At 69.8% G+C, this 84,061-nt stretch carries 84 protein-coding genes and 1 pseudogene; 49 read left to right on the top strand and 36 right to left on the bottom strand.

Annotated elements, in window-relative coordinates; all coding sequences use genetic code 11:
• Nucleotides 1–31: 31 nt before the first annotated feature.
• The 4 genes from WBA97_RS19415 to WBA97_RS19430 all read right to left on the bottom strand — a co-directional run bounded on the left by WBA97_RS19415 (nucleotide 32) and on the right by WBA97_RS19430 (nucleotide 3,465).
• On the bottom strand, nucleotides 32–913 hold the full coding sequence (locus tag WBA97_RS19415) for an amino acid ABC transporter permease (protein ID WP_424232272.1): 882 nt from the start codon (nucleotides 911–913) through the stop codon (nucleotides 32–34).
• Between the two features lie 127 nt (nucleotides 914–1,040).
• Nucleotides 1,041–1,688: an amino acid ABC transporter permease gene (locus WBA97_RS19420; RefSeq protein WP_424232273.1), complete on the bottom strand. Its 648-nt coding sequence runs from the start codon at nucleotides 1,686–1,688 to the stop codon at nucleotides 1,041–1,043.
• Nucleotides 1,689–1,771: 83 nt separating this feature from the next.
• On the bottom strand, nucleotides 1,772–2,671 hold the full coding sequence (locus WBA97_RS19425; RefSeq protein WP_424232274.1) for a glutamate ABC transporter substrate-binding protein: 900 nt from the start codon (nucleotides 2,669–2,671) through the stop codon (nucleotides 1,772–1,774).
• A gap of 65 nt (nucleotides 2,672–2,736) precedes the next feature.
• Nucleotides 2,737–3,465: an amino acid ABC transporter ATP-binding protein gene (locus WBA97_RS19430; protein ID WP_424232344.1), complete on the bottom strand. Its 729-nt coding sequence runs from the start codon at nucleotides 3,463–3,465 to the stop codon at nucleotides 2,737–2,739.
• Between the two features lie 174 nt (nucleotides 3,466–3,639).
• Between WBA97_RS19430 and miaB the strand changes: the two genes are divergently transcribed.
• The gene (miaB, locus tag WBA97_RS19435; RefSeq protein WP_424232275.1) at nucleotides 3,640–5,112 is read left to right on the top strand and encodes a tRNA (N6-isopentenyl adenosine(37)-C2)-methylthiotransferase MiaB; all 1,473 of its coding nucleotides are present in this window, start codon (nucleotides 3,640–3,642) and stop codon (nucleotides 5,110–5,112) included.
• Complete coding sequence (locus WBA97_RS19440; protein ID WP_424232276.1) at nucleotides 5,109–5,561, top strand: hypothetical protein; 453 nt, start codon at nucleotides 5,109–5,111, stop codon at nucleotides 5,559–5,561. Before miaB ends, WBA97_RS19440 begins: the two co-directional genes overlap by 4 nt.
• A 200-nt stretch (nucleotides 5,562–5,761) precedes the next feature.
• Here WBA97_RS19440 and WBA97_RS19445 read toward each other — a convergent pair whose 3' ends face one another.
• The gene (locus tag WBA97_RS19445) at nucleotides 5,762–7,090 is read right to left on the bottom strand and encodes a DUF349 domain-containing protein (protein ID WP_424232277.1); all 1,329 of its coding nucleotides are present in this window, start codon (nucleotides 7,088–7,090) and stop codon (nucleotides 5,762–5,764) included.
• A 220-nt stretch (nucleotides 7,091–7,310) separates the two neighbouring features.
• Between WBA97_RS19445 and WBA97_RS19450 the strand changes: the two genes are divergently transcribed.
• From WBA97_RS19450 to WBA97_RS19470, 5 genes are all read left to right on the top strand, one after another.
• Entirely contained in the window at nucleotides 7,311–8,012 is a 702-nt protein-coding gene (locus WBA97_RS19450) for a hypothetical protein (RefSeq protein ID WP_424232278.1), read from the top strand.
• Nucleotides 8,009–8,908, top strand: a complete 900-nt coding sequence (miaA, locus tag WBA97_RS19455) for a tRNA (adenosine(37)-N6)-dimethylallyltransferase MiaA (RefSeq protein WP_424232279.1) — start codon at nucleotides 8,009–8,011, stop codon at nucleotides 8,906–8,908. The genes WBA97_RS19450 and miaA overlap by 4 nt, the downstream gene beginning before the upstream one ends.
• Nucleotides 8,909–8,913: 5 nt before the next feature.
• Nucleotides 8,914–9,750 (top strand): diaminopimelate epimerase, encoded by an 837-nt coding sequence (gene dapF / locus WBA97_RS19460; RefSeq protein ID WP_424232280.1) that lies wholly within the window; start codon nucleotides 8,914–8,916, stop codon nucleotides 9,748–9,750.
• 127 nt (nucleotides 9,751–9,877) lie between these two features.
• On the top strand, nucleotides 9,878–11,290 hold the full coding sequence (gene hflX / locus WBA97_RS19465; RefSeq protein ID WP_424232345.1) for a GTPase HflX: 1,413 nt from the start codon (nucleotides 9,878–9,880) through the stop codon (nucleotides 11,288–11,290).
• 59 nt (nucleotides 11,291–11,349) lie between these two features.
• Nucleotides 11,350–12,372 (top strand): hypothetical protein, encoded by a 1,023-nt coding sequence (locus WBA97_RS19470; RefSeq protein WP_424232281.1) that lies wholly within the window; start codon nucleotides 11,350–11,352, stop codon nucleotides 12,370–12,372.
• A 108-nt stretch (nucleotides 12,373–12,480) separates the two neighbouring features.
• On the opposite strand, the gene lexA is transcribed toward WBA97_RS19470, so the two are convergent.
• A complete protein-coding gene (gene lexA / locus WBA97_RS19475) occupies nucleotides 12,481–13,191 on the bottom strand; it encodes a transcriptional repressor LexA (protein WP_424232346.1) in 711 nt (236 codons plus the stop codon).
• A gap of 270 nt (nucleotides 13,192–13,461) precedes the next feature.
• On the opposite strand from lexA, the gene WBA97_RS19480 reads away from it, so the two are divergent.
• The 4 genes from WBA97_RS19480 to WBA97_RS19495 all read left to right on the top strand — a co-directional run bounded on the left by WBA97_RS19480 (nucleotide 13,462) and on the right by WBA97_RS19495 (nucleotide 18,507).
• On the top strand, nucleotides 13,462–13,908 hold the full coding sequence (locus tag WBA97_RS19480; protein WP_424232282.1) for a LysM peptidoglycan-binding domain-containing protein: 447 nt from the start codon (nucleotides 13,462–13,464) through the stop codon (nucleotides 13,906–13,908).
• A gap of 431 nt (nucleotides 13,909–14,339) precedes the next feature.
• Entirely contained in the window at nucleotides 14,340–14,804 is a 465-nt protein-coding gene (gene nrdR, locus WBA97_RS19485; protein ID WP_424232283.1) for a transcriptional regulator NrdR, read from the top strand.
• A gap of 116 nt (nucleotides 14,805–14,920) precedes the next feature.
• Nucleotides 14,921–17,728, top strand: coding sequence for a vitamin B12-dependent ribonucleotide reductase (locus WBA97_RS19490; RefSeq protein ID WP_424232284.1), 2,808 nt, complete (start codon nucleotides 14,921–14,923; stop codon nucleotides 17,726–17,728).
• A 101-nt stretch (nucleotides 17,729–17,829) separates the two neighbouring features.
• Nucleotides 17,830–18,507: a ferritin-like domain-containing protein gene (locus WBA97_RS19495; protein WP_424232285.1), complete on the top strand. Its 678-nt coding sequence runs from the start codon at nucleotides 17,830–17,832 to the stop codon at nucleotides 18,505–18,507.
• Nucleotides 18,508–18,515: 8 nt separating this feature from the next.
• Here the strand turns inward: WBA97_RS19495 and WBA97_RS19500 are convergent, their stop codons facing one another.
• Nucleotides 18,516–18,944: an SRPBCC family protein gene (locus WBA97_RS19500; protein ID WP_424232286.1), complete on the bottom strand. Its 429-nt coding sequence runs from the start codon at nucleotides 18,942–18,944 to the stop codon at nucleotides 18,516–18,518.
• Between the two features lie 60 nt (nucleotides 18,945–19,004).
• Here WBA97_RS19500 and WBA97_RS19505 point away from each other — a divergent pair, with 60 nt between their 5' ends.
• Together WBA97_RS19505 and WBA97_RS19510 are read left to right on the top strand one after the other, a co-directional pair.
• Nucleotides 19,005–19,760 carry an SDR family NAD(P)-dependent oxidoreductase gene (locus WBA97_RS19505; protein WP_424232287.1) on the top strand — a complete coding sequence of 252 codons (756 nt, stop codon included), beginning with the start codon at nucleotides 19,005–19,007 and terminating at the stop codon, nucleotides 19,758–19,760.
• Complete coding sequence (locus tag WBA97_RS19510; RefSeq protein WP_424232288.1) at nucleotides 19,750–20,340, top strand: TetR/AcrR family transcriptional regulator; 591 nt, start codon at nucleotides 19,750–19,752, stop codon at nucleotides 20,338–20,340. The genes WBA97_RS19505 and WBA97_RS19510 overlap by 11 nt, the downstream gene beginning before the upstream one ends.
• Here the strand turns inward: WBA97_RS19510 and WBA97_RS19515 are convergent.
• Nucleotides 20,331–20,936, bottom strand: coding sequence for a TetR/AcrR family transcriptional regulator (locus WBA97_RS19515; RefSeq protein WP_424232289.1), 606 nt, complete (start codon nucleotides 20,934–20,936; stop codon nucleotides 20,331–20,333). The genes WBA97_RS19510 and WBA97_RS19515 overlap by 10 nt on opposite strands.
• A 98-nt stretch (nucleotides 20,937–21,034) precedes the next feature.
• On the opposite strand from WBA97_RS19515, the gene abc-f reads away from it, so the two are divergent.
• Nucleotides 21,035–22,633, top strand: coding sequence for a ribosomal protection-like ABC-F family protein (gene abc-f, locus WBA97_RS19520; RefSeq protein ID WP_424232290.1), 1,599 nt, complete (start codon nucleotides 21,035–21,037; stop codon nucleotides 22,631–22,633).
• On the opposite strand, the gene WBA97_RS19525 is transcribed toward abc-f, so the two are convergent.
• The gene (locus tag WBA97_RS19525; protein ID WP_424232291.1) at nucleotides 22,607–24,625 is read right to left on the bottom strand and encodes a prolyl oligopeptidase family serine peptidase; all 2,019 of its coding nucleotides are present in this window, start codon (nucleotides 24,623–24,625) and stop codon (nucleotides 22,607–22,609) included. The two genes, abc-f and WBA97_RS19525, sit on opposite strands and share 27 nt — an antisense overlap.
• A 210-nt stretch (nucleotides 24,626–24,835) precedes the next feature.
• Here WBA97_RS19525 and WBA97_RS19530 point away from each other — a divergent pair, with 210 nt between their 5' ends.
• The 3 genes from WBA97_RS19530 to WBA97_RS19540 are packed head-to-tail and all read left to right on the top strand — an operon-like array spanning nucleotide 24,836 to nucleotide 26,353.
• Nucleotides 24,836–25,252, top strand: coding sequence for a DUF6879 family protein (locus WBA97_RS19530; protein ID WP_424232347.1), 417 nt, complete (start codon nucleotides 24,836–24,838; stop codon nucleotides 25,250–25,252).
• Entirely contained in the window at nucleotides 25,239–26,093 is an 855-nt protein-coding gene (locus tag WBA97_RS19535; protein WP_424232348.1) for a helix-turn-helix domain-containing protein, read from the top strand. The genes WBA97_RS19530 and WBA97_RS19535 overlap by 14 nt, the downstream gene beginning before the upstream one ends.
• A gap of 38 nt (nucleotides 26,094–26,131) precedes the next feature.
• On the top strand, nucleotides 26,132–26,353 hold the full coding sequence (locus WBA97_RS19540; protein WP_424232292.1) for a hypothetical protein: 222 nt from the start codon (nucleotides 26,132–26,134) through the stop codon (nucleotides 26,351–26,353).
• Nucleotides 26,354–26,390: 37 nt separating this feature from the next.
• Here WBA97_RS19540 and add read toward each other — a convergent pair whose 3' ends face one another.
• Complete coding sequence (gene add / locus WBA97_RS19545) at nucleotides 26,391–27,395, bottom strand: adenosine deaminase (RefSeq protein ID WP_424232293.1); 1,005 nt, start codon at nucleotides 27,393–27,395, stop codon at nucleotides 26,391–26,393.
• 199 nt (nucleotides 27,396–27,594) lie between these two features.
• Between add and WBA97_RS19550 the strand changes: the two genes are divergently transcribed.
• Nucleotides 27,595–29,154 (top strand): DUF4192 family protein, encoded by a 1,560-nt coding sequence (locus tag WBA97_RS19550; protein ID WP_424232294.1) that lies wholly within the window; start codon nucleotides 27,595–27,597, stop codon nucleotides 29,152–29,154.
• 31 nt (nucleotides 29,155–29,185) lie between these two features.
• Here the strand turns inward: WBA97_RS19550 and galE are convergent, their stop codons facing one another.
• From galE to WBA97_RS19565, 3 genes are all read right to left on the bottom strand, one after another.
• Nucleotides 29,186–30,148, bottom strand: coding sequence for a UDP-glucose 4-epimerase GalE (gene galE, locus WBA97_RS19555; protein WP_424232295.1), 963 nt, complete (start codon nucleotides 30,146–30,148; stop codon nucleotides 29,186–29,188).
• A 38-nt stretch (nucleotides 30,149–30,186) separates the two neighbouring features.
• Nucleotides 30,187–31,380 (bottom strand): galactokinase, encoded by a 1,194-nt coding sequence (gene galK, locus WBA97_RS19560; RefSeq protein ID WP_424232296.1) that lies wholly within the window; start codon nucleotides 31,378–31,380, stop codon nucleotides 30,187–30,189.
• A 179-nt stretch (nucleotides 31,381–31,559) separates the two neighbouring features.
• The gene (locus tag WBA97_RS19565; RefSeq protein ID WP_424232297.1) at nucleotides 31,560–32,255 is read right to left on the bottom strand and encodes a metal-dependent transcriptional regulator; all 696 of its coding nucleotides are present in this window, start codon (nucleotides 32,253–32,255) and stop codon (nucleotides 31,560–31,562) included.
• 127 nt (nucleotides 32,256–32,382) lie between these two features.
• On the opposite strand from WBA97_RS19565, the gene WBA97_RS19570 reads away from it, so the two are divergent.
• The 5 genes from WBA97_RS19570 (at nucleotide 32,383) to WBA97_RS19590 (ending at nucleotide 38,388) form a co-directional block, all read left to right on the top strand.
• A complete protein-coding gene (locus WBA97_RS19570; protein WP_424232298.1) occupies nucleotides 32,383–33,228 on the top strand; it encodes a sulfurtransferase in 846 nt (281 codons plus the stop codon).
• A 78-nt stretch (nucleotides 33,229–33,306) separates the two neighbouring features.
• Nucleotides 33,307–34,476, top strand: coding sequence for an acetoin utilization protein AcuC (locus WBA97_RS19575; RefSeq protein WP_424232349.1), 1,170 nt, complete (start codon nucleotides 33,307–33,309; stop codon nucleotides 34,474–34,476).
• A 3-nt stretch (nucleotides 34,477–34,479) separates the two neighbouring features.
• Nucleotides 34,480–37,179: a GNAT family N-acetyltransferase gene (locus tag WBA97_RS19580; RefSeq protein ID WP_424232299.1), complete on the top strand. Its 2,700-nt coding sequence runs from the start codon at nucleotides 34,480–34,482 to the stop codon at nucleotides 37,177–37,179.
• A gap of 100 nt (nucleotides 37,180–37,279) precedes the next feature.
• Entirely contained in the window at nucleotides 37,280–37,705 is a 426-nt protein-coding gene (locus WBA97_RS19585) for a hypothetical protein (RefSeq protein ID WP_424232300.1), read from the top strand.
• A 104-nt stretch (nucleotides 37,706–37,809) separates the two neighbouring features.
• The gene (locus tag WBA97_RS19590) at nucleotides 37,810–38,388 is read left to right on the top strand and encodes a hypothetical protein (RefSeq protein WP_424232301.1); all 579 of its coding nucleotides are present in this window, start codon (nucleotides 37,810–37,812) and stop codon (nucleotides 38,386–38,388) included.
• Nucleotides 38,389–38,548: 160 nt separating this feature from the next.
• Here the strand turns inward: WBA97_RS19590 and WBA97_RS19595 are convergent, their stop codons facing one another.
• The 4 genes from WBA97_RS19595 to WBA97_RS19610 form a co-directional block, all read right to left on the bottom strand.
• Complete coding sequence (locus tag WBA97_RS19595; RefSeq protein WP_424232302.1) at nucleotides 38,549–40,204, bottom strand: fumarate hydratase; 1,656 nt, start codon at nucleotides 40,202–40,204, stop codon at nucleotides 38,549–38,551.
• Between the two features lie 343 nt (nucleotides 40,205–40,547).
• The gene (locus WBA97_RS19600) at nucleotides 40,548–41,516 is read right to left on the bottom strand and encodes a sigma-70 family RNA polymerase sigma factor (protein WP_424232303.1); all 969 of its coding nucleotides are present in this window, start codon (nucleotides 41,514–41,516) and stop codon (nucleotides 40,548–40,550) included.
• A 217-nt stretch (nucleotides 41,517–41,733) separates the two neighbouring features.
• On the bottom strand, nucleotides 41,734–42,159 hold the full coding sequence (dtd, locus tag WBA97_RS19605) for a D-aminoacyl-tRNA deacylase (protein ID WP_424232304.1): 426 nt from the start codon (nucleotides 42,157–42,159) through the stop codon (nucleotides 41,734–41,736).
• A 23-nt stretch (nucleotides 42,160–42,182) separates the two neighbouring features.
• The gene (locus WBA97_RS19610; protein ID WP_424232305.1) at nucleotides 42,183–42,944 is read right to left on the bottom strand and encodes a methyltransferase domain-containing protein; all 762 of its coding nucleotides are present in this window, start codon (nucleotides 42,942–42,944) and stop codon (nucleotides 42,183–42,185) included.
• Between the two features lie 83 nt (nucleotides 42,945–43,027).
• Between WBA97_RS19610 and WBA97_RS19615 the strand changes: the two genes are divergently transcribed.
• On the top strand, nucleotides 43,028–43,357 hold the full coding sequence (locus WBA97_RS19615) for a DUF3099 domain-containing protein (RefSeq protein WP_424232306.1): 330 nt from the start codon (nucleotides 43,028–43,030) through the stop codon (nucleotides 43,355–43,357).
• Here the strand turns inward: WBA97_RS19615 and WBA97_RS19620 are convergent.
• Complete coding sequence (locus WBA97_RS19620) at nucleotides 43,344–44,228, bottom strand: carbohydrate kinase family protein (protein ID WP_424232307.1); 885 nt, start codon at nucleotides 44,226–44,228, stop codon at nucleotides 43,344–43,346. The two genes, WBA97_RS19615 and WBA97_RS19620, sit on opposite strands and share 14 nt — an antisense overlap.
• Before the next feature lie 50 nt (nucleotides 44,229–44,278).
• On the opposite strand from WBA97_RS19620, the gene WBA97_RS19625 reads away from it, so the two are divergent.
• From WBA97_RS19625 to WBA97_RS19635, 3 genes are read left to right on the top strand one after another with little or no spacing between them, the layout of a single operon-like run.
• The gene (locus WBA97_RS19625) at nucleotides 44,279–45,091 is read left to right on the top strand and encodes an ABC transporter permease (protein ID WP_424232308.1); all 813 of its coding nucleotides are present in this window, start codon (nucleotides 44,279–44,281) and stop codon (nucleotides 45,089–45,091) included.
• Nucleotides 45,084–45,878, top strand: a complete 795-nt coding sequence (locus tag WBA97_RS19630) for an ABC transporter permease (protein WP_424232309.1) — start codon at nucleotides 45,084–45,086, stop codon at nucleotides 45,876–45,878. The genes WBA97_RS19625 and WBA97_RS19630 overlap by 8 nt, the downstream gene beginning before the upstream one ends.
• Nucleotides 45,875–46,825: an ABC transporter ATP-binding protein gene (locus WBA97_RS19635; protein ID WP_424232310.1), complete on the top strand. Its 951-nt coding sequence runs from the start codon at nucleotides 45,875–45,877 to the stop codon at nucleotides 46,823–46,825. Before WBA97_RS19630 ends, WBA97_RS19635 begins: the two co-directional genes overlap by 4 nt.
• A gap of 25 nt (nucleotides 46,826–46,850) precedes the next feature.
• Here WBA97_RS19635 and WBA97_RS19640 read toward each other — a convergent pair whose 3' ends face one another.
• The 4 genes from WBA97_RS19640 to WBA97_RS19655 are packed head-to-tail and all read right to left on the bottom strand — an operon-like array spanning nucleotide 46,851 to nucleotide 51,175.
• The gene (locus tag WBA97_RS19640) at nucleotides 46,851–47,762 is read right to left on the bottom strand and encodes a pseudouridine-5'-phosphate glycosidase (RefSeq protein WP_424232350.1); all 912 of its coding nucleotides are present in this window, start codon (nucleotides 47,760–47,762) and stop codon (nucleotides 46,851–46,853) included.
• A gap of 14 nt (nucleotides 47,763–47,776) precedes the next feature.
• Nucleotides 47,777–49,675, bottom strand: coding sequence for a M48 family metallopeptidase (locus WBA97_RS19645; RefSeq protein ID WP_424232311.1), 1,899 nt, complete (start codon nucleotides 49,673–49,675; stop codon nucleotides 47,777–47,779).
• A complete protein-coding gene (locus tag WBA97_RS19650; protein WP_424232312.1) occupies nucleotides 49,672–50,268 on the bottom strand; it encodes a LemA family protein in 597 nt (198 codons plus the stop codon). Before WBA97_RS19650 ends, WBA97_RS19645 begins: the two co-directional genes overlap by 4 nt.
• A 58-nt stretch (nucleotides 50,269–50,326) precedes the next feature.
• The gene (locus WBA97_RS19655; RefSeq protein WP_424232313.1) at nucleotides 50,327–51,175 is read right to left on the bottom strand and encodes a sporulation protein; all 849 of its coding nucleotides are present in this window, start codon (nucleotides 51,173–51,175) and stop codon (nucleotides 50,327–50,329) included.
• 6 nt (nucleotides 51,176–51,181) lie between these two features.
• Here WBA97_RS19655 and WBA97_RS19660 point away from each other — a divergent pair, with 6 nt between their 5' ends.
• On the top strand, nucleotides 51,182–51,418 hold the full coding sequence (locus WBA97_RS19660; RefSeq protein WP_424232314.1) for a DUF3039 domain-containing protein: 237 nt from the start codon (nucleotides 51,182–51,184) through the stop codon (nucleotides 51,416–51,418).
• Nucleotides 51,419–51,528: 110 nt separating this feature from the next.
• On the opposite strand, the gene WBA97_RS19665 is transcribed toward WBA97_RS19660, so the two are convergent.
• Nucleotides 51,529–52,602: a YihY/virulence factor BrkB family protein gene (locus WBA97_RS19665; protein ID WP_424232351.1), complete on the bottom strand. Its 1,074-nt coding sequence runs from the start codon at nucleotides 52,600–52,602 to the stop codon at nucleotides 51,529–51,531.
• Nucleotides 52,603–52,798: 196 nt separating this feature from the next.
• On the opposite strand from WBA97_RS19665, the gene WBA97_RS19670 reads away from it, so the two are divergent.
• From WBA97_RS19670 to WBA97_RS19700, 7 genes are all read left to right on the top strand, one after another.
• Nucleotides 52,799–54,541 (top strand): DEAD/DEAH box helicase, encoded by a 1,743-nt coding sequence (locus tag WBA97_RS19670; RefSeq protein WP_424232315.1) that lies wholly within the window; start codon nucleotides 52,799–52,801, stop codon nucleotides 54,539–54,541.
• Between the two features lie 447 nt (nucleotides 54,542–54,988).
• On the top strand, nucleotides 54,989–56,119 hold the full coding sequence (locus WBA97_RS19675; RefSeq protein ID WP_424232316.1) for a sugar ABC transporter substrate-binding protein: 1,131 nt from the start codon (nucleotides 54,989–54,991) through the stop codon (nucleotides 56,117–56,119).
• Nucleotides 56,120–56,190: 71 nt separating this feature from the next.
• Nucleotides 56,191–56,964, top strand: a complete 774-nt coding sequence (locus WBA97_RS19680; protein ID WP_424232317.1) for an ATP-binding cassette domain-containing protein — start codon at nucleotides 56,191–56,193, stop codon at nucleotides 56,962–56,964.
• Between the two features lie 27 nt (nucleotides 56,965–56,991).
• Nucleotides 56,992–58,425, top strand: coding sequence for a sugar ABC transporter permease (locus WBA97_RS19685; protein ID WP_424232318.1), 1,434 nt, complete (start codon nucleotides 56,992–56,994; stop codon nucleotides 58,423–58,425).
• A gap of 67 nt (nucleotides 58,426–58,492) precedes the next feature.
• Entirely contained in the window at nucleotides 58,493–59,629 is a 1,137-nt protein-coding gene (locus tag WBA97_RS19690) for an ROK family protein (protein WP_424232352.1), read from the top strand.
• 33 nt (nucleotides 59,630–59,662) lie between these two features.
• On the top strand, nucleotides 59,663–60,142 hold the full coding sequence (locus WBA97_RS19695; protein ID WP_424232319.1) for a MarR family winged helix-turn-helix transcriptional regulator: 480 nt from the start codon (nucleotides 59,663–59,665) through the stop codon (nucleotides 60,140–60,142).
• A 12-nt stretch (nucleotides 60,143–60,154) separates the two neighbouring features.
• Nucleotides 60,155–60,385: a hypothetical protein gene (locus WBA97_RS19700; RefSeq protein WP_424232320.1), complete on the top strand. Its 231-nt coding sequence runs from the start codon at nucleotides 60,155–60,157 to the stop codon at nucleotides 60,383–60,385.
• 146 nt (nucleotides 60,386–60,531) lie between these two features.
• On the opposite strand, the gene WBA97_RS19705 is transcribed toward WBA97_RS19700, so the two are convergent.
• Nucleotides 60,532–60,720 (bottom strand): DUF7455 domain-containing protein, encoded by a 189-nt coding sequence (locus WBA97_RS19705; RefSeq protein ID WP_424232321.1) that lies wholly within the window; start codon nucleotides 60,718–60,720, stop codon nucleotides 60,532–60,534.
• A gap of 273 nt (nucleotides 60,721–60,993) precedes the next feature.
• Between WBA97_RS19705 and WBA97_RS19710 the strand changes: the two genes are divergently transcribed.
• Nucleotides 60,994–61,788 (top strand): EamA family transporter, encoded by a 795-nt coding sequence (locus WBA97_RS19710; protein ID WP_424232353.1) that lies wholly within the window; start codon nucleotides 60,994–60,996, stop codon nucleotides 61,786–61,788.
• 186 nt (nucleotides 61,789–61,974) lie between these two features.
• On the opposite strand, the gene WBA97_RS19715 is transcribed toward WBA97_RS19710, so the two are convergent.
• The 3 genes from WBA97_RS19715 to ppgK all read right to left on the bottom strand — a co-directional run bounded on the left by WBA97_RS19715 (nucleotide 61,975) and on the right by ppgK (nucleotide 64,923).
• Entirely contained in the window at nucleotides 61,975–62,553 is a 579-nt protein-coding gene (locus tag WBA97_RS19715) for a DinB family protein (protein ID WP_424232322.1), read from the bottom strand.
• A gap of 80 nt (nucleotides 62,554–62,633) precedes the next feature.
• Nucleotides 62,634–64,004 (bottom strand): RNA polymerase sigma factor, encoded by a 1,371-nt coding sequence (locus tag WBA97_RS19720; RefSeq protein WP_424232354.1) that lies wholly within the window; start codon nucleotides 64,002–64,004, stop codon nucleotides 62,634–62,636.
• Nucleotides 64,005–64,161: 157 nt separating this feature from the next.
• Nucleotides 64,162–64,923, bottom strand: a complete 762-nt coding sequence (gene ppgK / locus WBA97_RS19725; RefSeq protein WP_424232323.1) for a polyphosphate--glucose phosphotransferase — start codon at nucleotides 64,921–64,923, stop codon at nucleotides 64,162–64,164.
• A 74-nt stretch (nucleotides 64,924–64,997) separates the two neighbouring features.
• Here ppgK and WBA97_RS19730 point away from each other — a divergent pair, with 74 nt between their 5' ends.
• Nucleotides 64,998–65,801 carry an inositol monophosphatase family protein gene (locus tag WBA97_RS19730; protein ID WP_424232324.1) on the top strand — a complete coding sequence of 268 codons (804 nt, stop codon included), beginning with the start codon at nucleotides 64,998–65,000 and terminating at the stop codon, nucleotides 65,799–65,801.
• A 152-nt stretch (nucleotides 65,802–65,953) separates the two neighbouring features.
• Here WBA97_RS19730 and cei read toward each other — a convergent pair whose 3' ends face one another.
• Nucleotides 65,954–66,697, bottom strand: coding sequence for an envelope integrity protein Cei (cei, locus tag WBA97_RS19735; protein WP_424232325.1), 744 nt, complete (start codon nucleotides 66,695–66,697; stop codon nucleotides 65,954–65,956).
• Nucleotides 66,698–67,100: 403 nt separating this feature from the next.
• Between cei and WBA97_RS19740 the strand changes: the two genes are divergently transcribed.
• Complete coding sequence (locus tag WBA97_RS19740) at nucleotides 67,101–67,409, top strand: DUF4193 domain-containing protein (RefSeq protein ID WP_378061069.1); 309 nt, start codon at nucleotides 67,101–67,103, stop codon at nucleotides 67,407–67,409.
• 79 nt (nucleotides 67,410–67,488) lie between these two features.
• Here WBA97_RS19740 and WBA97_RS19745 read toward each other — a convergent pair whose 3' ends face one another.
• Entirely contained in the window at nucleotides 67,489–67,968 is a 480-nt protein-coding gene (locus WBA97_RS19745) for a DUF3093 domain-containing protein (RefSeq protein ID WP_424232326.1), read from the bottom strand.
• 24 nt (nucleotides 67,969–67,992) lie between these two features.
• Here WBA97_RS19745 and dut point away from each other — a divergent pair, with 24 nt between their 5' ends.
• Both dut and WBA97_RS19755 read left to right on the top strand, forming a co-directional pair.
• Entirely contained in the window at nucleotides 67,993–68,448 is a 456-nt protein-coding gene (dut, locus tag WBA97_RS19750; protein ID WP_424232327.1) for a dUTP diphosphatase, read from the top strand.
• A gap of 103 nt (nucleotides 68,449–68,551) precedes the next feature.
• Entirely contained in the window at nucleotides 68,552–69,208 is a 657-nt protein-coding gene (locus tag WBA97_RS19755; protein WP_424232328.1) for a DUF3710 domain-containing protein, read from the top strand.
• Here the strand turns inward: WBA97_RS19755 and WBA97_RS19760 are convergent.
• Nucleotides 69,205–69,921 (bottom strand): alpha/beta fold hydrolase, encoded by a 717-nt coding sequence (locus WBA97_RS19760; protein ID WP_424232329.1) that lies wholly within the window; start codon nucleotides 69,919–69,921, stop codon nucleotides 69,205–69,207. The two genes, WBA97_RS19755 and WBA97_RS19760, sit on opposite strands and share 4 nt — an antisense overlap.
• A 96-nt stretch (nucleotides 69,922–70,017) precedes the next feature.
• Here WBA97_RS19760 and WBA97_RS19765 point away from each other — a divergent pair, with 96 nt between their 5' ends.
• Together WBA97_RS19765 and WBA97_RS19770 are read left to right on the top strand one after the other, a co-directional pair.
• Nucleotides 70,018–70,392 carry an OB-fold nucleic acid binding domain-containing protein gene (locus WBA97_RS19765; protein WP_424232330.1) on the top strand — a complete coding sequence of 125 codons (375 nt, stop codon included), beginning with the start codon at nucleotides 70,018–70,020 and terminating at the stop codon, nucleotides 70,390–70,392.
• The gene (locus WBA97_RS19770; RefSeq protein WP_424232331.1) at nucleotides 70,389–71,126 is read left to right on the top strand and encodes a DUF3159 domain-containing protein; all 738 of its coding nucleotides are present in this window, start codon (nucleotides 70,389–70,391) and stop codon (nucleotides 71,124–71,126) included. The genes WBA97_RS19765 and WBA97_RS19770 overlap by 4 nt, the downstream gene beginning before the upstream one ends.
• Nucleotides 71,127–71,195: 69 nt before the next feature.
• Here WBA97_RS19770 and WBA97_RS19775 read toward each other — a convergent pair whose 3' ends face one another.
• Both WBA97_RS19775 and WBA97_RS19780 read right to left on the bottom strand, forming a co-directional pair.
• The gene (locus WBA97_RS19775) at nucleotides 71,196–71,852 is read right to left on the bottom strand and encodes a potassium channel family protein (RefSeq protein WP_424232332.1); all 657 of its coding nucleotides are present in this window, start codon (nucleotides 71,850–71,852) and stop codon (nucleotides 71,196–71,198) included.
• Nucleotides 71,852–72,517: a potassium channel family protein gene (locus WBA97_RS19780; RefSeq protein WP_424232333.1), complete on the bottom strand. Its 666-nt coding sequence runs from the start codon at nucleotides 72,515–72,517 to the stop codon at nucleotides 71,852–71,854. Before WBA97_RS19780 ends, WBA97_RS19775 begins: the two co-directional genes overlap by 1 nt.
• A gap of 104 nt (nucleotides 72,518–72,621) precedes the next feature.
• Between WBA97_RS19780 and WBA97_RS19785 the strand changes: the two genes are divergently transcribed.
• Nucleotides 72,622–74,640: an APC family permease gene (locus WBA97_RS19785; protein WP_424232334.1), complete on the top strand. Its 2,019-nt coding sequence runs from the start codon at nucleotides 72,622–72,624 to the stop codon at nucleotides 74,638–74,640.
• Entirely contained in the window at nucleotides 74,637–75,794 is a 1,158-nt protein-coding gene (locus WBA97_RS19790) for a class I SAM-dependent RNA methyltransferase (protein WP_424232335.1), read from the top strand. Before WBA97_RS19785 ends, WBA97_RS19790 begins: the two co-directional genes overlap by 4 nt.
• A 5-nt stretch (nucleotides 75,795–75,799) precedes the next feature.
• On the opposite strand, the gene WBA97_RS19795 is transcribed toward WBA97_RS19790, so the two are convergent.
• Entirely contained in the window at nucleotides 75,800–77,101 is a 1,302-nt protein-coding gene (locus WBA97_RS19795) for a hypothetical protein (RefSeq protein WP_424232336.1), read from the bottom strand.
• Between the two features lie 50 nt (nucleotides 77,102–77,151).
• Nucleotides 77,152–78,486, bottom strand: a complete 1,335-nt coding sequence (locus WBA97_RS19800; protein ID WP_424232337.1) for a hypothetical protein — start codon at nucleotides 78,484–78,486, stop codon at nucleotides 77,152–77,154.
• 98 nt (nucleotides 78,487–78,584) lie between these two features.
• Between WBA97_RS19800 and dxs the strand changes: the two genes are divergently transcribed.
• The 5 genes from dxs (at nucleotide 78,585) to WBA97_RS19825 (ending at nucleotide 82,959) form a co-directional block, all read left to right on the top strand.
• A complete protein-coding gene (gene dxs, locus WBA97_RS19805; protein ID WP_424232338.1) occupies nucleotides 78,585–80,507 on the top strand; it encodes a 1-deoxy-D-xylulose-5-phosphate synthase in 1,923 nt (640 codons plus the stop codon).
• Nucleotides 80,459–80,794 (top strand): helix-turn-helix domain-containing protein, encoded by a 336-nt coding sequence (locus WBA97_RS19810; RefSeq protein ID WP_424232339.1) that lies wholly within the window; start codon nucleotides 80,459–80,461, stop codon nucleotides 80,792–80,794. The genes dxs and WBA97_RS19810 overlap by 49 nt, the downstream gene beginning before the upstream one ends.
• Complete coding sequence (locus WBA97_RS19815; protein WP_424232340.1) at nucleotides 80,685–80,942, top strand: Scr1 family TA system antitoxin-like transcriptional regulator; 258 nt, start codon at nucleotides 80,685–80,687, stop codon at nucleotides 80,940–80,942. The genes WBA97_RS19810 and WBA97_RS19815 overlap by 110 nt, the downstream gene beginning before the upstream one ends.
• A gap of 218 nt (nucleotides 80,943–81,160) precedes the next feature.
• Nucleotides 81,161–81,835 carry a response regulator transcription factor gene (locus WBA97_RS19820; RefSeq protein WP_424232341.1) on the top strand — a complete coding sequence of 225 codons (675 nt, stop codon included), beginning with the start codon at nucleotides 81,161–81,163 and terminating at the stop codon, nucleotides 81,833–81,835.
• Nucleotides 81,832–82,959, top strand: coding sequence for a sensor histidine kinase (locus tag WBA97_RS19825; protein WP_424232342.1), 1,128 nt, complete (start codon nucleotides 81,832–81,834; stop codon nucleotides 82,957–82,959). Before WBA97_RS19820 ends, WBA97_RS19825 begins: the two co-directional genes overlap by 4 nt.
• On the opposite strand, the gene WBA97_RS19830 is transcribed toward WBA97_RS19825, so the two are convergent.
• On the bottom strand, nucleotides 82,953–83,783 hold the full coding sequence (locus tag WBA97_RS19830; protein WP_424232343.1) for a DUF72 domain-containing protein: 831 nt from the start codon (nucleotides 83,781–83,783) through the stop codon (nucleotides 82,953–82,955). The genes WBA97_RS19825 and WBA97_RS19830 overlap by 7 nt on opposite strands.
• A gap of 27 nt (nucleotides 83,784–83,810) precedes the next feature.
• A pseudogene (locus WBA97_RS19835) lies at nucleotides 83,811–84,061 on the bottom strand (ribonuclease D); the annotation flags it as partial.

Below are 84,061 nucleotides of genomic sequence, written 5' to 3' on the forward strand. Positions count from 1 at the left end.
GTCCTACGAGGACCGGGCGGCCTTCAGGAAGTCAGTTTCCGCTCGTCTGCGTGAGAGTGGCGGCCTCCAGCTCCTTCTTCGCCTCGCCTGCCTCCAGGTCGATGTGCTTCTTGCTGCGCCGCTCCCGCTTCTGCAGGTAGGTGGCGAGCCACGTCAGCAGCAGGCAGAGCCCGATGTAGATCGCGCCGACGACCAGCGCGGTCGGCACGAACGGCCTGCTGAACAGGCCGTCGCCGCCGATGCGCTGTGCGAACCGCAGCAGCTCCTCGTAGGTGATGAGGAAGCCGAGCGCGGTGTCCTTCAACAGCACGACCAGCTGGCTGATGATCGTCGGCATCATCGAGCGCAGCGCCTGCGGCAGCAGGATCATGACCATGACCTGCGTCTTGCGCATGCCGAGCGCGTACGCGGCCTCGGACTGCCCGCGTGGCAGCGCCAGGATGCCCGCGCGGAACACCTCCGCGAGAACCGAGCCGTTGTAGAGCATGAGACCCAGCACCACGGCCATGTACGGCGACATGCTGACGCCGACCGTTGGCAGGCCATAGTAGAACAGGAACATCAGGACCAGCAGCGGGATGGCCCGGAACAGCTCCACGACGAAGGCGGACACCATCCGCAACGACCTGTGTTCCGACAGCCGGCCCGCCGCGAAGATCGCACCGAAGAGGAGCGCCAGCACGGCACCCAGGGCGAACGCCTGCAACGTCGCCACGACCGCGGCGATCAGGTCCTCCTGGATCTTCGTGTACTGGATCCACTCCCACTTTTTAGCGGTGAACTGGCCGCTGTCGTAGAACCGCCAGCCGATGTAGCCGATGATGGCGACGAGCACGATGGTGCCGAACACCGCCAGAAAACGGTGCCGCACCCGCGCGCGCGGTCCCGGAGCGTCGAAAAGAATGTTACTCATGACCGCTCCTCGCAGGCTCCGAGCGTCCGCTCGCGGGTCGCCCAGCTTCGATGATTCGCTCCGCAGGCTCCGATGTGATGATTCGCTCCGCAAGCTCCGATGTGATGATTCGCTCCGCAAGCTCCGCTCATCGGGCCACGCTCCAACGCTTCTCGAGAGTCCGCTGCACCAGCGTCAGCACCATGACCAGGATGATGAAGCCCAGTGCCACCCACAGCAGGCCGGCCAGCTGGTTCTCACCGTCGTCGGAGAGCACGGAGCGGATCCGGCCTGCCTCCGCGACGGAGAAACCGGCGGCGATGGTGGTGTTCTTGAGCAGGGCGATCAGCGTGCTCACCAGTGGCGGCACCACCGATCGCATCGCCTGCGGGAGGATGATGTGCGACAGCGACTGGCCGAACCTCAGGCCGAGTGCGCGGGCCGCTTCCGCCTGGCCGAGCGGCACCGTGTTGATGCCGGACCGCACGACCTCGCAGATGAACGCCGAGGTGTACACCGACAGCGACACCACGGCGGCGGTGAAGAAGGACATCTCGATGATGTCGAGGTACGGGTAGGCGAAGACGAAGAACAGGAACACCAGTGTCAGCGGGGTGTTCCGCACGAGCGTCACGTACAGCGTGCCCGCCGCCCTGAACACCGGCACGGGACTGACCCGCAGCATCGCCAGGAACAGACCGATTATGAGCGACGCGACGCCAGCGATCAGGAACAACTCGATCGTGGTGAGGAAGCCGTCACGGAACAACGGCCAGTAGTCGATCAGTATGTTCATCGGGCCTTCCCCGCTGTTTTCCTTGGGTGGTAAAGACGATGGGTGGCCACCCTTGCAGGTGACCACCCACCATCAGGGCTGGATCAGTAGCGATCGATCGTCGGAGGCGTGGCCTTCGAGCCCGACTTGCCGAGCGTGCTGTCGTAGATGTCCTGCCAGGTGCCGTCTTCGATGGCGGCCTCCAGGATGTCGTTGACCGCGTCCCGGAGTGCCTTGTCGTCCAGCGGCAGGCCGATGCCGTACGGCTCCTCGGAGAACGTCTCGCCGATGACCTTCAGCGCGTCGGGGTCCTGCGCGGCGAAGCCCTTCAGGATGGCGTCGTCGGTCGTGACCGCGTCGACCTCCTTGGTGGTCAGCTTGTCGACGCACTGCGAGTAGCCCTGGAACTCGACGATGTTCTCTGGCTCGGTCAGGCCCTCGTCGCGGACCCGCTGGATCGGCGTGGAGCCGGTCACCGAGCAGACCTTCTTGCCCTTCAGGGTGTCCTTGCCGGTGATCGAGTCATCGTCCTTGCGCACCAGCAGGTCCTGGCCGGCCACGAAGTACGGGCCCGCGAAGGAGATCTGCTGCTTGCGCTTGTCGTTGATCGTGTAGGTGCCGACGTAGTAGTCGACGGTGCCGTTGGTGATGGCGGCCTCACGACCGGCGGACTGGACCGTCTTGTACTCGATCTTGTCCTTGCCGAAGCCCAGCTTGGCGGCGACCAGGCGCGCGATCTCGATGTCGAAACCGGAGTACTCACCCGTGGTCGGGTCCTTGTAGCCCAGGCCGGGCTGGTCCTCCTTGACACCGATGACGACCTTGCCGTTCTTCGTCATCCGGTCGAACGTCGGCGAGCCTTCGATCTTGACGTCGGTGGCGACCGCCGCCGTGGTCTTCGGGCCACCGCCGGTGACGTCGTCGGCCGGGGCGCCTTCTTTGCCACATGCCGTGAGGGCGAGGCCGCCGACCAGCAAGCCAATTGCAAGGGTACGAACCCTCATTGCTACTTCACTCCTGCTCTAGTTTGGTCGGGCGGCGCCGACGAGCACGCCGCCCGAGGGAGTCCTCAGTGTGTGAGGATCTTTCCAAGGAAATCCTTCGCCCTGTTCGACTTCGGTGCCGAGAAGAACTCCTTCGGCGTCGAGTCCTCGACGATCTCCCCGTCGGCCATGAACACCACCCGGTGCGCCGCCCCGCGCGCGAAACCCATCTCGTGGGTGACGACCAGCATGGTCATGCCCTCCTCGGCGAGGGTGGTCATGACGTCGAGCACCTCGTTGATCATCTCGGGGTCGAGTGCCGAGGTCGGCTCGTCGAAGAGCATGACCTTGGGCTTCATGGCGAGCGCACGGGCGATCGCGGCGCGCTGTTGCTGACCACCGGAGAGCTGAGCAGGGTACTTCTGCGCCTGGTTCGCGATGCCGACCCGCTCCAGCAGCTCCATCGCCGTCCGCTTCGCCTCCGGCTGCGCGATCTTGCGTACCTTGACCGGCGCCAGCATCACGTTGTCGAGGATCGTCTTGTGTGCGAAGAGGTTGAACGACTGGAAGACCATTCCGACGTCCGCCCGCAGGCTCGCGAGCTCCTTGCCCTCAGCCGGGAGCGGCTTGCCGTCGATCTCGATGAGACCGGAGTTGATCGGTTCGAGGCGGTTGATCGCGCGGCAGAGGGTGGACTTGCCGGAACCGGAGGGCCCGAGCACGACGACCACCTGGCCGCGCGGCACCTCGATGTTGATGTTCTTGAGCACGTGGAGCTGTCCGAAGTACTTGTCCACCTCCACCATGCGGATCATGGGGGTGTCGGAAGCAGCCTCGGTCATCAATCCTCCACGTGCGTGCGTTCACCAGGCATGCTGAGGGTAGCGAGCCGGTAATGCGCGAAAACCTACCCCTACCGGATATGAAGTACATACAGTTCGACCACTCGCAAGGTCTCAATGCGGTCACGCGTACCCTCGGTTGCTGAGATGAGCACTCGCACCTACCAGGTACGCACGTTCGGGTGTCAGATGAACGTGCACGACTCCGAGCGGCTGGCCGGCCTACTCGAAGACGCTGGTTACGCACCGGCCGGGAACGGCGGCGTGCCGGACATCATCGTGCTGAACACCTGCGCGGTCCGGGAGAACGCGGACAACAAGCTGTACGGCAACCTTGGCCACTTGCGGCCAACCAAGATCGCGAACCCCGGCATGCAGATCGCCGTCGGCGGCTGCCTCGCGCAGAAGGACCGCGGCGAGATCGTCAAGAAGGCGCCGTGGGTGGATGTCGTGTTCGGCACCCACAACATCGGCGCACTGCCGGTGTTGCTGGAGCGGGCACGGCACAATTCCGAGGCCCAGGTGGAGATCCTGGAGTCGCTCGAGACGTTCCCGTCCACACTGCCCGCACGCCGCGACTCCGCGCACTCCGGCTGGGTGTCGGTATCGGTCGGCTGCAACAACACCTGCACCTTCTGCATCGTGCCGTCGCTGCGTGGCAAGGAGAAGGATCGGCGCCCGGGCGACGTGCTGGCCGAGGTGGCCGCTCTGGTAGCGGAGGGTGTTCTCGAGGTCACCCTGCTGGGGCAGAATGTGAACTCGTACGGTGCCGAGTTCGGCGATCGGCTCGCGTTCGGCAAGTTGTTGCGGGCGTGTGGGGAGATCGAGGGCCTGGAGCGCGTGCGGTTCACCTCGCCGCACCCGAAGGACTTCACCGACGACGTCATCGCCGCGATGGCCGAGACGCCGAACGTGTGCCACCAGCTGCACATGCCGCTGCAGTCCGGTTCGGACCGGGTGCTGAAGGCGATGCGGCGGTCCTACCGGCAGGCGCGGTACCTGTCGATCATCGACAACGTGCGTGCCGCGATGCCGGACGCCGCCATCACCACCGACATCATCGTGGGCTTCCCAGGCGAGACCGAGGAGGACTTCGAGGAGACGCTGCACGTGGTGCGCGCGGCGAGGTTCTCGTCGGCGTTCACCTTCCAGTACTCGAAGCGCCCAGGCACGCCCGCGGCGTCGCTGCCGGACCAGCTGCCGAAGGAGGTGGTCCAGGCGCGCTTCGAGCGGCTGATCGCCGTGCAGGAGGAGGTGTCGTGGGCCGCGAACAAGGCGCTGGTCGGCAAGCAGGTCGAGGTGCTGGTGTCCACTGGGGAGGGCCGCAAGGACGCCGACACCCGGCGCATGTCGGGCCGTGCGCGGGACGGCCGCCTTGTGCACTTCGCGCCGGGCCAGGCGTCCGTGCGACCCGGCGACGTGGTCGAGACCGTGATCACCTACGGCGCGCCGCACCACCTGGTGGCCGACGGCGAGCTGGTGTCGCACCGGCGCACGCGCGCGGGCGACAACCACGAGGAGGGCGTGCGTCCCCGCACGTCCGGTGTGGGGCTGGGCCTGCCGTCGTTCGGCCCGCCCGCGACGACGAGTGAACCGGTGGGTGGATGCGCAGTCCGATGACCGAGCCCGATGACCAGCTGCGTGACGAGATCGACGAGGTCGGTCACCGCGCGTCACGGACGGTCGAGCTGGGTGGTCGCGCGGTCGTGCTCGCGGTGGCCGTGTTCGTGCTGCTGGTGGGCCTGGTCCTGCCGTGGATGAACGGGGCCTCCGGCCTCGAGGTGCTGATCGGCCAGGAGACCGGCAAGGCGTCGATGGTGCCGAGGTTGTTCGCGGCGACGGCGCTGCTGTTCGGCGTGGTCGCGTCGGCACTGACGTTGATCACCCGGCGCTGGTTCTTCGCGTGGGTCGGCGCGGCGGGCGGCTGGTTCGCCTCCGTCGACGGCGTGCTGGCGATCTGGTCCCGCCAGTCGTCCGGCACCGCCCCTGGCATCGGCTTGATCATCGCGCTGGTGGCCATGATCGCGATCGCGATCATGATGTTCCGCACCGCCGCCTCCCGCAACTGACCCGCGAGTCCAACGTGCATGACTCGCGAGTCCAACGTGCATGACTCGCGAGTTCGACGCACACGACCCGCGAGTTCGACGCGCATGACTCGCGAGTTCGACGAACGGCTAACGGCCGTAGCCGCCTTTGTCGAACTCAGCGGTCGTGCGGGTTGGACTCGCGGGTCGTTTCGGTTGGACTCGCGCGGGACTCGCGGGGGTTAGCGGGTGGCTACCGCGGCTTCCGCCGCCGCCAGCCACTCGCGCCACTGGGCGGCCTGCGCCTCGGCCTGCTCGGCGCGGCGCTTGTCGCCTGACGCACGGGCCTTGGCGGCCTGCGCCTCGTACTGCTCCACCCGCTCGCGGAACTGCGCGGCACGGGCCTCTGCCTCCGGGTCGGTGCGCCGCCACTGGGCGTCCGCGGCATGCCGGACCCGCTCCTCGACCGCCCGCAGCTTGCCCTCCAGCTCACGGATCCGGTCGCGGGGAACCTTGCCGATCTCCTCCCACCGCTCCTGGATCCGGTGCAGCTGCGCGCGGGCGGCGTCGAGGTCGGTGGCCGGGTTGATCTTCTCGGCCTCGACCAGCAGCGCCTCCTTGCGCTTGCCGTTCTCCACCAGCTCGGCGTCGCGCTCGTCGAACACCGAGGACCGGTGGCTGAAGAACTTGTCCTGCGCCGCGCGGAACTGCTGCCACAGCGCGTCGTCGGCCTCCTTCGGCGCGCGGCCCGCCGCCTTCCACTCGGTCATCAGCTCGCGGTAGCGCGCCGCGGTGCCGCCCCAGTCGTCGGAGTCGGACAGCTCCTCGGCGATCTTCACCAGTTCCAGCTTGCGGTCCTTCGCCGTCGCGCGCTGCCGGTCCAGATCGGCGAAGTGCGAGCCGCGCCTGCGGTTGAACGTGTCGCGGGCCTTCGAGAACCGCTTCCACAGCGCGTCGTCGGTCTTGCGGTCGACGCCCTTGATCGTCTTCCACTCGTCGAGGATCCCGCGCAGCCGGTCACCGGCGGACTTCCACTGCGTGGACGACTCTGCGATCTTCTCGACCTCGTCGACCAGCGCCTGCTTGCGGGCGACGGCGGCCTGCCTGGCCTCGTCGCGCGCGTGCTTCACCGACTCGACGGCTTCCTGCGCCCGTCCCAGCACGTGGTCGATCCGTGCGTTCAACGCGGCCAGGTCACCGACGAGCGCGGCGTCGGCGAGGCTGTCCTTGATGTGCTTGGCGCTGGTCATGCTGTGCTTGGGGTCGCCGGAGCCCGCCTTGAGCCGTGCCTCGAGCAGCTCCACCTCGGTGCGCACGTCGTCGAACCGGCGCGCGTAGTGCGCGAGCCCCTCGGCAGGCTCCCCGGCCTGCCACGACCCGATCGCGCGGTCCCCGTCCTCGGTCTTCACGTACACCGTGCCGTCGGCGTCGACCCGGCCCCACTTCTCCGGGTGTGCTGACGCCGAGGCGACCGGTGGCGCCGAGGGAGCGGGTGCGGAGGGTGCTGGTGCGGCGGGCGCCGCGACCGGCTCCTCGGTGCTCGTGGTGACGCTCGTGTCCTTCTCCGTCATGGCCCGTTCCTCCCGCTCGCTTGCCCGCGTCCCGCGGACCGCCCCGCTCTCGCGGGGCCTGGCAGTGTCGGTGCCGGACGCGTCGAATCGCACAGCACCCGCGCGCATTCAAACAGGTCACGCCGCGCCCCGGTACTCCACGGTTGAGACGGACAGCACAGGGTGACGCCGCGAGCCCGGAGAGTTCACGTTCGCGGGGTCATGGGTAGCCTCGGACCCCGTGATCGTCCGCGCCGCCGTCGTGCCGAACCCGCCGCTCCTGATACCGGAGCTCGTCGCGGGCACCGACGCCGACGTGACCGCCGTGCGGGCCGCCTGTCTGGCCGTCGCGACCCGCCTGACCAGCGCGGCAACGCGCTGGGTGGCGGTCGGCGCCGGCCCGGCCGGGGTGCTCGGCCCGGACGCGGCGGGTACCTTCGCCGGCTTCGGTGTCGACGTGGTGGTGCGCCTCGGCGGTGCGGCGTCGAGCGCGCCGGACCCCGCGATGCCGCTCCCCGCGCTGGTGGCGGGATGGCTACGTGCACAGGTGGCCGCGGCGGAGGTCACCATGCACCTCGTGCCTCCCGACCTGTCCCCGGACGACTGCTACGCGCTGGGCGAACACCTCGCGGAAACCCCGGAGCCGGTCGGTCTCCTGGTCGTCGGCGACGGCTCCCACCGCCACGGTGACCACGCCCCCGGCAGGCCCGACGACCGCGCGGGCCCGTTCGACGACGCCGTCCACGACGCACTCGCGAACGCCGACGCGAAGTCACTCATGGCACTCGACCCCGCTCTCGCGGGCGAGCTGGGTGCGGCGGGCCGCGCGCCGTGGCAGGTGCTCGCCGGCGTCCTCGGGCAGGGCGAGTGGGCCTCGGACGCCCGGCTGACGATTCCGTTCGGCGTGGCCTACCACCTCGCGGTCCTGGACCCGGCCCGATGAACCCGATCGCCATCGTCGGGCCGACCGCCACCGGCAAGTCGGCACTCGCCATCGCGCTCGCCGAGGAGCTGGGTGGCGAGGTGGTCAACGCCGACGCCATGCAGCTCTACCGCGGCATGGACATCGGCACCGCCAAGGTCACCGAGGAGGAGCGCAAGGGCGTCCCGCACCACCTGCTCGACGTCCTCGACGTCACCGAGGCCGCCTCCGTCGCCGCCTACCAGCGCGACGCCCGTGCGACCGTCGAGCGGCTCCTCGACGAGAACCGCGTGCCGATCCTCACCGGCGGCTCCGGCCTGTACGTGCGCGCGGTCCTCGACGAGCTGGAGTTCCCCGGCACCGACCCGGACATCCGCGCCCGCCTCGAACAGGAGCTGGCGGACGCCGGCCCGCAGCGGCTCCACGACCGGCTGGCGCGGCTGGACCCGGTCGCCGCGACCGCGATCCTGCCCAGCAACGGCCGCCGCGTGGTCCGCGCGCTGGAGGTCATCGAGCTGACCGGCCGCCCGTTCTCCGCGACCATGCCCCGCCCCGGCCCTGCCCGGTACGACACCCTGCAGCTCGGCCTCGACCTCGACACCGAGGAACTGGACCGCCGCGTCGACCTGCGCGTCACGCTCATGTTCGAACAGGGACTGGTCGACGAGGTCCGGCACCTGGAGAAACAGGGGCTGCGGACCGGCCGCACCGCGTCCAGGGCCCTGGGTTACCAGCAGGTCCTCGACCAGTTCGACACCGACCACGACATGACGGCGGCCGCCGCCGCGACCGCGCGGGCCACCCGCCGGTTCGTCCGCCGCCAGCGCTCGTGGTTCCGCCGCGACCAGCGCATCGAGTGGCTGGACGCGACGGACCCCAACCTTCTGGGGACGGCGCTCGCGCGGTGTCTAGCCTGAGTGTTGTGGGCATCCCATTCCTCAAGGGGCACGGCACCGAGAACGACTTCGTGCTGCTGCCGGACCTCGGCGCCAAGCTCGAGCTGACCGTGGCGCGAGTCCGGGAGCTGTGCGACCGCCGCGCGGGCCTCGGCGCCGACGGCGTGCTGAGGGTCGTGCCTGCCAAGGCGGTCGACGACCGGCCCTCGGACGTGCCCGGCGACCTGTGGTTCATGGACTACCGCAACGGTGACGGCTCGATCGCCGAGATGTGCGGCAACGGCGTGCGCGTGTTCGCCCGCTACCTCGTCGACGCCGGCCTGGTCGATGACCGTGAGTTCAGCATCGGCTCGCGGGCCGGTGTCCGCACGGTCACCGTCGACGAGCACGTCACGGTCGGCATGGGCCGCGCACGGGTGACCGGGTCTTCGCTGGCCACCGTGGGTGGCGCGTCGGTGGCCGGGGTCGCCGTCAACGTCGGCAACCCGCATCTCGTGTGCGTGCTGGAGGACGACGACAAGCTCGCATCACTGGACCTGACCGTGCCGCCCGCGTACGACCCGGCCGTGTTCCCGGATGGGGTGAACATCGAGTTTGTGGTGGTCGAGGCGCCGGACCGGCTGCGCATGCGGGTCCACGAACGTGGGGTCGGCGAGACTCGTTCGTGTGGCACCGGCACTGTGGCCGCGGTGACCGGCGTGCTCTACGGGCGTGGTGAGCACACCGGCACGGCCACCGTCGACATCCCCGGCGGGCGGGTGCGGGTGACGGTCGAGCCCGAACAGTCGACCCTGTCCGGACCAGCGGTCTTCGTGGCGAGCGGCGAGCTGGACCAGGCATGGTGGGACGCCATCAGGGAATAACCCGGTCGATCCGGGCGCTGAAACATGGGACTATTCATGGGACAGCGAAAACCGGAAAGACGGAGGGTTTCACCACGTGACAGAGAATCTCATTCATCAGCAAGCCGACGAGCACGACGACGACGGGTTGACTGACCTGGCTGAGCTCTCTGCGGGTGAACTGGAGCTCTCCGACCGCGCCGCGCTGCGGCGGGTCGCCGGACTGTCGACCGAACTCTCCGACATCACCGAGGTCGAGTACCGGCAGCTGCGGCTGGAACGGGTCATCCTCGTCGGCGTCTGGACCGAGGGCACCGCCGCTCATTCCGAGGCGTCGCTCGCGGAGCTGGCCCGGCTCGCGGAGACCGCCGGTTCCGAGGTCCTCGAGGGACTCGTGCAGCGGCGTGACCGGCCCGACCCCTCCACCTACATCGGCTCCGGCAAGGTGCTGGAGCTGTCCGGGGTGGTCAAGGCGACCGGCGCCGACACGGTCATCTGCGACGGTGAGCTCTCGCCGTCCCAGCTGCGTCAGCTGGAGGCGAAGCTCAAGGTCAAGGTCATCGACCGCACCGCGCTGATCCTGGACATCTTCGCGCAGCACGCGCGGTCAAAGGCGGGCAAGGCGCAGGTCGAGCTGGCTCAGCTGCAGTACTTCCTGCCGCGCCTGCGCGGCTGGGGTGACGCACTGTCCCGGCAGGCCGGTGGCCGTGCGGGCGGCAGCAACGGCGGCGTTGGTCTGCGTGGTCCCGGTGAGACGAAGCTGGAGACCGACCGCAGGCGCATCCGGCACAAGATCTCCAAGCTGCGCAAGGAGATCACCGCGATGGGCCCCATGCGGGAGACCATGCGGAGCCAGCGGCGGGCCAACCTCGTGCCGAGCGTCGCGATCGCCGGGTACACCAACGCAGGCAAGTCGAGCCTGCTCAACGCGCTGACCGGCGCGGGCGTGATGGTGGAGGACGCGTTGTTCGCCACCCTGGACGCCACCACGCGCCGGTCCACCACGGCGGAAGGCGGCGTCTACACGCTGACCGACACCGTCGGGTTCGTGCGGCACCTGCCGCACCAGCTGGTCGAGGCGTTCCGCTCCACGCTGGACGAGGTCGCCGACGCCAACCTCATCCTGCACGTGGTGGACGGTTCCGACCCGAACCCGGAGTGGCAGGTCGAGGCCGTGCGTGAGGTGCTCGGCGAGATCGCGGACCGGCGGGACGAGGTGCTGCCGACCGAGCTGGTCGTGGTCAACAAGACCGACGCGATGGACGAGCTGGCACTGACCAGGCTGCGGCACCTGCTGCCCGGTGCGGTCTTCGTGTCCGCGCGTTCCGGCATCGGGATCGGTGAGCTGCGGGAGCGGATCGGCGAGCTGCTGCCGCACCCGGAGGTCGAGATCGACGTGCTCGTGCCGTACGCGCGGGGCGAGCTCGTGGCCCGCGTGCACCGCGAGGGCGAGGTGCTCACCGAGCGCCACACCGAGCAGGGCACGCAGCTGTCCGCCAAGGTCAAGCCGGATCTCGCGGGTGTGCTGGAGAGCTTCTCCGTCAACGGCACCTCCGCCTGACGGGGGGACCCGAGGCCGCTAACGTGGGTTTGGTCCATGGGCTTCGGGGAGGTGTGTCGGTGCGGTCGGTGACGCTTGCGTTCTTGCTGCCGTTGGGGTTGCTCATGGCGACCCCGACGGCACACGCGCAGGTGCCCGCACCCGTGCCGGCGTGCACCATCACCGACCCCGAGCTGGGCGAGCTGTCCGGGCTCGTCGCCGACGGCGAGCACTGGTTCGCGACCAACGACGGCGGCACGTCCGTGACCGTGTTCGTGCTCGGCAAGGACTGCCAGGTCCAGGACGTGATCACCGGTCCGATCGATCCCTACGACGTCGAAGACCTGGCACTGGGCCCGGACGGCACGTTCTGGCTGTCCGACACGGGTGACAACGACGGCGACCGCGACACGGTCGCCTTGCTCTCCCTCACCCCGGCGGGCGAGTCGACCCTGTACCGGCTCACCTACCCGGACGGCAAGCACGACGCGGAGGCGCTGCTGCTCGACCGGGCCGGGACTCCGTACCTCATCACGAAGAGCCCGCTCGGCACCGCGGACGTGTACCGCCCGGCCGCGCCGCTGACCTCACCCGGCCCGACGCCGCTCGAACACGTCGTGTCCGTGCGGCTGTCCAGCACCGACACACCGGGCGGGCCGGTGCCGGGCGTCGTCGGTTCCGTGACCGTGACCGGCGCCGCGGCCACCCCCGACGGCACGGCCATCGCGCTGCGGACCTACACCGACGCGTACCTGTTCCCCGTGACGGACGGGGACATCGTCGCCGCGTTCTCGGCGAAGTCGGTGCGGGTGCCGCTGCCGAACGAGGCGCAGGGCGAGGCGATTGCGTTCCAGCCGGACGGGTCGCTGCTTTCCGCGTCGGAGGGCGTCGGCCAGCCGGTCACGGTCGTCGCGGGCGCGGCGCGGCTGGTGGCGCCGAAGCCGCCGCCGGTGAAGCCGGAACCGGAGTCCGCTTCGGACGTCTCGGAATCGCAACCGGCCGAGGACGGGCTACCGCCAATACCGGCCGCTGTTGTGACGATAGTGATGATCTCCGTCGTATATTTGCTGTTCCGCTGGCTACGCAGACGCAAGTCGTATTGACGAAAAACCCGCGGCGATCGTGGGGAGGCTGGTCGGCACCACGATCGCCGCGGGTCCTTTTGTTTTCGTTTCGTCGGCGTGCGGCGCGCCGAGAACTTCGTTCTCTTTCTAGAGCCTGCGCAATACGGCGACGACCTTGCCGAGAATGGTGGCGTCGTCACCCGGGATCGGCTCGTAGGCCTCGTTGTGCGGCATCAGCCAGACGTGGTCGTCCTTGCGTTTGAACGTCTTGACCGTCGCCTCGCCCTCGATCATCGCGGCCACGATCTCCCCGTTGTCGGCGGTGGGCTGCTGGCGCACCACCACCCAGTCCCCGTCGGTGATCGCCGCGTCGACCATCGAGTCACCCGCGACCCGCAGCAGGAACAGCGACCCCTCGCCGACGATCTCCTTGGGCAGCGGGAACACGTCCTCGACGGCCTCCTCCGCGAGGATCGGCCCACCTGCGGCGATGCGCCCCAGCACGGGGACGTACGCGGCGGTGGGCGTGGCGACCGCGACCTCTGGCGCGTCCTCCGCGGCCGCGGCGGACGCCGCGCGCACGGCGGCCGGGTCCATGTCCGGTGGCAACACCCCGATCGCCCTCGGCCGGTTCGGGTCGCGCCGCAGGTAGCCCTTCTGCTCCAGCGCCCGCAGCTGGTAGGCGACCGAGGACGTCGAGGTCAGGCCCACCGCCTCGCCGATCTCGCGGACGCTCGGCGGGTAGCCGAACCGCTCGACCCACGTGCGGATGACGTCGAGGACCTCCCGCTGCCGAACGGGCAACTCCTCGGCGTCCGCCTGTGCGATGTCGGGGAAACTGCGCAGGTTGCCCCGCAACGGCTTCCTCTTCGGGACGCCCTTCGGTATTCCTCCTGGTTTGCGTGGCACTGCATGCCTCCCTGCGCGCCGGCGCCAGCATGGCGACCGGAATGTTCGTGTGCGTCTTCGACGTTATCCGTAGGCAACCTGGAGATCAAACACCTGTTCGACGACACGCCGTGTGGGTCTCGTTTTTGTCGGTGCTCCGTGGTACAAAATCGCACGAAGGTTCGATCGAACGACTGTTCGATCTTCGCGCAGGTGTTCGAGAGTTGTCAGGAGGCGGTCATGAGCGTGACGGCGCACAGGACAGGGGTCGATGCGCAGGTCCCGGCCCCGCGCACGGAACCGCGCGCGCCCGCGCGCGTGCTCCGGCGCGTACCGGCCCACCGTCCGCCGACGCGCAGGCGGGTCGTCCGGGTCGGCGCGTCGAGGGTGGTCGCGTCGTGTGCGCCGCGACGGCCTCGGTTGTCGGTCGCCGGGGTACTGGCGGTGGCGTCCGTGGCGTGCGCCGCGGTGGTCGGGCTCGGTGCGCTGTCGGGTTCCGTCGAGCCGATGGTCCCGTCGGAGACGACTGTCGTCCGGGTCCAGCCAGGGGAGAGCCTGTGGGAGCTGGCCGGCCGGGTCGCTCCTGGGTCCGACGCCTCGGCGGTGGTGGAGCGGATTCGCGAGTTGAACGGCGTGGACGGCGCCGTGCAGCCCGGGCAACCGTTGACCGTGCCGTTCGAGGGCTGAGTTCCGGTTCTGCCACCTTGTCGTTGCGTTGATCGCCTTCATTCGTTCCCGCTGTGCCGCTTCACCGCCTCCGCTGCCTAGCGCACGTCCTTCTTCCGGTCGGCCGGTACCCCTCGCGTGTCCGCGCGCGGCCCTGTGGCAACCTGCCGACCGCGTGCCAGTCGACACGCAACGTTCACGGGACACGGTCCGCGCCTCCTCGTAGCGTCGCCCTCCGGGTGACTCTGACGGGCTGCCCGGCTACCCGTAGTGGCAGTCATTCACGGCTTGTTCACGACCGCGTGTCGCCCTCGTGTCGACTTGCATCATGTGGCGTCTAGGCTTACCGTCGACCCCAACATCTAGTAGTTACACACCTGTAGTTAGTCCACAGGTTGGGGTGGACTTGTCCACCGGTTATCCACATGTTGATCACGAGTTAGGGGTGACCCATGCGTTGTCCGTTCTGCAGGCACTCGGACTCCCGGGTCGTCGACTCGCGTGAGGTGGACGACGGGCAGGTCATCCGGCGCAGGCGTTCCTGCGTCAAGTGCAGCCGGCGGTTCACCACCGTCGAAGAGGCCGTCCTGGCCGTGGTGAAGCGCTCGGGAGTGACCGAGCCGTTCAGCCGCGAAAAGGTGGTCACCGGGGTGCGGCGCGCCTGTCAAGGCCGCCCGGTCGACGAGGACGCCCTGCAACAGCTCGCGCAGAAGGTCGAGGAGACGATCCGGTCGGCAGGCGCCGCCGAGGTGCCGAGTCACGAGGTGGGCCTTGCGATCCTGGGCCCGCTCGGCGAGCTGGACGAGGTCGCGTACCTGCGCTTCGCCAGCGTGTACCGGTCGTTCTCGTCCATAGAGGACTTCGAGAAGGAGATCGCCGGCCTGCGCCGGCCGATCGAACAGGGTCACGACGAATGAGTAGAAGCCGCACACGTCGGCGCTACGGGGTAGGCAACAGGTCACGGCGGACGGTGGGTCCGCGCACGGGAGCGAACGTGGCCACACCGAAACGTGCGAGTAACGAGGGAGAAGTCATGACGGAGACGGTGGGGACCGACAGGGAGGCCGCCACACCGCAGCGGCTGACGGTGCGGCGCGTGCACACGACCGAGGGTGTGCACCCGTACGACGAGGTCACCTGGGAACACCGCGACGTGGTGATGACCAACTGGCGCGACGGCACGGTGAACTTCGAGCAGCGGGGTGTCGAGTTCCCTGAGTTCTGGTCGGTCAACGCCACGAACATCGTCACCAGCAAGTACTTCCGCGGCGCGGTGGGCACGCCGGTGCGTGAGCACTCGCTGCGGCAGCTGATCGACCGCGTCGTCAGGGCCTATGTGGACGCGGGCATCCAGCACGGCTACTTCGCCACGCAGGACGACGCCACGATCTTCGAGCACGAGCTGGTCTGGATGCTGCTGCACCAGGTGTTCAGCTTCAACTCGCCGGTGTGGTTCAACGTGGGCACGTCGTCGCCGCAGCAGGTGTCCGCCTGCTTCATCCTCGCGGTCGACGACACCATGGACTCGATCCTGAACTGGTACCGCGAGGAGGGCCTGATCTTCAAGGGCGGCTCCGGCGCGGGCCTGAACCTCTCGCGCATCCGCTCGTCGAAGGAGCTGCTGTCCTCCGGTGGCACCGCCTCCGGCCCGGTCTCGTTCATGCGTGGCGCCGACGCGTCCGCGGGCACCATCAAGTCCGGTGGCGCCACCCGGCGCGCCGCGAAGATGGTCGTGCTCGACGTCGACCACCCGGACGTCGAGGAGTTCATCGAGACCAAGGCCAAGGAAGAGGCGAAGATCCGCGTCCTGCGTGACGCGGGCTTCGACATGGACCTCGGCGGGTCCGACATCACCTCGGTGCAGTACCAGAACGCCAACAACTCGATCCGCGTGTCGGACGAGTTCATGCACTCGGTCGAGCAGAGCGGCACGTTCGGGCTGCGGTCCCGCACCACCGGTGACGTCATCGAAGAGGTCGATGGCAAGACGCTCTTCCGCAAGCTGGCGCAGGCCGCGTGGGAGTGCGCCGACCCGGGCATCCAGTACGACAGCACCATCAACGACTGGCACACCTGCCCCGAGTCGGGCCGCATCACCGCGTCGAACCCGTGCAGCGAGTACATGCACCTGGACAACTCCAGCTGCAACCTCGCGTCGCTGAACCTGCTGAAGTTCCTGCGCGAGGACGGCACGTTCGACGCGGAGCTGTTCGCGCAGTCGGTCGAGCTGATCATCACCGCGATGGACATCTCGATCTGCTTCGCGGACTTCCCGACCGAGCCGATCGCCGAGACCACGCGCAAGTTCCGCCAGCTGGGCATCGGCTACGCCAACCTTGGCGCGCTGCTGATGGCGACCGGTCACGCGTACGACTCCGACGGTGGCCGCGCGCTCGCCGCCGCCATCACCTCGCTGATGACCGGCACCGCCTACCGCCGCTCAGCCGAGCTGGCCGGTGTCGTCGGCGCCTACGACGGCTACGCCCGCAACGCCGAGGCGCACCAGAAGGTCATGCGCAAGCACGCGGCGGCCAACGACCTGATCCGCACCTACCACCACAACGACGATTCGGTGCAGCGCCTCGCGACGCAGGAGTGGCAGCGCGGCCTGGCGATCGGTGCGAAGAACGGCTGGCGCAACGCGCAGGCATCGGTGCTGGCGCCCACGGGCACGATCGGCCTGATGATGGACTGCGACACCACCGGCATCGAGCCGGACCTGGCGCTCGTCAAGTTCAAGAAGCTGGTCGGCGGCGGCTCCATGCAGATCGTCAACCAGACCGTGCCGCGTGCGCTGAAGGCCCTTGGCTACCAGGACGAGCAGATCGAGGCGATCGTCGAGTTCATCGCCGAGCAGGGCCACGTCATCGACGCGCCGGGCCTGCGCCGCGAGCACTACGAGGTGTTCGACTGCGCCATGGGCGAGCGTTCGATCGCGCCGATGGGCCACGTGCGGATGATGGCCGCGGTGCAGGCGTTCATCTCGGGCGCCATCTCGAAGACGGTGAACATGCCGGAGGCGGCCTCCGTCGAGGACGTCGAGGAGATCTACTTCCAGGGCTGGAAGCTGGGTCTCAAGGCACTCGCCATCTACCGCGACAACTGCAAGGTCGGCCAGCCGCTGTCCGCGGGCAAGGGCAAGAACAACGGCAAGGAGGAGCCCGAGACGGTCATCGAGTACCGCCCGGTCCGCAAGCGCCTGCCGAAGAAGCGCCCGTCCCAGACGGTGTCCTTCACGGTCGGCGGCGCCGAGGGCTACCTGCACGCGGGCTCGTACCCGGACGACGGCCTCGGCGAGATCTTCGTCAAGCTGGGCAAGCAGGGCTCCACGCTGGCCGGCGTGATGGACGCGTTCTCGATGTCCATCTCGGTCGGCCTGCAGTACGGCATCCCGCTCGAGTTCTATGTCTCGAAGTTCCAGAACCTCCGCTTCGAGCCGGCAGGCATGACCGACGACCCGGACGTGCGGATCGCCACGAGCGTCCTGGACTACCTGTTCCGCAGGCTCGCGCTGGACTACCTGCCGTACGAGAAGCGTGCCCAGCTGGGCATCTTCACGGCGAACGAGCGCTCGGCCCAGCTGAACAACGACTACGGCCCGTCGGGTGACGTGGACCTGGAGGGCCTCGCCACCTCGGTCGACGCCACGCCGGTCGCGCCGAAGCAGGTGGCGGCCGCCAAGCCGAACATCCAGGAGGCCCACAGCTCCACCGAACTGCTGGAACTCCACCTCGGCAAGGCCGCCGACGCCCCGCTGTGCATGACCTGCGGCACGAAGATGCGCCCCGCTGGCTCGTGCTACCTCTGCGAAGGCTGCGGCTCGACGTCCGGCTGCAGCTGACCGATCGATGAGTGTGGGGCGCAGGCCAGCGCGGTCGGCGCCCCACACTCGTGTCCGGCCGCCGACGCAACGCGGCTCGTGCCCAGCCGTCTCTTCCAGTGATGGAGAGAACAGACAGCTGGGTGGACGAGTTCACGGCCGAGGCGGAACGGCGATCGCGGCGTGGCGATCCCGACTGGGCAACGGGGGCGCTGCTGCACCCTGTGATCATCCGCAGCGTGCAACGGTTTCAGGTCGGCGAGGCGGGTGACGGCGCCAACCTCGTCGCCAAGTCCGAACGCGACAGTCCGGAGTACGCGGCCGCGGTGCGCCTTTTCGTTGCGGAGGAACAAAACCACGCACGCATGCTGGCGAACCTCCTCGCCGCCGCCGACGCGACCACCATCGCGAGCCACTGGAGCGACGTGGTGTTCGTGCGCCTCCGGCGTGCGCTGGGACTACGCCTCGAACTGCTCGTCCTGATGGTCGCCGAGGTCATCGCGTTGCGGTACTACCGCGCACTGCGTGACGGCACCCCCGACCCGCTCACCACCGACGTGGCCGGCCGCATCCTCGCCGACGAGGAACGTCACGTGCCGTTCCATTGCGACCGCCTGCGTACCGCGTTCGGTCGCGCCGCCCGTCCGGTCGCCGCGGGCTGGCGCCTGATGCTCCTCGGCGTCGCGGTCGTCGTGGCACTCGACCACGGTCCCGCGCTGCGCGAACTCGGTGTGCGCCGGACCCGGTTCGTCAGGGACGTGGCCGCACTCGGGCGTCAGGTGTCGGCACCGACGTTCTAGTCGGACGGTCAGCCCTCCACCCGCTCCTTGAGCGCCGCGTTCATCGTCCGGAAGTCGCGTTCGGTCTGGTCGATCGTGGTGCGCAGCAAGGGAACGAGGATCCCGAGGAACACCTCGCTCTGCACGAACCTGGTCGCACCGCCCACTTCGGACAGTGTGAACCGGTGCTCCGCGCTGAACAGCCACGACCATCGCAGCGCGCCGAGCCACACCAGTTCCGTGTGCTCCCGCACCGAGCGGACCTCCGGGGTGAACGTCTCCGGTTTGCGGTCGCCGCCGGGCACCATGTGCACCGAGAGGATCTCACCGACGGCGAGCGTGCCGGACGCCTCCGTGATGAACGGGTTCCACTTCGGGTACGCGGCGAAGTCGGTCAGCACCGCCCACACCGCGGCGGGCGGTGCGTCGATCTCGGTCTCCGTGCGGATCACGCGCATGTCGTCAATCTATCGGTAGAATCTTGTTCTAGAACTATGTTCTGATTAGGCTGCGTGGCCATGCGGACTGCGGTGGTGACGGGCGGCAACAGGGGCATCGGCTACGCGGTGTGCGAGTCGTTGGCACACAGGGGGTTTCGGACCATCGCGGTGGTCCGCGACCCGGCGGCGAGCGTGCCGCCCGGGGCCGAGGTGGTGCACGGCGACCTGGCGAGCAGGCGCACGGTCGCCGCGCTCGCGGCCGCGCTGCGCGACACGTGCGCGACGATCGACGTCCTCGTCCACAACGCGGGCATCTGGCCGACCCGCCTGAGGCACAACGAGGACGGCATCGAGGAGTCCTTCGCCGTCAACCACCTGGCGCCGTTCCAGCTGAACCTGGCACTGGCGGAGCGGCTGCGGCGGGTGGTGCAGGTGAGCGCAGGCTTGTACGTGAAAGGGCGCGTCGACCTCGACCGCACCCCGTACGGCAAGGACTTCCACCGCATGCGTACCTACTGCGACACGAAACGTGCGAACCTGCTGCTCGTGCCGCTGTTCGCGCGGCGGTGGCAGGATGCGGGCGTGACGATCGACGCGGTGCATCCCGGCGTGATCCGCACCGACCTCGGCGACCCGGGCGGCGTGCTGGGTGGCGTGCTGCGCCTGGTGAAACGCCGCTGGGCGGCCCCGGCCGACGGCGCGGCCCCGATCGTGCGCCGCGCCGACGGCACGGGCACCGGCCGCTACTTCGACAGGGACACCGAGGGCTCGCTGCCGGACGGGCCCGCGCAGGCGCTGTGGGACCAGGCGTGGGAGCTGACCGGTGCCGGTTAGGCAGCGGCGCGGCGAGGAAACGCGGCAACGGCTCCTGGACGCGGCGCTGACCGTGCACGCGGCGGGCGGGGCCGAGGGTTTCACCGTCCACGCGGTCGTCGCGGAGAGCGGCGTGAGCCTTGGCAGCCTGTACCACCACTTCGGGAGCTTCGACGGGCTCGCGGCCGCGCTCTACGCCCGCTGCATGGCCGGGCTGCTGGACGAGATCGTCGCCGCGCTGGAGCGGGCCAGGACACCGAGGTCGGGTGTCCGCGCGGTGGTGACGGCGTATCTGGGTTTCGTGGCCGGGCACTCGGCGAGCGCGCGGTTCATCCACGCGTCGGCGTACGCGGCCTACCTCCCGGCACACGCGGAGATGATCGCCACGATGAAGGCGCCGAGGATGGCACGCATGGCGGCGTGGCTGGCACCTCATGTCGCCTCGGGCGCGATGGTGGACCTGCCGGACCCGCTGACCGAGATGCTGCTCATCGGCCCGGTCGCGGAACTGTCCCGCCGGTGGCTGAACGGCGCCGGGTTCGACCTCGCCAACGCGGCGAAGCTCCTCCCGGACCGCGTCTGGGCGTCCCTTCAGGCGTAGAGGCCAGCACGGGCGCCGTGCGCGACCACGGCCGCCGACTGGTCCGCCATCTCCCGCGTCGCCGCTTCGCCCGCGATCAGCACCCGGTGGTACACGGGCGCGACGGCCGCCTTCACCACCGCCGCCGCGTCCGTTCCCTCTGGCACCTCGCCCCGGGTCACGGCCCGGGTGACCACCGCCGCCGACCGCCGATGCCGTTCGGCGAAGAACTCGTGCAGCGCGGCCGCCGCCCTCGGTGACTGGAACGCCGCCGCGACGAAGGCGGTCGGCGCGGCCGCCTCCCCGGGATCGGCGAACGTCGCGACCACCTCACGCACCAGTTCCCGCAGGTCACGCTCGAAAGAGCCGGTGTCCGGCGGCGTCCAGCCGTCCTCGTCCGCGAGCGCCAGCGCGTCCACGACCAACCCGTCCACGCCGCCCCACCGGCGGTACACGGTCGTCTTGTGCACCCCCGACCGCGCCGCCACCGCCTCCACGGACAGCCCCGCGTAACCCTGTGTGGCCAGCTCGGCGAGCGTCGCGTCCCGGACCGCCGCCCTGGTCCGTGCGGTCCGGCCGCCCGGCCGGGAACTCGGTTGCACAGCGGTGGTGTCCATGACACCATGCTAATGCAACTGGAGTCGCATTAAGGGAGCGAGCGCCATGGACTTCTGAGGTTTCTGTCCTCATCCGACACCCACCTCAGGAGACCTGTATGTCTACCCAGCTGACCCTGCGTGACGTCCGCAAGTCCTTCGGCGAGCGACTACTCCTCGACACCGTCACCCTCACGATCCGTCCTGGCGAGCGCGTCGGCATCGTCGGTGAGAACGGTGCGGGCAAGTCCACGCTGCTACGCCTGCTCGCCGGGCGGGAACCCGCCGACGATGGCGAGGTGATCGTCACCGCCGACAGCGTCGGTTACGTCGGCCAGACACCCGAGCTGCCACCGGACCACACGGTCGGTAACGCCATCGATGCCGCGCTGGCGGAGCTGCGCGACATGGAACGCCGCCTGCGCGAGCTGGAGTCCACGTTGGACGAGTCCACGATGCGCGAGTACGGCGACCTGCTGACCAGGTTCGAACTGCGTGACGGCTACCAGGCCGACGCCAGGGTCGACAAGGCACGGCACGCACTCGGCCTTGCTGGCATCGACAGGGACCGTCGGCTCGGCACTCTGTCCGGTGGCGAACAGGCCAGGCTCGGGCTCGCCTGTCTCATCGCCGCGGCACCCGAGGTGATGCTCCTCGACGAGCCCACCAACCACCTCGACGCCGCCGCGCTCACCTGGCTCGAGGACCACCTGCGCACGCACCGCGGCACCGTCGTCGCCGTGTCGCACGACCGGGTGTTCCTCGAACGGGTCGCGACGGCGATCGTGGAGGTCGACGGCGACCGCCGGGCCGTGGCCCGCTACGGCGACGGCTACGCCGGATACCTTGCGGCGAAACGGCACGCGCGCCGCCGGTGGGAGCTGGCCTACGAGCGGTGGACCACGGAGATCGTGGACCTGACCGAGTTCGCCGCCACGACCGCGCACCAGGTCGCGCCCGGCCGGGCGATGAAGGACAACAACAAGATGAGCTACGACCGGCACGGCGGCCGGGTGCAGGCGTCGGAGTCCAGTCGCGTGCGCAACGCCCGCGAGCGGCTCCGCCGCCTGCACGACAACCCGGTGGCCCGGCCGCCGGACCCGTTGCGGTTCACCGGCCGGCTCACCGCGGGTGACCCGCCGGAGACGGTCGCGACTCTCCGCGAGGTGCGGGTCGCGGACCGGCTGCGCGTGCCCGACCTGACGATCACGGGCAGGCAGCGCCTGCTCGTGATCGGCCCCAACGGGGCGGGCAAGACCACGCTGCTGCGGGTTCTTGCCGGTGCCGTCGACCCGGACGAGGGCAGCGTCACCCGCCACGGCCGCGTCGGCTATCTGGCGCAGGAGATTCCCGCCAATCACCCGCGCCGCAGCCTGTTCGCCGCGTACGCCGATGGCAGGCCGGGCCTGCCGGAGGAACACGCCGGGCAACTGCTGTCGCTCGGCCTGTTCCGCCCGGCCGACCTGCGGGTGCCGGTGGGTGCGCTGTCCGCGGGGCAGCGCCGCAGGCTCGCCCTCGCCAGGCTGCTCACCGGCGAGGTGGACCTGCTGCTGCTCGACGAACCGTCCAACCACCTGTCACTCACCCTGGTGGAGGAGCTGGAGGAGGCCATGTCCGCGTTCACGGGCGCGCTGGTCGTGGTGTCCCACGACCGTGCCCTGCGCCGCCGCTTCACCGGCGACCAGGTGGCGCTAGCCGACGGGCTTCTCGTCGCCTAACCGCTGCCATAAGAACTCGTACACCAGGCCCGACTTGAAGGCCAGCTGTTCGTTGTCCGCGGCGCCGCCGTGCCCGCCCTCGATGTTCTCGTAGTACCGGACGTCGTAGCCCAGCTCCGTCAGGCGCGCCATCATCTTGCGTGCGTGGCCGGGGTGGACGCGATCGTCCCGGGTGGACGTGAGGATGATCGTCGGCGGGTACGGGCGGTCGGCCGCGATGTTCTGGTACGGCGAGTACTCCTTGATATAGGCCCATTCCTCGGCCTCGTCGGGGTCGCCGTACTCCGCCATCCAGGACGCACCGGCCAGCAGTTTGTGGTACCGCCGCATGTCCAGCAGCGGCACCTGGCACACGATCGCGCCGAACAGCTCCGGGTAGCGGGTCAGCATGACGCCCATCAGCAGCCCGCCGTTCGAGCCGCCCTGGATGCCGAGCCGTTCTCGCGTGGTGATGCCCCGCGCGACCAGATCCTTCGCGACGGCCGCGAAGTCCTCGTACACCCGCAGCCGGTTCTCCTTGATCACCGACTGGTGCCACTCGGGCCCGTACTCGCCGCCGCCGCGGATGTTCGCGACCACGTACGTGCCGCCGCGCTCCAGCCAGCCGCGGCCGGTCACGCCGCTGTAGGCCGGGGTGAGCGGCACCTCGAACCCGCCGTAGCCGGTCAGCAGCGTTGGGCCGTCGTTCTCCTGTCCCACCACGAAGTACGGGATCCGCGTGCCGTCGTCGGAGGTCGCGAAGTACTGCTGCGTCGACAGCCCGCCTGCGTCGTAGAACGCGGGTGCCCGCTTCAGCACCTCGGCCGTGTCGCCGATCTCGCCCCGGTACAGCGTGGCGGGCTGGGTGTAGCCGCTCGCGTTGAGGAAGTACTCGTCGTCGCGGTCGTCGCTGGTGTCGAGGATGTCGGCCGACCCGGCCTCGGGAGCACCCGCGAGCGGTGCGCGGGCCCAGTTCTCGGCGGGGGTGAGCACTTCGAAGCGACTCTTCACGTCCTGCAGCGACGCCACGATCAGGTGGTTCCTGGTCCATGACCAGTACTGCAGCGAGGTGTGCTCGTCCGGTTCGAACAGGACGGTCAGGTCCCGCCCACCCGCGAGGTAGTCGTCGAACCTGGCCGCCAGCAGGGCACCCGCCGAATAGGTCGTGCCGTTCACCGTCCATGCGGTCCTGGTGCTGATCAGCAGCCACTCGCGGTGCGACGAGGTGTCCGCGTCGTCGGGGACGTCGATCTTCACCAGCTCGCCGTCGGCCCTCCGCAGGTACTTCTCCGTGCGGTAGAAGTCCGGGCTGCGGTAGACGAAGTCGCGTTCGAAGCCCTCGGTCGGGTCGTGGAACGCCCCGGCCGACACGTCGTCCGGCTTGCCCTCGTACACGGTGACCGCCTCGGACAGCGGCGTGCCGCGCCGCCACTCCTTCGCGATCCTCGGGTAGCCGGACGTGGTCATGGCCCCGTCACCGAAGTCGGTGCCGACGTAGATCCGGTCCTCGTCGATCCAGCCGACGCGGCTCTTGGCCTCCGGCAGCGTGAACCCGCCGGTGACGAACGCCTTCGTCTCCAGGTCGAACTCCCGCACCACGGTCGCGTCGGCGCCACCGCGGGACAGCTCGACGAGCGCACGCCGGTAGGCGGGCCGCAGCACGGCAGCACCCTGCCACACCCAGCTCTCGCCCTCGGCCTTCGCGAGCGCGTCGACGTCGAGCACCAGCTCCCACTCCGGGTCGTCCGTCCGGTAGCTCTCGAGCGTGGTGCGGCGCCACAGGCCACGCGTGTTGGTGGCGTCCTGCCAGAAGTTGTAGAGGTACTCACCGCGCCTGCGCACGTACGGGATCCGGTTGTCGGCGTCGAGGACCTCGCGGATCCCGTCCCGCAGGCCGGTGAACCGTTGGCCGCCGGTCAGCTCCGCGATCGTCTCGGCGTTGCGTTCCCGCACCCAGTTCAGGGCGGTCTCGCCAGTGACCTCTTCCAGCCAGAGGTACGGGTCGTCTGTCATGACACGAGTCTGCCCGCCAGCCGCCGAACGTGCGCATGGCCTCCGCCACGTCGTCGATACATCGACCCCGACGCGCTGCCTGGCAAGCCGTTATGCCAACACGTGCATAGAGCTTGCCGTGGCCAGCGGCTTGGTCGAGCATGTACACATGCGACTACTGAGGGTCTCAGGGGGTGACCCTCTGACATCCTTCTGGGTGCGGCTTCCGCGCTGGCCCGTACAAGGCTTCTCGGACGCTGGAGAGCGGCCAGGCCGGAAGGACACAACGAGGCGTGGCACGAGACGGTCAGGGCTGCCGTATCGGAAGGTAAGTCCATCGGGCGGGCTCGCGTCGTCCGGCAACCGTTGACCGAATACCAGCGGTATCAACTAGATTGGGGCATTCCCGGCAACGTGGAAGCCGGTGAGGATATTCGTATCCTCGATCTGACCGAGGTTGAGTTGGATCTACCCGCGCACGACTTCTGGCTGTTTGATGACTCCCAGGTAGTTGATTTGAACTTCAATCCCGACGGAACACTTCTCAACGTGGACCGGCGAGAGAACCCCGATCTCGAAATGTACCAACGTTGGCAACGCGCCGCTCTGGAACACGCGGTGCCGTTCGGTGAATATGCCCGAACCTGAAAACCGGCAGGATCGTCGGAACCTCGCTGAGACGCTGAGGGATCTGCGCAAGGCGGCCGGACTATCCGGGGAGAGGCTGGCCGCTCGTATCGCCATGTCCCAATCCAAGATCAGCCGGATCGAGTCCGGCCGCATCTTGCCTTCGGTCGCAGACGTCGAGCGGATGCTGAGGGGGCTTGAGTCGGTCTCTCCTCCGGTGGCCGAGCATGTGTTATCGCTGGCGCGGGTGGCCAACGTCGAACACGCTTCCTGGCGTTCGGTCGCCCGCTCGGGTATGTGGCGGAAGCAAGCCGAGATCAAGGCGCTGACGGAGTCATCAGCGGAAGTCCGCCACTTCCTGCCGATCGTCTCCTCTGGGCTGCTGCAAACACCGGAGTACGCGCGGTATGCGCTGACGCCGGTGATCGAGGGTAACCCTGCCCGTGATATCGACCGGGCAGTCAGGGCGCGACTGGACAGTCAGGACACTCTGAACGATGAAACTCGCCAATTCTACTTTCTGTTGACCGAGCAGGCTGTGAGGTTGAAACGAGCGCCATCCCAGGCGATGGTTGGGCAACTTCGACATATGGCCGAGGTCGCCGAACGACAGAACGTCGAATTGTCGATTCTTCCTGGTTCGGCAATGGTTGGTGCCAGTCCGCTAAACGTCTTCGTTGCCTACGACGACCGGTTGGTGGTCGTCGAGTTGTTCTCTGGAGAGATAACCTTACGGGACTACCGGGACGTGTCGTATCACCTGAACGTATTCAAGTACTTTCGCGGTAGAGCAGTTACCGGAGACGATGCGCGGGACATTCTGGAATCGGTAGCCCGTGATTTTATGCGAGTACGTGACTAAAACTCGAAATATCGTAGACCGTGGCGGATGCTGGGGTCATGGCTGATCAAGTGGCGTGGTTCCTCTCGGGTTGGGACCTGAAGGTGCACGCGTTCCAGGCCCTCGGTGAGGTGGTGTCGGAAGCGGTGTGCACGCACTCTGCGCTGACGTCCCGACTGGTCGAGCCGACCGGGAATGAGACGAAGTGTCTCGGGTGCCTGCTGATCTTCGGTGATCAGCTGGCCACTCGCCACGGAAACGCCGCCTGGCGTTCCGCCTGACCCTTGCGAGACAGGTAGCCAGACAGGGCGGGCTCGTCTAGGCCCGCTCGACGGCGTCGATCTCGGCCAGCACTGTGGCTTTGAGGTCGTCGCCGCAGAACGCGGCGCGTACCCCGGCTCTCGCCAGGTCGGCGAGGTCGCCTCGGCTCAGCCCGAAGTGCTCGTGCACGAGCAGGTACTCGCGTTCGAGGTCGGTGTGGAACATGCCGGGGTCGTCGGTGGCGAGGGTGACCGGCACCCCGGCGTCGAGTAACCGCGGGAACGGGTGCTCGGCGAGGGTGGCGACGGCGCGGGTGCGGATGTTGGAGGTGGGGCACACCTCCACCGGGATGCCCTCGCCTGCCAGGTGCGCCAGCAGGTTCGTGTCGCGGACCGCGCTGGTGCCGTGCCCGATGCGTTCCGCGCGCAGGTGGGTGAGGGCCGACCAGATCGTCTCCGGGCCGGTGGTCTCACCCGCGTGCGGCACCAGATGCAGCCCGCCGTCGCGTGCCATGTCGAACGGCACGCGGTACCGCTCGCGGGGCACACCGGCCTCCTTGCCGCCGAGCCCGAAGCCGACCGTGCCCGCCGGGCGGTGCCGCAGCGCCCACTCGGCGGTCGTGATACCCGCCTCGTAGCCGAGCGAGCCCGCGATGTCGAACACCCAGGCCAGTACCACGCCGTGCGTGCGCAGCGCGAGCCTGCGGCCCTCGGTGAGCGCCTCGGCCAGCTCGTCCGGCTCGATGCCCATCAGGATGTGCGGCACCGGCGTGACCGTGACCTCCGCGTAGCGCACCTGGTTGGCGGCGAGGTCACGAGCGAGCCCGACGGTGAGCGCGGTGACGTCCGCACCCGTGCGCACGAGCTGGTTGACCTTCACATACACGTCGACGAAGTGCGCGAAGTCGGTGAACTCGTAGAACGCGCGTAACCGCTCCAGCTCCGTCGGCACCTCATGGCCGGGGTGGCGACGCGCCAGATCGAGGACGGTGTCCATCGACGCGGAGCCGACCAGGTGGACGTGGAGCTCTGCCTTGGGGAGACGGTGGATGAAGTCACGCACACCGACATGGTGCACGAGAGCACCGACAATTTCCGAGCAGAATGTCGGGCTCGGGTGGCGAGCGCGGCGCTACCACACCCCACCGACAATTCCCTTCCCCGGAGGCGGTTTCCTGGCCACTTGTCCACAGCCCACCCACTTGTCCACAATCGCGCCGCCGCGCACCCCGCACCGTCGTTCCTCCGCGCACAGTGGACGCATGACGACTTCGCTCCCACACACCCACATCGCACTCCGCGACCTGTCGGCACTGACCGCAGGCATCCCGTACATGATCGGCTTCCCGCCGAAGGACTCGTTGGTGCTGTTCACGTTCACCCGGGGTCCGGCGCTGACGATGGCCACGACGATGAGAGCGGACCTGCCCGCGCCCGGACACGTCGACGCTGTCGCCGACCACCTGGTCGCGGCGGCGGCCATGAACGAGGCTGCCGCGGTACTGGCCGTGCTCATCGGTGGCACGCAAGAGGAACACCGTCCTCTGGTCGACGCACTGAGCGAACGCCTCGCCGCCAAGGACATCCTGCTCGTGCACGCCAGCTGGGTACGCACCATCACCCATGGCGAACGCTGGCGGTGCTACCTCGATCCCCAGTGCACGGCCGAGATCCCGGACCCACAGACATCGACGTGGGCGGTCGCGAGCGCGATCGCGGGGGACCCGATGTACCGCGACCGCGAGGACATGGCGACACAACTGGCACCCGACCCACCGAAAACCCTTGCGAGAAGGGAAGAACTACTCGACACGCACCTCAGGAGCCCGCAGAGTCAGTACACGGAGGCGGACCTGGTGGCAGACGTAGCCATGGTCACGAGCATGCTGACCGAAGCAGAGGCGACACCGGACCTGCCGGTGCTGAACGACCGCCAGGTGGTGCGCCTGGCGCGAGCACTGTCCCACCCGGAGGTGAAGGACGAGTGCATCGCGGCGGCGCTGACGGCAACCCCGCACGCGGCGGAACGCCTGTGGACGGTGCTGATCCGCGCGCTGCCAGCCCCGGAACGAGCGGAACCGGCGGTGCTGCTGGCAATGTCGGCGTACCTGCGCGGCGCGGGTGTCCTGGCGGCACTGGCCGTACGAACGGCGTTGGACGCCAACCCGGCCCACGCAATGGCGTTGTTGCTTGACCAGGCCCTCAGCCACCCTGTCCCAGCCCACCACCTGCGAACGCTGCTGATGAAGAGCATCCTGAGAAACGAGGGCCTCGCAGACGACACCCTGGACGACGATCCTCCATGGGAGACAACCCCATCACCACAACAACCCACGTCACCGAAGGAGGACCCACCCCGCCCCGACAACCCACCCGACACGGAGCCACCTCGCACGGACCGGCCACCCAGCAACGCCGAGCGCGCCAGCATGAACGAGCCATCCAACAACGACGGGCCACCCAGCAACGCCGAGCGCGCCAGCATGAACGAGCCGTCCAGCAGCGACGGGTCGCCCAGCGCGGACGGGCGACCCGCCAACGACCGGCGACCCGGCAACGGCGGGCCGCTTCGTGCGGGCGGACCGCCCCGCGCCGACGAAACGTCCGGCGTGGTCGGGCCGCCCGGCAACGCCGAGCCGCCCGATCCGCCGTCCTCGGAAGCCGCCGCGTTTCCAGGTTCCGGCTCGCTGCTTCCCGAACACGCACCGGGTGCGCTGAACGTCCGCACGGCAGCCACTCTGGGGCTACTCGCCCCCGCGCGGCCCACGGTCAACCCGCTGACCGAGTGCCTGCCCCCGTGGCCGGGAGGTGATGGTGAGTGATCAACACAAGCCTTGGGCGCCGCCGAGCCGGTCAGAGGGCGGAGCGGGCCTGCGTGAACTCCCACGCGTCGCCGACGATGGTGTCCAGGTCCACGTGTTCCGGCTTCCAGCCCAGTTCGTCGCGGGCGAGGTCGCTGGAGGCGATCAGGGTGGGTGGGTCGCCGGGCCTGCGGTCCTTGATCTCGGCGGGGATCGGGTGTCCGGTCACCTTGCGGCAGGTCTCGATGACCTCGCGGACGGAGAAGCCGGTGCCGCTGCCCAGGTTGTAGATGTCGTGGCTGCCCGGCTTCGCGTGTTCGAGGGCGAGCAGGTGTGCCTCGGCGAGGTCGGCGACGTGGATGTAGTCGCGGACGCAGGTGCCGTCGGCGGTCGGGTAGTCCTCGCCGTAGACGTGGATCGCCTCGCGTTGGCCAAGGGCGACCTGCAGGACCAGCGGGATGAGGTGGGTCTCTGTGGTGTGGCGCTCGCCGTAGCCGCCCCACGCGCCCGCGACGTTGAAGTACCGCAGGCTCACCGCACCCAGCCCGTGTGCCTGCGCATAGGAGGTGATGGCGTGATCGATGGCGAGCTTGGTGGCGCCATAGGTGTTGGTGGGGCGCGTCGGCGCGGTCTCGACGATCGGGACCACCTCGGCCTGCCCGTACACGGCGGCCGTGGACGAGAACACGAGTCGTGGCGTCCCGGAGGCGCGCACGGCCTCGAGCAGACGAAGGGAGGTGAGCACGTTGCCGTCCCAGTACTTCCTGGGGTCCTGCATCGACTCGGCGACCAGTGACTTCGCGGCGAAGTGGAGCACGCCGTCGAAGCCTTCCGCGAGCAGGCCTTCCGCGGCCTCGGCCAGGTCCGCCTGGACGAATCGGCAGCCCTCTGGCACGGCGTCGGCGTGGCCGGTCGACAGGTCGTCCAGCACGACGACCTCGTGGCCGGCCTTCAGCAGCCGCGCCGCGCACACGCTTCCGACATACCCTGCCCCGCCCGTCACGAGCAGCTTCACCACGTTCTCCGTTTCGTCTGCGACATATTCGACAAAGCTCAGCTGTCGCGGCCCGCGCCCGGGGAGGGCGCCGCCGTGAACAGACCCGGCGCGGTCAGTCCGCGCTCGGCGAACGCCGCCAGCACCTGCTTGCCGACGGTCTCCACCTCGTCGGCGGCGACGAGTGCGATCGCGGACCCGCCGAAGCCGCCGCCGGTCATCCTGGCACCCAGTGCACCCTCGGCGAGCGCCGTGTCCACCGCGATGTCCAACTCGAGGCACGAGATGCGGTAGTCGTCGCGCATGCTGGCATGGGAGGCGGTCAGCAGGTCGCCGATGTCGGCGATGCGGCCCGCGCGCAGGTGCTCCACCGTGCGTTCCACGCGGACGTTCTCGGTGACCACGTGGCGGACGAGCGGGCGGAGCTCTTCTGGCAACCGGGGCAGTGCGTCGTCGAGTCCGGACTCGGTGACGTCACGCAGCGCGGGCAGCCCGAGCAACTCCGCCGCGCGTTCGCAGCCCGCGCGGCGTTCGCGGTAACCGGAGTCGCTGTGTGAGTGCTTCGCCTTGGTGTCGATGACGAGCACGGCCAGACCAGCAGAGGAGGCGTCGAACGGAACCTGCTCCAGGGATCCGGAGCGCACGTCGAGGAACAGCACGTGGTCGGCGACGCACGAGAGCGACGCGGTCTGGTCGAGCAGACCGGTCGGGACGCCGACGTAGTCGTTCTCGGATCGCTGCACCCACCTGGCGACCGTCGCGCGGCTCGGTGCGGCAGGCTCGTCCAGCTCCACCCCGGCCAGCCCGAGCAGCGCCAGCGCGGTCGCGCACTGCAACGCATGAGAGGAGGACAGACCGGCGCCGGCGGGCACGTCGCCCGCGATGACGAGATCGGCGCCACCGCCGAAACCCTCGTCGCGCAGCACCCAGGCCACCCCCGACGGGTACGCCGCCCAGCCCTCGACCGAACCGGGCGCCAGGTCGGCGATGGCCACGGGCGCGGCCTGCTGGGGCCTGCCGTCGCCGCCGACCGTGGTGACGGCCAGCACGCCGTCGTCGCGGGGTGACGCGGCCACCGCGATGCGGTACGGCAACGCGAACGGCAGCACGAAACCGTCGTTGTAGTCGGTGTGCTCGCCAATCAGGTTGACGCGGCCCGGCGCCGACCACACACCGGTGGGCGGTCGGCCGTGCCTACCGAGGAACTCGGCGGCCGCGCGGGCGGGCACGTTGTGCGTGGCCGTGCCGAGCACGGACGCGTCGGCTCCCGAGGAGGACCCCACAGCGGGGGCCGCAGTGGATGTCGCAGTGGGTGTCGCAGTGGGTGCCGGAACGGGCGCCGCGGAACCGACTGGTGCACTGCCGGTGGGGGTGTTGTCCTGCGCGTCGGCGGTGCCGTGCTCGTTGGTGGTGGTCACGTGGCCGGGGTCGCCTACTTCGCGCGGGCGAGCACGGCGTGCAGCACGGTCGGCGCGACCAGCGCCGAGCTGCGCTCGCCGCTGACCTCGATCGTGTGGCCTTCGCCCTTGGACGGGCCGACCTGCACGGTCTGGCCCGGGATCACGCCGACCTCCTTGAGCTCGGCCATGAGGTCCGGGTCGAGCTGCACGTGCTCGGCGATGCGGCGGACCTCGACCTTGCCGCCGCCGCGGCGGGCGACGTCGTCCATGCGGACCAGGTCGGCCTCCACCGGCGGGGCGGGCTCGCCCTCGCCGAGCTTGTCCAGACCGGGGATCGGGTTGCCGTAGGGCGACGTGGTCGGGTGGCCGAGCAGCTTCACCAGCTTGCGCTCGACGGCCTCGCTCATCACGTGCTCCCAGCGGCACGCCTCACTGTGGACGTGCTCCCACTCCAGACCGATGACGTCGACCAGGAGGCGCTCGGCGAGGCGGTGCTTGCGCATCACCGTGATGGCGAGGGCGCGGCCGTGATCGGTGAGCTCCAGGTGCCGGTCGCCCGCGACGACGACCAAGCCGTCCCGTTCCATGCGGCCGACGGTCTGGCTGACGGTCGGACCGCTCTGACCGAGGCGCTCGGCGAGCCTGGCGCGCAGCGGGACGACGCCCTCCTCCTCGAGCTCGTAGATCGTCTTGAGGTACATCTCGGTGGTGTCGATGAGCTCGTTCACGCCGTTCCCCTTCGTCGTCAACCATGTTAGTCGCTCGTCCGGGTGGAGCAGTGTGGCGGTCACGGGCAGTAAACGGGTGCCGCTGCGGGACAGGGCACGGCAGTTCGGGTGAGTGGAGAATAGCCGGGTGACTACTCCGTTGGTGTCGTGTGCCGACCTCGCTGTGTCGCTGTCCTCCTCGGCTCCGCCGACGCTTCTCGACGTGCGCTGGCGCCTCGGTGGCCTGCCCGGCCGGGACGACTACGACCGAGGGCACCTGCCCGGTGCTGTGTTCCTCGACCTCGACACCGACCTCGCCGCGCCGCCGGGCCCCGGCGGCAGGCACCCGTTGCCCTCGCCAGCGGAGCTGGAGCGGGTACTGCGGGCCGCCGGTGTCCGGGACGGTCACCCGGTCGTGGCCTACGACGCGGACAACGGCTCGATCGCCGCCCGCCTGTGGTGGCTGCTGCGCTGGGCGGGCCACGATCGGGTCCGCGTACTCGACGGCGGGTTCGCCGCGTGGCAGGCGGAGGGGCGGCCGGTGACCACCGGCGTGCCCGTGCCGGACGAGGGCGACGTCACCGTCCGGCCGGGACAGTTGCCGGTCGTCGACGCCGACGGTGCGGCCGGGCTGGCACGCACGGGCCTGTTGCTGGACGCTCGCGCGCCGGAGCGCTACCGGGGCGACGTGGAGCCGATCGACCCTGAGGCGGGGCACGTGCCGGGGGCGGTCAACGCGCCGTTCTCCGCCCACACGGGACCGGACGGCCGTTGGCGCACACCGGAGGAGCTGGCCGCTCACTTCGCAGGCCTTGGCGTCCTCGGCGACCAGCCGGTCGGCGCGTACTGCGGCTCCGGTGTCACCGCCACCTCGGTGCTGCTCGCGCTCGAGGTCGCCGGGGTGACGGACAGGGCCGCCCTGTACGCGGGGTCGTGGTCCAACTGGAGCGCGGACCCGGACCGGCCGGTGGCCACGGGCGACGCACCCGGCTGATGGACCTGTATACAGAATGCAACATGCCTCGGTGACCGGCCGGGGCCACCTCGTCTCGATTAGGGTTGCGTCATGGGCTTGCCTGGATCGGTCGTGTGGGACTCCGCCTTGCTCGGTTACGACCTCGGCGGCGAGCATCCGCTGCACCCGGTCAGGCTCGACCTGACCATCCGGCTCGCGTCCGCGCTCGGGGTCCTCGACGGGGTCGAGCTGCTCGTCCCGCAGGAGGCCACGGACGCCGAGATCGAGCGCATCCACGACGCCGGGTACGTCGCCGCCGTGCGGGAGGCGCCGATGGCCGGGTGGGACGTCGGGCACGGGCTCGGCACCCCGGACAACCCCGTGTTCGCCGACATGCACGAGGCGTCTGCCAGGGTCGTCGGCTCCTCGCTGCTCGCCGCGCGGCAGATCGCGAGCGGGGCGACGAAGCGGGCGGTCGGCATCGCGGGCGGGCTGCACCACGCGATGCGCGACCACGCGCACGGCTTCTGTGTCTACAACGACCTCGCCGTGGCCATCTCCTGGTTGCTGGACAACGGGTACGAGCGCATCGCGTACCTCGACACCGACGTCCACCACGGCGACGGGGTGCAGGCCGCCTTCTACGACGACCCCCGCGTGCTGACGATCTCCCTGCACCAGAACCCGCTGACGCTCTTCCCCGGCACCGGCTTCGCCGACGAGACCGGCGGGCCGAACGCCCCTGGCAGCGCCGTCAACGTGCCCTTGCCGCCCAACACAGGCGACCGCGCGTGGCTGCGGGCCTTCCACGCGGTCGTCCCGTCGCTGCTCGGTGAGTTCCAGCCCCAACTGCTCGTCAGCCAGTGCGGTGTGGACACCCATCAGGAGGACCCACTCGCGTCGCTGTCACTGTCCGTCGACGGGCACCGCACGATCTACCGGACCGTGCGCGACCTCGCGGAGCGGTACGCGGGTGGCAACTGGCTCGCCGCGGGCGGGGGCGGCTACGCGCTCCTGCGTGTCGTGCCGCGGTCATGGACCCACCTGATCGCGACCGTGCTGGACCGGGACGTCTCCGTCGACACCACGCTGCCGAGCGAGTGGACCCGTTTCGTCGACAAGATCGCGCCCACCGCCGAGCTGCCGCTCACCATGAGCGACGGCAAGAGCGTCGACTTCGAGCCGTGGGACGGCGAGGACGGCGAGCGGGTCGACAGCATCATCAAGGAGGTCCGGCGCGCGGTCTTCCCGCTGCACGGCCTCGATCCCGACGATCCGAGAGACTGACCCATGTCAGCCGGCCAGCGGGACCCGTTCGACTACCCCAGGGACTGGGAGGCCGACGTGGTGCTGTCCGACGGCGGCACCGTGCACCTGCGGCCGATCGTGCCGAGCGATGGTGACGCGCTGCTCGCCTTCCACGGCCGCATGTCCGAACGCACCCGCTACCTGCGGTACTTCGGCGCGTACCCGCAGATCCCGCCACGCGACCTCGAGCGGTTCACCACGGTCGACCACCACGACCGGGTCGCGTTCGTCGCGCTGCTCGGCGACGACATCGTCGCCGTGGCCCGCTACGAGCGCATCGACCACGGGCCGACCGCGGAGGTCGCGTTCGTTGTCGAGGACCGGCACCAGAGCCGGGGCCTCGGACCGATCCTGCTGGAACACCTCGCCGCCGCGGCGCGGGAGAGCGGGATCCCGCGGTTCGTCGCCGAGGTGCTCGCCGAGAACTCCGCCATGCTCGGCGTGTTCCGCGCAGCGGGCTACCAGGTCACCCGCGAGATGGAAGAGGGCGTCTTCCACCTGGAGTTCGCCATCGACCCCACCGAGGAGGCGGTCGCGGTCGCCCGGTCAAGGGAGCAGGCGGCGGAGGCGCGCAGCGTGCACAACCTGCTGCACCCGACGTCGGTCGCGCTGATCGGCGCCTCCACCGACCCGGACAAGATCGGCTACGCGGTGCTCGGGAACCTCCTGCGGGCCGACTTCGCCGGGCCCGTCTTCCCCGTGAACGCCGAGCACTCGTCGGTGCGCGGGGTGCGGGCGTACGCGAGCGTCCTCGACATCCCCGACCCCGTCGACCTCGCGGTGGTGGCGGTGCCCGCCGAGCACATGGACGAGGTGATGGACGCCTGCCTCGCCAAGGGCGTCAAAGCGCTCGTGGTGATCTCGTCGGGCTTCGGCGAGACCGGGCCCGCCGGTGAGGGTGCCGAGCGCAGGCTGGTCACCGAGGCACGGGCACACGGCATGCGGGTCGTCGGGCCCAACGCGCTCGGTGTGGTCAACACCGACCCGGCCGTGCGCCTCAACGCGACGCTCGCACCGAAGCTGCCGGGCCACGGCCGCAGCGGGTTCTTCAGCCAGTCCGGTGCGCTCGGTACCGCGATCCTCGCCGACGCCGCCGCACGTGGGCTCGGCCTGTCGACGTTCGTGTCCGCTGGCAACCGCGCCGACGTCTCTGGCAACGACCTGCTGCAGTACTGGGAGACCGACCCGGCGACCGACGTGGTGTTGTTGTACCTGGAGTCGTTCGGCAACCCGCGCAAGTTCGCGCGGCTCGCACGCAGGCTCGGCCGGGTCAAGCCGATCGTCGCGGTGAAGTCGGGCCGCAACGCCGTGGTGCCCGCGCTGGCGGCGACGTCGGTCGAGGTCGACGACGCGAGCGTGCAGGCCCTGTTCGAGCAGGCGGGCGTCATCCGCGTCGAGTCGATCGCGCAGCTCTTCGACACCGCGCTGCTGCTCGCGCACCAGCCACTGCCACGTGGCGGCCGGGTCGCGGTCGTCGGCAACTCGTCCGCGATCGGCGTGCTGGCCGCCGACGCCGCGCTGGGGCAGGGCCTCGAGCTGGCGGGCCCGCCGGTGGACGTCGGCGCGTCGGCGGGACCGGACGTGCTCGCCGACGCGGTCCGTGCGCACCTGCGCGGCGACGAGGCCGACGCACTGGTCGTGGTGTTCGTGCCGCCGCTGTCGATTCCCGGCGCCGAGTACGCGCGGGCGCTTCGGGACGCGGCCGCCGAGGAGGGCGGCACGAAGCCGATAGTGTCGACTTTCCTTGCCACGGAAGGTATTCCGGCCGAGCTGGCGGTGCGTGGCACGGACGGTTCGCCCGCTCGCGGCTCGATCCCGTCCTATCCGAGCCCGGAACGGGCCGTGCTCGCACTGGCCCGCGCGACCCGGTACGCGGCGTGGCAGTCCGCGCCGAAGGGCGACCTGGTGCGCCCCGCGGACCTCGACAGCGAGGGTGCCCGCGAGCTGGTGCTGTCCCGGTTGTCCGAGATGGACGGTGAACTCGATGGGCTCGTCGAGCTGACGGACGCCGAGGCCGTGCGCCTGTTTTCCTGCTACGGCATCGAGATCGTGCCGCACCGGACCGCCACGTCGGCCGACGAGGCGGTCACCGCGGCCGAGGAGCTCGGGTACCCGGTGGCGGTGAAGGCCACCGGGGAGCGGTGGTGGCGCCGTCCCGACCTGGAGGGCGTGCGGCTCGACCTGGCGACCTCGGAGGCCGTGCGAGCCGCGTTCGGAGACCTGGCCGAGCTGGCCGAGGTGGCCGACCTGTACGTGCAGCGCATGGCACCCAAGGGGATCGGCTGCGCGATCGGGCTGCGCGACGACCCGTCGTTCGGCGCGCTCGTCTCGTTCGGACTGTCCGGTGTGGTCTCCGACCTGCTCGGCGACCGCGCCTACCGCGCGGTGCCGCTGACCGACGTGGACGCCGCCGCGCTGGTCCGTGCGCCGAAGGCCGCGCCGCTGCTCACCGGCTACCGCGGCAGCGAACCGGCCGACCTGGACGCGCTGGCGGACCTGGTGCTGCGGGTCGCCGCGCTCGCCGAGGACGTGCCACAGGTCCGGTGGCTCGCGCTGGAGCCGATCCTGGCGGGCCCGACGGGTGCGCAGGCCGTCGGCGGGCGGGTGAGGGTCGGGCCGTCGCCGTCGCAGCAGGACAGTGGTCCGCGCAGGCTGCGATCACTGAATTTCATACGAAAGTAGTGTTTGTCGGCCTCTGAGCAACCGGCTGTCGCACCCGCCGCGTCCTCTGCACATGAAACGCCTAGGAACCGTTGTTGGCGCTGGCGTTCTGCTCTTGGTCATGAGCGCTTGCGCCGACACGCAAGAGAGCCAGGAGCCGGGTGCCGGCTCGAACGAGCCGCCCGCGACGTCGGAGTCGGCCACACCCGATCGTCAGCCGGCGAGGACACCTCCCGCCGGTGGCGAAGCGGTGGCGAAACCCCAGATCGACAACTCACTGTTGCCGAAGGGTTACCCGCAGTTGGTGTGGACCGAGGACGACGGGAAGTCCATCGGCGTGGTCGCCCAGGAGGGCGGCTGCGGCAAGGCCAGCGTGGAGGTGCCGGAACAGACCGACACGCAGGTCGTGGTGCTGATGGTGGAGACACAGCCCGCACAGCCGAAGGCCTGCACGATGGACCTGCGCTACCCCAAGATCACCACGGAGCTGGACGCGCCGCTTGGCGACCGCACGGTGGTGCTGAAGTCGGAGCAGCGCAAGGCCTGACACAACAGAAGACCTTTCTCCCTGGTGCCCGGCCGTGCGACGCCCCCGCGCGGCCGGGCACCGTCTCGTGCAACCAGGACCAGGGCGGCTACCGTCCTTCCCCCATGAGGGCTTTGCTGACCGCCGCCACCGCGGCACTCGCGCTCGGCGTACTGGCCGGGTGCGGGACCGCGTCCACCCCCGCCGCGTCCGACCAGAGCGCCACCACCACGTCGGAGCGCCCGTCGAAGACGCCACCGGAGCCGCCGACACCGTCGGACGTGGCCACGCCACAGCCGCCCGAGGCAGGCAAGCCCCAGAACCCGTCGGGCGGTGAGCCGCCCGTGACCATCGGCCCGAACGGCCCGGTCGTCCCCCCGGGTGTCACCGAGGTGCCATCGGGCCAGGTCGACGCGACCGCGCTGCCGCAGTACATCGAGTTCGGCAACAAGGTGTGGCAGTTCGACGACGGTTTCTCGCTGCAGATGTTCGCGGGCGCGAGCAGCGGTTGCTCCGGCGCGGAGGCCGTGCTCCTCGACCAGTCCGCCGATGCGGTGAAGATCGTCGTGCGCCCGCTGGACCAGCCCCAGGGCGGTCGCCCTGACGACAGCGTGTGCACCCAGGTCATGACGCCGGTGCCGGTGACGGTCGCCCTCGACCAGCCGCTGCGGGACCGGAAGGTCCTGCTGTCGGCCGGCCGCTAGTGTCCCGAACCGGAAATGCGGTGCGTGAGTCGGTGGATCCAGGTTTCTGCCGGCAAGGCGCCGATCCTCCCTCGTACCGGGTTGTACCTGGGTGGATCGGCAACGCCGCCAGCAGGAAGCTGGGCCGCCGAATCAGGTGCCAGATCTCCGGTTCGGGACACTAGCGGCGGAACGCGATCTGCAGCGTGGGCTGCGAGGTGCCCGCGAAGAAGTCGTTGCCCTTGTCGTCGACCACGATGAACGCGGGGAAGTCCTCGACCTCGATCTTCCACACGGCTTCCATGCCGAGCTCTGGGTACTCGAGGACGTCGACCTTCTTGATGCAGTCCTGCGCGAGCCGGGCCGCGGGGCCGCCGATCGAGCCGAGGTAGAACCCGCCGTGCGACTGGCAGGCGTCGGTGACCTGACGGGACCGGTTGCCCTTGGCGAGCATGACCAGTGAGCCGCCGGCGGCCTGGAACTGCTCGACGTAGGAGTCCATGCGCCCGGCCGTGGTCGGCCCGAACGAACCGGAGGCGTAACCGTCCGGGGTCTTGGCGGGGCCCGCGTAGTAGACGGGATGGTCGCGCAGGTAGTCCGGCATCGGCTCGCCCGCGTCGAGGCGCTCCTTGATCTTCGCGTGCGCGATGTCACGGGCCACGACCAGCGGCCCGGTCAGCGACAGCCGGGTCTTGACCGGCAGCGACGACAGGGTCGCGCGGATCTCGTCCATGGGCCGGGTGAGGTCGATCTTCACGACCTCGTCGGTCAGCTCGTCGTCGGTGGTGTCCGGCAGGAACCGCGCTGGGTCGCGTTCGAGCTGCTCGATGAACACGCCGTCCGCGGTGATCTTGGCCTTGGCCTGGCGGTCGGCGGAGCAGGACACGGCGATGCCGACCGGGCAGGACGCGCCGTGGCGGGGGAGCCGGACGACGCGGACGTCGTGGCAGAAGTACTTGCCGCCGAACTGCGCGCCGATCCCGAACTGGCGGGTCATCTCCAGGACCTGCTGTTCGAGGTCGGTGTCCCGGAACGCGTGCCCGAGCGGCGAGCCCTCGGTCGGCAGGTTGTCGAGGTAGCGGGCGGAGGCGAGCTTGGCGACCTTCAGTGTGTTCTCGGCGGAGGTGCCGCCGACGACGATCGCGAGGTGGTAGGGCGGGCACGCGGCGGTGCCGAGGCCGCGGAGCTTCTCGTCGAGGAACTTCGCGAGGCGCTTCGGGTTCAGCAGCGCCTTGGTCTCCTGGTACAGGAAGGTCTTGTTGGCGCTGCCGCCGCCCTTGGCCATGAACAGGAACTCGTACTCCGGCTTGTCGCCGTCCTTGTGGTAGAGCTCCAGCTGGGCGGGGAGGTTGGTGCCGGTGTTGCGTTCGTCCCAGAAGTTCAGCGGGGCGAGCTGGGAGTAGCGGAGGTTCAGCTCCTGGTAGGCCTCGAAGACGCCCTTGGCGAGCGCGGCCTCATCGGCGCCGCCGGTGAGCACGTTCTCGGTGCGCTTGCCGATGACGATCGCGGTGCCGGTGTCCTGGCACATGGGGAGCACGCCGCCCGCGGAGATGCACGCGTTGCGGAGGAGATCCATGGCGACGAAGCGGTCGTTACCGCTGGCCTCGGGGTCGTCGACGATGGCGCGCAGCTGGGTGAGGTGGCCTGCGCGCAACAGGTGCTGGATGTCCCGGATCGCTTCCTTGGCGAGTGCCGTGAGCGCTTCGGGTGCGACTTCGAGGAACGTCCGCCCCGCGGCTTCGATGACCTTGACCCCGTCCGCGGTGACCAGACGGTATTCGGTCGTGTTGTCCGGTCCGAGGGGTAGAGCTTCGGCGTACTCGAAGGTCGCGGTCACCGTGGGACTCCTGTGTCAGTGGTGGAATTCCCTGACGTTACCGCGTGTCGGACAGGCAACGGACTGTGGCGTTCCTCGCGACCCGAACCCCCAACTCACGGGTTCTGAACCGTGGACTCGCGGGTTCTGAACCGTGGACTCGCGGGTTCTGAACCGTGGACTCGCGGGTTATGAGCCGAGAGGCCGCGGCGGCCCCCGGCCGTCGCGACCTCCCGTTGGTGGGCGTCACGGATGGTGATTAACCATCCGCTCCGCGTAGTCCCGTGCCTAGACCGTGCCGTGGCGGGAGGCACGTGTCAATGGGTTCCTGCATCCTGGACGGACTCGATGCGGAATTGGTTGCTCAGCTGGCGTATGCGCGTAGTTTTTCGGCTCGTTCGCCCTGCCGGAGCTTGGACATGACCTCTCGTTCGATCTGGCGGACGCGTTCGCGGGAGAGGCCGAAGCGCTTGCCGATCTGGTCGAGAGTGTGCGGCTGTCCGTCGTCGAGGCCGTAGCGGAGGCGGATCACCGACTGCTCGCGGTCGTCGAGGGTGGAGAGCACGCGACGCAGGTCGTCGTGCAGCAGGCCGGAGATCACGGCGCTCTCGGCGTCCGTGGCCTCGCCGTCCTCGATGAAGTCGCCGAGGGGGGCGTCTTCGTCGGAGCCGACCGGCATGTCCAGGCTCACCGGGTCGCGGGCGTGGTCGAGCAGGTCCGACACCTTCTCGGGGGTCAGGCCGACTTCCTTCGCCAGTTCGTCATGAGTGGCCTCACGGCCGAGCTGCTGGTGCAGGTCGCGCTTGAGGCGGGCGATCTTGTTGACCTGCTCCACCAGGTGGACAGGAAGGCGGATCGTCCTGCTCTGGTCGGCCATGCCACGGGTGATGGCCTGCCGGATCCACCATGTCGCGTACGTGGAGAACTTGAAACCCTTGGTGTAGTCGAACTTCTCGACAGCGCGGATCAGGCCCAGGTTGCCCTCCTGGATCAGGTCCAGCAGCGGCATGCCCCGCCCGGTGTACCGCTTCGCGAGCGACACGACGAGCCGGAGGTTCGCCTCCAGCAGATGGTTCTTCGCCAGGTGGCCGTCGCCGACGAGCTGGCGCAGCTCGTAACCGCGTGTACCGTCGAGCTTGTCGGCGGTGTCGAGCATGTGTTGCGCGAACACACCCGCCTCGATGCGCTTGGCCAGCTCGACCTCCTGAGCCGCGGTCAACAGCGCGGTCCGGCCGATGCCGTTGAGGTAGACGCGGACCAGGTCGGCCGCGGGGCCCTGGGCATCGAGATCGATGTCGCCGGGCTCCGGCTCGCGTTGCTGTGGGACCGTCATGCTCTCCCTCCCCCTTTCGCGGGCTGGCGTGTTCTGCATCACACACCTGCCATGTGTCCGGTGGGCCACCTGACGGTGGTTCGCTGTCGGTGGCCGGACACTCTGGAAAACGCCGTTGGGTCTCGATTCGTTCCCGAGATCTCAACAGGATGACGTCGGCCTCACCACAGTGGTTGCTCCACCATTGCTGAGCTTTTCCTGAGAGAGGTGGAGGGGATCAGACCTCGACGATGACCGTGAACGGCCCGTCGTTCTCTGAGGCGACCGTCATGGCCGCGCCGAAACGCCCGGTCTCCACCCGTGCGCCTCGGGTGCGCAGCGCCGCGACGACCGCGTCGACGAGTGGCTCGGCGACCTCCGGGCGGGCCGCGTGTGTCCACGACGGACGACGGCCCTTGCGGGTGTCGCCATACAATGTGAACTGGCTCACGACGAGCAAGGGGGCGCCCGCCGTCGCGCACGACAGCTCGTCGCGCAGGATGCGTAGTTCGTGCAGTTTGCGGGCCATCGTGTCGACCTGGGCGGTCGTGTCCCCGTCCGCGATGCCGAGCAGCACCAGCAGACCCGGCTCCTTGATCTCGCCGACCACCGACCCGTCGACGGTCACACTCGCCGACAACACCCTCGCCACCACCGCACGCACGGGTGGATCGTGTCAAAACGGTCTCAGCGGCGGGCCACCAGGTGGTAGTACCGCGCGGTCAGCAGGTGCGGCATGCGGTCGGACAGCGCCAGTTCGAGCCGCTCCAGGTCCGCCATGAACAACGGGTCGGCCGCGTCCTCCTCGGCGACGAGGTCGCTCACGCACCGCACGCCGTAGCGGACGATCTCCTCCATGCCCAGTTCGGCGAGCGTCGCCACCACCTCGCCGACCGTGCCCGGCGTCGACCACTGGTCGACGATGCCGTCCAGCTCCCGCAGCGCGAGCGCGGGCGCGCGGTCGCGCAGCACGGCCCGCGCCGGGCCGAAGTCCTCGTTCGGGCCGAGGACCGACAGCAGCCCGCCCGGCCGCAGCGGCGCGGTGATCGCCAGCAGAACGGCCCGTCGCTCGTCCGGTGACTCGGCGTAGTGCAACAGGTTGTGGCACAGCACGAGGTCGAAGTCGGCGCCGGTGAACACCTCGGGCGCGTCGTGGGCGGCGGCCTGGGCCACGTGCAGCCGGTCGGCGACGCCGTGCGCCTCCGCCGCGTGGATCGCCGCGCGCAGCATGGCGCCTGCCGGGTCGAGCACGGTCACCTCGTGACCCTGTGCCGCGAGCCGGACCGCGGTCATGCCGTTACCGCCCGCCACATCCAGCACCCGTGCGGGCTCCTGGCCGAGATGACGGGCGAGGTTGGCCTCGGTGACCGTGTGCCGCAATCGCTCCAGCGGGCTCTGGCGCCACTGCTGGAGATGATCCAGATGGGTCTCGAACCCGCTCAAGGTCATGAAACCTTCATACCGGCTTTCATCCGCCTGACAAGGGATTACTACCCGGATGGCGCAATCGGCGGGGGAAGGTGCGACGATGGATGTCTGGAGGTGGTGTCGTGAAGTCCGAGCGGGACGACACCCCGGTTCTCATCACCGAGGCAGCGCCGTCGTACGAAGACGAGTACGCCGCGCGCAAACGCAAGTACCTGACGATGATGCTGCTGCGCCTGCCGTGCCTGGTGCTGGCGGGCATCTTCCACGAAACGTGGTGGCTCGCGCTGACGTTCGTGGCGATGTCGATCCCGCTGCCGTGGATCGCCGTGCTGATCGCGAACGACCGGCCGCCGCGCAAGAAGGAACAGGTCAACCGCTACGAGCGGACACCGATGGCGCTGGAGAAACGGGACCACCCGGTCATCGACGGTTGACGGGGCCGGGCTGCGCGCCCACCTGGCCAACCGCCATGGCGCCGAGGCGTACGCCTGCCAGCAGACAGTCCTCCGGTGCCTTGCCCGCGAGTAGTTCCGACAGCAGCCCGGCGTCGAACGCGTCGCCTGCACCGGTCGAGTCCACGCAGTCGCCCGGCGCCGCCGGCACGGACACGATGCCGTCCTTGTCGACCCAGCTCGCCCCGGCCGGGCCCGTGGTGACCGCGACCGCGCCGACGGTGCCGAGCAGTGTGGCCGCACTCGCCGGGTCGCGGGAGCCGGTCAGCACGGCGAGCTCGTCGAGGTTCGGCAACAGCACGTCCACGTCGCGCAGCTCCGTCAGGAACAGCGCGGGGTCGGTGATCAGCGCCGCCGCCTGTGGGTCGACCGACGTGGTCAGACCGGCGTCGTGCGCGGCCGCCAGCATCCCGAGACCTGCCTCGCGGGTCTCCTCGTCGAGCAGCACGTAGCCGGACAGGTGCAGGTGTCGCGCGTCCCGCAGGAGCGCCGGATCGAGGTCGGTCGCCGCGAGGTTCTTGCCCGCGCCTCGGTCGGGCAGCATGCTGCGCTGCCCGTCGCCGTCGACAAGAACCACGACGCAGCAGGTCGCGGCGTCATGGTCAATTGTGAATGCGCACCGCACCCCGGTAGTGGTTAGCTCCTCGGATGCGCGTCGCCCTGCCACGTCGTCGCCCACCCGAGCCACCAGCACCGTCTCGATCCCGCAGTACGCGAGCCATGCGGCCGTGTTCGCGCCGGCCCCGCCGGTCGTGAGCGCGATCTTCGCTCTGGCGTCGCCGCCGTGCACGATCGATCCGGCATGAGCGGCGACCACGTCCAACGCGACGTCGCCAACAACCACGATGCCCACGCCGCTCCCATCACCGTGCACCAGGACGAACAAGATCGGAGGCTAACCGCGTGCTCACGACCGGCACCCTCCGGGTGCTAGCCGCGCTCGCGGGCGCGGAGTTCCGGCGCTACGTGACCTACCGCCAGGCAACCTTCGCGGGCGCCTTCACCAACACCGTCTTCGGCTTCGTCCGCTGCTACACCCTGCTGTCCGTGGCGGCCGTGACCGGGAGCATGGCCGGCTACGACGCGGCCCAGCTGGTCGCGTTCGTGTGGGTGGGGCAGGGACTGCTCGCGGTCGTCAACACCTGGGGCCACCAGGAGCTGCCGGAGCGGGTGCGGACCGGGCAGGTGGTCGCCGACCTGCTGCGGCCGGTGGACCTGATGGCCGCGTACGTCGCCGCCGACATCGGGAGGGCCGGGCACGCGATGCTCACCCGGTTCGTGGTCCCGGTGGTGGTCGGCCTGCTGGCGTTCGACTTCTACCTGCCCGCGCACGCGTGGACCTACCCGTTGTTCGCCGTGTCGGTGCTGCTCGCGGTGCTGGTGTGCTCCGCGTGCCGGTACCTGGTGGCGCTGTCCGCGTTCTGGCTGCTCGACGTGCGTGGCCTGCAGATGGTGTGGATGGTCGCGTCCGGCGCGGGCAGCGGGCTGTACTTCCCGATCACCGTGCTGCCGGACTGGCTCGTGGTGGCGCTGTGGGTGGGCACCCCGTTCCCGTCGCTCCTGCAGGCGCCGGTGGACGTGCTGGTCGAACGGGACGGCGGGGCCCACGGGCTGCTGCTGGTCGCGGGACAGGCCGCGTGGGTGCTGGTGCTCGTGGGAGTTGGGCGGGTCGTGCAGCGGCATGCCGTGCGGCGGCTGGTGGTGCAGGGTGGCTAACGCCTACTCACGGCTGCTGGTCGCGCAGATCCGCAGCCAGACGCAGTACCGCTTCTCGTTCGGCGTCGACCTCTTCTTCTCGACCGTGCTCACCTCGCTCGACCTCGTGACCGTGTGGGTGCTGTTCTCGGTCAACAACAGCCTCGGCGGGTTCGGCGGCCGGGAGGTGCTGCTGATGATGGGCATCGCCGCGCTCTCGTTCCCGCTCGCGGACCTCGTGGTCGGCAACATCGAGCGGCTGCGGGCCTTCGTCCGCTCTGGGCTGTTCGACGCGGTGCTGCTGCGGCCGCTGTCGCCGCTGTGGCAGCTGGCCGCGATGGACTTCGCGCCCCGGCGGGTCGGCCGGGTCGTGCAGGGCGCGGCGATCTACGTGGTCGCGTTGCTGATCGCTCCCGTCGCATGGTCGCCTGCGGTGTGGGTGATCGTGGTGCTGGCGCCGCTCGCCGGGGCACTGTTCTTCGGCGCGGTCTTCGTCGTGTTCGCCACCGTCGCGTTCTGGTGGATCGACTCCGGCGAGATCGCGAACGCCTTCACCTACGGCGGCAAGGACGTCTCCGCCTACCCGATGACCGTGTTCGGCGGCTGGTTCCGCCGGTTGTTCGCCTACGGGCTGGGGTTCGCGTTCGTCTCCTACCTCCCGGCGCTCGCCATGCTCGGCAGGTCCGACCCGCTCGGGGCGCCGGACTGGCTGCGCTGGTGCTCGCCGCTGACCGCGTTGTCCGTCGCCGTACTCGCCGGGTGGTTCTGGCGCACCGGCGTCCGCCACTACCGGAGCACAGGATCGTGATAATCCAGACTTCTTTGTTACGCAAGGACTTCACGGTACGCAAGAAGGCGGGCCGGTTCCGCAGGACGCGGACCACGGTGTCCGCTGTGGACGGTGTGACGCTGTCGGTCGCCGAGGGGGAGATGCTCGGCTACATCGGACCGAACGGCGCGGGCAAGTCGACCACGCTGAAGATGATGACCGGGGTGCTCACCCCGTCCGGTGGCACCCTGTCGGTCTGCGGGCTGACGCCGGTACCGCAGCGCACACAGCTCGCGCGGCGGATCGGCGTGGTGTTCGGGCAGCGCTCGCAGCTGTGGTGGGATCTGCCGCTCGCGGAGTCGTTCACGTTGCTGCGCCACGTGTACCGCGTCCCGGCCGCCGACCACGCGGCACGGCTGGCGTACTGCAGGGCCCTGCTGGACCTGGACTCCTTCCTGGACACTCCCGTGCGGCAGCTCTCGCTGGGACAGCGGATGCGTGGCGAGCTGACCGCCGCCCTGCTGCACGGCCCGAAGGTGCTGTTCCTCGACGAGCCGACGATCGGGCTCGACGTGCTGAGCAAGCAGGCCGTCCGCGGGTTCCTCGCGGAGCTGGGCGAACGCGGTGACACGACGGTCGTGCTCACCACCCACGACCTCGCCGACATCGAGAAGCTGTGCAAGCGTCTCGTCGTGATCGACCACGGCAAGGTCGTGCACGACGGGACTCTCGAGGAGCTGCACGCCACCTACCGGTCGAAGCGGCGGGTGGTCGCGGACCTGGACGCGCCGTGGCCGGACGGGCTGACGCTGCCCGGCGCCGCGGTGGAGGCCGTGGAGGGCACGCGGGTGACGCTGACGCTGGAGGGCGCGACCGCAGGCGAGGTCGTGGCGCGGCTGGCGCAGGCGGTGCCGCTGCGGGACCTGTCGGTGCGGGAGCCGGAGATCGAGGACGTCGTCGCGAAGCTGTACGGACAGGCCAGGTGACGAGCTGATCGCCGCTACGCGGACTTCAGAGCCGCGTCAACACGACCGCCACCTCCGCCGCCAGGGCGACGTTCGACAGCACCAGGGCCTCGTTCGCGTCGAGGCTCACGCCGTCGCTCGCGGTGTGGAAGTGTTCCAGCAGGACCGGGGTGACGTCGCCGCCCCGGACATCCTCGCTCGCCACCTTCGCCATGCCCTCGGCCAGCAGGCGGTCGTGTAAGGCGCGGTCCATCTCGTTGGCCGTCGGGATCGGGTTCGCCAGCAGCAGGCCGGAGCCGGGGCCCTGTGTGCGGTGCGCCGCGACCACGGCCGCCGCCTCTTCCGGGGTGTCCACTCGCCACGGCACCGGGAACCGGGACTCGCGCCGGTAGAACGCGGGGAACGAGTTCGTGCGGTAGCCGATGACGGGTACCGACCTGGTCTCCAGCACCTCGATCGTCGCGCCGATGTCCAGTACCGACTTCACTCCCGAGCACACGACGGTGACCGGGGTGGTGGCGAGCACCTCCAGGTCCGCAGACACGTCCCACGCCTTCACCTCACCCGGCGCCGGCAGGTGCACGCCGCCGAGCCCGCCGGTGCCGAACACCGGGATACCCGACGCGTACGCGATCACCGACGTGCTCGCGATCGTGGTCGCGCCGTCGCGGTTCAGCGCGATCGCCGGGCCAAGGTCCCGTGCGGACAGCTTTGCCAGCTCCGCGTCGGGTGCGCACACGCGATCCAGCTCGGCGGCGGTCAGGCCGACGCGGATCTGCCCGTCCAGCACCGCGATCGTCGCAGGCACGGCACCCGCCGCGCGGACGGCGTCCTCGATCGCGGTCGCCACCTTGCGGTTGCGGCCCGGCGGCAGGCCGTGCGCCAGGATCGTGCTCTCCAGCGCCACCACGGCGCGGCCGTCGGCCTGCGCGGCCAGGACCTCCTCGGCGACTCGCATGTGGTCCCTTCCGGTCACGGGGTCACTTCCTCCGGCCGTGCGTCGGCGAGCGGCGGAAGCGGGCAGTGGAGCAACGCGCACACGGTACGCAACAGCTCGATCTCCGACACGGTCATCACACCGTCGTGCCCGATGACCGTCACCATGCCGGTCACCAGATACTGCTTCTCCGGCCCGTCGAGACCGTCGAGCACGGGCCACACGCTCTCCAGCGCCGAGGGCGGCACGGGCGCGAACGGCAGCGGCTGTCCCGGCACCACCTGCGCGAGCCCGGCACGGTACGCGTGCTCCGCCTGCCCCTGGCTGCCCGCCGCCGCGAGCACCGCGAGCAGCTTCGCCGCGGCCTGGTCGATCGCCTGCCGCGGCGCGCGCCGCCCGGCCCACGGCGAGGTGTGGTGCATCGACTCGTACAGCTCGCGGTGCAGCAGCCTGGACAGGCAGTACTCGTGCAGATCCACCTGCCCGTCGGCCTGGGCGAGGGCGTGGATGCACGCGAGGACCGCGTCCTGCTGCGGGCGCGGGCGCCGCCGCAGCACGGGGAACGCCAGTTCGGCGAGCGGCAGCCGCAGCACCGGGTGCAGCGACGCCAGAGCCTGCGCGTCCTGACCGGCCGCGTGCGCGACCGCGGGTCCGAACCGGCTCGCGACGATCGCCTGCTGCGCCGCGCGGGTTCGGGGGTCCTCGGCCATCAGCAGGCCCATGACCAGCGGCATGACCGTGTCCGGGTGGCGTGCACGGTCCAGGAACGGCGCCGGGATGGCACTGATGATCGAACCTGCCCGCTGGTGCGCGTCCGACCTCGGCACCGCGGCGGTGCCGATCGACGCGACGACGGCCGCGGCCTGGACCGGCATGGGCGCGTTCGGCGGCGGCAGTGGCCGTTCACCGGGTGGCGCGAGACCCAGCGCCTCGTCCTCGGCCATCCCGTTCGGTGGCAGCGCCCGCCACCGCGCGGACAGCTGCGCGAGCTGTGCCGGGTCGAACGTCGGGTCGAGGGTGCGGATCCGCTGGTCCAGCGGCGGGTGGGTGGCGAACCACGACACGAAGCCCTCGCCGAACAACATGTGGCTGACGTCCTCGGACCGCTTGTCCCGCAGCTTCGAGCCCTCGGTGATGCCGCCGATCTTCTTCAGCGCACCGACGAGCCCGCCGGTCTGCCGGGTGTACTGCACGGCGGACGCGTCGGCGAGGTACTCCCGCTGCCGGGACACCGCGGCCTTGATCAGCCTGCCGAAGAACACCCCGATGTAGCCGACGATGATCAGCACGAGCCCGATCAGCGGCAGCGGGTTGCGCTCACCTCGCATCGAGATCAGGATCCGGCCGAGGATGGCGAGCGCGAGGATGCCGAACAGCACGCCCATCAGCCGGATGTTGAGCCGCATGTCGCCGTTGACGACGTGGCTGAACTCGTGCGCGATGACCCCTTGCAGCTCGTCGCGGTTGAGCCGCTCCAAGGCACCGTGCGTGACCGCCACCGCCGCGTCGGCGGGGGTGAACCCGGCGGCGAACGCGTTGATGCCGTGCTCGTTGGGCAGCACGTACACCTCGGGTACCGGGGTGCCCGACGCGATCGCCATCTCCTCGACGACGTTCCTCAGCCTGCGCAGCCGGGGGTCGGTGGTGTTCTCCGGTACGAACATGCCGCCGAGCGACCGCGCGACCTTGCCGCCGCCGCCGCGCTGGAGCGCCAGCATGCGCAGGAACGAGGTCAGCCCGATCGCGACGATCAGGAACAGGCTGAGCCCGATCATGATGTTCATGGTCGATTCCGCGGTCTGCTCGTTGAGCCCAAGCAGGAGGAACGCGATCAGGTCGACGACCACGACCAGCGCGATGACGGCGACGATGAACAACACGACCAGACGGCGCGACGACTTGCGGACGTCCTGCTGCCGTTGGAAGAAGTTCATTCGTCGCCGCCAAGCGAGATCTGCGGCGCGGCGCGGCGCACCGGGTCGTCCAGCTCGAGGTAGGCGGCCGGGCCGAAGGAGAACATGTTCGAGATCAGGTTCGACGGGAACGTGTCCTGCTTGTTGCGGTACACCATGACCGCGTCGTTGTAGGCCTGCCGCGCGAACGCGACCCGGTTCTCGGCCGAGGTGAGCTCCTCGGCGAGCTGGCGCATGTTGTCGCTGGCCTTGAGCTCGGGGTAGTTCTCGCTGACGAGGAAGAACTGGCCGATGCTGCCGGTCAGCGCGTTCTCGGCGCCCGCCAGCGCGGCCATCGCCTTGGGGTCGGCAGGCGCGGCGTGCTGCTTTGCCTGGATGGCCGCGGTGCGTGCGTTGACCACCGCGGCCAGCGTGTTCTGCTCGTGGCGCATGTAGGCCTTGGCGACCTCGACCAGGTTGGGGATCAGGTCGTGGCGCCGGGTGAGCTGCACGTCGATCTGCGCGTACGCGTTCTGGTAGTTGTGCCGGGCCCGGACCAGCGAGTTGTACATGACGACGATCGACGAGACGACAAGCACGACGATGGCGACCACCGCCACCAGCAGCCACACCACGGTGCGCTCCTCCCTCTGCGGTTCGCCCAGGATACGCAGGCAGGAGGTCCGTGGCAGGTCAGTCGAAGATGCCTCGCGGCTTGGCGACCTCGTGCAGCCAGCCCTCGATCTGCTGCTCCCAGTTGGTGCGCCCCAGCGCCGCGTACTCGACGACGAACGTGCCGAGCCGCGACTGCGCCCGCCCGCCGAGCCCGCCACCCTTGAGCACCCGGACCCGCTTCCGCACGTCCAGGACGACCTGCACGTCCCTCGGCCGGGCGAGGAAGGAGATCGCGACCTCGTCGAACACGTTCGCGAAGGCGGGAGACGGGGTGAAGTTGATCTCCTGGAAGAACGGCAGCTGCTGGTCGACCCCGTCGACGCGGTTCTTCACGAGGGTCGCGTCCCGGAACTTGAACCCGATGCGCGTCATCGCGTCGAGGATCCGGTGCTGCGCGGGCACCGGCTCGATCGGGATCGCGTCAACGTCGTGCGGGTCGACCACGGTCCTTGCCAGGTTCAGGTTCGTCTGCAGCCCGACCGCCATCCCGGTCAGGTACTTGCCGAACACCGTGGTCACCGGGGTCTCCCACGCCATCTGCAGCTCGAACGGGACCTTGATCTGCGCGCCCGCCCGCACCAGCTCCTTGCCCGCGAGCTGCACGTTCTGGAAGGGCAGGTCGGCGGTCTCGCCTTCCCCATGCTCGACCCTGGCCAGCAGGGTCACCGACAGCGACTCGACCTCCTGGTCGATCTGCCCGCCGACGAGGATGACCTCTCCGTGCAGCGTGCCACCGGGCCGCACGTGCCGGTCGAGGATGCGGGCGTCGATCGTCGCGCCACCCTGGCCGAAGCTGGCCATCACCTTCTGGAACATGCGGGCATCCTGCCAGCAGATGAGCGGATCCGGCGTGATTTCGGGCATCATTGCACCGTGAGTACGCAGACGTTGCCAGAAGTCGATACCCAGGACACCACGGGTGACGACACCCCGAAGATGTTCCACTACGTCCGCAAGGACAAGATCGCCGAGAGCGCGGTGACGGGCACCATGGTGGTGGCCCTGTGCGGCGAGGTCTTCCCCGTGACCCGCTCACCCAAGCCCGGCTCCCCGGTCTGCCCGGAGTGCCAGAAGATCTTCAACAAGCTTCCCCCGGGCGGCGACGCCTGATCGAGGCCCGTGAGGCGACGATGCCGCGAAAGGCACGCCCGGGACGCCCCGGACGGACCTTTCGGGGCACAGGGCACACCCGAGCACAAGCCACCGAACGGACTGGGCACCTACCCGCCCTGCTGAGGCCCGGCGTCCTGACCGGCGGATTCCTCGGAAACAGGCTGTGGCGAACCGGATGGCGGGGTATCCACCTTCCCGTTGGGGCTCGCGGGTTCTGCAGCGGCGACCCGGTTCATCTCCAGCCGCCGCCATCGCCGCCGCTGTCGGCGGGTCATCCGAGCAGGCCACATCTCCTGGATCGCGGCGTTGAAGTAGGCCCCGAGCACGATCGCGAGCCCGATGAAGAACGCGAACAGCAAGAACGCGATCGGGGTGGCGAGGGCCCCGTACGTATAGCCGGTGGTGGTGATCCACGAGATGTACAGCCGCAACCCGATGCTGGACAGCAGGAACACGACCATCGCGAGCATCGCGCCGGGCAGTCCCCGATGCCATGGCAGCTTCCTGGGCAGCGCGAGCTTGTAGAGCGTCGCGAGTGCCAGCACGAGCATGATCCCCAGCGCGGGATAGTAGAACGTGTTCACCCAGTACGAGATCTCCGGCCGCCAGGTGGACGGGAACAGCTTCGGCAGCAGGTCCGGTCCGAGCGCGACGATCGGCAGCCCGATGACCAGCAGCACGAGCGCGGCCAGATACAGCATCAGCGCGAAGATCCGTTGCCACACCTCGTTGCGCACGCCGTACTGGTCGTGGGCGACGGTGATCGCGTCGACGAACGAGGACATCGCCGACGAGCCCGCCCACAGCGACAGCAGGAAGCCGAAGGTGAGGATCTCGCCGCGCCCGTGACGCAGAATGTCGTCGACGGTGGGTTTGATGATGTCGTCGACGACGTTGCTGCTGAACGCGGTCTGGGACCACTCGATGATCGAGGTGTGTACCGACTCGATCACGTCACTGCCGAACCACTGGGCGACGTAACCGAGGCTGCCCAACAGACCGAGCAGCAGCGGCGGCAGCGACAGGACCTGCCAGAACGCGGCCTCGGCCGCTTCGGAGAACAGATTGCCGCCCCATGCCTTCGCCCATGTCCGCTTCAGCAGCCGGAGCGGCCCGCGACGTGGCATGGCTCCGGTCTCCTGCGCCGCGTTGCGCGTCGGGTGCGGTGGCTGGGGGGTCATCTCAGGGTCAAGCATGGTCCATCGTCTTGCCGTTGGCGCGATAGTCCCCGAGATCGTGACCTGCGTGTCGCAGCGAACACCGAGTCGCACCGCACCCCGCCGAGTCGTCAGAGGTAGAGTCAGCGCCGCCCTCAACGTCGCCCGCTGAGGGCTTCGTTGTGCCAGGAGTGCGTCCAGGGGAGGAGCTGCCGGACGAATGACATCGGTGCAGGGGACAGAAGAGGCGGCGGAGCAGGCGGTTGCGCCGGGGGGCTCTCGACCGCTGCGCGCGTGGCAGCGGCGGGCGATCACCAAGTACCTCACGGTGAAGCCGCAGGACTTCCTCGCGGTCGCGACGCCGGGTGCGGGCAAGACGGTGTTCGGGCTGCGGCTGGCGGCCGAGCTGCTCGCGGACCGGGTGGTCGAGCGGATCACGATCGTGACGCCGACCGAGCACCTCAAGTACCAGTGGGCGGGCGCGGCGGCCGCGGCAGGCATCTCCATCGACCCGAACTTCCGGAACTCGGCGGGCGCCACCGCGAGCGACTACCAGGGTGTCGCGGTCACCTACGCGCAGGTCGCGGCGCACCCGCCGCTGCACAGGGTGCGCACCGAGCAGCGCAAGACGCTGGTGATCCTCGACGAGATCCACCACGGCGGCGACGCCAAGTCGTGGGGTGACGGCATCCGGGAGGCGTTCACGCCCGCGGTGCGCAGGGTGGCGTTGACCGGCACCCCGTTCCGCAGCGACGACTCGCCGATCCCGTTCGTGTCCTATGAACCGGACGCGGGCGGGTTCATGCGCAGCAAGGCCGACCACACCTACGGGTACTCGGACGCGCTGGCCGACGGCGTGGTCCGGCCGGTGATCTTCCTGGCGTACTCGGGTGAGGCGAGCTGGCGGACCAGTGCTGGCGAGGAGTTCACCGCGCGCCTCGGCGAGCCGATGACCAACGAGCAGACGGCCAGGGCGTGGCGGACCGCGCTCGACCCGGAGGGCGAGTGGATCCCCGCCGTGTTGCAGGCCGCCGACCTGCGGCTCGCGCAGCTGCGGCAGAGCGTGCCGGACGCGGGCGGGCTGGTGATCGCGTCCGACCACATCTCGGCGAAGGCGTACGCGAAGTCCCTCACACAGCTCACCGGACGCGAACCGGTCGTGGTGCTCTCCGACGATCCGAAGGCGTCCAGCCGGATCGCGGAGTTCTCCGACTCCGACGACCGCTGGCTGGTCGCGGTGCGGATGGTCTCCGAGGGCGTCGACGTGCCCCGGCTGGCGGTCGGCGTGTACGCGACCAGCGCGTCCACCCCGCTGTTCTTCGCGCAGGCCGTCGGCCGGTTCGTGCGTGCGAGAAGGCCGGGGGAGACCGCGAGTGTGTTCGTGCCGAGTGTGCCGGTGCTGCTGGAGCTGGCGAGCCAGCTGGAGGCGCAGCGCGACCACATCCTCGGCAAGCCGCACCGGGAGAAGGACGGCTGGGACGACGAGCTGCTCGCGGACGCCAACCGGCAGAAGGACGAGCCCGGTGAGGAGGAGAAGGCGTTCACCACGCTGTCCGCCTCCGCCGAGCTGGACCAGGTGATCTACGACGGTTCGTCGTTCGGCACCGCCGCGTTCGCGGGGTCGGAGGAGGAGCAGGAGTACCTGGGGCTGCCCGGGTTGCTGGAGCCCGACCAGGTGCGTGCGCTGCTGCGGCAGCGGCAGGCCAAGCAGGTGGAGGACCGGTCGAGGCGGGCGGCGACCGAGCAGGCCGCCCAGCCACCGGCGCGGTCGCAGTCGATGGCCGAGCGGCTGACCGGGTTACGCAAGGAGCTGAACACGCTCGTCGCGATGTACCACCACCGCACCAGCAAGCCCCACGGCATGATCCACAGCGAGCTGCGCCGCGTGTGTGCCGGGCCGCCGACGGCGATGGCGTCGGTGGAGCAGCTCGAGGAACGGATCGCAACCCTCCGCTCCTGGTAGCCATGCCCAGGAAGGCGCCCTTCGAGACGTTCAGCGTCCCGAAGGGCGCCTTCCTGGCATTCCGGGGCCGGGGGTTTCGCAACTTTCGGTAATCGTGTTCCTGGGGCGTCGTCCGCGTCGGCCGTGCGGGGGTGGTACCGCCCTGTGGTGCTTCTTCGCTGGTTAACGGCTTGCCATGAGACGCGCCTATCCGGTGAATGGCACGCGGGGAGCTTGGTCCACTCGCGTGGGCGGGTCCGCGCGGCTACGCTTCGTGCTCGGTGCGTATGCCTGCGCCGTTCTTCACGTCGATGACCGGCAGATGGCCGGTTCGTTGCCAAACTGTGTCGTGAGAGGGCCCCCGCGCGGCTTCCCTCGCCAGGCTTCGCAGGCATATGTTGTGCACCGCAACATTTCGGCTTGGGTTGGCATGACCGCCACCAGACCGACCGTGAAGGGACCGTTTGTATGCGCAGTAAAAGGCTTGCTCTCCTCGCCGCGGGGCTGGGTCTGACCCTTGCCGTGTCGGCCTGTGGTGCCAACCAGGAGTCACCCCAGAGCAACGACGACCAGGATTCCGGCAGCTCCTCGACGGGCGAAGGTGTCCCGGTCGGCGTCATCCTGCCCGAGACCGCGTCGTCGGCGCGGTGGGAGGGCTTCGACAAGCCCATGATCGAGGAGGCCCTGCGGGCGGAAGGTCTCGACCCCCACATCGAGAACGCCCAGGGCGACGTGCAGAAGTTCGCCACGCTGGCCGACGGCATGATCAACGACGGCGTCAAGGTCCTGATCATCGCCTCGATCAACAGCGAGCTCGGCGGCACCGTCGCGCAGAAGGCCAACGCTCAGGGCATCCCGACCATCGACTACGACCGCCTGAACCTCGGCGGCAGCTCCGACTACTACGTGTCGTTCGACAACGTGAAGGTCGGCGAGCTGCAGGGGCAGGGCATGGCAGACGCGCTCAAGGCCAAGCCGAACGGCGCGCAGGTCATCGAGATCGAGGGGGCGCCGACGGACAACAACGCCACCCTCTTCTACAACGGCCAGCAGAACGTCCTCAAGCCGCTGTACGAGTCGGGCAAGCTCAAGCTGGTCCGCTCGCAGCCGATCGACAACTGGGACAACCAGGTCGGCGGCACCACGTTCGAGCAGATCTTCACCTCGAACGGCAGCAAGGTCGACGGCGTGGTCGCCGCGAACGACGGCCTCGCGGGCGCGGTGATCACCGTGCTGAAGAAGTACCAGCTGAACGGCAAGGTCCCCGTGACCGGCCAGGACGCCACCGCGGACGGCCTCAAGGCCATCCTCACCGGTGACCAGTACATGACCGTCTTCAAGCCCATCAAGGAAGAGGCGGAGGCCACCGCCAAGCTGGCCGCCGCGCTCGCCAAGGGCGACAAGGCCGCCGCCGACAAGATCGCGACCGACGAGAGCGACGACCCGACCGGCAAGCGCACGGTCAAGTCCGTCCTGCTCGAGCCGTTCATGATCACCAAGGCCGACGTCAAGCGCGTCATCGACGAGGGCTACGTCAAGGCAGAAGAGGTGTGCACCGGCGAGACGCAGGCCGCCTGCACGGAGCTCGGCATCTCCTGACCCTGTTTCAGCCCGGGCCGGCCGCATCCCCAAGCCACAGGGGGCGGCCGGCCCGAGCAGGAGGAAACCCCATGAGTGAACCCCTTCTCGAGCTGATCGGGATCAACAAGAGCTTCGGCCCCGTCAAGGTGCTGCACGACGTCGACTTCACCGTCCGGGCGGGTGAGGTCACCGCGCTCGTCGGCGACAACGGAGCCGGTAAGTCCACGCTCATCAAGTGCGTGGCCGGGATCTACCCGATGGACTCCGGCGAGGTCCGCTTCCGCGGCGAGCCGGTCACCATCCACAGCCCGAAGGAAGCCGCGAACCTCGGCATCGAGGTCGTCTACCAGGACCTCGCGCTGGCCGACAACCTCGACGTCGTGCAGAACATGTTCCTCGGCAGGGAGCGTGGCTCCCGGTGGCTGATGGACGAGTCGAGCATGGAGAAGTCCGCGCGCGAGACGCTCGCGTCGCTGTCGGTGCGCACGGTGAAGTCGGTGCGCACGCCGGTCGCCGCACTGTCCGGCGGGCAGCGGCAGACAGTCGCCATCGCCAAGGCCGTGCTGTGGGACTCGAAGGTCGTCCTGCTCGACGAGCCGACCGCGGCGCTGGGTGTCGCGCAGACCCGTCAGGTGCTCGACCTGGTCCGCCGCCTCGCCGAGCAGGGCCTCGGGGTCGTGCTGATCAGCCACAACATGGCTGACGTGTTCGAGGTCGCCGACCGGATCTCGACGCTCTATCTCGGCCGCATGGTCGCCGACCTGCCGGTCAAGGAGACCACGCACAGCCAGGTGGTCGAGCTGATCACCGCGGGCCGCTCCGGCGACCTCGGTCTCGCCCGCCCAGAGCAAGTCACCCTCTAAGCTCTTCTCACCCGAGGACCCCCTCTCATGACCGAAACCTCCGCCAGGGCCGAGACGCCACCCTCCGGCAACGCGATCTCCGACTTCGGCATCGACACCACCTCACAGTCCACCGGCGAGGCGATCAAGGACTACTTCGCAAGGCTGCGCGGCGGCGAGCTGGGCTCCCTGCCCGCTCTTCTGGGGCTCGCCGTCCTGGTGATCATCTTCTCGGCGCTGTCGGACAACTTCCTGACGCTCAACAACACGGCGAACCTGATCGCGCAGGGTGCCGGTCAGATCATCATCGCGATGGGGCTGGTCTTCGTCCTGCTCCTCGGTGAGATCGACCTGTCGGCCGGTACCGCGTCCGGCGTGTGCGCCTCGGTGATGGCCATGCACTACGTCGAGTCAGGCAACCTGCTCGGCGGCATGGGCACGACCGTGTTCTGGGTGTTCGAGCTCGGCATGCTGCTGGCCGCGCTGCTCGCGCTCGTCATGCGGATCTGGGCGGGTGCGGTCTTCGCGCTCGCCGCGTTCGCCATGGCGCTGCTCGGTGTCCCGCCGAACGCGTGGCTCGAGATGCTGCTCGCGGTCTGCGTCGGCGCGGCGATCGGCTGCATCAGCGGCTTCATGGTCTCCAAGATCGGCATGCCGTCGTTCGTGGTGACGCTGGCGCTGTTCATCACCTGGCAGGGCGTGATCCTGCAGTTCATCGGTCAGGGTGGCGTGCTCGGCATCCGCTCGTCGCAGGTGCTGTTCAACGTGGCCAACGGCAACCTGTCGGTGTTCGGCAGCTGGCTGCTCTGCCTGATCGCGGGTGGCGGCTACGCGGTCGTGGTTCTCGGCGAGCACGTTTCGCGCCTGCGCAAGGGCCTGGTCACCAAGCCGACGCCGATCGTCGTTGGCCGGGTCGCGATCGTGGGTGCCATCGCGGTCATCGCGACCGTCCTGTTCACGCTGAACCGCTCGCCCAACCCGGACCTCGTGACCATCCAGGGCGTGCCGTACGTGGTGCCGATCATCCTGGGCCTGATGGTCATCGGGACCTTCGTGCTGAACCGCACCCGCTACGGCAGGCACATCTACGCCGCGGGCGGCAACGCGGAGGCCGCACGCCGTGCGGGCATCAATGTGAGCAAGATCCGTGCCAGCGTTTTCGTCGTTTCCTCCGCCACGGCCGCGATCGGTGCGATCGTGTACTCGTCGAAGGCGGGGTCGGTCGATCCACAGGCCGGTGGCCTGAACACGCTGTTGTTCGCCGTCGGCGCGGCGGTCATCGGTGGTACCTCGCTGTTCGGTGGCCGGGGCAAGGTCGCGCACGCCGTGATCGGTGGTCTGGTGCTCGCGACCGTGAACAACGGCCTCGGGCTGCTGGACCAGCCTGCCGCGGTGGTCAACATCATCACCGGCCTTGTACTGCTCCTGGCGGCCTCGGTCGACGCTCTGTCTCGCCGGAGGGCCGCCGTAGCATCACGCTGACCGGACAGGAGCGAGGGGTTTGACCAGCACACAGTCGGGCACGCCCCTTGGCGCCCGGCCCGACGAGGTGCGCAGGCACAACCGCACTGTCCTGTTGAGAAGGTTGCACGTCGACGGCCCGTGCACGAGGGCGTCGCTCGCGGCCGAACTCGGGCTCAACCGCAGCACGATCAAGGCGCTGGTGGACGGGCTCGCGGAGTCCGGTGTCGTCGAGGAACGGGTGCCCCGCCTGCGCAGCGGCGCGGGGCGCCCGTCGCTCCTCGTCCTGCCGCAGGCACACGCCGCGGTGGTGCTCGCGGTGGACGTGCGGGTCGACCAGGTGGCGATCGCGCTGGTCGGTCTCGGCGGCGAGATCCTCGGCCGCAACAGCTGGAACCTGCGGGTGCGGACCCGCGAGCCGGAGGAAGTGGTCACGCACGTGGTCGACTCGGCCATCGTGCTGGCGGCGGACATCGACGTGACGATGGTCGCGGCCGGGGTGTCCGTGCCGGGCGTGGTCCGCCGCTCCGACGGGCTCGTGCACGAGGCGCCGAACCTGCACTGGACCGACGTGCCGCTCGGCGAGCGGCTGGCGTCGGTGTTCGACATGCCGGTCGTGGTCGGCAACGACGCGGAACTTGGCGCGCTGGCCGAGCACCTGCGTGGCGCGGCCCGGGGTTCGTCGGACACGGTGTACGTGTCGGCGGATGTCGGGGTCGGCGGTGGCGTGATCTCCGACGGGTCGGCGCTGCGTGGCACCGCCGGGTACGTCGGCGAGCTCGGCCACATGATGGTCAACCCCGCGGGCAGGCCGTGTTACTGCGGCAGCAAGGGCTGCTGGGAGACCGAGGTCGGTGAGCCTGCGCTGTGCAGGGCGCTCGGGCTACGGGAGGGCGCGCCGCGTGGGGCGGTGGTCGCCGAGCTGCGGTCGCTCGCCGCGTCGCCCGCGCAGGTCCGGGAGCGGCTGGCGGAGTTCACCGAGTGGCTGACCGTCGGGCTCGTCAACGTGGTGAACGTGCTGGGCCCGGAGCTGGTCGTGCTCGGCGACCTGTTCACGGCCCTGCCCGCGACGCTGATCTCCGATGTGGCACAGGAGGTGCGGCGGCGCAGCCTGGTGAGCCGCGCGGTGGGCGGGACCCGGATCGAGGTGTCGACCCTCGGCGCGGACTCGACCCTGCTCGGTGCGGCCGAACTGGCCTTCGAACCGGTCCTCGACGCAGTATGACAGTGCTTATATAAGTGCTGTTATATTCGATGGATGTCCGATCCCACCGAAGACAGCATCTGGCGTCCCGTGCGGTTGTTGCTCTCGCGCATGGACGACGACATCGCCCGTCTGTACGCCGGTACAGAGATCAAGCCGACGTATGTCATGGAGCTGCTGCGGTTGCACTTCCTCGGCCCGATGACCATCCGTGAGCTGGCCGAATCCGTGCACCGGACCCACTCGGCGCTCAGCCAGAAGGTGGCGGCCATGAAGGCGGCCGGCCTGGTCGAGGTCACCAAGGGCGCCGACGCACGCAGCAAGAAGGTGACGCTCACCCCGGCCGCGACCGCGATGGTCGGCAGGCTCGCCGCGGAGTGGCGGGCCACCGAGGCGGCGGCCGTGGAACTGGAGGCTGAGCTGCCCTACCCGCTCAGCCGGGTGATCGCCGACATGGAGGCGGCCCTGTCCCGCAGGAGCTTCCACGACCGGATCGCGGCGCGGCTCGCCGAGGACCCGGCGTGGCAGCGGTGACATGGCGCTGAAGTGGCACTGAAGCACTCGTTGGTCGACCTCGGCCCGCTGCGCACGGTCCCGGTGTACCGGTGGCTGTGGTTCGGGCAGACGGCCTCCGGGTTCGGCAGCCAGATGACGCTCGTCGCGGTGCTGTTCCAGGTGTGGGACGCCACCGGGAGCGCGATCTGGACGGGCGCGGTCGGCATGGCGCAGGCCCTGCCGCTGATGGTGTTCGATCTGTTCGCGGGCTCGCGCTCGTGAGCGGCGGACTGGCCTGTGTGGCGCTCGTCGCGCTGATCGGGGTGGTCACCCCGGGCCTGCGCCGCTTCCGCTTATAGACGAGGCGGGACCCGCCGTCCGGGTCCCGCCTCGTCGAAGTCGCTGTTCGGTTGTGGGTAACGCCGTCGTCAGGCCTGCTGGCCCTGCTGCAGGTCCGCTTCCAGCTCCTTCAGGCGCTCCTGGTGCTTCCGGGCATGGTGGCCGCAGAAGAGAAGCTCGCCACCGGAGGGAAGGATTGCCCGTACCTGGGCGGCGGCACCGCAGCGGTCGCAGCGGTCAGCAGCTGTCAGGTCGGGGCGGGTGAGCGTCGTGTTCATGGCAATTCTCCCTCCGTCCCGGCACCCGGTTGGCCCGGATGCCGCGTTCGGCTGCGATCACTGCTGACGCGGTGTCGCTGCCTCTACTCTCTCAGACGTTTTCCTCCACGTCAGTGTTCCCGCACAGAGTGAGAGATCGCTGGACACACGATTTAACCCAGTTGCCGTATTCGGCTTCCCGCATCGCAGGATCATCTGGTGAGCCCCGTTGGTCGTGTGCTAAGCGCTCGGCGCATCCCCGCGCCGTTACTCTTCGTGATCGGCGGCGTGTCCATGTACTTCGGCGCCGCGGTCGCCGTCTGGCTCTTCGACGTGGTGAACCCGGCGAGTGTCGCGTGGCTGCGACAGCTAGGTGCCTCGGTCGTCCTCTTGGCATGGCGGCGGCCGGGACGTGCGGCCTGGCGTGGGAAAGTCTTCTGGTTGGCTGCTCTGTACGGAGTGGTCACCGCCGTCATGAACGTCGCGTTCTACGAAGCACTCCACCGGTTGCCGCTCGGCACGGCGGTCGCTCTCGAGTTCGTCGGACCCGTACTCGTCGCCGCGTTTGGATCACGCTCCGTGCGCGATGTCGGCGCGTTGTTGCTCGTCGTGTTCGGCGTGGTGCTCATCGCGGACGTCAGATGGGCTGGGAGCACGCTGGGAGTCTTGTTCGCTCTCAGCGCAGCGGTGCTGTGGGCCGGATACATCGTGCTCAGCAAACGTGTCGCATCTCTCGGCCTCGGCGTGGACGGTCTCGCGGTCGGGTTCGGCGTCGCGACGGTGCTTTTGTCCCCTTTGGCCATTGGTACCGGTCCGGTATGGACCTCGCCGTGGTTGCTGGTCATGGGCGTCGGGGTCGGTGTGCTGTCCACAGTGGTTCCGTACGTGCTCGACCAGATCGTCCTGCGGCGTACCGGGCAGGCCTCGTTCGCGCTGCTCCTGGCGCTACTCCCGGTGACCGCCACGGTGATCGGGCTGGTCGTGCTGCGTCAGGTGCCGAGCCTGCCGGAGGCGCTCGGAATTCTCGCGGTGGTAATAGGTCTCACAATGCGAACCCGCGATCGGGAGCCGTTTCCAGAGCCCCTCTAGATGGAATCAACCCTGGTTCAAGTCGTAGGCACGCGGGCCACCTCGAACCCGTCCCGAACCCCCAACTCACCACTCCCGAACCGAAGACTCGCGGGTCCCGAACGGAAGACTCGCGCGAACCTGCGCGAGTCCTCGGTTCGGGACCCGCGAGTCGGCCGTTCGGGACTCGCGAGTTGGGGGTTCGGGTTAGGTGGTGGGGGGTTGGGGGTGCCAGGGGGTCAGCCACGGGGATGGTGGCCAGTTCTCTGCGCCGGCCAGGAGTTCTATGCCGGTTGCGCCGTCGATGGACTCGCGGATGATGTCGGCGTGGCCCGCGTGGCGGGCGGTCTCCTCGATGAGGTGGAGGAGTACCCAGCGCACCGACCACGCCTTCAGGTCCTTCGGGAACCATGGCTGGTCAGGTACCGGCACCGCGCGGCCGAGGTCGTCGATCTCCGCGATGGCCGCCTCGGTCTCGGCGCCCGCGGCGTCGAGACCGGCGAGCAGGCTCTCGAGGGTGTCCGACTCCGACAGGTCGAACTGCTGGTTGTAGGAGTCCTCGCCCGAGGGCTCCGGCCCGCCGGTCACCCGGATGATCCACCCGCGCTCGGTGAACGCGACGTGCTTGAGCAGCGCGCCGACCGACAGAGCACTCGCACTTGGCGTGGCACGCAGCTGCTCCTCGGTCAGGCCGTACGCAGCGTGCTTCAACACCCGCCGTTGCTGGGCGAGGAACCCGAGTAACCCGGACCGTTCGTCGGGCACCGGGGGAACGTTCGCGTCCAACCGATCTACCTCCACACAAAAGCGTCCCCGCCGTCCGATTGGGCGGCGGGGACGCAGTCAAGCACGTCAGCGACGGTTCATCACTCGAGATAGTCGCGGAGCACCTGCGACCGCGACGGGTGGCGCAGCTTCGACATGGTCTTCGACTCGATCTGGCGGATGCGCTCACGCGTCACGCCGTAAACCTGGCCGATCTCGTCGAGGGTGCGGGGCTGGCCGTCGGTGAGACCGAAGCGCAGCCGGACCACGCCCGCCTCACGCTCGGACAGCGTCGCCAGCACCGACTGCAGCTGGTCCTGCAGGAGCGTGAACGACACCGCGTCGACTGCGACGACTGCCTCGGAGTCCTCGATGAAGTCACCGAGCTGGCTGTCGCCCTCGTCACCGATGGTCTGGTCCAGCGAGATGGGCTCCCGGGCGTACTGCTGGATCTCCAGCACCTTCTCCGGGGTGATGTCCATTTCCTTGGCAAGCTCTTCTGGCGTTGGCTCTCGACCCAGATCCTGGAGGAGCTCACGCTGTATACGACCGAGCTTGTTGATGACCTCGACCATGTGCACCGGGATACGGATGGTGCGGGCCTGGTCGGCCATCGCGCGGGTGATCGCCTGGCGGATCCACCACGTGGCGTAGGTCGAGAACTTGTAGCCCTTGGTGTAGTCGAACTTCTCGACCGCACGGATCAGGCCAAGGTTGCCCTCCTGGATGAGGTCCAGGAACGCCATGCCACGGCCGGTGTAGCGCTTGGCCAGCGACACCACGAGGCGGAGGTTCGCCTCGAGCAGGTGGTTCTTGGCGCGCTCACCGTCGCGGACGATCCACCGAAGGTCACGGCGCATCTGGGGGGCGAGCTTCTCCGAGGACTCCTCCTCGGCCTTGCGCACCCGCTCCGCCGCGTAGAGGCCGGCCTCGATCCGCTTGGCGAGCTCGACCTCCTCCTCGGCGTTGAGCAGCGCCACCTTGCCGATCTGCTTCAGGTACGCGCGGACCGAGTCGGCGGAGGCGGTGAGCTCGGCGTCCTTGCGGGCCTGCCGCAGCGCCTCCGACTCCTCTTCGTCCCAGACGAAGTCGCCGTCCTTGCTCTTCTCGGGCGGGTCCTTCTCCTCAACGTCGTCCGCGACCGCCGCTTCGACCACGTCGGTCTCGATCTCGACGTCCTCGAGATCCTCGAGGTCAGGGGAGTCGAGGTCGGGCTCCTCGCCGTCACCCGGCTCGCCGTCGGCGGAAGCACCGGCCTTCTTGGTCGCGTCGGCCTTGGTCTTCTTCTGGCCTGCGGCCTTGGTCGCCGTCTTGCGGGGGGCGCGCGGCTTCGCGGCGCCCGCCGTCTTCTTCGTCGCGGTACTCAAGCTCGGTTTCTCGGTCGACTCGTCGGTGTCCGGCTGGGCGTTGGCCGACTTGGCCGCGCCCGCCGAAGCGGTGGAGCGTCGGGTTGCGGTTCGTGCGGCTGCCACGTACGCCCTTTCGCTGCTCATCACGGGCAACGCCAGACATCTTGGATGCCTGACCTGCCGGAGTTCGGGGAAAGCCCGGGGGCCTCGGCCACGGGCACTGTTCCATTGTAACGACGAACGGCGCGTCGCGGGTGCGGACCCGCGTCGCGATCTGTACTCAGCCGTGGTGGCCGACCTTGACGGCCCGCGCGGCGCCAACGATGCCCGCGTCGTTGCGCAGTTCGGCGGCCACGACCTTGGTGCGCACGTCCAGCAGCGGCAGCCACTTGTCGGCCTTCTTGCTGACCCCGCCACCGGCGATGATCAGGTCCGGCCAGATGAGGTCCTCGAGGCTGCGGATGTAGCGCGCGACACGGGTGGCCCAGTCGGCCCACGACAGGTCGTTCTCCTCCTTCACCGACGCGGCCGCGCGGGTCTCCGCGTCGTGGCCGTCGACCTCGAGGTGGCCGAACTCGGTGTTGGGGACGAGCTTGCCGTCGCGGAACAGCGCGCTGCCGATGCCGGTGCCGAACGTCAGCAGCACGACGACGCCGTCGCGGTCGTCCGGCCAGCCGTAGGAGATCTCGGCGATGCCCGCGGCGTCCGCGTCGTTGAGCACCACGACCTCGTCGTGCTCGCGCTTGAGCCGCTCGGCGAACAGGCTCTGCGCGTCGGTGCCGAGCCAGGCCTTGTCGATGTTCGCCGCCGTGTGCGCGAACCCGCGTTTGATCACCGCGGGCAGCGTCACGCCGACGGGACCGCTCCAGCCGAACTCGTCGACGATGTGCTTGACGACGTCGGCGACGGCGTCGGGCTTGGACGGGTCCGGGGTGGGGATCCGCAGCCGCTCACCGACGAGCTTGCCCGCGTCGAGATCGACCACGCCTCCCTTGATGCCAGAACCGCCGATGTCCACGCCGAAGCCGAGGGTTGCAGCCATCCCCGCGGGTCCCTTCGTACTCGATTCAGTGACGCTTTCCTCGGAGGTTAGCCGGATGTGGTCCGATAGGTCTCGTGGGTGCCTCGGATGAACTCCTCGTCGTTGCCGTATCGGTAGCTCGGGAGGCGGCCGGTCTCGCGCGGCGCTCCCGCCAGTCGGCCATCACGGACGTTGACACGAAGTCGTCCAAGACCGACGTCGTGACCGCCGCCGATGTGGCCACGGAACAGCTGGTGAGGGCGCGGCTCGGTGAGTCGCGGCCGGGTGAGCCGGTGTTCGGCGAGGAGACCGGTGGCGCCGACGCGGCGCCCGGTCAGGTGTGCTGGGTGGTCGACCCGATCGACGGCACGGTCAACTACCTGTACGGCTATCCGTGGTACGCGGTGTCGCTCGCCGCGCAGGTGGACGGGGTGTCGGTGGCGGCCGCGGTGGTGGAACCGGCATCGGGCCGGGAGTGGACGGCCGTGCGCGGCGGCGGGTCGTGGCTGGACGGCGTGCCGCTGCGGGTGTCGGACGCGACACAGCTCGACCTGTCGCTGGTGGCGACGGGCTTCGCGTACCGGGCCGAGCGGCGCGAGCGGCAGGCGGCCGGGGTGGCGCGGCTGCTGCCGAAGGTGCGGGACATCCGGCGCGGCGGTGCGGCGTCGCTGGACCTGTGCGCGGTCGCGGCCGGGTGGGTGGACGGCTACTTCGAGCACGGCCTGTCGCGCTGGGACTGGGCGGGCGGGTCGCTGGTGGCCGAGGAGGCCGGCGCGGTGGTTCACCTGCCTGACACGGCGGCCGCGGTTGGCCAGGATCTGACGTTCTGCGCGACCCCCGGCATCGCGGACCAGCTGCGGGACGCACTCAAGGACGCAGGCCTAGCTAGTCCGCGCTAGTCCGCCTCCCCGGACATTAAAAGTGCTGGTCCCGACCCAGCGACCTCTGCGGATCGCGGTTGGTTGGTGGCTGGGTGCCGTCACGTTCCCCTGAGGTCACTGTTGGTCAGGTCTGGGCTCTCGCACAAAGATCCCCGGGTCGCGGACTGCTGCTAGCACTTCACGTTGCGGGCGGCGGACAGGAGCGAGGGGTCCAGTTCCGGCTGCGGGGCGTCCGCCTGCAGGCCGCCCTGGGTTGGCGGGTTCTGCTTCGCGAAGTCGTTCAGTTGCTCCAGCAGGTTGCGGGCCAAGGTGCTGAGGCGCAGGTCGTCGAACGTCTCGCCGAGCGCCACGTCCACGGTCGCGTCCTTGCGGTCGTCGCGGACCAGCTCCGCGCACGGCTCGACCAGGCTGATCGTGCGTGCGGCCGCCGTGCCCTGCGGGCCGAAGCGGATCTGGGCGTGGCAGGGCATCTTCTCGCCGTACAGCACGTCGTTGGCCGGGTCGCCGACCTGGGTGAAGCCGAGCCCGCGCAGCGCCTCGGTCACCATGCGGGCCTGGCCGCGCTGTCCGCTGGCGTTCACGACCCGCACGAGCGCCGACGACGGCGCAGCGGGCTCGGTGCGGTCCAGGGCCGCGGGCTCCAGCGGTTTGCCCAGCGTGGGCGGCGGTGGTTTGCCGGGTGCCGGGGACGTTTGGGCCGGTGGCGGCGCACAGTGCTGAGCGCCGGTGACCTCGTTGTCCTCGTTCATGACCTTGAGCCACACGACCGTCGCCGCGACCCCGAGTACCAGGATCAACACGAACGCGGGCAACGGCCGACGCTTCCGATAGCGCCGGCCCGGTACCTGCATGACGTTCCCCGCCGCCACCTTGTCCCCGCCCTCCTGGGTAAGCCGAACTTCGTAGGTCCCCACCCCGTTGTCCGCTGCTGATCAGCCTAGGCGTTTCAGCTCCGTTCGGCGGCTTGAGGGTCACGTGTGTCGACGTATTGTGTCGAGATCGAGCCCTTTGGGGTATGCGGCCACATGTCGCGTTCATACGGACGCATACGGTCACGAAAGGTTGCCAGGGACACGGCAGGTCCCGCAAGACACACCCAAACGAGTGACCTGCTGGATCGATCCCCCGGTATGGGCTACCCTCTGCCCGCTCCAGTCGTCGAACATGTAATGCGAATCGATTCCGATGGGCTCCCATGTGGACCCTGAAACACGGCGCGACGTGCGAGACCTCCGTCACTTCACCTGGCGGGCACAAACTGGGGCGCTTGAACGTTGACCAGCGCGCGAACACATCATGAAGTGGGGGTGCACGAAGATGGCCACCGATTACGATGCGCCACGCCGCAACGAGGCCGACGATCTCGCGGAGGACTCGCTCGAGGAGCTCAAAGCACGTCGAAACGAGAACCAGTCCGGAGTCGTCGACGTTGACGAGTCGGAGACCGCGGAGAGCTTTGAGCTGCCCGGTGCCGACCTGTCCGGCCTCTCTGGCGAGGACCTGACCGTACGAGTCGTGCCGAAACAGGCCGACGAGTTCACCTGCTCCAAGTGCTTCCTGGTGCATCACCGCAGCAGGCTCGCCGAGGAGATGAACGGTCAGCCGATCTGCCGCGACTGCGCCTGAACGCGGTACGGCGGGGGACAACCGAACAGACAAATCGAACAACGGGGAAGGGCCTGTCACCGAGTAGGGTGACGGGCCTTTACCCGCGCAACAAAGTCGCCACCTTCTCGGGGTGGCGCGTGGAGAACACCCAGTAGGGCGTGGGGTCGGCCGGGTCGGTGACCCGTACCCGGACCACTGGCCGCACCCAGCCTCGGTGCAGTACGAACGCGCGCGGATCGAGGTGGGGGCCGAGGACCTTGCGCTTGTCCTTCGCGTCGAACGTCTCGACCTCGCCGACGAACTCGAGCGGCAGGTGGGCGTCGCCGACGTACAGCTCACCGTCCTGGACCCGGACCGGCGCGCGGCCCGCCCGCCAGATCAGCAGCGCGGTGAGCGGCAGCAGCAGTACGTAGGGCAGCCACGAGCGCAGGCCCGGGTAGCCGAGGTGCACGGTGGCCGCCATCAGTCCGGCGGCGGCCATCGGCAGCAGCCACGAGTACCAGGTGACGTAGAGCCGCTCGGTGTGCAGCGGCGTGGTCGGGGCTTTCTCGGCCGCACCGCGTGGTGAGTCGGTCACCAGTCCAGAGTAGTCTCGCCGCTCGTGCCCAGCGTGGAGGTCCTGCTCACCCGTCTCGATCCGGGTGTTCCCGTGCCGTCGTACGCGAATCCGGGCGATGCGGGCGCCGACCTGGTGACGACCGGGGACGTGAGGATCGCGCCCGGCGAGCGCGTGACCGTCGGCACCGGCGTCGCGATCGCGCTGCCGGCGGGATTCGCCGCTTTCGTGCACCCCCGTTCCGGGCTGGCTGCCCGTGTCGGGTTGAGCGTGGTGAACACACCGGGCACGATCGACTCCGGCTACCGGGGCGAGATCAGGATCTGCCTGATCAACCACGACCCGCGGGAGCCGGTCGAGCTGCGCAGGGGGGACCGGATCGCTCAGCTGGTGGTACAGCGCGTCGAGCACGCGGTGTTCCGTGAGGTGGCCGATCTCGGTGACTCCGAGCGTGGTGTCGGCGGCTATGGATCGACCGGCGGACATGCGGTGCTGACCTGAGCGGGCCGCCGGCGTCCTGACCGACCGAGCAGCGGAGGCGCCGGGTACCGGCCGCGAACGCCGGGCGGAGCGAGGCAACCAACACGGTGGAGGGCTGAAAGCGGTGGGACTGTTCGGACGACGTCGGCGCCACGACGAGGACGTCGACGCCGACTACGAGGCCGAGTACGACGAGCAGGACGGGGACGACGACCTCGAGCCCGAGTTCGAGGGCGACCTGTTCGAGTACGCGGGGCCGCACGACGAGGCCGATGCTCCCGACGACGGCCTGACCCGCCTCGACCTCGGTTCTGTCCGCCTCCCGGTTCCTGACGGCGCGCAGCTGCAGGTGGAGATGGATCAGAACAAGGCGGTGCGTGCGGTGCACGTGGTCACGCCGTTCGGGCAGCTGACCGTGAACGCCTACGCGGCCCCCAGGTCGGGTGGCCTGTGGCGCGAGGTGTGCGGGGAGCTGGCCGAGCAGCTGCGCGGTGACGGCGCGAAGGTCCGCAGCTCGGCCGGTGAGTGGGGGCAGGAGCTGGTGGCCGCGCTCGGTGAGGTGTCGCTGCGGTTCATCGGCGTCGACGGCTCCCGGTGGATGCTGCGCGGTGTGGTCGCCGGTCCGCCGGACATGGCGGAGCAGAGCACGCACGCGCTGTACGACCTGGTGCGCGGCACGGTCGTGGTGCGCGGCACGCAGCCGATGCCGGTGCGCACGCCGCTGCCGATCGACCTGCCGCCCTCGATCGCCCAGCACATCCAGGCCCAGCAGGAGGGCTAGGACCCTCCTGCCCGCAGCCAGGCGAGCACGGCCGCCCGGCCGAGTGCCTCCGGGTCGACGCCCACGATGTCGAGCCGGGTCGTGCACATGGTCGCCCTTGGCAGGGCCGTCAGCCACTCCTCCGCGACCGACTCGGGGTGGATGGGGTCGTCGGTGCAGGCCGCGATGCCTGCCGGGATGTCCAGCCGCGACAGGTCAGCCCGCGTCGGCGCGGGCCGGCCCGCCGCGGCGGACAGGGAGTCGGCGAGGCCGTCGCCGTAGCCGCGCCACGATCGGGTCAGCTCGTGCGCCAGCCACGGCGGCACGCCGTCGGTGGCCACCGCGAGCGCGCCTTCCACGCCGAGGGACCGCACCAGGTCCGCCGACGCCCGCGCGGACACGGCGCCCGGTGCGTCTCCCGGGGTGCCGTGCCAGCCGGGCAGGGCGAGCACAAGCCCGGCACACCGGTTCGGGTGGGCCAGTGCCCACTCGGCGGCCAGATGGGCGCCGAACGACACGCCGCCCGCGATGACGGGGCGGTCCGCGGCGGCCTCGTCGAGGGCGTCGAAACAGGCCTGGGCCAGCATTGGCCCTGGCACCGGCCTCGGTGTGACCGCGCGGACGCACACCGCGGCGAGTGGCACCTCGAACACGGCCCGGACGAAGTGCTCGTCCGACCCGGTCCCCGGCAGGAGCACAGCGAGCTCGGCAGATCCCGGTTCCGCGACATTCACGTGGCAGATCCTCCACCAGGCCCCCGATCCGGTGGTTACGCTGGTTATGTCCGGGCCGGAGTCGGGGCCGGCCCCTGCAACAACGGGAGCGTCAACATGGGCACCGAGAAGGGCCCCTTTCGCCGCTTGGTCAAACGGCTGACGAGCGACGTCGAGGAGCTCGATGCCGACGATCTCTCGGAAAACGCCGAGGCGGTCGGGGCACGCAAGGCCAGCGACTGCCGGTCGGGTGAGCAGGTCACGGTGTGCGGCCGGGTACGCAGCGTCGAGCTGAGCCCGCGAGACGCGGTGGCGACCCTCGAGGCGGAGCTGTTCGACGGGACCGAGGGCGTGACACTAGTCTGGCTTGGCCGGCGCCGGATCCCGGGCATCGAACCAGGCCGGACCATCAAGGCACAGGGCCGCATCGCCATGCGGGACGGCCACAAGGTGCTCTACAACCCCTACTACGAGTTGCAGACGACTACATGACAGAACCCGGCAAGACCACGGCCCCCGCTTCCGACTCCGCCGACGAGGCCGCCGAGGAGAAGGAACAGACACTCCTCGAGCAGATGGGCGGGGTCAGCGGCCTGATCTACTCGTCGGTCCCCGTGCTCGTCTTCGTGCTGCTCAACTCGTTGTTCGGGTTGACGGTGGCGATCTGGGGCTCCCTCGGTTCCGCCGCGCTCATCACGGTGGCCCGCGTGGTGCGCAAGGAGCCGCTGCAGCCCGCGATCTCCGGCTTCTTCGGGGTCGGCATCGCCGCGTTCATCGCCTACCGCACCGGCTCAGCCAAGGGGTTCTTCCTGTTCGGCATCTGGGCGAGCCTGGTGTACGGCAGCGTGTTCCTCGCGTCGATGCTCGTGCGGTACCCGCTCGTCGGCGTGATCTGGTCGTTCCTCAACGGGCACGGCATGGCGTGGCGGTCGGACCGCAAGGCCGTGTTCGCGTACAACATGGCGACCCTGACGTGGGTGCTGGTTTTCGCCGCCCGGTTCATCGTGCAGCGCTGGTTGTACAACGAGGACCAGACCGGCTGGCTGGCGTTCGCCCGCCTCGCGATGGGCTACCCGCTCACCGCGATCGCGCTCGTGGTCACGGTGTGGGCCGTGACCCGCGCCGGGCACCGGGTGAAGAAGATCGAGGCGGACACGGAGACCGAGGAGCGCGAGATCGAGGAGCGCCTGCGCGCCAGGTACGCCAGCCCGCCTCCCGCCGACTAAGAGGGCGCGCGAATAGGGCATGGCGGCGCCCGCCGCGCCGGGCATCCACCGACCCTGTTCGCGCGCCCTCTAATAACCCAGGGCCCTGCGGATCTCGTCCTCCACGTTCGCCGACGCCACGAACAGCAGCTCGTCGCCGGGCTCCAGGGGGTCGTCGGGCTGCGGGACGATCACGCGGCCGCCACGCAGGATGACCACCAGCGCCGCGTCACGGGGCAGCTTCACGTCCCGCACCGGGCGACCGGCGAGCGGGGTGTCCTCCGGCAGGGTCAGCTCGACCAGGTTGGCCTGGCCCTGCCGCAGCGTCAGCAGCTGCACGAGGTCGCCGACGGACACGGCCTCCTCGACCATCGCCGCCAGCATGCGCGGCGTCGACACCGCCACGTCCACACCCCACGCCTCGGTGAACAGCCACTCGTTCGCCGGGTCGTTCACCCGCGCGACCACGCGCCGCACCGCGAACACGGTCTTCGCGAGCAGCGACACGACCAGGTTGACCTTGTCGTCACCGGTGGCGGCGATGACCACGTCGCACAGCTGCAGGCCCGCGTCCTCCAGCGACGACAGCTCGCACGCGTCGGCGAGCACCCACTCGGCCTGCTCGACGGTGTGCGGCTCGTACTGGACCTCGAGCCGCTCGATGAGCATCACCTGGTGGTCACCGGCCACCAGCTCCGCGGCGATGGACCGGCCGACCGCCCCCGCACCTGCGATCGCGACGCGCATTACGACGCCTCCTCGGGCGGCTGTGCCGCGGCGTTCGTGACGTCGCTGACCGTGCCGGACAGCGCCGCGACGTAGACCTGGTCGTCGTGCTGCACGACGGACTTCGGGGCGGGCAGCACACCGGTGCCGAACCGCATGATGAACGACACCCGCGCGCCGGTGGCCGCTTCCAGCTCGGCGACCGTGTGGCCGACCCAGCCAACGTGGATCGGCAGGTGCACGATCGCGACCTTGCCGGTCGGGTCGCGCCACGCCGACGCCACGCCGTCCGGTAGCAGCGTCCTCATCAGCCGGTCGGTCGTCCACGGCACGGTCGCGACCGTCGGGATGCCGAGCCGCTCGTACACCTCGGCGCGCTTGGCGTCGTAGATGCGGGCGACCACGTGCTCGACACCGAAGGTCTCCCGTGCGACCCGCGCGGAGATGATGTTCGAATTGTCACCGCTGGACACCGCGGCGAACGCCCCGGCCCGCTCGATTCCGGCCTCCACCAGCACTCGCCGGTCGAAACCACCGCCGACGACCTGCTGGCCGTGGAAGTCGATGCTGAGCCTGCGGAACGCGTGCGCGTCCTTGTCGATCACGGCGGCCGTGTGGCCGAGCCGTTCGACCGCGGCGGCGAGCGACGAGCCGACGCGCCCGCAGCCCATGATCACCACGTGCACGAGCCGGCCTCCTCCATGTCAGCGGCGAAATCCTCGGATGTGTCAGCAAGAACCTACCGGTGGCTGCTCCATCCCGATGACGGGACCGCTTACGCTGTCGACCTGTGCCCAAGCTCGCGTCCGTGCTGAAGAGGTTGGTGGTCGGACGTCCGTTCCGAACCGACCGCCTCGCACACACGCTCCTGCCGAAACGCATCGCGCTGCCGGTGTTCGCGTCCGACGCGATGTCCAGCGTGGCGTACGCGCCGGAGGAAATCCTGATCACGCTGTCGGTCGCCGGGGTCTCGGCATACATGTACAGCCCGTGGATAGCGCTGGTGGTCGTCGCGCTGATGGCCGCGGTCGTCGCGTCCTACCGCCAGAACGTGCACGCGTACCCCTCCGGTGGTGGTGACTACGAGGTCGCGACGGTCAACCACGGACAGAGATGGGGACTGGTGGTGGCGAGCGCCCTGCTCGTCGACTACGTGCTGACCGTGTCGGTGTCGATCTCGTCGGCGGCCGCCAACATCGGGTCGGTGGTGCCGTTCGTCGCGACGCACAAGGTGGAGTTCGCGGTCGGCGCGATCGTCATCCTCACCGCGCTCAACCTGCGCGGCATCCGCGAGTCCGGCTCGGTGTTCGCGGTGCCGACCTACGCGTTCGTGCTCGGCATCTTCGTGATGATCGTCTGGGGCGCCAGCAGGGTGTTCCTGCTCGGCGACGACATCCCGGCGGAGAGCGCGGACTTCGAGCTGCTGGAGGAGGGCGACCACCTCACCGGCTTCGCGCTGGTGTTCCTGGTGCTGCGGGCGTTCTCGTCCGGCAGTGCGGCGCTGACCGGGGTCGAGGCCATCAGCAACGGCGTACCCGCGTTCCGCAAGCCCAAGTCGAAGAACGCGGCGACCACGCTGCTCATGATGGGCATCCTCGCGATCATCATGTTCCTCGGCCTGATCCTGCTGGCCACCGTGACCAGGGCGAAGATAGCGGGGGACCCCGCCCAGCAGCTGGTGAACGCGCCCGAGGGCTACGAGCAGAAGACCCTGGTCGCGCAGCTCGCGAACGCCGTGTTCGGCGGTTTCGACCCGGCCATCTGGTACGTCGTCTTCTTCACCGGCCTGATCCTCGTGCTGGCCGCGAACACCGCGTTCAACGGGTTCCCGGTGCTCGGCTCGATCCTCGCGCAGGACCGGTACCTGCCACGCCAGCTGCACACGCGTGGTGACCGGCTCGCGTTCTCCAACGGCATCGTCGGCCTCGCCGCGTTCGCGATCGTGCTCGTGGTGGCGTTCGACGCCGAGGTGACGAGGCTGATCCAGCTCTACATCGTGGGTGTGTTCGTGGCGTTCGTGCTGAGTCAGAGCGGCATGATCCGGCACTGGAACAGACTCCTGCGTACCGAGGAGGACGAGGCCGCGCGCAAACGCATGCGCAGGTCGCAGACCATCAACGGGATCGGCCTCGCCATGACCGCCACCGTGCTGGTGATCGTGCTGATCACGAAGTTCACGCACGGCGCGTGGATCGCGATCGCCGCGATGGCCGCCATGTACCTGATGATGACCGCGATCCGCCGCCACTACGACCGGGTCGCCGCCGAGCTGCGCGAGGCCGAGCTGAACCGCGACGCGACCGTGCTCCCGTCCCGCAACCACGCGATCGTGCTGGTGTCGAAGCTGCACCTGCCGACCCGCCGCGCCATCGCGTACGCCCGCGCGACCCGCCCGGACGTGCTGGAGGCGGTGACGGTCAACGTCGACGAGACCGACACCCGCGCGCTGGTGGCGCAGTGGGAGCAGGAGGACTTCTCCGTGCCGCTGAAGGTGATCGAGTCGCCGTACCGCGAGATCACGAAGCCGGTGATGGAGTACGTGAAGCGGGTGCGGACCGCCAACCCGAGGGACGTGGTGTCGGTGTACATCCCGGAGTACGTGGTCGGGCGGTGGTGGGAGCAGTTCCTGCACAACCAGAGCGCGCTGCGGCTCAAGGGGCGGCTGCTGTTCGTGCCGGGCGTGATGGTGACGAGCGTGCCGTGGCAGCTGGCGTCGTCCGAGCGGTTGAAGCACCGCTACCGCGACCGCCAGGAGCTGGCGCCGGGTGCCGTGCGACGTGGACTCTCCGAGAAGAAGGATCGCCAGTGACGTCTTGGCAGGGCCGTAGGTTCGAGGTCACGGTCGGCTCGGTGGCCCATGGCGGCCACTGCGTCGCGCGGCACGAGGGCCGGGTGGTGTTCGTCCGGCACGCGCTGCCCGGCGAACGCGTGATCGCGTCGGTCACCGAGGACCGGGGCGGCTCGTTCTGCCGCGCGGACGCGGTGACGGTGCTCGACGCGTCCCCGGACCGGGTCGAGCCGTCCTGCCCGGTCGCCGTGCCCGGCGGTTGCGGCGGCTGCGACTGGCAGCACGCCACGTGGGCGGCCCAGCGAGCCCTGAAGGCCTCCGTGGTGGCCGAACAGCTGTCGCGGCTGGCCGGTCTGTCGATGCCGGTGGAGGTCGAGGAGCTGCCCGGTGGCCCGCTGCGGTGGCGCACCCGCGTACGGATGACGGTCGACGAGTCGGGCCGCCCCGGTTTCCTGGCGCACCGCAGCCACCGCGTGGTGCCGGTCGACGACTGCCCGATCTCGGCCCCCGGCACCGTCGACGAGGTGGTGACCAGGACGTGGCAGCCGGGCTCATCGCTGACGATCGCGGTGGATGCCACGGCACGCACGCACGTGTCGACATCCGATGTTTCCGACGAGGTCGCGGTGGAACGGGCCGCGAGGCGCGAGTGGCGGGTGTCGGGATTCTGGCAGGCCCACCCGGACGCGGCGGACGTGTACGCCGAGGTGGTCGAGCGGTGGGCCGGGCTGAGCCATGGCGAGACGGCGTGGGACCTGTACGCGGGCGTGGGCCTGTTCGCCGCGGTGCTCGCGGAGCAGGTCGGCCCGTCGGGTTCGGTGATGGCGGTCGAGTCCTACCGGCCTGCCGCCGTCGAGGCAGCCGAGAACATGGCGGACCTGCCGCAGGTCCGCGTGTTCGCCGGGCGGGTCGAGGCCGTGCTGCGGGCGGGCGCGGGCCCGGACCCGTCGGTGGTCGTGCTCGACCCGCCGCGTCGAGGCGCGGGCCGCCAGGTGGTCGACGCCATCGCGGACCGCGGCGCGTCCCGGGTGGTGTACGTGGCGTGCGACCCGGCGGCGCTCGCTCGTGACGTGGCCACGTTCGGAGGGCACGGGTACTCCCTGGCGCGGCTACGGGCGTTCGACGCGTTCCCGATGACGCATCACGTGGAGTGCGTGGCGCTGCTGGAGCGCTGACCCCGTCAGCGGTGCTCGTCCGGCTGCGCGAACGGGGTGGCCGGGACGCCGAAGCCAGGTGCCGGGTTCGCGTCCGGCTCGTTGAACCATGGGTCGCCTGGCCGCTGGTTGCCGGGTTCGCCGCCGAAGGGTGGGCGTTCTGGCGCGGGCCGACCGCCGAACGCGCTGCCGATCCCCGGGGCCGCGGAGGGTGCGGGCGGGGTCGCCGGGATGCCTGGCGGTGGCGTGGGCTGGCCGAACTGGTTGGCGGGAATGCCAGAGGGAGGCGTGGGTTCGCCACCGAACCGGGCGCCAGGCTGGGTACCGAACCGCGGCGGAGCCGAGTCGTGCGCGGGGGTGCCTGGCGGCGGGGTGGCTTCGCCGCCGAATGGTCCGGCCGGGACGTCGGCTGACCGCGGTGGTGCTTCGTGTGCGGGGATGCCTGGTGGGGGCGTGGGCGGGCCGCCGAACGGGCCGCCTTGCCCGCCGCCGTGTTGCGGTGGTGCCGGTTCGTTCGCGGGCCGACCGCCGAACGGTCCGGCGGGGATGCCCGGTGGCGGCGCAGGTTCACCCGCGGGCTGTGGTGCCCGAGTGGGCTGGCCGCCGACTGGACCGGCGGGGGGCCCACCGAACTGGGGCGGTGGTTCATGCGCCGACTGGTTGAACGGCCCGGCGGGGATGCCCGGCGGCGGGGTTGATTCGCCGCCTGGGGGCTGAGCGGGCCTGCCGTCGAATGGTGGCTGGTTTCCCCGAGGTGGCGTTGGCTGGCCGGTGAATGGTGGCTGCCCTGCCGGGGTGCCGGGTGGCGGGGTTGGTTCGCCACCGGCGTGCGGGCCTGCCGGAGCACCCGGCGGCGGGGTCGGCTGGTCGGCCGGGGCGGGCGGCAGTGGCGGGAGGCCCGCACGCCTGCGCAGCCAGTCCGGGATGTTCTCGTCCGCTCGGGGGAAGAACTTCAGCTCGTCGGCGAAACCGATCTGGGGTGGCACGCGCCGCCACTCGGGCTCGGCGTCCGGTTCGAACTCGGCGCTGAAGGAACTCGGCGGCTCCAGCAGGTACACCCCCGACAGCCAGGTCCCCCGACCGGGCCGGTACATCCCCTGGCGGAGCCGCCCAAGGCCCTCGACCACCTCCTGCGGTGGCCGGACGGTCTGCTCGGCGCCGTCGGGGCCCGTCACGAAGACGTCCACCTCGATGTGGCGGCCCGCCGACCGGTACTCGGCCCTGACGCGCTGCCAGCCCTCTCCGGCAACGGTCAGCAGCGACCGCCCCACTTGCCTCGTCAGCTGGTCCTGCTCCGCCTGCGCCATCATCGGCTGCGGCTCGGTCACTGGTCGTTCCCCACCCTCTTGTACCGAACGTGAGCTCTGACCTTACCGAATCACAGAGTCGGGTTCTGGCCGAACGACAGTCCCAACTGGAGCGGGTGCACACCCCACGTCGTGACGGCGAACCTGATCAGCAGGCCGGAGGCGCGGACGGTCTGGTCGGTCGCCGGGCTGACCAGCACCTGGGTGTTCCCCTCCACCGGCTGCTTGTCCCGCCACACGAGCGCGCCCTCCGGCACCGGGGACGCTTCCACCACCGAGTGCCATTCCTTGCCGTCGGTTCTCAGCATGACCAGCACGACCGGGGTCATCGGGACCTGCCAGCCGCCGGACTCCACCGCGACGAACTCGCCCCGCCGGACGGCCGCCAGCACCACCTCGCCGAGCCATGTGTACAGCTCGGACAGTGCCCTGTCGTCGACCGCCGCGTACGCCTCCTCCTCCGTCGCCGGGGTGAGCTGTGTGCTGGTGCCGCCGAGGTGACCGGTCTCGTCGCGGTCGCGGTCCATCAGGAACAGCGTGCCGCGCGACGGGCTGAACCTCGCGGACTCGCGGAGCCGCCGGGCGTCGATCTCCGAGCGGGACTCCACCCCGGCGCCGAGCCGGGCGCGGACCGCCTCCGGGTCGCTCATCCGCCAGTAGGACACGCCGTTCTCCTGCCACAGCGGCAGGTAGCCGGCCAGCGGCAGGCCAACGAGCACCGTGTGCAGGGCGTCGCCATCCTCGGCCGGTGCCGGTGCCGGTGCCGGTGCCGGTGCCTGCGCCTGCGCCGGTGGCACCGGCGCGGGTGGCGGAGCGGGGGCGGGCTCGAACGGGGGCAGCGCCACGAACTGCGGGTCCACCTGCGCGGACGCGAGCGTGCGGTGTGCCCATGCGCGTGCCCTGGTCAGCGGGTGGTCGGGGAACTGCTGGTCCCAGTTCGCCTCGTCGGCCACGTTGTAGGGCAGCTGTCCGCGCACCTCAGGGGCGTACGGGTGCGGCACGAGGCAGTTCTCGAACCCGACCTGTGCGGCGACCGCGGTCTCACGGAGGCCGGTCGCCTGCCCCTCCGCGCACTGGATGCGCAGCACGGCGCTGCAGGTCGCGCGCGGCACGGTGAACGCGGCGATGAACGCCAGGCCGGTGTCCTGACCGGGGATCGGCAGCTTGATCAGCTGGAACAACGCGGGCACCCCGCCGAGCCGTACCACGTGCGCCTCGATGATCGAACCGGTCTCGGCGGTCTCCTCGGCCAGCTTTCTGCGCAGCTGCGGGAGATCGTCGAGGGGCGCGGGGATGTCGGGCTCCATGCCGATGTAGGTGAGACTGACTTGGTCACCGGTTCGTGGGTCGAACCAGGTTCGCTCGTCATGTCGCTCCATGCCGGCGGTGTCGAATGCGACTGGCACCCCGCTGAGTGTAGGGCCGAACGGCTCATGCACGTGCGCTCGTAGACTGGCCGGGACCGGCGCGACGTCCCGCGATCTGAGAACTGAGGTGACCAGCGGTGACAGACGAGGAGTCCCTGCTCGGTACGGTGCACGGCCCGGCGGACCTGAAAAGTCTGGCCGGCGACCAGCTGCCGAGGCTCGCGACCGAGATCCGCGAGTTCCTCGTTGACAGAGTGACGACCACGGGTGGCCACCTCGGGCCCAACCTGGGTGTGGTCGAGCTGACCATGGCGATCCACCGCGTGTTCGACTCGCCAGCCGACCCGGTGATCTGGGACGTGGGCCACCAGGCCTACGTGCACAAGATCCTCACCGGCCGCCAGGATGGCTTCGACCGGCTGCGGATGGCCAAGGGCATGTCCGGCTACCCGAGCCGTGCCGAGAGCGAGCACGACTTCGTGGAGAGCAGCCACGCCTCCTCCGCCCTGTCCTACGCGGACGGTCTCGCGAAGGCGTTCGAGCTGCGGAGCGAGAAGCGGTGTGTGGTGGCCGTCGTCGGCGACGGCGCGCTGACCGGCGGCATGTGCTGGGAGGCCCTCAACAACATCGCGGCGGGCAAGAACCGGTCGATGGTGATCGTGGTCAACGACAACGGCCGCTCCTACTCGCCGACCATCGGCGGGCTCGCCGACCACCTCGCGTCGCTGCGCCTCTCGCCCGGCTACGAGCGGTCGCTCGAGGCAGGCAAGCGGATGCTGCAGGGCACGCCGGTCCTCGGCAAGCCGCTGTACGCGGCGCTGCACGCTGCCAAGCGCGGCATCAAGGACGCGCTCTCCCCGCAGGTGATGTTCGAGGACCTCGGCCTCAAGTACTTCGGCCCGGTCGACGGCCACGACTTCGACGCGCTCGACGCCGCGCTGCGCCGCGCCAAGGAGTTCGGTGGCCCGGTGATCGTCCACGTCGCGACCTGCAAGGGCCGCGGCTATCCCCTCGCCGAGAACGACGAGGTGGACCAGATGCACCAGACCGACCCGATCGACGCGGTGACCGGCAAGCTGACCACCGCGAAGGGCGCCGCGTCGTGGACGTCGGTGTTCGCCGACGAGCTGGCGCGGATCGGCGAGTCGCGGCCGGACGTCGTCGCGATCACGGCGGCCATGCTGCGGTCGACGGGCCTCGCGAAGTTCGCCGAGGCGTACCCGGACCGCTGGTTCGACGTCGGCATCGCGGAACAGCACGCGGTCACGTCCGCCGCGGGCATGGCGATGGCCGGGCTGCACCCGGTGGTCGCGATCTACTCGACGTTCCTGAACCGCGCGTTCGACCAGCTGCTCATGGACGTCGCACTGCACAAGCTGCCGGTCACGATGATCCTCGACCGCGCGGGCGTCACCGGCCCGGACGGCGCGAGCCACCACGGCATGTGGGACCTGTCGATCCTCGGCGTCGTGCCCGGCATCCGGGTCGCGGCGCCGCGTGACGCGGTGACGCTGCGGGAGGAGCTGAACGAGGCGGTCGCCGTGAAGGACGGCCCGACCGCGCTGCGCTTCCCGAAGGCGTCGGTCGGCGGCGAGGTCGCGGCGCTGGAGCGGCGTGGCACGGTCGACGTGCTGCGCAGGCCCGCGGTGGACGAGACCACCGACGTGCTGCTGGTGACGGTCGGCGCGCTGGCCGAACTGGGCATGGCGGCCGCGGACCGGCTGTCCGACCAGGGCATCGGCGTGACCGTCGTGGACCCGAGGTGGGTGGCGCCGGTCCCGGCGGACCTGGTGGACCTCGCGGCCGGGCACCGGCTGGTCGTCACGGTCGAGGACAGCGGGCGGCACGGCGGGTTCGGCTGGTCGCTGGCGGCGGCGCTGCGCGACGCGGACGTCGACGTGCCACTGCGGGACGTCGGCCTGCCGCAGGAGTTCCACCCGCAGGGGACGCGGAACGAGGTGCTCGTGCAGCTCGGCATGACCGCGCAGCAGGTGGCCCGCCGCGTGACCGAGTGGATCGCGACCCGCACCGACGCCCCCGCCACGGCCGAGTTGCCCTGAGCGCCCCTTCAGGACGTGCCCGGCGCGGCCGAGATTCGGGACAGCGGCCGATCCAGCTGTGGTCGGGTTGTGTCGCACCGCTTTCGAGACAGTGTGGTCACCGTCGATTCCCGACAGTGAGTACAAAGCTGTCTAGCCCCGCCCAGCAGGCCAGAGAAGCGCTGGGGGCTCGTCTCCGTGAGATCCGAAAGGGTGCGGGTCTCACGGGACGGGCTCTCGCGGTCGGCATCGGTTGCCACTTCACGAAGGTCAGCCGCATCGAGAACGGTGGCCAAGCCCCAACTTGATCGACTCCTCGCCGTGGCATCGCTGCCGCGCGTCAGTCTGGGAATCATCCCGCAAACCGCACCTCGGAAGACCTATGCGCAGGTTCCGTTCTGGATCTACGACGAGCCATGGTGGGCGTCGAGACACCCACCGCGAAGCTGGAGGTAGTCCAGCCCAACGAGATCCGGTTGTACCTCGAGATGTTCGAACATCTCCGCCAGTCGGCAGTACACGGGGCTCAGGCACGGGCTCTGATCACTCGCGCCATGGATGACCTGCCGAACGACTCCTGAGGTTGTGCGCGGGCAAGGTCGCGCTCGGCGACCCCGGCGTGGCGGAGTGAGGCCTGGCGACATCGTCACACGGAGTTGTGGCACCGTTGTGGGGTGCGGATTCTGATCGTCGAAGACGAAGAACCCCTGGCCGACGCGATCGCCAGGGGGCTTCGTCGTGAAGGCATGGCCGTCGACGTCGCCCTGGACGGCGACGAGGGGCATGAGAAGGCCACCGTCACCCGGTACGACGTGGTGGTGCTCGACCGGGACCTGCCAGGCATGTCCGGGGACGAGCTGTGCCGCGAGATCGTCGCGTCCGGGGCGCTGACCAGGGTGATCATGCTGACCGCCAGCGGCTCGGTCGCCGACCGGGTCGAGGGGCTCTCGCTCGGTGCCGACGACTACCTGGCCAAGCCGTTCGCGTTCGACGAGCTGGTCGCGCGGGTGCGGGCGCTGGCCAGGCGCTCCACCCCGGTCACCCCGCCGGTGCTGCGGGCGGGCGACGTCGAGCTGGACCCGGCCCGCCGCACCGTCACCCGCGCGGGCACACAGGTGGACCTGACCCGCAAGGAGTTCGGCGTCCTCGAGGTACTGCTCGCCGCGAGCGGCTCCGTGGTGTCCAGTGAGGAGCTGCTGGAGCGGGTCTGGGACGAGCACGCCGACCCGTTCACCACGACCGTCCGCGTGACCGTCATGACGCTGCGCAAGAAGCTCGGTGAGCCCGGCATCATCGACACCGTGGTCGGCTCCGGCTACCGGGTGCCCGCGGCTACCCGGGTGGAGTGACCGAGACCCGACGTGGTCCCGGTCTGCGCGCCAGGATCACGCTCCTCGCCACCGGGCTGGTCACGGTCGTCGCGGCGCTGCTCCTGTGGCTCGCCTGGATCCTCGCGGGTGACTCCGTCAGCGCGCCGTCGCTGCCCGAGGGCACGACCGTCGTCGTCGGCGGCACGCGGGTGAGGGCCGAGCAGCTCGCGGAGGTGCTCCGCGACGCCGCCCGCTTCCGCGTCCTGGTGGCGGGTGCCATCGCGTTCGTGTGCGTGGTCGTCGCGACCGCGTTGCTCGCGTGGACGTTCACCGGCCGCGTCCTCAAGCCGCTGCGCGACGTCACCGGCTCCGCCCGGCGCCTTTCCGCGGAGTCGCTGGGGGAGCGGATCGCGCTGCGCGGCCCGCGCGACGAGGTCGCCGAGCTGGCCGACACCTTCGACGCGATGCTCGACCGGTTGCAGGCCACGTTCTCGGCGCAGCGCCAGTTCGTCGCCAACGCCTCCCACGAGCTGCGCACCCCGCTGTCGGTGATCCGCACCGAGCTGGACGTGACCCTGGCCGACCCGGACGCGGACGCCGACGAGCTGCGCCGCATGGCGGGAGTGGTCCGCGACGCCACGCTGCGGGCCGGTCAGCTCGTCGACGCGCTCCTGCTGCTCGCCCGCACCGACGGCATGGGCCTCGGGGTCGTCGAACGTGTCGACCTGGCGACCGTGGTCGGCAGCGCGTGGCAGGCCGTGCGTGCCGAGGCGGAGCGGCGGGGACTGCGCACGTCGTTCGCCTGCGCGGCGGCGCCGTCGGCGGGCGATCCCGCGCTGCTGGAACGCGTCGCGGGCAACCTCCTGGAGAACGCCGTGCGGCACAACGTGGACGGCGGCTGGCTCGACGTCCGCACCGTGGCGGGTCCGAGCTGGGTGACGCTGCGGGTGTCGTCGTCGGGCGCGGCGGTCGACCCGGAGCGGGTGGAGGAGCTGTTCGAGTCGTTCCGCCGCGGCGGGGTGGACCGGACCGCGCACTCCGGCACCGGGCTGGGTCTCGCGATCGTCCGCGCGGTCGTGAAGGCGCACCACGGCACGGCGTCGGCTGAGGCCGTCGCGGGCGGCGGCCTCACCGTGACGGTGCACCTGCCCTCGGCTCACTGAAGCGCGGCACTCCGCACCCGGTCCTGCAGGCCGATGGCATCGGCTGGTGCCCTGACCTTCATGTCGTTGTCGAAGTACGCGTACACGTCGAAGCCCGCGGCGGACCAGCCGTGTATCCGCGCCGCCCACCGGTCCAGCTCGTCGTCGGAGTAGCCGCTCGCGTACAGCTCCGTCTCGCCGTGCAGCCGCACGTAGGCGAAGTCGGCCGTCACGTCCTCCAGGTAGGGCCAGTCCTCGGCGGCGGACGCGGTCACCAGACCGATGCCGTGCGCACGAAGGAACTCCGGCAGCGTGGGGTCGACGAAGCTCTGGTGCCGCACCTCCAGCGCGTGCCGGAGCGGGAGGCTGACATGGGCCTCGGTCAGTGCCCGGCCGTCGAGCCGTTCGTCGTGCTTGCCTGCCAGCACGGCCGCGGCGGCGGTGTCGCGGGGCAGCATCTCGAAGAAGTCCGCCAGGAGGTCCTGGTCGTAGCGGAGGCTCGGCGGCAGCTGCCACAGGAACGGCCCCAGCTTGTCGCCCAGCGCCAGGACTCCGCTCGCGAAGAAGTTCGCCAGCGGGATCGCCACGTCCCGCAGCCTCTTCATGTGGGTGATGAACCGGCTGCCCTTGACCGTGAACACGAAGCCGTCCGGCGTCTCGTCGCGCCATCGCCGGTAGTACTCCGGCTTCTGCAGCGAGTAGAACGAGCCGTTGATCTCCGCCGAGCCGAGCTGCCGAGACAGGTACTCCAGCTCCCGGCGCTGCGGCAGCCCCTCCGGGTAGAACACGCCACGCCAGGGCGGATACCGCCACCCCGACGTCCCGATCCACACCCTGCCGGCCATGTCTCCAATGCTGACAGGGTCATCCGGTTACTGCGCGGCTTCCTTCAGCGCCTGGGACAACGCGTCCCCGGTCAGGCCGATCTGCCACTCCCGCGCGCCACCGGCCCGCAGCGCGGCCGCGATCTCCTCGGCCGACAGGTCCTCCGGCGGCCGCCAGCACGTGCGCCGCACCAGGTCCGGCTGCAGCAGGTTCTCCACCGGCAGCCGGTGGTCCTCGGCGATCGTCGTGAGCTGCGCCCGCACCGCGGCCAGCCGCGCGGCGGCGGCCGGGTCGCGGT

The sequence above is a fragment of the Actinophytocola sp. genome (assembly GCF_049647105.1).
In the GTDB taxonomy this organism is placed as follows: domain Bacteria; phylum Actinomycetota; class Actinomycetes; order Mycobacteriales; family Pseudonocardiaceae; genus Actinophytocola.

Bases quoted from the DNA above. Each gene is read 5' to 3' on its own strand.
- WBA97_RS19415 (WP_424232272.1), bottom strand. From the start codon at position 913: ATGAGTAACATTCTTTTCGACGCTCCGGGACCGCGCGCGCGGGTGCGG.
- WBA97_RS19420 (WP_424232273.1), bottom strand. From the start codon at position 1,688: ATGAACATACTGATCGACTACTGGCCGTTGTTCCGTGACGGCTTCCTC.
- WBA97_RS19425 (WP_424232274.1), bottom strand. From the start codon at position 2,671: ATGAGGGTTCGTACCCTTGCAATTGGCTTGCTGGTCGGCGGCCTCGCC.
- WBA97_RS19430 (WP_424232344.1), bottom strand. From the start codon at position 3,465: ATGATCCGCATGGTGGAGGTGGACAAGTACTTCGGACAGCTCCACGTG.
- miaB (WP_424232275.1), top strand. From the start codon at position 3,640: ATGAGCACTCGCACCTACCAGGTACGCACGTTCGGGTGTCAGATGAAC.
- WBA97_RS19440 (WP_424232276.1), top strand. From the start codon at position 5,109: ATGACCGAGCCCGATGACCAGCTGCGTGACGAGATCGACGAGGTCGGT.
- WBA97_RS19445 (WP_424232277.1), bottom strand. From the start codon at position 7,090: ATGACGGAGAAGGACACGAGCGTCACCACGAGCACCGAGGAGCCGGTC.
- miaA (WP_424232279.1), top strand. From the start codon at position 8,009: ATGAACCCGATCGCCATCGTCGGGCCGACCGCCACCGGCAAGTCGGCA.
- WBA97_RS19480 (WP_424232282.1), top strand. From the start codon at position 13,462: ATGAGCGTGACGGCGCACAGGACAGGGGTCGATGCGCAGGTCCCGGCC.
- nrdR (WP_424232283.1), top strand. From the start codon at position 14,340: ATGCGTTGTCCGTTCTGCAGGCACTCGGACTCCCGGGTCGTCGACTCG.
- WBA97_RS19490 (WP_424232284.1), top strand. From the start codon at position 14,921: ATGACGGAGACGGTGGGGACCGACAGGGAGGCCGCCACACCGCAGCGG.
- WBA97_RS19495 (WP_424232285.1), top strand. From the start codon at position 17,830: ATGGAGAGAACAGACAGCTGGGTGGACGAGTTCACGGCCGAGGCGGAA.
- WBA97_RS19500 (WP_424232286.1), bottom strand. From the start codon at position 18,944: ATGCGCGTGATCCGCACGGAGACCGAGATCGACGCACCGCCCGCCGCG.
- WBA97_RS19505 (WP_424232287.1), top strand. From the start codon at position 19,005: ATGCGGACTGCGGTGGTGACGGGCGGCAACAGGGGCATCGGCTACGCG.
- WBA97_RS19515 (WP_424232289.1), bottom strand. From the start codon at position 20,936: ATGGACACCACCGCTGTGCAACCGAGTTCCCGGCCGGGCGGCCGGACC.
- abc-f (WP_424232290.1), top strand. From the start codon at position 21,035: ATGTCTACCCAGCTGACCCTGCGTGACGTCCGCAAGTCCTTCGGCGAG.
- WBA97_RS19525 (WP_424232291.1), bottom strand. From the start codon at position 24,625: ATGACAGACGACCCGTACCTCTGGCTGGAAGAGGTCACTGGCGAGACC.
- WBA97_RS19535 (WP_424232348.1), top strand. From the start codon at position 25,239: ATGCCCGAACCTGAAAACCGGCAGGATCGTCGGAACCTCGCTGAGACG.
- WBA97_RS19540 (WP_424232292.1), top strand. From the start codon at position 26,132: ATGGCTGATCAAGTGGCGTGGTTCCTCTCGGGTTGGGACCTGAAGGTG.
- WBA97_RS19550 (WP_424232294.1), top strand. From the start codon at position 27,595: ATGACGACTTCGCTCCCACACACCCACATCGCACTCCGCGACCTGTCG.
- WBA97_RS19580 (WP_424232299.1), top strand. From the start codon at position 34,480: ATGTCAGCCGGCCAGCGGGACCCGTTCGACTACCCCAGGGACTGGGAG.
- WBA97_RS19585 (WP_424232300.1), top strand. From the start codon at position 37,280: ATGAGCGCTTGCGCCGACACGCAAGAGAGCCAGGAGCCGGGTGCCGGC.
- WBA97_RS19590 (WP_424232301.1), top strand. From the start codon at position 37,810: ATGAGGGCTTTGCTGACCGCCGCCACCGCGGCACTCGCGCTCGGCGTA.
- WBA97_RS19600 (WP_424232303.1), bottom strand. From the start codon at position 41,516: ATGACGGTCCCACAGCAACGCGAGCCGGAGCCCGGCGACATCGATCTC.
- WBA97_RS19610 (WP_424232305.1), bottom strand. From the start codon at position 42,944: ATGACCTTGAGCGGGTTCGAGACCCATCTGGATCATCTCCAGCAGTGG.
- WBA97_RS19615 (WP_424232306.1), top strand. From the start codon at position 43,028: ATGTCTGGAGGTGGTGTCGTGAAGTCCGAGCGGGACGACACCCCGGTT.
- WBA97_RS19640 (WP_424232350.1), bottom strand. From the start codon at position 47,762: ATGCGAGTCGCCGAGGAGGTCCTGGCCGCGCAGGCCGACGGCCGCGCC.
- WBA97_RS19645 (WP_424232311.1), bottom strand. From the start codon at position 49,675: ATGAACTTCTTCCAACGGCAGCAGGACGTCCGCAAGTCGTCGCGCCGT.
- WBA97_RS19655 (WP_424232313.1), bottom strand. From the start codon at position 51,175: ATGATGCCCGAAATCACGCCGGATCCGCTCATCTGCTGGCAGGATGCC.
- WBA97_RS19665 (WP_424232351.1), bottom strand. From the start codon at position 52,602: ATGACCCCCCAGCCACCGCACCCGACGCGCAACGCGGCGCAGGAGACC.
- WBA97_RS19670 (WP_424232315.1), top strand. From the start codon at position 52,799: ATGACATCGGTGCAGGGGACAGAAGAGGCGGCGGAGCAGGCGGTTGCG.
- WBA97_RS19675 (WP_424232316.1), top strand. From the start codon at position 54,989: ATGCGCAGTAAAAGGCTTGCTCTCCTCGCCGCGGGGCTGGGTCTGACC.
- WBA97_RS19680 (WP_424232317.1), top strand. From the start codon at position 56,191: ATGAGTGAACCCCTTCTCGAGCTGATCGGGATCAACAAGAGCTTCGGC.
- WBA97_RS19685 (WP_424232318.1), top strand. From the start codon at position 56,992: ATGACCGAAACCTCCGCCAGGGCCGAGACGCCACCCTCCGGCAACGCG.
- WBA97_RS19695 (WP_424232319.1), top strand. From the start codon at position 59,663: ATGTCCGATCCCACCGAAGACAGCATCTGGCGTCCCGTGCGGTTGTTG.
- WBA97_RS19705 (WP_424232321.1), bottom strand. From the start codon at position 60,720: ATGAACACGACGCTCACCCGCCCCGACCTGACAGCTGCTGACCGCTGC.
- WBA97_RS19710 (WP_424232353.1), top strand. From the start codon at position 60,994: ATGTACTTCGGCGCCGCGGTCGCCGTCTGGCTCTTCGACGTGGTGAAC.
- ppgK (WP_424232323.1), bottom strand. From the start codon at position 64,923: ATGGCTGCAACCCTCGGCTTCGGCGTGGACATCGGCGGTTCTGGCATC.
- WBA97_RS19740 (WP_378061069.1), top strand. From the start codon at position 67,101: ATGGCCACCGATTACGATGCGCCACGCCGCAACGAGGCCGACGATCTC.
- WBA97_RS19765 (WP_424232330.1), top strand. From the start codon at position 70,018: ATGGGCACCGAGAAGGGCCCCTTTCGCCGCTTGGTCAAACGGCTGACG.
- WBA97_RS19770 (WP_424232331.1), top strand. From the start codon at position 70,389: ATGACAGAACCCGGCAAGACCACGGCCCCCGCTTCCGACTCCGCCGAC.
- WBA97_RS19775 (WP_424232332.1), bottom strand. From the start codon at position 71,852: ATGCGCGTCGCGATCGCAGGTGCGGGGGCGGTCGGCCGGTCCATCGCC.
- WBA97_RS19830 (WP_424232343.1), bottom strand. From the start codon at position 83,783: ATGGCCGGCAGGGTGTGGATCGGGACGTCGGGGTGGCGGTATCCGCCC.